The organism is Alteromonas sp. a30, from assembly GCF_026788005.1.
Classification (GTDB): Bacteria; Pseudomonadota; Gammaproteobacteria; order Enterobacterales; family Alteromonadaceae; genus Paraneptunicella.
On the sequence record NZ_JABEPE010000005.1, the window covers coordinates 1 to 115,343 of the forward strand.

General features: G+C 43.2%; 122 protein-coding genes and 8 tRNA genes (1 of these 130 running past the window's edge). 39 read left to right on the forward strand and 91 right to left on the reverse strand.

What is annotated here, in order from left to right; translation table 11 throughout:
- The 10 genes from HJG39_RS06475 to HJG39_RS06520 all read right to left on the reverse strand — a co-directional run.
- A partial coding sequence (locus tag HJG39_RS06475) for a zonular occludens toxin domain-containing protein (protein ID WP_326849246.1) occupies positions 1-460 on the reverse strand: 460 nt, incomplete at its 3' end.
- Positions 461-521: 61 nt separating this feature from the next.
- Complete coding sequence (locus HJG39_RS06480) at positions 522-1,067, reverse strand: DUF2523 family protein (RefSeq protein WP_268407995.1); 546 nt, start codon at positions 1,065-1,067, stop codon at positions 522-524.
- Complete coding sequence (locus tag HJG39_RS06485) at positions 1,064-2,566, reverse strand: hypothetical protein (RefSeq protein ID WP_268407998.1); 1,503 nt, start codon at positions 2,564-2,566, stop codon at positions 1,064-1,066. Before HJG39_RS06485 ends, HJG39_RS06480 begins: the two co-directional genes overlap by 4 nt.
- A 76-nt stretch (positions 2,567-2,642) precedes the next feature.
- Positions 2,643-3,530, reverse strand: a complete 888-nt coding sequence (locus HJG39_RS06490; RefSeq protein ID WP_268408000.1) for a hypothetical protein — start codon at positions 3,528-3,530, stop codon at positions 2,643-2,645.
- An 83-nt stretch (positions 3,531-3,613) separates the two neighbouring features.
- The gene (locus HJG39_RS06495; RefSeq protein ID WP_268408002.1) at positions 3,614-3,874 is read right to left on the reverse strand and encodes a hypothetical protein; all 261 of its coding nucleotides are present in this window, start codon (positions 3,872-3,874) and stop codon (positions 3,614-3,616) included.
- A 31-nt stretch (positions 3,875-3,905) separates the two neighbouring features.
- Positions 3,906-4,196, reverse strand: coding sequence for a hypothetical protein (locus tag HJG39_RS06500; RefSeq protein WP_268408005.1), 291 nt, complete (start codon positions 4,194-4,196; stop codon positions 3,906-3,908).
- A 35-nt stretch (positions 4,197-4,231) separates the two neighbouring features.
- On the reverse strand, positions 4,232-4,396 hold the full coding sequence (locus tag HJG39_RS06505) for a hypothetical protein (protein WP_268408007.1): 165 nt from the start codon (positions 4,394-4,396) through the stop codon (positions 4,232-4,234).
- A gap of 33 nt (positions 4,397-4,429) precedes the next feature.
- Positions 4,430-4,855: a hypothetical protein gene (locus tag HJG39_RS06510; protein ID WP_268408010.1), complete on the reverse strand. Its 426-nt coding sequence runs from the start codon at positions 4,853-4,855 to the stop codon at positions 4,430-4,432.
- Positions 4,856-4,911: 56 nt separating this feature from the next.
- Complete coding sequence (locus HJG39_RS06515; RefSeq protein ID WP_268408013.1) at positions 4,912-6,948, reverse strand: replication endonuclease; 2,037 nt, start codon at positions 6,946-6,948, stop codon at positions 4,912-4,914.
- A 56-nt stretch (positions 6,949-7,004) separates the two neighbouring features.
- Positions 7,005-7,280, reverse strand: a complete 276-nt coding sequence (locus HJG39_RS06520) for a hypothetical protein (RefSeq protein ID WP_268408016.1) — start codon at positions 7,278-7,280, stop codon at positions 7,005-7,007.
- 173 nt (positions 7,281-7,453) lie between these two features.
- Here HJG39_RS06520 and HJG39_RS06525 point away from each other — a divergent pair, with 173 nt between their 5' ends.
- Positions 7,454-7,888, forward strand: a complete 435-nt coding sequence (locus HJG39_RS06525; protein WP_268408019.1) for a helix-turn-helix domain-containing protein — start codon at positions 7,454-7,456, stop codon at positions 7,886-7,888.
- A 17-nt stretch (positions 7,889-7,905) separates the two neighbouring features.
- Here the strand turns inward: HJG39_RS06525 and HJG39_RS06530 are convergent, their stop codons facing one another.
- The 3 genes from HJG39_RS06530 to HJG39_RS06540 all read right to left on the reverse strand — a co-directional run bounded on the left by HJG39_RS06530 (position 7,906) and on the right by HJG39_RS06540 (position 8,910).
- A complete protein-coding gene (locus tag HJG39_RS06530; protein ID WP_268408020.1) occupies positions 7,906-8,028 on the reverse strand; it encodes a hypothetical protein in 123 nt (40 codons plus the stop codon).
- Between the two features lie 85 nt (positions 8,029-8,113).
- On the reverse strand, positions 8,114-8,518 hold the full coding sequence (locus HJG39_RS06535; RefSeq protein ID WP_268408023.1) for a hypothetical protein: 405 nt from the start codon (positions 8,516-8,518) through the stop codon (positions 8,114-8,116).
- 149 nt (positions 8,519-8,667) lie between these two features.
- A complete protein-coding gene (locus tag HJG39_RS06540; protein WP_268408026.1) occupies positions 8,668-8,910 on the reverse strand; it encodes a hypothetical protein in 243 nt (80 codons plus the stop codon).
- Positions 8,911-9,053: 143 nt separating this feature from the next.
- Between HJG39_RS06540 and HJG39_RS06545 the strand changes: the two genes are divergently transcribed.
- Entirely contained in the window at positions 9,054-10,127 is a 1,074-nt protein-coding gene (locus tag HJG39_RS06545; RefSeq protein WP_268408028.1) for a phage integrase, read from the forward strand.
- A 103-nt stretch (positions 10,128-10,230) separates the two neighbouring features.
- Here HJG39_RS06545 and HJG39_RS06550 read toward each other — a convergent pair.
- From HJG39_RS06550 to HJG39_RS06590, 9 genes are all read right to left on the reverse strand, one after another.
- A tRNA-Leu gene (locus tag HJG39_RS06550) sits at positions 10,231-10,317 on the reverse strand.
- 12 nt (positions 10,318-10,329) lie between these two features.
- Positions 10,330-10,403: transfer RNA gene (locus tag HJG39_RS06555), tRNA-Cys, on the reverse strand.
- A 7-nt stretch (positions 10,404-10,410) separates the two neighbouring features.
- A tRNA-Gly gene (locus HJG39_RS06560) sits at positions 10,411-10,486 on the reverse strand.
- Between the two features lie 179 nt (positions 10,487-10,665).
- On the reverse strand, positions 10,666-11,259 hold the full coding sequence (pgsA, locus tag HJG39_RS06565; protein ID WP_268408272.1) for a CDP-diacylglycerol--glycerol-3-phosphate 3-phosphatidyltransferase: 594 nt from the start codon (positions 11,257-11,259) through the stop codon (positions 10,666-10,668).
- A 53-nt stretch (positions 11,260-11,312) separates the two neighbouring features.
- Positions 11,313-13,139 (reverse strand): excinuclease ABC subunit UvrC, encoded by a 1,827-nt coding sequence (gene uvrC, locus HJG39_RS06570; protein ID WP_268408032.1) that lies wholly within the window; start codon positions 13,137-13,139, stop codon positions 11,313-11,315.
- On the reverse strand, positions 13,139-13,783 hold the full coding sequence (uvrY, locus tag HJG39_RS06575; protein WP_268408036.1) for a UvrY/SirA/GacA family response regulator transcription factor: 645 nt from the start codon (positions 13,781-13,783) through the stop codon (positions 13,139-13,141). Before uvrY ends, uvrC begins: the two co-directional genes overlap by 1 nt.
- A gap of 841 nt (positions 13,784-14,624) precedes the next feature.
- Positions 14,625-14,846 carry a hypothetical protein gene (locus HJG39_RS06580; protein WP_268408039.1) on the reverse strand — a complete coding sequence of 74 codons (222 nt, stop codon included), beginning with the start codon at positions 14,844-14,846 and terminating at the stop codon, positions 14,625-14,627.
- Positions 14,847-14,920: 74 nt separating this feature from the next.
- A complete protein-coding gene (locus tag HJG39_RS06585) occupies positions 14,921-15,598 on the reverse strand; it encodes a hypothetical protein (RefSeq protein WP_268408042.1) in 678 nt (225 codons plus the stop codon).
- Positions 15,595-15,888, reverse strand: a complete 294-nt coding sequence (locus tag HJG39_RS06590; RefSeq protein WP_268408044.1) for a hypothetical protein — start codon at positions 15,886-15,888, stop codon at positions 15,595-15,597. Before HJG39_RS06590 ends, HJG39_RS06585 begins: the two co-directional genes overlap by 4 nt.
- A 191-nt stretch (positions 15,889-16,079) precedes the next feature.
- Here HJG39_RS06590 and HJG39_RS06595 point away from each other — a divergent pair, with 191 nt between their 5' ends.
- Complete coding sequence (locus tag HJG39_RS06595) at positions 16,080-16,301, forward strand: XRE family transcriptional regulator (RefSeq protein WP_268408047.1); 222 nt, start codon at positions 16,080-16,082, stop codon at positions 16,299-16,301.
- Positions 16,302-16,873: 572 nt separating this feature from the next.
- Here the strand turns inward: HJG39_RS06595 and HJG39_RS06600 are convergent.
- The 26 genes from HJG39_RS06600 to HJG39_RS06725 form a co-directional block, all read right to left on the reverse strand.
- The gene (locus tag HJG39_RS06600) at positions 16,874-17,848 is read right to left on the reverse strand and encodes a contractile injection system protein, VgrG/Pvc8 family (RefSeq protein WP_268408050.1); all 975 of its coding nucleotides are present in this window, start codon (positions 17,846-17,848) and stop codon (positions 16,874-16,876) included.
- Positions 17,848-18,045 carry a tail protein X gene (locus HJG39_RS06605; RefSeq protein ID WP_268408053.1) on the reverse strand — a complete coding sequence of 66 codons (198 nt, stop codon included), beginning with the start codon at positions 18,043-18,045 and terminating at the stop codon, positions 17,848-17,850. The genes HJG39_RS06600 and HJG39_RS06605 overlap by 1 nt, the downstream gene beginning before the upstream one ends.
- A complete protein-coding gene (locus HJG39_RS06610; RefSeq protein WP_268408055.1) occupies positions 18,045-18,809 on the reverse strand; it encodes a phage tail protein in 765 nt (254 codons plus the stop codon). The genes HJG39_RS06605 and HJG39_RS06610 overlap by 1 nt, the downstream gene beginning before the upstream one ends.
- Complete coding sequence (locus HJG39_RS06615) at positions 18,802-20,946, reverse strand: hypothetical protein (protein ID WP_268408057.1); 2,145 nt, start codon at positions 20,944-20,946, stop codon at positions 18,802-18,804. Before HJG39_RS06615 ends, HJG39_RS06610 begins: the two co-directional genes overlap by 8 nt.
- A gap of 26 nt (positions 20,947-20,972) precedes the next feature.
- Positions 20,973-21,113, reverse strand: a complete 141-nt coding sequence (locus HJG39_RS06620; RefSeq protein ID WP_268408273.1) for a GpE family phage tail protein — start codon at positions 21,111-21,113, stop codon at positions 20,973-20,975.
- Positions 21,114-21,133: 20 nt separating this feature from the next.
- Positions 21,134-21,442: a phage tail assembly protein gene (locus tag HJG39_RS06625; RefSeq protein ID WP_268408060.1), complete on the reverse strand. Its 309-nt coding sequence runs from the start codon at positions 21,440-21,442 to the stop codon at positions 21,134-21,136.
- 2 nt (positions 21,443-21,444) lie between these two features.
- On the reverse strand, positions 21,445-21,606 hold the full coding sequence (locus HJG39_RS06630; protein WP_268408063.1) for a hypothetical protein: 162 nt from the start codon (positions 21,604-21,606) through the stop codon (positions 21,445-21,447).
- A gap of 10 nt (positions 21,607-21,616) precedes the next feature.
- Positions 21,617-22,117 carry a phage major tail tube protein gene (locus HJG39_RS06635; RefSeq protein WP_268408066.1) on the reverse strand — a complete coding sequence of 167 codons (501 nt, stop codon included), beginning with the start codon at positions 22,115-22,117 and terminating at the stop codon, positions 21,617-21,619.
- Position 22,118: 1 nt separating this feature from the next.
- Entirely contained in the window at positions 22,119-23,270 is a 1,152-nt protein-coding gene (locus HJG39_RS06640; protein ID WP_268408069.1) for a phage tail sheath subtilisin-like domain-containing protein, read from the reverse strand.
- Between the two features lie 168 nt (positions 23,271-23,438).
- On the reverse strand, positions 23,439-24,878 hold the full coding sequence (locus HJG39_RS06645; protein WP_268408072.1) for a hypothetical protein: 1,440 nt from the start codon (positions 24,876-24,878) through the stop codon (positions 23,439-23,441).
- A gap of 79 nt (positions 24,879-24,957) precedes the next feature.
- Complete coding sequence (locus HJG39_RS06650) at positions 24,958-25,476, reverse strand: hypothetical protein (protein WP_268408075.1); 519 nt, start codon at positions 25,474-25,476, stop codon at positions 24,958-24,960.
- A 10-nt stretch (positions 25,477-25,486) separates the two neighbouring features.
- Positions 25,487-26,923 carry a hypothetical protein gene (locus tag HJG39_RS06655; RefSeq protein ID WP_268408077.1) on the reverse strand — a complete coding sequence of 479 codons (1,437 nt, stop codon included), beginning with the start codon at positions 26,921-26,923 and terminating at the stop codon, positions 25,487-25,489.
- Complete coding sequence (locus tag HJG39_RS06660; protein WP_268408081.1) at positions 26,910-27,131, reverse strand: hypothetical protein; 222 nt, start codon at positions 27,129-27,131, stop codon at positions 26,910-26,912. The genes HJG39_RS06655 and HJG39_RS06660 overlap by 14 nt, the downstream gene beginning before the upstream one ends.
- Entirely contained in the window at positions 27,124-28,323 is a 1,200-nt protein-coding gene (locus HJG39_RS06665) for a hypothetical protein (protein WP_268408084.1), read from the reverse strand. Before HJG39_RS06665 ends, HJG39_RS06660 begins: the two co-directional genes overlap by 8 nt.
- A 4-nt stretch (positions 28,324-28,327) precedes the next feature.
- Positions 28,328-30,265 (reverse strand): DUF4815 domain-containing protein, encoded by a 1,938-nt coding sequence (locus HJG39_RS06670; protein WP_268408087.1) that lies wholly within the window; start codon positions 30,263-30,265, stop codon positions 28,328-28,330.
- Positions 30,262-30,741, reverse strand: coding sequence for a hypothetical protein (locus HJG39_RS06675; RefSeq protein WP_268408090.1), 480 nt, complete (start codon positions 30,739-30,741; stop codon positions 30,262-30,264). Before HJG39_RS06675 ends, HJG39_RS06670 begins: the two co-directional genes overlap by 4 nt.
- Entirely contained in the window at positions 30,725-31,900 is a 1,176-nt protein-coding gene (locus HJG39_RS06680; RefSeq protein ID WP_268408092.1) for a phage tail protein, read from the reverse strand. Before HJG39_RS06680 ends, HJG39_RS06675 begins: the two co-directional genes overlap by 17 nt.
- Positions 31,897-32,727, reverse strand: a complete 831-nt coding sequence (locus HJG39_RS06685; RefSeq protein WP_268408095.1) for a baseplate J/gp47 family protein — start codon at positions 32,725-32,727, stop codon at positions 31,897-31,899. The genes HJG39_RS06680 and HJG39_RS06685 overlap by 4 nt, the downstream gene beginning before the upstream one ends.
- Positions 32,708-33,061 carry a GPW/gp25 family protein gene (locus HJG39_RS06690; RefSeq protein ID WP_268408098.1) on the reverse strand — a complete coding sequence of 118 codons (354 nt, stop codon included), beginning with the start codon at positions 33,059-33,061 and terminating at the stop codon, positions 32,708-32,710. Before HJG39_RS06690 ends, HJG39_RS06685 begins: the two co-directional genes overlap by 20 nt.
- Before the next feature lie 2 nt (positions 33,062-33,063).
- On the reverse strand, positions 33,064-33,726 hold the full coding sequence (locus HJG39_RS06695) for a phage baseplate assembly protein V (protein WP_268408100.1): 663 nt from the start codon (positions 33,724-33,726) through the stop codon (positions 33,064-33,066).
- Positions 33,689-34,228 (reverse strand): hypothetical protein, encoded by a 540-nt coding sequence (locus HJG39_RS06700; RefSeq protein WP_268408103.1) that lies wholly within the window; start codon positions 34,226-34,228, stop codon positions 33,689-33,691. Before HJG39_RS06700 ends, HJG39_RS06695 begins: the two co-directional genes overlap by 38 nt.
- 128 nt (positions 34,229-34,356) lie before the next feature.
- The gene (locus tag HJG39_RS06705; protein ID WP_268408104.1) at positions 34,357-34,596 is read right to left on the reverse strand and encodes a phage holin; all 240 of its coding nucleotides are present in this window, start codon (positions 34,594-34,596) and stop codon (positions 34,357-34,359) included.
- A 34-nt stretch (positions 34,597-34,630) separates the two neighbouring features.
- A complete protein-coding gene (locus HJG39_RS06710) occupies positions 34,631-35,143 on the reverse strand; it encodes a hypothetical protein (protein WP_268408107.1) in 513 nt (170 codons plus the stop codon).
- Positions 35,140-35,568 (reverse strand): M15 family peptidase, encoded by a 429-nt coding sequence (locus HJG39_RS06715; RefSeq protein WP_268408109.1) that lies wholly within the window; start codon positions 35,566-35,568, stop codon positions 35,140-35,142. The genes HJG39_RS06710 and HJG39_RS06715 overlap by 4 nt, the downstream gene beginning before the upstream one ends.
- Before the next feature lie 159 nt (positions 35,569-35,727).
- Positions 35,728-36,060, reverse strand: coding sequence for a hypothetical protein (locus HJG39_RS06720; RefSeq protein ID WP_268408112.1), 333 nt, complete (start codon positions 36,058-36,060; stop codon positions 35,728-35,730).
- Positions 36,047-36,250 (reverse strand): helix-turn-helix domain-containing protein, encoded by a 204-nt coding sequence (locus HJG39_RS06725; protein WP_268408113.1) that lies wholly within the window; start codon positions 36,248-36,250, stop codon positions 36,047-36,049. Before HJG39_RS06725 ends, HJG39_RS06720 begins: the two co-directional genes overlap by 14 nt.
- A 242-nt stretch (positions 36,251-36,492) precedes the next feature.
- Between HJG39_RS06725 and HJG39_RS06730 the strand changes: the two genes are divergently transcribed.
- Positions 36,493-36,921: a helix-turn-helix domain-containing protein gene (locus HJG39_RS06730; protein WP_268408117.1), complete on the forward strand. Its 429-nt coding sequence runs from the start codon at positions 36,493-36,495 to the stop codon at positions 36,919-36,921.
- Positions 36,922-36,989: 68 nt separating this feature from the next.
- Here HJG39_RS06730 and HJG39_RS06735 read toward each other — a convergent pair whose 3' ends face one another.
- The 5 genes from HJG39_RS06735 to HJG39_RS06755 all read right to left on the reverse strand — a co-directional run bounded on the left by HJG39_RS06735 (position 36,990) and on the right by HJG39_RS06755 (position 40,350).
- Complete coding sequence (locus HJG39_RS06735; protein WP_268408119.1) at positions 36,990-37,292, reverse strand: hypothetical protein; 303 nt, start codon at positions 37,290-37,292, stop codon at positions 36,990-36,992.
- 521 nt (positions 37,293-37,813) lie between these two features.
- Positions 37,814-38,611, reverse strand: a complete 798-nt coding sequence (locus HJG39_RS06740; protein WP_268408122.1) for a DUF4824 family protein — start codon at positions 38,609-38,611, stop codon at positions 37,814-37,816.
- On the reverse strand, positions 38,608-39,690 hold the full coding sequence (locus HJG39_RS06745) for a DUF2157 domain-containing protein (RefSeq protein ID WP_268408125.1): 1,083 nt from the start codon (positions 39,688-39,690) through the stop codon (positions 38,608-38,610). Before HJG39_RS06745 ends, HJG39_RS06740 begins: the two co-directional genes overlap by 4 nt.
- A gap of 399 nt (positions 39,691-40,089) precedes the next feature.
- Positions 40,090-40,181, reverse strand: a tRNA-Ser gene (locus HJG39_RS06750).
- Positions 40,182-40,258: 77 nt separating this feature from the next.
- Positions 40,259-40,350: transfer RNA gene (locus HJG39_RS06755), tRNA-Ser, on the reverse strand.
- A gap of 255 nt (positions 40,351-40,605) precedes the next feature.
- On the opposite strand from HJG39_RS06755, the gene HJG39_RS06760 reads away from it, so the two are divergent.
- From HJG39_RS06760 to HJG39_RS06780, 5 genes are all read left to right on the forward strand, one after another.
- Positions 40,606-41,268 carry a Bax inhibitor-1/YccA family protein gene (locus HJG39_RS06760; protein ID WP_268408127.1) on the forward strand — a complete coding sequence of 221 codons (663 nt, stop codon included), beginning with the start codon at positions 40,606-40,608 and terminating at the stop codon, positions 41,266-41,268.
- A 78-nt stretch (positions 41,269-41,346) separates the two neighbouring features.
- Entirely contained in the window at positions 41,347-41,730 is a 384-nt protein-coding gene (tusD, locus tag HJG39_RS06765; RefSeq protein WP_268408129.1) for a sulfurtransferase complex subunit TusD, read from the forward strand.
- Entirely contained in the window at positions 41,730-42,083 is a 354-nt protein-coding gene (gene tusC, locus HJG39_RS06770; protein WP_268408131.1) for a sulfurtransferase complex subunit TusC, read from the forward strand. Before tusD ends, tusC begins: the two co-directional genes overlap by 1 nt.
- The gene (tusB, locus tag HJG39_RS06775; RefSeq protein WP_268408133.1) at positions 42,083-42,373 is read left to right on the forward strand and encodes a sulfurtransferase complex subunit TusB; all 291 of its coding nucleotides are present in this window, start codon (positions 42,083-42,085) and stop codon (positions 42,371-42,373) included. The genes tusC and tusB overlap by 1 nt, the downstream gene beginning before the upstream one ends.
- Positions 42,374-42,376: 3 nt before the next feature.
- Positions 42,377-42,718 (forward strand): TusE/DsrC/DsvC family sulfur relay protein, encoded by a 342-nt coding sequence (locus tag HJG39_RS06780; protein WP_268408136.1) that lies wholly within the window; start codon positions 42,377-42,379, stop codon positions 42,716-42,718.
- Positions 42,719-42,969: 251 nt separating this feature from the next.
- Here HJG39_RS06780 and serS read toward each other — a convergent pair whose 3' ends face one another.
- The 6 genes from serS to lrp all read right to left on the reverse strand — a co-directional run bounded on the left by serS (position 42,970) and on the right by lrp (position 49,662).
- Positions 42,970-44,256: a serine--tRNA ligase gene (gene serS / locus HJG39_RS06785; RefSeq protein WP_268408138.1), complete on the reverse strand. Its 1,287-nt coding sequence runs from the start codon at positions 44,254-44,256 to the stop codon at positions 42,970-42,972.
- A 6-nt stretch (positions 44,257-44,262) separates the two neighbouring features.
- Positions 44,263-44,646, reverse strand: coding sequence for a fluoride efflux transporter CrcB (crcB, locus tag HJG39_RS06790; RefSeq protein ID WP_268408139.1), 384 nt, complete (start codon positions 44,644-44,646; stop codon positions 44,263-44,265).
- A complete protein-coding gene (locus tag HJG39_RS06795) occupies positions 44,639-45,955 on the reverse strand; it encodes a replication-associated recombination protein A (RefSeq protein ID WP_268408142.1) in 1,317 nt (438 codons plus the stop codon). Before HJG39_RS06795 ends, crcB begins: the two co-directional genes overlap by 8 nt.
- A 17-nt stretch (positions 45,956-45,972) precedes the next feature.
- Positions 45,973-46,605, reverse strand: coding sequence for an outer membrane lipoprotein chaperone LolA (lolA, locus tag HJG39_RS06800; RefSeq protein WP_268408144.1), 633 nt, complete (start codon positions 46,603-46,605; stop codon positions 45,973-45,975).
- Between the two features lie 3 nt (positions 46,606-46,608).
- A complete protein-coding gene (locus tag HJG39_RS06805; protein WP_442781009.1) occupies positions 46,609-49,065 on the reverse strand; it encodes a DNA translocase FtsK 4TM domain-containing protein in 2,457 nt (818 codons plus the stop codon).
- Between the two features lie 111 nt (positions 49,066-49,176).
- Positions 49,177-49,662 (reverse strand): leucine-responsive transcriptional regulator Lrp, encoded by a 486-nt coding sequence (gene lrp / locus HJG39_RS06810; RefSeq protein ID WP_268408146.1) that lies wholly within the window; start codon positions 49,660-49,662, stop codon positions 49,177-49,179.
- 136 nt (positions 49,663-49,798) lie between these two features.
- On the opposite strand from lrp, the gene ald reads away from it, so the two are divergent.
- Entirely contained in the window at positions 49,799-50,929 is a 1,131-nt protein-coding gene (ald, locus tag HJG39_RS06815; protein ID WP_268408148.1) for an alanine dehydrogenase, read from the forward strand.
- Positions 50,930-51,034: 105 nt separating this feature from the next.
- On the opposite strand, the gene HJG39_RS06820 is transcribed toward ald, so the two are convergent.
- The 3 genes from HJG39_RS06820 to trhO all read right to left on the reverse strand — a co-directional run bounded on the left by HJG39_RS06820 (position 51,035) and on the right by trhO (position 54,230).
- The gene (locus HJG39_RS06820; protein WP_268408150.1) at positions 51,035-52,636 is read right to left on the reverse strand and encodes a cation:proton antiporter family protein; all 1,602 of its coding nucleotides are present in this window, start codon (positions 52,634-52,636) and stop codon (positions 51,035-51,037) included.
- Positions 52,637-52,724: 88 nt separating this feature from the next.
- Positions 52,725-52,973, reverse strand: coding sequence for an EF-hand domain-containing protein (locus tag HJG39_RS06825; protein ID WP_268408151.1), 249 nt, complete (start codon positions 52,971-52,973; stop codon positions 52,725-52,727).
- 270 nt (positions 52,974-53,243) lie between these two features.
- Positions 53,244-54,230, reverse strand: a complete 987-nt coding sequence (gene trhO / locus HJG39_RS06830) for an oxygen-dependent tRNA uridine(34) hydroxylase TrhO (RefSeq protein WP_268408153.1) — start codon at positions 54,228-54,230, stop codon at positions 53,244-53,246.
- 320 nt (positions 54,231-54,550) lie between these two features.
- Between trhO and HJG39_RS06835 the strand changes: the two genes are divergently transcribed.
- The 5 genes from HJG39_RS06835 to HJG39_RS06850 all read left to right on the forward strand — a co-directional run bounded on the left by HJG39_RS06835 (position 54,551) and on the right by HJG39_RS06850 (position 58,284).
- The gene (locus tag HJG39_RS06835) at positions 54,551-55,681 is read left to right on the forward strand and encodes a GGDEF domain-containing protein (RefSeq protein ID WP_268408155.1); all 1,131 of its coding nucleotides are present in this window, start codon (positions 54,551-54,553) and stop codon (positions 55,679-55,681) included.
- A gap of 329 nt (positions 55,682-56,010) precedes the next feature.
- On the forward strand, positions 56,011-56,721 hold the full coding sequence (locus HJG39_RS06840) for a SapC family protein (protein ID WP_268408157.1): 711 nt from the start codon (positions 56,011-56,013) through the stop codon (positions 56,719-56,721).
- 29 nt (positions 56,722-56,750) lie between these two features.
- The gene (locus HJG39_RS06845) at positions 56,751-57,095 is read left to right on the forward strand and encodes a DUF6471 domain-containing protein (protein ID WP_268408159.1); all 345 of its coding nucleotides are present in this window, start codon (positions 56,751-56,753) and stop codon (positions 57,093-57,095) included.
- Between the two features lie 202 nt (positions 57,096-57,297).
- Positions 57,298-57,573: a helix-turn-helix transcriptional regulator gene (locus HJG39_RS19420; protein WP_442781010.1), complete on the forward strand. Its 276-nt coding sequence runs from the start codon at positions 57,298-57,300 to the stop codon at positions 57,571-57,573.
- A complete protein-coding gene (locus HJG39_RS06850) occupies positions 57,574-58,284 on the forward strand; it encodes a hypothetical protein (protein ID WP_268408160.1) in 711 nt (236 codons plus the stop codon). It begins immediately after the preceding gene.
- 377 nt (positions 58,285-58,661) lie between these two features.
- Here the strand turns inward: HJG39_RS06850 and HJG39_RS06855 are convergent.
- From HJG39_RS06855 to aspS, 16 genes are all read right to left on the reverse strand, one after another.
- A tRNA-Ser gene (locus HJG39_RS06855) sits at positions 58,662-58,749 on the reverse strand.
- Between the two features lie 128 nt (positions 58,750-58,877).
- Positions 58,878-59,933 (reverse strand): quinolinate synthase NadA, encoded by a 1,056-nt coding sequence (gene nadA / locus HJG39_RS06860; protein WP_268408162.1) that lies wholly within the window; start codon positions 59,931-59,933, stop codon positions 58,878-58,880.
- A gap of 204 nt (positions 59,934-60,137) precedes the next feature.
- Positions 60,138-60,213: transfer RNA gene (locus tag HJG39_RS06865), tRNA-Lys, on the reverse strand.
- Between the two features lie 38 nt (positions 60,214-60,251).
- Positions 60,252-60,327 (reverse strand) — tRNA-Lys (locus HJG39_RS06870).
- Between the two features lie 195 nt (positions 60,328-60,522).
- Positions 60,523-61,269 (reverse strand): tol-pal system protein YbgF, encoded by a 747-nt coding sequence (ybgF, locus tag HJG39_RS06875; RefSeq protein WP_268408164.1) that lies wholly within the window; start codon positions 61,267-61,269, stop codon positions 60,523-60,525.
- The gene (pal, locus tag HJG39_RS06880; protein WP_268408165.1) at positions 61,270-61,827 is read right to left on the reverse strand and encodes a peptidoglycan-associated lipoprotein Pal; all 558 of its coding nucleotides are present in this window, start codon (positions 61,825-61,827) and stop codon (positions 61,270-61,272) included.
- Positions 61,828-61,877: 50 nt separating this feature from the next.
- Positions 61,878-63,236: a Tol-Pal system beta propeller repeat protein TolB gene (gene tolB, locus HJG39_RS06885; RefSeq protein WP_268408166.1), complete on the reverse strand. Its 1,359-nt coding sequence runs from the start codon at positions 63,234-63,236 to the stop codon at positions 61,878-61,880.
- Positions 63,236-64,081 (reverse strand): cell envelope integrity protein TolA, encoded by an 846-nt coding sequence (gene tolA / locus HJG39_RS06890; RefSeq protein WP_268408167.1) that lies wholly within the window; start codon positions 64,079-64,081, stop codon positions 63,236-63,238. Before tolA ends, tolB begins: the two co-directional genes overlap by 1 nt.
- Positions 64,078-64,503 carry a protein TolR gene (gene tolR / locus HJG39_RS06895; RefSeq protein WP_268408275.1) on the reverse strand — a complete coding sequence of 142 codons (426 nt, stop codon included), beginning with the start codon at positions 64,501-64,503 and terminating at the stop codon, positions 64,078-64,080. Before tolR ends, tolA begins: the two co-directional genes overlap by 4 nt.
- A 6-nt stretch (positions 64,504-64,509) precedes the next feature.
- Positions 64,510-65,211, reverse strand: coding sequence for a protein TolQ (tolQ, locus tag HJG39_RS06900; protein WP_268408168.1), 702 nt, complete (start codon positions 65,209-65,211; stop codon positions 64,510-64,512).
- On the reverse strand, positions 65,201-65,623 hold the full coding sequence (ybgC, locus tag HJG39_RS06905) for a tol-pal system-associated acyl-CoA thioesterase (protein ID WP_268408169.1): 423 nt from the start codon (positions 65,621-65,623) through the stop codon (positions 65,201-65,203). Before ybgC ends, tolQ begins: the two co-directional genes overlap by 11 nt.
- Positions 65,624-66,350: 727 nt before the next feature.
- Positions 66,351-67,367, reverse strand: coding sequence for a Holliday junction branch migration DNA helicase RuvB (gene ruvB, locus HJG39_RS06910; protein ID WP_268408170.1), 1,017 nt, complete (start codon positions 67,365-67,367; stop codon positions 66,351-66,353).
- Between the two features lie 33 nt (positions 67,368-67,400).
- A complete protein-coding gene (gene ruvA / locus HJG39_RS06915; RefSeq protein WP_268408171.1) occupies positions 67,401-68,021 on the reverse strand; it encodes a Holliday junction branch migration protein RuvA in 621 nt (206 codons plus the stop codon).
- A gap of 103 nt (positions 68,022-68,124) precedes the next feature.
- On the reverse strand, positions 68,125-68,646 hold the full coding sequence (gene ruvC / locus HJG39_RS06920; RefSeq protein ID WP_268408172.1) for a crossover junction endodeoxyribonuclease RuvC: 522 nt from the start codon (positions 68,644-68,646) through the stop codon (positions 68,125-68,127).
- Positions 68,646-69,119: a dihydroneopterin triphosphate diphosphatase gene (nudB, locus tag HJG39_RS06925; protein ID WP_268408173.1), complete on the reverse strand. Its 474-nt coding sequence runs from the start codon at positions 69,117-69,119 to the stop codon at positions 68,646-68,648. The genes ruvC and nudB overlap by 1 nt, the downstream gene beginning before the upstream one ends.
- Positions 69,120-69,140: 21 nt before the next feature.
- Complete coding sequence (gene aspS, locus HJG39_RS06930; protein WP_268408174.1) at positions 69,141-70,910, reverse strand: aspartate--tRNA ligase; 1,770 nt, start codon at positions 70,908-70,910, stop codon at positions 69,141-69,143.
- 267 nt (positions 70,911-71,177) lie between these two features.
- On the opposite strand from aspS, the gene HJG39_RS06935 reads away from it, so the two are divergent.
- Positions 71,178-74,465, forward strand: coding sequence for a sensor histidine kinase (locus HJG39_RS06935; protein ID WP_268408175.1), 3,288 nt, complete (start codon positions 71,178-71,180; stop codon positions 74,463-74,465).
- Between the two features lie 122 nt (positions 74,466-74,587).
- On the opposite strand, the gene HJG39_RS06940 is transcribed toward HJG39_RS06935, so the two are convergent.
- The 9 genes from HJG39_RS06940 to HJG39_RS06980 all read right to left on the reverse strand — a co-directional run bounded on the left by HJG39_RS06940 (position 74,588) and on the right by HJG39_RS06980 (position 82,339).
- Positions 74,588-75,868, reverse strand: coding sequence for a TRAP transporter large permease (locus HJG39_RS06940; RefSeq protein ID WP_268408176.1), 1,281 nt, complete (start codon positions 75,866-75,868; stop codon positions 74,588-74,590).
- A 1-nt stretch (position 75,869) separates the two neighbouring features.
- Positions 75,870-76,310, reverse strand: coding sequence for a TRAP transporter small permease (locus HJG39_RS06945; protein ID WP_268408177.1), 441 nt, complete (start codon positions 76,308-76,310; stop codon positions 75,870-75,872).
- A gap of 59 nt (positions 76,311-76,369) precedes the next feature.
- Positions 76,370-77,383 carry a TRAP transporter substrate-binding protein gene (locus HJG39_RS06950; RefSeq protein ID WP_268408178.1) on the reverse strand — a complete coding sequence of 338 codons (1,014 nt, stop codon included), beginning with the start codon at positions 77,381-77,383 and terminating at the stop codon, positions 76,370-76,372.
- A gap of 12 nt (positions 77,384-77,395) precedes the next feature.
- Positions 77,396-78,265 carry a TRAP transporter TatT component family protein gene (locus HJG39_RS06955; protein WP_268408179.1) on the reverse strand — a complete coding sequence of 290 codons (870 nt, stop codon included), beginning with the start codon at positions 78,263-78,265 and terminating at the stop codon, positions 77,396-77,398.
- Between the two features lie 98 nt (positions 78,266-78,363).
- Complete coding sequence (rluB, locus tag HJG39_RS06960) at positions 78,364-79,218, reverse strand: 23S rRNA pseudouridine(2605) synthase RluB (RefSeq protein ID WP_268408180.1); 855 nt, start codon at positions 79,216-79,218, stop codon at positions 78,364-78,366.
- Positions 79,211-79,849: an SMC-Scp complex subunit ScpB gene (scpB, locus tag HJG39_RS06965; RefSeq protein WP_268408181.1), complete on the reverse strand. Its 639-nt coding sequence runs from the start codon at positions 79,847-79,849 to the stop codon at positions 79,211-79,213. Before scpB ends, rluB begins: the two co-directional genes overlap by 8 nt.
- A 61-nt stretch (positions 79,850-79,910) precedes the next feature.
- Positions 79,911-80,768 carry a segregation and condensation protein A gene (locus HJG39_RS06970; protein ID WP_268408182.1) on the reverse strand — a complete coding sequence of 286 codons (858 nt, stop codon included), beginning with the start codon at positions 80,766-80,768 and terminating at the stop codon, positions 79,911-79,913.
- Positions 80,769-80,777: 9 nt separating this feature from the next.
- Positions 80,778-81,401, reverse strand: a complete 624-nt coding sequence (locus tag HJG39_RS06975) for an L-threonylcarbamoyladenylate synthase (protein ID WP_268408183.1) — start codon at positions 81,399-81,401, stop codon at positions 80,778-80,780.
- Between the two features lie 77 nt (positions 81,402-81,478).
- Positions 81,479-82,339, reverse strand: coding sequence for a PHP domain-containing protein (locus HJG39_RS06980; protein ID WP_268408184.1), 861 nt, complete (start codon positions 82,337-82,339; stop codon positions 81,479-81,481).
- 489 nt (positions 82,340-82,828) lie between these two features.
- On the opposite strand from HJG39_RS06980, the gene HJG39_RS06985 reads away from it, so the two are divergent.
- From HJG39_RS06985 to HJG39_RS07040, 11 genes are all read left to right on the forward strand, one after another.
- Positions 82,829-84,415, forward strand: a complete 1,587-nt coding sequence (locus HJG39_RS06985) for an anthranilate synthase component 1 (protein WP_268408185.1) — start codon at positions 82,829-82,831, stop codon at positions 84,413-84,415.
- A gap of 11 nt (positions 84,416-84,426) precedes the next feature.
- Positions 84,427-85,035, forward strand: a complete 609-nt coding sequence (locus HJG39_RS06990; protein WP_268408186.1) for an anthranilate synthase component II — start codon at positions 84,427-84,429, stop codon at positions 85,033-85,035.
- Complete coding sequence (trpCF, locus tag HJG39_RS19425; RefSeq protein ID WP_442781011.1) at positions 85,025-87,466, forward strand: bifunctional indole-3-glycerol-phosphate synthase TrpC/phosphoribosylanthranilate isomerase TrpF; 2,442 nt, start codon at positions 85,025-85,027, stop codon at positions 87,464-87,466. Before HJG39_RS06990 ends, trpCF begins: the two co-directional genes overlap by 11 nt.
- Positions 87,467-87,482: 16 nt before the next feature.
- A complete protein-coding gene (gene trpB, locus HJG39_RS07005; protein ID WP_268408187.1) occupies positions 87,483-88,694 on the forward strand; it encodes a tryptophan synthase subunit beta in 1,212 nt (403 codons plus the stop codon).
- Positions 88,695-88,696: 2 nt separating this feature from the next.
- Entirely contained in the window at positions 88,697-89,518 is an 822-nt protein-coding gene (gene trpA, locus HJG39_RS07010) for a tryptophan synthase subunit alpha (protein ID WP_268408188.1), read from the forward strand.
- Between the two features lie 7 nt (positions 89,519-89,525).
- Complete coding sequence (locus HJG39_RS07015) at positions 89,526-89,822, forward strand: YciI family protein (RefSeq protein ID WP_268408189.1); 297 nt, start codon at positions 89,526-89,528, stop codon at positions 89,820-89,822.
- Between the two features lie 412 nt (positions 89,823-90,234).
- Complete coding sequence (locus HJG39_RS07020) at positions 90,235-92,259, forward strand: alpha-amylase (protein ID WP_268408190.1); 2,025 nt, start codon at positions 90,235-90,237, stop codon at positions 92,257-92,259.
- 139 nt (positions 92,260-92,398) lie between these two features.
- Positions 92,399-92,827 (forward strand): hypothetical protein, encoded by a 429-nt coding sequence (locus tag HJG39_RS07025; protein ID WP_268408191.1) that lies wholly within the window; start codon positions 92,399-92,401, stop codon positions 92,825-92,827.
- Positions 92,828-93,301: 474 nt separating this feature from the next.
- Entirely contained in the window at positions 93,302-93,586 is a 285-nt protein-coding gene (locus HJG39_RS07030; RefSeq protein ID WP_268408192.1) for a PepSY domain-containing protein, read from the forward strand.
- 9 nt (positions 93,587-93,595) lie between these two features.
- Positions 93,596-94,270, forward strand: coding sequence for a response regulator transcription factor (locus HJG39_RS07035; RefSeq protein WP_268408193.1), 675 nt, complete (start codon positions 93,596-93,598; stop codon positions 94,268-94,270).
- Positions 94,267-95,610, forward strand: a complete 1,344-nt coding sequence (locus HJG39_RS07040; RefSeq protein WP_268408194.1) for an ATP-binding protein — start codon at positions 94,267-94,269, stop codon at positions 95,608-95,610. The genes HJG39_RS07035 and HJG39_RS07040 overlap by 4 nt, the downstream gene beginning before the upstream one ends.
- Positions 95,611-95,678: 68 nt before the next feature.
- On the opposite strand, the gene pdsO is transcribed toward HJG39_RS07040, so the two are convergent.
- Positions 95,679-96,434: a sortase-associated OmpA-like protein PdsO gene (gene pdsO / locus HJG39_RS07045; protein ID WP_268408195.1), complete on the reverse strand. Its 756-nt coding sequence runs from the start codon at positions 96,432-96,434 to the stop codon at positions 95,679-95,681.
- 223 nt (positions 96,435-96,657) lie between these two features.
- Between pdsO and pdsR the strand changes: the two genes are divergently transcribed.
- Both pdsR and pdsS read left to right on the forward strand, forming a co-directional pair.
- Entirely contained in the window at positions 96,658-97,356 is a 699-nt protein-coding gene (gene pdsR, locus HJG39_RS07050; RefSeq protein ID WP_268408196.1) for a proteobacterial dedicated sortase system response regulator, read from the forward strand.
- Positions 97,319-99,574: a proteobacterial dedicated sortase system histidine kinase gene (pdsS, locus tag HJG39_RS07055; RefSeq protein ID WP_268408197.1), complete on the forward strand. Its 2,256-nt coding sequence runs from the start codon at positions 97,319-97,321 to the stop codon at positions 99,572-99,574. Before pdsR ends, pdsS begins: the two co-directional genes overlap by 38 nt.
- 6 nt (positions 99,575-99,580) lie before the next feature.
- Here pdsS and HJG39_RS07060 read toward each other — a convergent pair whose 3' ends face one another.
- On the reverse strand, positions 99,581-100,651 hold the full coding sequence (locus tag HJG39_RS07060; RefSeq protein WP_268408198.1) for an AI-2E family transporter: 1,071 nt from the start codon (positions 100,649-100,651) through the stop codon (positions 99,581-99,583).
- A gap of 106 nt (positions 100,652-100,757) precedes the next feature.
- On the opposite strand from HJG39_RS07060, the gene folX reads away from it, so the two are divergent.
- From folX to HJG39_RS07100, 8 genes are all read left to right on the forward strand, one after another.
- Positions 100,758-101,120, forward strand: coding sequence for a dihydroneopterin triphosphate 2'-epimerase (gene folX / locus HJG39_RS07065; protein WP_268408199.1), 363 nt, complete (start codon positions 100,758-100,760; stop codon positions 101,118-101,120).
- A 27-nt stretch (positions 101,121-101,147) separates the two neighbouring features.
- Positions 101,148-102,047, forward strand: a complete 900-nt coding sequence (locus HJG39_RS07070) for a TIGR01777 family oxidoreductase (protein WP_268408200.1) — start codon at positions 101,148-101,150, stop codon at positions 102,045-102,047.
- A 373-nt stretch (positions 102,048-102,420) separates the two neighbouring features.
- The gene (locus HJG39_RS07075) at positions 102,421-103,620 is read left to right on the forward strand and encodes an MFS transporter (RefSeq protein ID WP_268408201.1); all 1,200 of its coding nucleotides are present in this window, start codon (positions 102,421-102,423) and stop codon (positions 103,618-103,620) included.
- A gap of 16 nt (positions 103,621-103,636) precedes the next feature.
- On the forward strand, positions 103,637-105,895 hold the full coding sequence (locus tag HJG39_RS07080) for a TonB-dependent receptor (protein ID WP_268408202.1): 2,259 nt from the start codon (positions 103,637-103,639) through the stop codon (positions 105,893-105,895).
- A gap of 75 nt (positions 105,896-105,970) precedes the next feature.
- Positions 105,971-106,579: a nitroreductase family protein gene (locus tag HJG39_RS07085; protein ID WP_268408203.1), complete on the forward strand. Its 609-nt coding sequence runs from the start codon at positions 105,971-105,973 to the stop codon at positions 106,577-106,579.
- Positions 106,580-106,601: 22 nt separating this feature from the next.
- A complete protein-coding gene (locus HJG39_RS07090; protein WP_268408204.1) occupies positions 106,602-109,478 on the forward strand; it encodes a GNAT family N-acetyltransferase in 2,877 nt (958 codons plus the stop codon).
- Positions 109,479-109,490: 12 nt separating this feature from the next.
- Positions 109,491-110,834: a lysine N(6)-hydroxylase/L-ornithine N(5)-oxygenase family protein gene (locus HJG39_RS07095; protein WP_268408205.1), complete on the forward strand. Its 1,344-nt coding sequence runs from the start codon at positions 109,491-109,493 to the stop codon at positions 110,832-110,834.
- Positions 110,835-110,884: 50 nt separating this feature from the next.
- Positions 110,885-112,117, forward strand: coding sequence for a multidrug effflux MFS transporter (locus HJG39_RS07100; RefSeq protein ID WP_268408206.1), 1,233 nt, complete (start codon positions 110,885-110,887; stop codon positions 112,115-112,117).
- Between the two features lie 53 nt (positions 112,118-112,170).
- On the opposite strand, the gene HJG39_RS07105 is transcribed toward HJG39_RS07100, so the two are convergent.
- On the reverse strand, positions 112,171-112,587 hold the full coding sequence (locus HJG39_RS07105) for a hypothetical protein (RefSeq protein WP_268408207.1): 417 nt from the start codon (positions 112,585-112,587) through the stop codon (positions 112,171-112,173).
- A 94-nt stretch (positions 112,588-112,681) separates the two neighbouring features.
- The gene (locus HJG39_RS07110; RefSeq protein ID WP_268408277.1) at positions 112,682-113,776 is read right to left on the reverse strand and encodes an ISAs1 family transposase; all 1,095 of its coding nucleotides are present in this window, start codon (positions 113,774-113,776) and stop codon (positions 112,682-112,684) included.
- Between the two features lie 412 nt (positions 113,777-114,188).
- Here HJG39_RS07110 and HJG39_RS07115 point away from each other — a divergent pair, with 412 nt between their 5' ends.
- Both HJG39_RS07115 and HJG39_RS07120 read left to right on the forward strand, forming a co-directional pair.
- Entirely contained in the window at positions 114,189-114,725 is a 537-nt protein-coding gene (locus HJG39_RS07115; RefSeq protein WP_268408208.1) for a glycine-rich domain-containing protein, read from the forward strand.
- Positions 114,726-115,343: the 5' portion of a TauD/TfdA family dioxygenase gene (locus HJG39_RS07120; RefSeq protein WP_268408209.1), read on the forward strand. 216 nt of this gene lie beyond the right edge of the window; 618 of the gene's 834 nt are visible here — the first part of the coding sequence; its start codon is at positions 114,726-114,728; the stop codon falls past the right edge of the window.

The window sequence follows — 115,343 nt, forward strand, 5'->3', positions numbered from 1 at the left end:
CGTCATCGTTGTAGATGATTTCGCCTAAGTCGTCGATGTCGGCTGATTCGGTTGTGTCGCCTTTTCTGCCAATGTCTCGGTGATAGCGTTTTATCATGTAGTCTTTTAACTGCGTGAAGCTTTCGATGGGTTTGTAGTTGTAATCGGTGGATTTAAAGCTTCTATCTGCGGGGTAAATCTGTTGAATTTCATCCATGAGCACAAAGGCCCCGCACGGCATCCAGCAATAAAAGTAACGCCACAGGTTTAGCCCTGCTTCGGTTTGGCTGGATATGCGCCATACATCCGCAGACGCTGGAAAGGTTTCATTTAGGGCTTTTTCAATTTCTGCTTTGGGGCGCATCCCTTCTACATTAGTCACCACCAAGCGCCCCGCCCTCAGTGCTGGCACTAAGTCATACCAGACCGCGCTGGAGGTTTTATAGGAGCCGGGAACGCCGTGATAACCTTTTGTCGCCATTGTTTTATTCTCCTGTTGTTTGTCTTTTTGCGCTTTTGTTTGGGCTTACTTTTACATGGCCTTAAATCGCTTGGCGCACAAAGCGGGTTAAATAGGCGGTAAGTACCCATTCAAAGGCGGTCGGCAGTTTTAATGCATAAATCAGCGCTTGGGTGTCTTGGGGTAAGCTGGTTAATAGGGTGTTGATTAATAGCGTCCAGCCGAAATCATCGAGAATGACTTTGGCAACGCCCCAGCTAAATTGAATAGATGAAATCATTAAGGATATTTTGATAAAAGTGACCCAATACACGAGCCATGCATACATGCGCTCAAACATATTCGGTACGTCATTGGTGACAAGCTGGTATAGGTCTTCGCCCCACCCTGTTATCCATGAAAAGAAATCCCCCAATCCTGTTCCGGCATAAGCGGGGGTTGCCATAACAAGACTGAATGCCGCGATGAAAAGCATGGTGGTTAAGGGCTGAGGTTTTGCTTTTAGATTTGGTTTTGCTTTTAGATTTGGTTTTGGTTTTGCTTTTGGTTTTGTTTTTGCTTTTAGTGTTGCGGTCACTAGCGACAGGCTGCTTGTGCGCCAATACTGAGCAATGCGTAAAGCTATCATGAGAGCACCACCTTAATAGCGGTAAGCCCCGCAATTATCAAAACGATAATGCCCATTAAATCAAAGTATTCGCGGAATGATTCAAGAGAAAAGGTTTTAGCCGCCCAACCAAAATCCCAGCTATAAGATTCAAAGGTGGTGAAATTGACATCGAACTTAAAAAAGCGGCTCGCTTCGGCTTTTACACTGTCAACGAGGGTATGAAATTCGGTGGTTGCGCTGCTGATGTCGTTTTGAATTTGGTTTAAATCGTCTTCACTGAATAGGTCACACAGTGCATTACATGTTCTACCCGCTGCGCCTTCGGTAAAATCGGCTTTTAGTTCATCTTCGATGTTATCTAATGTGTTGCCAAGCGTATTTCCAAGGTCATCAACACCGCTTTTAATTTGATTAAGCAGGTTATTGGTTTGGGTTAAATCAATGTTGATAGTTTGGTTGCTGCCTCCAGCGCTATTGCCATTGTCATAAACAGGGTCGTCGATGCCATCACCATCATTATCTAAATCCTGCTCATTGGGGATACCATCACCATCAATATCGGGGTCGGCATAATCGCCGATACCGTCACCGTCTGTATCATCACTTAGGCACATAAACACAGGCTCGGAGCCATTAACCGCCACGGTGCCACAGCCGGATTGACACCCTGAGGTATCGTTGCACACGTTATTGGGGTCTTCGGGACAGGCTAAAACGCCGTTGCCTATATCATGGCACTGGTTGTTATCTTCTTGTGGGTCTAGGCTGGAATCGTCGTAGGTATCGGGGTTGTCTTCGGTGTAACAACTTCGGTTTTCTTCAAAATTGGCGACATACACCCCTTCATTTAAATCATAAGCGCATAAGCTGCCATCGTCTTTTGCATGACAGATTTTCGAGGCGGTGTTGTCAAGCTGCGGTAATACGAACGCGCCATCATTGACTGAATCGGGGCAGCTATCACGCGCCAGCACATCATCAAGATTAAAGCAGCCTAGCCCGTTTTCAATTTCTTTGCCGTAAGTGTAATCAATGAATTGTGGGTCTTCGGGTGGGCATTGTGGCACTTGGGTTACTTCGGTAATCACTAACGTGCCTCTGCCGCCTTGAACCTGCTCCCTTACCTCACCGTCAGACCAATAGGTTGTGAAAGTGTATTCAAGCCTGATGGTGTTTGGGTCATACCAAAAACAGGTAAAGTTACTGTATTGGCTTAGGTTATCTGCGCTTTGTTGCAGTATGTTAGTTTGCTCGGCACAAAAACGCTCCCCCGCTTCTTGTTTGCTTAGGTGTAAACCTGCGTAGTTGCTCGGTCTGATAACGGTTTCTAGCGGCACCGTGGCGGGATTTTGGCTAAATTCGCTATCAAATACCGCGCTTTGTGCATCCAAGGTGAGCAGTAAAATAAACCCAACTATTGCCGCCCACACCAAGCGCCAGCAAGCCCCGACAAACCATGCGTTGTTATTGTCGCGCTCAGCTTTTATCGCATTGCTGTTTCTATACTCGACATTCATGCCTTACCCCCCGTTCCGGCATAAATGCCGCACAACACCGCGCTATTGACTAAACATAAAAATAAGATGGTGGTAATCATCGGCGTACCCTCTGCGCGAGTTGATACACCCCAAAACCAAGAGAGCCAGTTGCCACAAAAGCACTAATGGCAAGGGGTAAATGCTTAAATGCGCCATCGGTTTTGTCGCTTTGTAATTGTTGCTCGATGTAGGATTGATTGGTGGCACCTGCTACCGTGCAAAAGGAGGCAGTTTCATTAAGTTCGGGATAGGCATCAGGACAGGTAACACTTGGGGGAATGACATAAGTCACCACTTCAAAGGAAACCGTTTGTTCATCAAGGCCGACAAAACACGCATCGTTTAACAAGGTGCCTGTTTCACAATCAAACGCGCTGACCCCTTCGACATTCACGTTATAGTAAAACCATTGAGGCCGAACGGCGGTATCGGTTGAGTAACATTGAATGGTGGAGCTTGAAATGCCCAGTGTCACCGCTTCGGGGGCAAGGCTGTAAGCGCTATTTGATACCGTTCTTAGCTGAATATCACAATACTGGTAAACCGTTGCACTGTTATAGCTCATGCCCCGAAAGCGTGTTGGGTAGACATCATCAGCAAAACGCGTATGAATAACGGGTGTTGCTGGCGTGTACAATGGACCGCCTACCAATTCACACGTGCCTATCCCTGACTCGCCGTTATAGGTGACGCGCCTCACGGAAAACAAAGGCTCTTGTGTTTGGTTTTGTATTTGGTTTTGTATTTGGTTTTGTATTTGGTTTTGAATTTGAGCAGCGCGCTGACAGTACAAATTCACATCTAAGCCAATATCGCCACCTAACGAGGGCAGGATTTCAGAGACCACCACCGCATCAACCTGAACCGGCTCGACCTTATCGAAATAGTGCGGCAAGGCGTGAACGTTTGCCGCGAGCAGTAGAAAAACACTTAAATATTTCATATCCTCTTACTCGGCTTATTCGTTAAAAACAAAAAAGGGGAGCCATGCGCCCCCCTCTAACCTATGCACACGGGTTTACGTTCTTAGCGTTTAAGCCACGTCACCAACCAACCGACACCAAAGCCAAGTAAGGCAATGGTGACATAAGCGGCAATACCTGCGCTGTTGTTGGCGGTAGCATCGGTTTCAGCGGTGGTAATAAGTGAAGTGTAATCCGCTGCGTTTACGCCTGTTGCCACAAACCCGCCTGTTAGCGCAAGCCCCACACGAAAGGCTTTATCGCCGATGGCATCGGCTGTTTTGTGGTAGTTGTGTTTTGCTCTGTTCATTAGATTGTTAATCATTGTTTTATCTCGCTTGATTAATAGTTAAGGTTTAATTTTTCATCCATGAGGCTAATCGCGCCGCACCAAACGCCGCGATAAAACTTGCCAGTATCCATGCTTGCAAGTAAGAAAAGGCTTCGGGGTCAAAATCAAAATACGCGCTTGCCAGTTGTTGCAACTCCTCAACCACTTGTGTTCCGCTCACAAAGCGCTGGGCTTCGGTCTTGGTAACAAGCACATAAGGACAGGTATCACTTTGACTCTCTAGGCTCAGGCTTTCAGGGTCAAAACGGCCTTGAGTCAGCGTTCCATCCGGTTGAACAACAATGCAAATCGCCATGATTTTTTCCGTTTAAAGGTGCTGTTAGTGGCCTTTTAGGCGTCTAACGCATTGAGTTTTTCAAGGGCCAGCTCTAAATCGGCAATGGCATCGGTACACATATCGAATAGGTCATCTGGCACAAGTTGCGGGTCGCCTGATTGCTCAAGCTTCACGGCAATATCTAAAATACGTTGCCTAACGGCATGACATTCATTCATGGGCTTTACTCCGGTTGACTATTTAGCTTTGCGTTAGGCTGTGGCTCGGTTATCTGCTGGCTCTTTTTGTTGTTGCGTTTTATCCGCTTGCGCTTTGGCTTTACTCTGCGCAGCAGATTGACTCAACGCTTCGCGCTGCTGCTGGCTTTGGGCGTTGCGGTTTTCAAGGGCTTTTTGGGCTTGTTCGGGTAAATCGCTTAAGCCCATGCGAGTGATTTCAACCATCTTGCCGTTATCATCGGGGAACTTGAATTCCTCTAGCTTGATACAAAAATCCATTTCTTTACCTGTGAAGTCTTTTAATACGTCATAAAACCCGTTTTCCACTTGGGTGTTATTGACGGTGACAGGCACTAACTGCGCGGGGTCTTTGAACAGTATTTGCGCCACTGCGGATTGCTTTTTGGTTTTGTCATTCACGCGATGCGTGATTTCAACTAAAAGGCCATTAGCTTTCATGATTATTTCCTCTTTTTCATAAAAAATATTGTTATTGACACAAGTCCGAGAGGACCTTAATCAAACGCGTCTGCTGCGTCCCCATAGGGGCCGCACAGCGCGCTTGCTTGGTCCAAGTAGTCCTCAACATCGAGCACAATGAAACCATCAATGCGACTTTGCGCCTCGTCGACCATGTCCATGATTTGCTCATAGCGCGCTTGTGCAAGCTGCTGGAAGAACTCGGCTTTTTCCCACACATCCATCATACAAAGGGTGTGCTTCATAATGGCGGTCTCAGATTGCTGGTACTCGGCTTTGGTGACAATGCGGTAATGGGCTTGGCGTGTGACTAAATGCACCGCGCGCCAATCACATTTAATGGTGATACCTTTGACTTTGGCGGCGGGTGGCTCGCCGTAGCGGTTAAGCTCGCGCAAGCCGTGTTTTAATCTTTGCGCTTCTTCATCGTGAACGGCATCGGTCATGCTTTGCATGGCTTCGGCGGTGCTGTAGAGGATTTTTAACGGCGCATCGGTGCGCTTGGCATAAATACCGCCCATCGCTATACAATAAGCGGCCCAATCGCCCCTATCCGCTGCCTGATACAACAGGGTCAAGGTGAAGCGCTCAAGCTCCGAGAGGTTCAACCTTCTTGCTTGCATTTCGACTTGTTTAAGTCCTTCGTCTTGTTTACCCATGCGTCTTAACTCCTGCCATGTGGTTGAAGTGGCGGCGGGGATACCAAAAAAACCGAACTGCTGAATGCCAGCAGCACTTAGCCCCATTTTCATTTTTTGTGTGGCGATATGATTTTCATCAGCGCTGGTGACGCCGTTTTTGATGTCTTGAACGTTGTCGAGGTGGGATGAATCAAGGCCCTTTGCTACGTACTTGATAACGTAGCTCACAGGGTCGCCCTTTAAGCGGTTGATATTGACCCACTCAAAACGCACTTTTTTATCCTTGAGTTGGTCGCCGCCATCTTTTAAGGCATGGTGAGACATGATGTGTTCAATCTCTGACATTTGCGCTTGTGGTGCGAACAAGAGGATGTGCCAATGGGGGCAGCCATCATGATGAAGCTCGGTGACTTTACAACCAAACGGGGTCAGCTTCTGGCGCTGCCAATGTGAGCGGATGGCCTGAAATACGCTTTTAAACCATTGGTTCGCAAGACGCGCATTACAGCCTTGCACATACTTGGGGTTAGGCTGCCCGCTTTTTAAGGTACTGTGAAAACGTGTCGGCGCAGTGATGGTGATAAAGGCCGCTTCCATGCCTTCATTTTGGGCAAGCTCTTTTAAGCCTTTGATACGCACCGCCATAAATGCCGCGCGGTTGATGGGGTTAGATTGTGATGCGCTGGCGGCTTCTGCCACGTTCACCCACTTTTCCGAGCCGAAATCATCGGATACCGCATAGAGGTTTTCTAAAGTCTCTTGATTGGAATGGGCGCGGATGGATTTTTTTCTGAAGGTAACATCGGAGAGATAACACATACGCGAGCCACCCACGTAATGCAGGTCTCGCTGTAAGGTTTCTAAGCGCTCATCTTGAAGGCGTCTTAGTTTAGCGCGCCACCAATATTCATCGGCTAATCGCGCTAATACGCCCTCTAGGGTTTCAACGCTATCAAGGGAAAAACCAAAAGGGCTAAGGCGTGACAGTAAATAAACGGCGGCTCCCTGCGTTTCGCCCTTTTTGATGATGTACTGCGAGGCTTTTTTAGCGGCTTGATTGGCAAACTGAATGAGGCGGTATTCATCCATTGTGCAATCAAAGGTGCCAAAGGCGGAATGAATCACCACCCTATCGAGGTAGTTACCGATTTCTTTTTTTAGTAAGTCTAAGGTGATTTTAGTGCCGACTTTTTGCACCATGTCTTTTACACGTTTATTTGCCCAACATTTGAAAGCAGGGATAAGCTCACCTTGCTCACCGATTTTATTTTCAAACCAAGTGCCGCACGTCAACATGCCAAGTTCGGCCCTTACTCCGGCGGTAGCTGCGTCATGGGCGGCGGCAAGTCCTCTGCTCGCGATAGCGGCGTGAACGTGTTGTTCACTTCGTCTTTGTCGGTCTCGTTTAATTTGAGGCTTCGTGAATAGCATGTGTCACAATCTCCAGTGCAAGGGCCGTTAAGGTGTAGGCAGGTGGGGTTCATCTGTTAAGCCTTCTCGACTCCGGTAACGGTGTAACCGTTTTGCTCTAGCGCTTTAACAACAATGCTAACGACACTGATGTATTTCTTTGTGCCCTTTCCTTCTGCGAAAGAAACCACAGGAACCGTTCTATGTGCTACCTGCCCTGTTACCTTTCTTTCGTCTTGATTGGTGATCCTCGCCCATTCTTCGGGAGTTACTACCGGTGGTATTTGTGAGAACAAACTCCAAATGTTAACAACACCATTTTCTTTCATGAGATTGCTTAAATTAGCCTGCATGGTACTATCCCCAGTGTTCGCCTGTTAGTTGTGAACGTCAGCCAAAACTAAGGAGTAATCCGGCAAGATTTCAGTTCTTAGTTTTAGTTAAATCTACTGATGCAAATATTCGACAATTCGAACTTTATTAAAACTTCGAATATTCAACAAATAACATTAATGCATATCTATATATGAATTTCGATATAAACGCGATACTAGAAAGAATGTGTGTAGCTGCTGGAGTGAAGAACAATAGTCAGCTAAGTGCTTATCTAGGACGTAATCACAGCGTTATTTCAGGTTGGAAAAATAAGAAAGTCCCACCATTTGAAGACTGTTGGAAAATACATATTTTAACGGGTGTTGATATGCATTGGTTGATCACTGGTGAAGACAAACAGCACCCTGCGCCCCCTAAAGACACAAAATTAACCGACGACTTCGTTAAAATAAGAAAAGCCTTTTTAAAGACGCTAACCCAAGGCTATGAGTTTGGATACTTTGCACACACCGTTAAAACCACAGATGAAACATTAGATCTTATGGCTGGTATGCTATTTGAGGAATTAACAGGTAGGGATATTGAAGAAGCACTAGAAAAACCAAAACAAGTTGACGCTGGTTAAAGTAATAAAATAAATACTTAACTACGAAACTCTCTTAAGTTGATTATTTTGGCGTGATGCGAAGATTCGTTACTTCCCAACGACAAAATATGTTCTTTAAATTGATCAAGTTCTCTGAACTTCTCAGCGCCGTCTTCCATACTTATGATATTCCTATACCATATAATAGATTCTTGGCAGATCTCGTTGGGTATAACTTTAGGCGTTGCTTCTCTTTGTAGTGGCTTAATCACCTTCATTACGGTGTATACCAGAATAATAGCCATCAAAATAACGACGATAGATACGACTACCACAGATCATCTCCTTTAATAACACCCAAGTAACAACAAATCCCATCGAAATATTAATAGAAGGGACACCAAACCGATAAAGCAAAGCAATCCAAGTAGTATCTAAAAACTGATCATCGATCAATCGAATCGTTTGAAGTGCCATAAGGCCCAAAAAAGATGTTACAACAAACAGTGAGGTTTTTGTGGAAGAAAGGTTCAACCTTTTGTGTGAAAACTGAATAGCAATTATGGTTACAAAGCAGAATAAAAACCACGTTAGACTCCAAACAACTACCGCTTCACTATGAGGCATCTCCATAACATAATCATATAAGGGATCTCTTAGATGATTCATGGCCCACTCCGAAACAGTGAGAAACATCAATGTCACAGACAGGCTATTAATCTGTCTGTAATACAGGAAACTCACTACAAGAAGCAGTGAGTACAACCATTTCAAATTGTCGCCTAGTTCAAAAAGTAAAGCTAACAACTACTAAAACCTTAATCTTTATCACCGGGCCAACCGCCATCCCCGCCACCTTGTGTTGTGGGGGTTGCATTTGGGTTCGGTGTAGGGAAACTTACCCAATCAAATATATGAACCGCTTTATCACGCTTCCAAACTGCTTCACTGCCTTGCGGTTTTGGTTCAGGATTAGGTTTGATCCCACCACCGTTAGCAAAAGTGACGCTTGATAAACTACTTAAAACTAAAATCGCTGTCATTTTAATCAATGAATGCATAATAATCTACTCCAAACAGGCATTTTTTATCCCATTAATTAACCGACCCCGTGTCGATTACTTCTCATCTTACTAAGAGTTGATAGATTTTTGATGTGCTTTTCTTGATAATTTATGGTGAATTTATAAACGGAGCTGTATCAGTGGGAAAGGCTAGAGTTATTAAGAAGACTAAGTTTGATGGGATCTCATTGCTTGATAACGGCAAATATCAGATTGTTGTCAGACCGTGGGGATTACAAGGACCAAGAAAGCAGGCTACCACATTAACGTTAGCTGATGCCAAAATAGAAAGGGACAGATTTAAAGCGCTAGGCGAAAAAAAGCCGGAATCAATTAAACAAGATAAACGGAAATTATCTGAATTGCTTGAACTTTGGTGGTCTCTGCATGGGCAAAACTTAAAGGACGGGAAAGCAAGAAAAGGCAAGCTTGAAAACTTCATTACTTCGGTTGGCGACATCCAAGCAGTAAAACTAACAGGTGCCGCTTTTGGTAGGTATCGAGAGGAACGTCTAGAGAACGGAGCAACTGCAAGAACAGTAAATAGAGATCATAGCTACTTACGAGCTATGTTTAACACACTTGATTCATTTGACCAGTGGCACCACCCTAACCCCGTTTCAAAAATTAAATTAATGAAAGAGTCTGAGGTTCAACTCACTTATTTGGATCAGGACGAGCGCAAACGTCTATTAAGTGCTTGTGACCGTAGCCGAAGCCCACACATCAAATTAATGATTATGATCGGACTTGCAACAGGTGCCCGCTGGTCAGAGATAAATAGCTTGAAGCGTTCACAGGTGAAAGGAAATCGAATTCAGTTTGTAGAAACAAAGAATGACAAACGCAGACTAATACCCATACCTGAAGAATTGGCTCACTTGCTTAAAACACATAAACCTGAAAGTAGCTCAAGCATATTCCCTCAATCAAGAAGCGCATTTGAAGCAGCTATCGAGCGAGCAAATATTAGATTACCTAAAGGACAGCTTACTCACGTTCTAAGGCATAGCTTCGCCGTTACGTTTATGGAGGAAGGAGGCAGTATTCACGTACTGCAAAAAATATTAGGCCACAGCCATATTTCAACAACAGCAATCTACCTAGCGTTTGCACCGGACAATCTAGATAAAATTTTAGAACTCAATCCTCTAAAAATTGACGGTGTTGAAATTAAACTTAGTAACCAAAACGAACTCGCAATGTCAGCCTAATGTCGGCCTAGGGTATTTTTGAGGAATTTTGACAGGTTAATTTTAGGCTGGCTCAGAAACGAGAAAAGCCAGTAAACTATTGAATTTACTGGCTTTTTGAAATTGGTGCCCGGGGCCGGACTTGAACCGGCACGAAGTTACCTTCGAGGGATTTTAAATCCCTTGTGTCTACCAATTTCACCACCCGGGCAAATAAATTGTATGGAGGCGGGTCCCGGAGTCGAACCGAGGTCCACGGATTTGCAATCCGCTGCATAGCCACTCTGCCAACCCGCCAGGAAATTGGAGCGGGAAACGAGATTCGAACTCGCGACCCCAACCTTGGCAAGGTTGTGCTCTACCAACTGAGCTATTCCCGCATTTCCTGATTTGAGGGCCCCAATCGCTTGTGCGCCTCAAGTGCTGTGCATTCTACGGATAAGACGTTGAGTGTCAACAATAAAATTGAGGCTTTTGATTCGACTGCTGCTTTTTTAGCTTAAGCCCCATCTATTTGTTATATTTTTGTGCAAACTGGATATTGATTAAACAACAATTCCTATTCTTTTCTCTGATAAATAGGATTCAAAAGAAACTGTTTTGCTGCAACGATGTATTGCACCATAGAAAATACGGATAACACTGTCGCGATATAGAGCAAAATAAATCCAAGCGTCTGCCAATAAAGTGGAATAACAACCTCTCCTATTGGCAGGTGCTCCAATTCAGACAACAAACCTATCAAGGCCAACATTTGTGCCATGGTTTTTGCTTTGCCCCAAAATGAAACTTTCACTGTGTCCGATTGTCCGTGTATAGCCATCCACTCTCTGAGTGCTGAAATGAATATCTCGCGCGCCATTAGCAGCACCGCCGGAATAGTGATCCAAGGGGATGCATAGGTGTCGGTAATCATCAACAGTGCTGCCGCAACAATAAGTTTATCGGCTACTGGATCAAGAAACGCGCCAAAGGGAGACATTTGTTTTAGTTTCCGAGCCAAATAACCATCAAACCAATCTGTTATCGCTGCAAACCAAAAGATAAACGCGCCCATTTGATGTGCCCACTTCCAATCCAAGAAATACACAACAACAAAAATAGGGATAAGGGCGACACGAAGCATTGTTAATAGGTTAGGAATGGTTAGCATCATAGATATGTATTTAGGCTCTCGAAAAAATTAACCAGAAATTGCTCTGGATTTTAGTTGTGCAAATAGTCGTGGATATGCGTTGCTAATTCAATACTTATTCCCGGTACTTTTGCTAATTGTTCTGGGGAGGCGCTCATCACTTCTTGAAGTCCGCCTAAATATTTCAACATCGCTTGACGACGTTTTGCGCCGACACCTGGAATATTTTCTAACTTGGATTTTGTTTTGACTTTTTGCCGCTTATGTCGATGTCCTGCAATGGCAAAGCGATGCGATTCGTCACGAATATGTTGAATTAGATGCAACGCAGGTGAGTTGGCTTCCATGGGGATAGTATCATGATTTCCAGCTAAGATGAGTGTTTCTAAGCCGGGTTTACGTGTTGTTCCTTTGGCAATACCGATAAGCAAGGGTAGCTTCTCGCCCTGCCAATTTTCGAAATATGCTTCAGCTTGGGCTAACTGCCCTTTACCTCCATCAATAAATACGATGTCAGGCATTTTCTCCTGCGCTATTGAAGGTTTAAAACGCCGTTTTAGCACCTGAGCCATGGCCGCATAATCATCTCCCGGAGTAATACCTTCAATGTTGTAACGCCGATAATCTGTTTTTAATGGTCCGTCACGATTAAACACGACGCAAGATGCCACGGTTTGTTGCCCTGATGTATGCGAAATATCAAAACATTCCATACGTTGTAGAGGTTGTTGCAACTCAAGAATCGTTTCTAATTCTAAGAACCTTGCTCGAATAGATTTTTGATTCGCTTGTTGTGCTTCTAAAGCGCTTTCGGCGTTAGTGTTTGCCAGTTTCAAATAACGCTTTTTCTCATCACGGGCCCCATAATAAAACTGCACTTTGTGACCAGCTTCCTTGGTTAGAAGCGTTTCCACCTCTGCTGCATCATCAATTTTAATAGGGAGTACAATTTGTTTAGGAATAGACTTATTACCCGCTAAATAGAACTGCAAAAGAAAAGACTGAAAAACATCAACATCTGAGTCCTCTTTATTGGGAAGTTTGGGGAAATAGTTCTTGCTACCGAGGAGTTTATTATCGCGAATAAAAAAGGCTTGGATACAAGCTAAACCATTTTTAAATGCAAATCCGAAGACATCGAGTTCGGCTTGTTCGCCACTGACCCATTGTTGTTCTTGCACTTTACGTAACGCTGCAATTTGATCACGGTACAACGCTGCTTTTTCAAAGTTTAAGGATTGGCTCGCCTGCTCCATCATCTCGACCATGGTTTCAATAGCTTGATGACTTTTGCCTTTTAGAAACATTCTCGCCAAATTAACTTGCTGAGCGTACTCTTCGTCAGACACATGGCCTGGAACACATGGCGCAGAGCAACGTTTTAATTGATGCTGCAAACACGGTCTTGAACGAGCACGATAGTACGCATCTTCACACTGACGCACCGGAAAGACTTTTTGCATTAACCTTAAACTTTCTCTCACGGCCCAAGCACTGGGATAAGGACCAAAATACTCGCCGCTTTCTTTTTTGGCACCTCGATGAACGGTTAGTCGAGGATGTTTGTGACCAGAAAGAAAAATAAATGGATAGGACTTATCATCACGTAGAAGCACGTTATAACGAGGTTTGTACTTCTTAATATAGTTATTTTCAAGAATATACGCTTCGGTTTCTGTGTGTGTAACGGTTACATCCATAGAAGCAATTTGCTTGACCAATGAAAGGGTCTTCAACGAATCAAGATTGGCTTTAAAATAGCTGCTAACACGCTTCTTGAGATTTTTCGCTTTACCTACGTATATCACTTCTTCTTTCTGGTTGTACATCCTGTACACACCAGGTTGTTGCGTTAGGTTCTTAAGAAACGTTTTATAATCGAACTCAGTTTGGGGCATTACAACGGATGGGGGTTAATCAAATTATGGCGCAAAGCTAAATGCGTAAGTTCAACATCAGAATCTACATTAAGCTTTTCAAACATACGATAACGATGGGTATTCACTGTTTTTGTGCTGATATTTAACTGACTTGCTATTTCAGGCACTTTCACACCTTTGGTCAGCATCAACATTATCTGTAACTCTCTTTCAGAAAGTTGCTTTAACGGATCGCCTTCTTTTGCACTAATTTGCGCTAAGGCAATCTGCTGAGCAATTTCTGGTGCGATGTATTTCTGACCAACCGCTACTTTTTGAATAGCAATAATCATTTCTTGTGGTGCGGCATCTTTAGTCAAGTAACCAAAGGCCCCCATTTGCATCACTTTAGAAGGGAAAGGATTTTCTTTATGAACGGATAAAGCAATGACTTTGACATCAGGGCAAATACGCAACACTTGTTTAGTTGCTTCTAAGCCTCCGATCCCTGGCATACTCATATCCATTAACACAATATCGGGTGGTGACTTACGACATATTTTTATCGCTTCTTCACCGGTTTGCGCTTCTGCCACGACTTGAAATCCGGCAACATCGTCTAAAATACGTCTAATGCCATTTCTTACTAAATCGTGATCATCAACTAATAGTAGTTTAACCAAGCAAATGCTCCAACGCTGAATTACTTAGCTTTTCTCTGTCTTTTATACTGAAAAGCGAGGTTAATTGAATCTAACAGATGTACCGAAATCATGCCCATGATAACTGAGTGCTATCGATACAAATGCTCACACAGTCTATTCCATCCGCTAATGGTCTCATCTCTGCCTTGACAAATATTCTTAGCATTGCAACGTGCTATGCTGCATTCGATGATCCATCTATCACCGCACTCTCCTATCTTACGAGGTTTGGTCGGTTCACCACCACATCGACATTTTAACGTATGGATCTTATTAAAACTGTTCACCGTGGTACCTCTATATCGCCCCAAACCCGAATTTCGCCAGTAAGTTTACCCAACTGATTCGTTCAAAGCTAACAAATCTATCTTGATTGAGCAATTTATCCGCCGAAATTGAATAACAAAGCAACACTGTACAACGCCAGCTTCACTTTCAATGCATTAAGATACTTTTTTAAATAGAAATTCAATAAAAAATAGGACAATGAGTGAAACCTTTAAGCTTTTTCTAAATAGCTGTGTTTAATTGTCAGTCATCCCGCAAACTCGCCATAGATACTTCCATGTAGGCTCCACAACCGCTTTCTGCGACTGAGTGGTTTACGCCTAATTATCTACCGGTAACTGGTAGTTTGGAACAAGTATCAAGAGGCTTAGGTAATTATAACGAAAATTCAACGAATCAATTGAAAATGAGAGGATAGTTTTTGGCGGGCAATGGCTTAATCAGCCAACGACATCGCATGTCCCTATGCAATTTACGTATCCCTACTCTGCTTTATTACGCTTAACTCGCCACCTTAAAAATTTTAAGCGCGCTATTCTTGAGGGTAATCGGTTTCGGGATCAGGCTTTTTCGGACCAGATTCACAGTCAGGTTGTGTTGGGTTATTTGGTACATCAAGCAAATCTACGGGTAACGTATGCTGAATTAAGTCATCCAACCAATCACCTAAAGATTCATCATCACAGGCATGAGCATTGAACGTCGAACACATACAAGATAAGGAAATAACGGCACAAAGTTTTTTTAGTTTCATTAGTTCTCCTAAGTTAAAAATCCATAGCGTTGTAACTCTAGACGAAATTTTTGGGAGTGCGAGAAACTATTGTCTTAAGCGTGAAATGTTTTGTGACTTCGCATGAATTCATAGCTTGATGAAAGGATCACAACATGTTCTAACGTATTGAGATATAGCTTAAAGGTAGGGGCAGCGTCATAGACATGACGAGCATGCAGGTAGAAGTAATCGAAAAGCGCCTGAGCGTTATTAATCTGGTAGGTGGCGTAGTGGCTTTTAATCCACTCAAATTGCAGTAAGTAGTCAAAAAATTGGTGGGCATATGGAATATCATCAATATGACGAAACCAATGCTCAATAAAAGAAAGTAACGTAATGACGAGATACAAGCCGTAGATGCCGGTCAATAAGAAGTCTGTCCCAGTGGTATGTAAGTGCTCCAATTCTGATTGAAGCTTACCTGTTTTTTCCGAAAATGCCTTTACCAACGGCACTTTGAGCATGATCAGTAGAACCGTTGTAAAGTCGATGAACAAATTGGTAGGGTACAGCGTTAATGGATTCTGGCTGCCTAACCAAGCTGTTAATCCCCATTCAACACCTCTCATTGCAATAATGAAAATGATAGTGCTGTAAATGCTAATATGATAACGGTTCTCGTATAGCGCCCACACACCTACCAAAATAAACAGCATGTCTATCAGGTGGTCGTTGTTAATATTCGTAAAAGTTAAATAGGCTGTGATCAGTATTACGAGTAGTCGAATCATTTTATCCCGAGTTGCTTGAGTATCGCTGTTCCGTATTTGGAACGGCGTATGAGATCCTTTATATCGTTTCTCAACTCTTTTGCAACCTCAAGTCCACAATGCGTCCAAATTGCCATCACCAATTCTAATGGCGCTTGTGACTCACCCAACCTGTAGCGATATAGTGATTTTTCATCTAAATCGAAGCAATTACATATTTCTTTATATGATTTACCCGAACGTGCAATTGCAGCCTCGATAGCTTGACCATAGGCAACCGCAAGGATGTTATCTTTACCTTTTCTAGCCATTTTAAGTTACTTCCAAACATTTATTAGTAATTTTTTTACGATCTTAACCTAAACAGGGCAACTTTGCCCGATTTTCTTTGGTAGCTTCCAATCGTTGTTCAATTACGTTTTATATACGTACTAATCAAAGGTTCAATACAGCAGTGTACATAAAAGGTTCAGACTTAAGGAAAATGAGATTACAGGCGGCAATGACCACAGTTAAGATGGCTCAGTTCGCAGATGTAAGAACTCGTAAAACATATGAAAACTGGGAGAAAGGCGTTGGTTCACCAACGGTTAACCAGTTTATTTCTATGGCAACCGCATGCGGTTATAGCGCTCATAGCTTGATCAAACAGTACATTGAACGTGCGAATCATAAAACGGAAGTTAACTATGATGAAGCAGCCCTGAGCAACGAAGAGTCATAAGCTGGGCTCCTGCCCAGCTTATATTTCTATATACTTTTCCAGCCAAATATTCCCCAATTTCTGACCAAAAAGACAGCTTTAAAACACCTTAAAAGAGTACAGATCTGTACTCTTTTAACCTTCCGTTTTATGCAAAAGAGAATAAAAAAACTTTAATCTATCGTCTAATGGGTATGCATTTTTACCCTTGAATTGAGTAAAATATCGTCTTAACCAAACGGTAACTTATATGCTCCAGATTTTCTGAAAATACCCATATAAGTTATCGAAGAGTTAACGTTTTAACCCCTTTTCTGATTATTTTTTTACTCATTATGGTATATCCAAAATGAGATCAAACGTACGTAAAAAGGATAGTTAAACGAATAACATGGCACGGGGTGTTTTTATTCAATAATTTTGCACAAGCCAAACCAAATGCTCTGCACACATTTCAACCATCACTATTTACCTTTAAATTTCAATTAGTTAAAGCCCATCAAATTTCAGGTTTTTTCATACGAGAAATTTTTAGTACATTTTTTATCCATCTTAAGCATGTATTAACTAACTTAAATTTTAAGAAAAGAGGTTTATTGTGCCTTTACACTGGTTACAAAACCTGATGACGACAACGTGTGTGTCACTCGTTTACATATAAAGTCACCATCCGCTAAGGGATGAACCCCGGAGATACGTATGGGCCTTTCTGCGAATAGCTCTGGATCGCCGGGCAACGTGAAATGAATATTTCTCAGTTCTCTGTCCAAGCGTTGCTTTTCGCTATTAATGGCGGCTTTGGCTTCTTTTTGGGTTAAAAAAGTCGATTTAAGGACCTTGCAGGTCTCACTTTCATCACCAAGCATTTCCACTTGGCGTTCACCCTGTTCATCCGAGCGCCAATACGCTTTGACACAGCCATAATCTGTTCGTTTGGGAAGTTCCAACGACCAACGACTCAACTGCGACACATGAATTGGTTTACTCTCAATTTGGGCGCCAGATGCCGTTTCACCAGCATCTGCTGGCGCAAGAATCACTTCTCGAATGGATGGCTTTAGCAACGCATCATATGTTTGCGCTAGCCGACTTAAGAAATGTAAGTCACTTTCATCCGCTTGATCGATATGTTCGATTTGGATTTGATCTATCTCTGGCGCGATACGGGCAGTAAAACCATTACTGGTGATAATGCTACGAGCAATTTCTCCTAAGGTTGTATTATCGAAGCTTTGGTTACGATAATTTTTAAGGGTGTCAATGAAATTAGTCGAGCGCCCCACTAAAGTCACTTGCGTTGGCGGGCCGCTGACGCCGATCTCATCCAGTACAAAGCGTCCAACTCGATACAAACGCTTTCTCCCCTCTCCTTCCTCGTAACCCATACTGACTTCTAACTCCATCCCGACGTTAATCACCCCCAGTTTCGCTTCAACATCCGCTAACGTGATACGAACGGAGTCGGAATTAGGGCTCATTACATCAGTGACTTCTATTGAAACAAGATTACGTTGGAGCTTTTGAGTAATGTCTTGTGAATTAGCAATAATCGAAAATATTGGTTTCATTAGTCAAACAACGAATTTAGTTGAGGTTCAGGATTAGGCGCTTCAGGTAGTTCAATAAGCAGCCCTGATGGTAGAACCGCACCTTGCCCCGCGAGTCCACGGTTGGAGTGAAGCACAAACTCAGTCAGATCTTCACGCTGGTAATGGTTGAAACAGATTTCATCGAGTACATCACCTTGTCTTGTCCTGTATAGCATTAGAAAAATCCTCCTTGAACTGCACTGTCTAAGCCTTGTGCCAGATTGAAAAAGTTCTTCGCCCCCTGAAACAGATCCGTTGGATGGGCCGCAGCACGATTGGCGACTTCATCACCCAGCAATTCCCGCATTAATAGCAATTGGGAACTGGCATCAAAATCTTTAGCAATCCATTGAATAGCATCAATAATGTTATCAATATCCTTTAATGTCCCATTCTCTTGACGCAAATTGATATTCAAAGAGCGAAATGCACTTTCGAGTTGAGCGGGAGGAAATTCGAGCCGTTTTACGACATTAGCAACATCGGTTGAACGCGTCTGCTGGGCAGTTGCTCGTATACGTGAACTAAACGAAACCAACTTATCTTGTTGCGATGGCCCAAAATACGTGAGTTTGAGACTAAACTCTATTTTGCGTGGCACCCCGTTTTTATAAAAAATGCTGCTTGTTTCAGATACCGAAGTAATAATCCATAACCCTAAAATACTCCCTGAACCGGTATGCAACTGAAGCGGCTTTCCTTTACCTGCTTCAGCTTCCATTTTACGGATTTGATCGTATCCACCTCGGTATTCAGGGTAAATTACACCGGGGAGCGCAATTTCTTTTTTGCCTTGCCCCAAATATTGCAACGCAGAATGGTTTCCTATGCGTTGCTGTTCGGCCCAATCAAACCCAACACTTTGTTGGAATTGCTGAAATGCGGCAGTTTCCAAAGAAAATTCGTACTCGCCGATCCTTAACATGACACTATTAGCCATCGAATAACGCTCCTCTTTGTTCTCGTTGCATATCCATCATCATGTTTTCGAATATCGCCTTAACCTTTTCGGCTATATCTGTTGACGATTGCTCGGGTGATGCGTTAACGCTGATATTGACATCCCCAACCGAAACCGCTCTACGACTAGACGTTGTATTCAATTGAGAGGGATTGGAGAAAACATTGTTAACCGGTTGTGCTTGGTTGTCAGCGCCAGCGACATTTACCGCATTCGTCTGGGTTTGACGATTAATCTGTTGGGAGAAAGTATTTGCTTCCGCAGTGTCGCTAGCAGGAAGCGTTTGAGGCACAATCGTTGATTGACTCACGGCTAGCGGTGCTGCTTGCTTAACTTTGTTTTCAATACGAACTTTACGGGTGTATACCGTCTCCTGCTCTGCTTCCGTTTCAGCTTCTGAATCTTCTTCATCCTCGCCGCCAAATAAACCGGAGAAGAAACCAACTACGGTGTTGCCAATATTAGCGATACCATCCATCATGGCTTTGACCTTACCTACGACGAAGTCAAACGCAGCGCCAATAGCGGAAAAGATAAGCTCTTTAAACGCGTTAAATACATCGCCCAAATTGGCAAATAATGCTTTGATGGGTTCAAACGCTTTCAAAAGCGGTTCGATACCTTCAATAAAACCATCCCACAACCCCACAAAGGCCGCTTTGAGTGGTTCAAAATATTTGTAAATTAACAGCCCAATCACGGCAATTAGCGCCACAATACCCGCAATGATCAGCACCATAGGATTGGCTAGCATGGCGATATTCAAGCCAGTAAATACAGAGGTAACTCGACCTAATATTGATACCAATGGCGTTGCAAACTGGCCAAGTTTCGCCAATCCTCCTGCAGACTTTTCACCTATAAACGAGAATCCATTCATTAATGGCGACAGCCGCTCAATAGGATTGATATTTTCTATTAATCCGGCTGTCGTCTCTTGAATACTTTGCGTCAGTGTTGAGTTACCTTGGGCCCAGCTCGTGATTTTGCCCAGAATAGGTACATCAGAAAATGTTCCCATCAAAGGATTAATGATCGACATTGCCTTGCTATTTTCTAGCATGCCCCATGTAATATCTTGAAGCCCTTGTGCTAATGCTGGGTTTTCCTGCGCCCATTGCTGGGTTTGAGCAACAATTGATGTCCCTGTGACTTGATCAAAGGCAGGCCCTAACGTATCCATGACGGACGCATTGTTTAATACACCTACTGCCACATCTTCCAAGCTTTGCGCTAAAACTGGGTTTTGCTGCGCCCATTCATTAATTTGGTTCACAACGGGAACATCGGCTAATTGTTGAGCAAGGGGTGATATGGCATCCATTAACGGCACATTATTCATTAAGCCGTTAGCAACATCGCTCAAGCCTTGGGCTAATTCAGGGTTTTGTTGCGCCCATTCATCGAATTGCCCAATAAAAGGCAGTTGGCTTTGAGCGAGTTCAGCCATTTTTGAGGTTATTGATACACCGAGTGTTGACTCAACTTGCGTCAACACTTGCTGTAACTGAGAAAACGAGTTAACCGCACTTTGTACTTGCGGTAACTGTGTCAGCGCCGCGGTTAAATTACTTTCACCCGGTTCAAGTGTCGCGCTGCTGTTAGGAGTTACTGCTGTATCTGTATTGAGTGTAGCTTGAGTGTCTAATAAAGCGGTATTTTCCAACGTATTGCGAATAGCTAGATTTATTGGACGATCCGCATTTTCTGCCGCGCCATTAACATTCACCAATGCACTATTCAAATGATTAGCAATTAAACTTTCAATACGGGTAGCAACGGCAAGAATCTCAGGTAATCGGTTTAAATTCGGATCTTGCGAGCGTTCGGCTACCGCTGGAGATTGCGTAACCTCTGCTGCAACTTGTTCCGGCCCTGAGTGCGGTGACGATTCAACAATATCTCGACGACTCGGATTGCCAATATTATTCTGCGTCTGCACAGTAATACTTGAACTATCTGCATGAGGTGCTAGCTGAGTCACGTCTGTGGCTTGCGAAGTAATTTGCGTCAATTTATCCAATAACGGCTCAGCGCTTCCAACAAACTTTTTGAAAGTTTTAGACAGTCGCTTTACGGCTTCCAGATTTTGCTGCAAGGATTTTTGCGTATCCACGCGTCCCCCTAAAACAAAAAAGCCCACTATTTGTGGGCTTGTCCATACATTTTATTATGCCGTTCAATAGCAATGGTGTACCACGTTGCTAAATCCGGCAAAGTCATTGTGGTCATTTCCGATGGTGGCCAATGGAAGATAGCGGCAATATCGCCCCATGCTTCCATCACGTCGTTTGGCAACGGGCCTAAAGTGCGAAAAAACCCGATACCTGCAACCCAATGTTCAGCATATCTTTCGGATGTAAATTCAAGAAATCATCTTTGGTGAATCCATTCATGGATAAGCGAGGTACAACCACCTCTAAACTCATGGTATCCATATTGATGACATCTAGAATTTTCACACCGCGTAAGTCCGATGCTGATGGCTCTCTTAGCAGGATTTCAGCCATGCCTCGAATAGGTTTAACCAATTTTACAGTGACTGCTGCACCTGTATTAGACACACTTTGCGTTTCGCCTTCCATAGACGCCATTGGGTTTGCTTCACTCATCGTTATTTACCTTTCTTAGACTTAGTTTTTGATTTAGACAACGCCACTTTGCCACCCGCCAGCAGGTGACAAGCTTGCTTTGGTGAAAGCTGAACAACGCCCTCTTTCACCATTTGACCTTGATGCGGAAAAGGCACCAACACTTTGTAACTTTGCAACATCATTGCTCCTTTATTAACCGATGATTCGTGCAATGTCAGACAATGTTTCTGTACCATTAATACGGCGACTCAGGGCTTCGGCATCTACGTGATACACTTCTTGACCGTCCACCAGCATGGTGTAGCGTTTAAGTGCCATCATCACGTTGATTTCCGGCATTTCACCCGTTTTCATCGTACCCAAATCCACTTCTTTCCATGTTCCTGTCATGTTGAAAACAACAGGAATAACACGACCATCGTCGCTGTATGCGCCACGCACGGAAATCGCCACTTGCTGAGAAGGCGCTAAACCAAAGTGGCGCAAAGTGTTAATGTCGTAACGACTCACTTTGAAAGACGCCTCGAGCTTCTCTAAACCCGTTTCAATTTCCACGGCGGTATCCATACCACCACCACGATAATCTTCGGTGATCAAAGTCATTTTTGGTGGCGTGACTTCCGTTACTTCGTTGACGAAACGATTACCGTCCACAAATAAAGACATTGCACGTAATGCTTGAGCTAAAGCCATGTTATAAAATCTCCGCTAAGTAGTTGTTAACCAGATGCGCACGGAAAGTCAGAACCTGAGCAGGGCTGTACGCGCTGAAGTCATAATCGATGTAAACGTTACCGGCTTGAAGTTCAGTAACAGTGTTAAGGTCAGGGTCGGCCCACGCACTGCCCCCGGCAATGTAACCTTGTGCTTTTAAACCTGACATAAAGTTGTTCACGCCGTTAACCACATCTTCAAGATAAGTGCTGGTAATGTTGCGATCGATAGCCCACATGTGTGCGTCCACAATGCTTTCACCAATCAAATCATTGATGATGACGACGTTTTTGAATTTCCATTTGGCGTCATCAGAAAGCGTTTCATTACCCCAAACACGGAAACCATTGCGACGAATCGTGGTGGTCACTTGCCCGCCGTTTAACACTTCTGCATCCGTTGCAGGGTTATCCAGCTCAAAACTAATGGGGCGTGTGGTTCCCACAATGCCTAAAATTTCTTGGTTGGAGTTGGAGTAATGAGGGCCTTTTTCGTTTTGTACGCGCGCCATCACACCTGCCATACGAGACGAAGGTGCCACGACAATTTCTGTTGCCGACGCTTGGTCGAACACACGGTGCCAAGGATCGCAAACCTCACCACGACGGCTGCCAAACTCACCACGGTAGGTTAATGCATCGGCATTTGTCGTATCTGGGCCATCAATAAAAGCGTAACCTTTTAAGGTATCCGCCGCTGAAAGTAAGGCATCTGCCACCGACTTATCATTTGAAAACGCAGGCGCAATCAAAATTTTCGGCTTCAATCCAGTCATGGCTTCTGCCGATTTAAGCGCTTCAATACCCGATGGCGCACCGTTGGCATCCACTGTACCAATAATATTGGCTTGGGTTTCCGGCTCTGTTGAACCTTCTGGCACCACAACCACAATTACCATTGCGCCTGCTTGGTCGAAAATACCGTCCATAGCCGCTGGTAAAGTACCGGCTGTACCCAGCGCCGCAGCCGTTTTGCGAGAACCCAACACCGCTACAGGCGTATTCAATGGAAACTTAGCTAAGTCAGCTTCCGGCGCAGTACCAACAATGCCAATAATACCGGTTGTTGCTAAGCGAATCGGACGCGTGCCGTCATCGACTTCAACAAAATCAATACCATGTTTGATAGTCATAATTTTCCTTTATTACAGATATAAAAAAGCCCCGCAGATGCGAGGCTGTGAGTGAAACAAGCAGCAAAAAGCGCTGCCAGCGATTGCAGATTAAACTGTGTTGTTAAACGTGATTTAAACGAATAATGAAAAAGGCAAAGCTGCCTTTAGATTGCTTCGAGCTAGAGGCTATTTAAAGCGGCCTTTCCAGAGGCCGTAGTAGTAGTTTGAATTGGTGTAATACAGTTGTTCCATAGTCCCTAATACCTGTCCACCATAAGGGTTGGCAGTTAACACCACGGTATCGTAGTTTACAGGATGGCTAAACCCAGTACCACTGGGGTACCCACTCAGCTCACAATCGCAACTCACCACAGGAGTCGCATCCATTCTTTGCAAACTAAAATGACTTTGTAATGCCCCTTGAAGATTGCCATAGTTTGAACTGAATTGCCCATAAACCCACTTTACATTTTGTCGCATCTGCAATGGAATCAGTTTTCCATATTCAAAGAGAAAATGAACCGCGCATTGCCCACCATAAGAATCTTGCTTAGATGGAAGTGATGTTGACGAACTATAAAACGCTCCCAACTGAAAATGCGGATGTGATGAAACTAATGCTCGGATAAACGGCAGCACGATAATGTCATGCGCATCCACGTAACTTTGTAATGCCGCATTATCTAAGAACTTGATTTCGGTTTCGACGATGCCATCGTGGTAAAGCTCTACCAGTTCGTTATCATCTCGTAATACTAAAACGCAGTTTTTATCGTTGCTATAAAGTACCTTGGTAGAACCATCCGGATAAGTACCCGATATCGAAGTTTGGAAACCATATCTATCCTTAACCACGACACCCGTCTTTGGTTTAGCCCGCTCAGAGAAATCTCTCCCATACACTCTAACGCCACCATAATAAACGCTGTCTTCATTCGCCGCCGTTTGCTCTTCAAGGACCAATGAATATTGTATATCAGAGGCATCCCCCCTAGAGGCTAAAGGCACATTGGCAAACGCCTGTAAACTATAAAAATAACTCGGCGAAGCAGAAGCATGGTGACTATTGCTATCCACAAACCAGCGTCCTAATTGCACATGATTACCATCTGCTAAATGCCGATACCAATAAGCGGCATAATTATCCGTTGATGGAGCAGTGTTATGTGAATAGGAAGGCATAAACGCATAAGTATCTTTGCTATTTGCATCATATATTGCGTAAGTAGCATGAGAACGACGACCATTGCCACTATTACTTTGATAACCAACTATCCCTTCAATAATTACATTCCTTTGCAGCTCATTGTTTTGTCGCGTTTGCTCCTCTCGAATATCAGGAATCACATCCAACTTCTGTAATTCTTGATTAAGTAAGGTTGTTGCTGCATTTAAGCTTTGGGTATTCACATCGCTGGATGCATTTAGTGTCGCTTTTGCCGCTTCTAAATTGGCAACCGCCGTGTTTAAGTCGCCTTCCGCAACCGCCAACAAGGCTTGCTGAAAGTTTTGATGTTGACTTAGTTCGTTAATAGAAGCCGCTACAAGAGCCGCTTCTGCGGGTGCAAGTGTGCCTGAATAGATTTGGTCAATCAGGCTTTGCACAGATTGTTCAAGAGTCGCCATAAGCAAAACTCCCCCAAATTTAAAAAGTTAATAGATTAAAAATAAGAATACTGAGAATAGTACGGAGGGTGTGCTCAAATTAAGCAGCAGGAGATGCCACTTGGTTTAGCACATAGATGCTAATCGGTTTCATTGCAAAACGAGGTGTGCTCAATTCTTGATTCAATAGTTCAGCAGTAATCTGATATTTCCCCGACTCAGCAAACTGCAAGTCTACTTGGAATTCACCGGCGCTCACTTCTGCGGGGAAATAAGCAATACCGCCATCAAAACTACGAACAGGCATAATGAAACTTTCATCATCAATATCCAGCGTACCAGAAACGCGAAATACGCCGCCTTGCAAACAAGTGACTTTCACCTCATCCATTGTGGCCAAATCCGAAGGAGCTTTCAGTACATTGCTCACTTGCGTGATCACAATATCCGATAACACTGGATTAAGCCTTGCTTGTTCCTCTTCATAAGCTTGCTGCATTTCTGCAAGGAAACTTGCCATGTTTTCCGTTTGCCATTCACTACGATCACGTGGATCGTTGGCATAAATTGTTGAGCCAACTTTATAGCCCAAACCTTCGATAAATTCGTGTTCTAACATTGTTTTTTCCTTAACTTAAGTAACCTTTCCAGAGGCCGTAGTAATAATCTGTACCATTGAAATAGAAAGCATCCATATGCCCAAGTGTGGCACCTGAATAAGGATTCACTGATAAAATCAAAGCTTCATAACTTTGGGGAGTTCGCCACCCCCCTCCCAAAGTGCCCAACTCTGCTTCACAATCCACTACTAAATCACCATTTAATTTTCTAAGCGTAAAATGCGCCTCTAGCGCCCCAAATGGTTGAACGTCGCCACTAATGTTTGCTCCGTAAATCCTCTTGACATTTTGTGACATAGTTAATGGAATCAAACGTCCATTTTCAAACGCAATATGCACAGAATAGTTTCGCCCATAGCTTTCATTAACGTTGATATCGCCACTATAAGAGCTAATATCGACGCCAATGCGAAAACTGGGTTGCCAAGGATTATCCGTTGCAATGAAGGGTAAAACGATAATGTCATTTGCATCCACAAAAGCTTGCAAAGCCATGTCATCAGAAAAAGTTTGTCCGGTTTCAACAATATCATCACTGTAGACTTCGATAAGCTGATCGTCTTCTCTCAAAGCAAGAATACAATGCTTAGCGTTGTCATATAACACGCGGTTATAACCTACTGACTTTGTTGCCCCATTCCTTATTACTTGAGTAACAAAACCATATTGGTCTTTCACCGTAACATTGTGTTTTAAGCCCACTCTTTTATCAAATGAGTGGCCATCGACTCGTAAAACACTATATATCGCACTAGTTGAAGCACGATCTTGCTCATCATAAACCACTTTGAATGTTACCTCTGGTGAAGACAAAGAAGCCAATGGCACCACTGCAAAAGCCGTATAATTATGTAAAAAAGTTGGTGACTCTTGAGACTGGTAACTATCCAAATCAATTCGCCAGGTAGCTCTCTGAATATGAGCCTTATTTTTCTGTAACTCATAATAAAAAGCAGAAGATAAAGGATTATTATTCGAATTTTGGGCTTGATACGCAGGCATTAGTATATGTGAACTACCCGTTTCACTATCATAAATGGCGTACACCACATTGGAGCGACGCTCGATTGTAGAATTTGTTGAACTTGCAACATAACTCTCTTTTCGCACTTTTCGGGTAAACTTATTTTGAAACTGGGTTACTTGATGTTGCACTTCGGGTAACACATTCAGTTTCAACAACTCTTGGTTTAACAACGACACCGCATTGTTAATGCTCTGCACATTTTCATCAGCCGATACATCTAACTGAGTTTTCGCATTTTCAAGATTCGATACAGCTATATTCAAATCCCCTTCTGCAACAGCTAATAGTGCTTGCTGAAAGGTTTGATAACTGGAGAGCTCGTTAATTGCCGCTGCAATGAGTGCGGCCTCTGCTGCGGTTTGCTGCTCAGTATTGAGCCGGTCAATTAACCCTTGAACTTGGGTTTCAAGCGTTGCCATTTAATACACTCCCTAAATATGGATGACGTTTGATTAATCGCGCTTCTGCGATGCTGATAGTGCGCGCTTCAAGCTCTGCGACTCTGGTCTCCTGCCCTAACATATCCGCATCGATTTGATTGATGGTTTGTTGTAAACGCCCTAGATCTTCGGAGAGATTACCCGCAGGCAAGGGGTAACCTCGATTTTCCGTTACCGGATTAGGCATTTACCGTCACCGCTCTTAACTGACGTACGCGCGGTCTAGCGGCGGGAGTCCCACTTAATGTCAAACGCACACGAACTTGATCGCTGTTAAAGCCAGACAAACCGTAACTCAACTCATTAAAACCATCGTTGGCGGGCTTGCTATCATCTTGACTCATACTCGTCCAAACGCCGTCGATTTCCGCTTCTACCCCCACACTAGCGCCAGATGGCAAGCTCGCTTCAAAAGTCACATTCAAATTTACATTGGTTCCGCCGGGAAACGCTCGAGTCACGTAAGAACCCGTTGCTTGTTGTTTACCAGAGATTAGTTGCACGCCCTGATAAAGCACCGGGCTTAAATCGGATGCACCCGTCATACGTGCTTTGACATTCACTTCACCAGACAAGGGAGTCGTTAGGTTTAACGGCTGCTCTTCTTGAGCGGAATATTCGTTGCCATTGGCATCAGTGACAATGAACTGCACATTGGTTTGAGAATCAGGCCGCTCTACCCCGCCCAAAGAGACTAAATCCGTTGCGCCATCAAGTGTGACCTTGCCTAAATCAATATCTTGGGATGTGTTAGTAAACTTGGCGGCATATAGTCTGAATCGTAGGTCTCGTTCTTGATGCGGCGTCCATGTCACCGCATTGGAAGACGAAAGCAACACCCCAACCTGATACGGCTGACGTGTTTGCCACTGTTTTGTTACCGCAGAGTATTTCCCTAACTCCGCAATAGCTAAGGAGTGTTCTCCATCATCCGTTAGGAAAACCATCGCATACTCTTTACCGCCATCAAGCACAACCGGACTAAACTGGAATTGTGTGGCACTTGGATACACGCCTAATTCCGACGCTGAAAGCTCAGACTCTGCTATTATCACTTCGTTCGGAAGACCTAAACTGGTCTCGCGAATTTGACAACGAACCGGCGTCGAACCAATTTCTTTAACCCATACATCCACTGCCGCAACGATGGTTGTTTCATCCAACGTAAAGGTTTGTGCCAAAGGATCTGAGCGTAAAATTGTTACCGTTTGGACTCGACGTCTAGTAAAAGTTTGAACCTGAGAACTCCCGGTATAAGTCGTTTCGCCGCGACTACCACCTTCCCCTGTAAAAGCCACTGATTTTGTTCCCACCGGAACACCAGAAGGCACATTAAAGCGCCCTCTTACGATGCCATTTGCATCTGCAACTATACTCATGCCGTTATACTCCCGTTACTGGCAATAACTCGCCATCAAATTCAACATTGTCCAGCGTTTCCCCCGGACCAAATCCAGTGATGGTAAAACTCACGCTACGAGGTCGTAAATTGGGTAAGTTACGTTGACTTACCAAGCGCGTTTCTGTGTTCACTGAAGACGAAATACTTCTAACCAAACCGCCTCCTCGCTGGAAAATACGAGTAATAGGACTCAGCCATACCGATTGGCTAATTACCCAGTTGTCAATCGCTGGCGATAAACGCACACGGGCAGGAACAGGCTCAAATACGCGATACGGATTGATCTTCATTTCGCCAGTATCAGCAAGCTGTTCAATAACGGGTTCTAACTCGAAATCTAGGGTAGCGTTTTCAGTCAAGTTCAGATCATGAACCTCAGCATCAATACTTAAAACAAGTTCGCCATCCACAATAGAAGCAGTCTGTTCTTCACCTTGGTCACGCAAGCTATCGTCAGAGAACGGTTCAACAAAAACCCCCAACTTTGAAGCTGGCGTTGAGGCATTCACCGCATTGTTTAATCGTTCTAGCGCGAGCAACTGATACAAATCCGCAATTTGTTGCTTCATCGCAGCCAATTCTGGCATTGAAACAGCGCGAATCGCTTGCAAAGTAATATCTGGTGCTGTGTTTTCACGCCATGACTGCTCAACCGTCGCCAACACTAGCTGGCTACTGGGTGAAATCGGAGCTTGAGGTTGATAAGGGTGACTGACCCCTTTGATTTTGCGTACTTCGCCATTTACTTCAATAGTGATTAAGTCAATGCGCGGCATTTTCCATTGATAGTCAATGAAAACATCCGTGTTTGCTACCGCTCCTGAAATCACCAATCCATTCTCGTCCTGAGATTCAATGACCGCATCAGTGCGATAACGATAAGTGACATCGTAACTTGAGCCCGGAGAAGGCTCTGCGCCCGTTAATGACCAGTCAACTGAATTCCCCGTAAGTTTAAAGTCGGTGCCATTAACATAAGTGGTTCCGGCTTGTTCCACACTAACGATCGATACCACAGACGGATCAGGTAATGGGTCAGATGCACCAGCAAAGGCACCATGGGTAATTGTCGCTGTTTTTTCGGCTGCAACATCCACTTTGCGAATGTCATGAATTGGGCTGAAATCGGTGTCGATACGCATTTGTTGTTGCGCATCAGGCACAAAGGTCACAGGCTCTGATTCAATCAGCTGCAAATCTGGGTCCACTGCAAACGATTTACGAATTGACGCAGGCAATGCAATTTCGAACCCATCAATGTGTGCTTTACCTTCGGTAATATTGAAGGTTTGCATGGCATTTTCTTGGTTACGGAAAAGCACGCCTAAGCCATCAACTAAATAGCTACCGCCGTTGGCTTCTCTGTCGTAACGCGCAATTGCACTCGTTACCGCATTAAGCTGCGGAGGCGGCTCGTTAATAATTTGCACACCTTGGTCTATACGATGAACCGGATAAAAGTTCCCCGGAGAATCTTCTGTAGACAATCCCCATGTTGCCGTTACTTCGCGCCTTGCTGCGCCCGGTTCATCATGAGATTCAGTGCCAATAGCTGGGTCGCGTAAGCTTGGATCATCTAATTCCGTAACAACGCGATCCACTAACCAAATACCGACGACTTGAATATCATCAAGGGCAATATTAAAGCTGGCTTCTGGCACATTGTGGACTAAACCACGAATGTATACTTTTGCATCTGTGACTAACGTTGTGCCATTTTCAGTATCAATGTTGATGCTACCACCTTCGATAACATCGCCATCACGCATGATCGCATTACCTGTGCGACCTAACATGTCGAAGAACATGCCCTGAAGGTCATTCAGTTCTCGTCCTTGCAAATGATTACCCACTCGAAACATTAATTCATGGAAACGTTTTTCTGGGTCATAGGTTTTGTAATATCTGTCCAAGCTCATAAGGAAATCACATACTCATAGGTTGATCGGGTACCCACGGTGCGTTCACGTGGCCCAAAGTTACTTAACAAGGCCGCCCGGCCCACCTTTTCAATTTGCTCTGGAGCAAAATACTTTTGTCCTGGGGGTAAGCCCTCAACAATTTCAGTGCCGATATACACCATGGTTTCTCGAATCACTTCGCCTTGTGCATCTTCGAAGTCATAACGAAATTCAACGTAGAGATGGTTAGTGGGTTCTGCTGAAATGCTGAAAGAGCCCGATGACAGCACGATTTCCCCAAGTTCATCAGGGACGACATACTGAGTGCGGGACACTTGGCGAAAACCAATAGGGTCTTGCAATGCCATTTGCGTCCTTTCTTCCGATGGCGGGGTTTGCCATTCACTATCACCACGCCCCCAGGCTAAATAAATGCTTTCCTTTTCAATAGCCTCAGCTATAAAGGTTCGAATATCGTCAACTACTATAGTCACTGTGTTTTATTCCTATTGTGATGTGTTCAAATGAAGTCCATTCACGTTCATCCCAAACTCCAAGCCATTGCAGCCCTAAGTTGCGAACAGACAAGGTTTGACTGTCAGTTAATGTGAATGCATCTATGGTTGAAATAGTGGGTAAAACTTGTTGCGCCGAGATCAGGGCATAGCCATCATCTCCAACAAAGGGCACGTCTAAAGTACCGTTTTCGGTATAAGTAAGGCGCTGCACTACATGAAGTGGTTCGCATTCAAGTCGGTATAGGTCCCCTAAGCGACTGACTGATAACCGCACAGGCTCACCTATTGTTTTGACTTGAGTTAATCCAAGATAACTGCGGTCAGAACTCAGTTTTGTCCCGGACAGGGTCATGTGTGAGTAAGAGAATCGGCGATGATCTAACGCAATAACGCTAGGGTCGAAGCTGACTATCTGCGAGTTCCGGTCAAAAACGCCTTCGCCACTGCGTGGAATGGCTTTATCGCCCAGTTTAAATACACCGAGTAACATCTGGTGAGGGTTATACATAACACTCTCTGTTACTTGATGACTCACCGCCTCATCAACACGAATGGATGGCCCAGTTGCGACATCGCTAAAACGGTCTGCAAAACTCCATTTAACGCCCTGATGGCGTACCCCGCTCGCATCAGATAATAGTGCGTCGCCCAGACGATGTTGGGACAACTTAAGTGCCCGTATATCGTAATCATGCCAAACACGCCATAATCGGTTTGCGACTGGCGCTGACAAAGACGAGATGCCAATAATATCTAGAATTTCAGCACTTTGCGGGATACGCCCGGACTCAAGCATAAAGCGGTGTGAATTCACACCCGGGCCAAACTCTTCTAACGTTGCGTTATCAAAATCGATCCAAGACAGCCCCACCTTTAATGACTCTGGTGTGCCTCGAATACGTTGCCATAACAATCCATTGGTAATGGCTTGGCGTTTATCCATCAAATACGGACTAATTTCATCCAGTCCATATTCCCAAATTAGCCAGTCTAAAAATGCATCCGGCGGTGCATGTTTTAGCTCAGCTAAGGTATCAATCCCAAGATTTAAGGCGTTATCTATTTGATTCGCACTTAGTACATCTCGTTGCAAACGCGATGCATTGGGAGGTAATAAAGCTGATGCATCGGTCATTCACGCCTCCCTGCTAAATTCAGTTGAATGTGACCCGGCACGATATATTGGTTGGCAGATGCCAGTGTGAGTCCAGTGGGAGTCATTAACTCAACACTATGAACTCCTGATAGGTGCAGACGACTATCAAGCCAGCTTCGGGATAAATCCCATCCGAGCCCTGCTGCTGATTTCCAAGCAGAAATGAGCGAATTTTGCAATTCATCAAAAATGACTTGGGGTGTGTCACTAAGCAGATGAATATCAGCTTCAACATCCACTGCAATAGCTTCTGCTGGCAACACTAAGACTTCATGACCAATAACACGCACATCTTCAGCGGTGACTTTTTCTCGTACTTTGGCCACGGTATCTTGAATGTCGAAGCCATCCCGAACCAAGACAGACACTCGCACTTGTCCTTGCTCGGGGCTATCAACTGCCACATCTCGAATCGCTAAGGGATCAACCGCGATTGCGCGGCTCCGGTAATGCGCGGCACCGCCTGCGGTTGACGAGGCAATATTTTCCTGACGGATTCGTAACCGATAACCACCGTCAGATTCTCCACTTGCTCGACGCAAGCCGTAGAAATCCCCTAGCTGATCTAAATCGTCCCCTGTTGCAAATCCCAATAAGTTCGCTAACGCGACATCATTAATCCGCTGGCGATTGAGCAACTGCTGATAGGCCTCTACTTGAAAAAGCTGGACAATGGGGTCGCTATCTAAGTCGATCACATCAATATAATTGGGGTTGATAGAAAGCAGCCTTTCTTTGCGTGCTTGCACCAACTGCTCCAAGGTGACGGTTTCTAAAATTTGAGGTTTAGGATAATTCGGTATCATTGATAACAATCCCATCAATGGTCAGCGGTTCACCATTTGGTAAATACTCACCACTGACGTTTAAAATAATTTTTCCCGGTAAAGTTTGCTGAATCGATACATCGTCGAGACGAAACCTTGGCTCCCATAGCAACAAAGCCTCGGCTGTTGCGGCTATCACATCGAGCCCCCAAGAATCCGTTGTTGGCTTATCAATTAAGTCATACAGCCTCGAACCAAAAGTACGCAGCCCAACTCGACTACCAAGAGGTGTTGACAGAATGATTCGGATGGATTGCCGTACATGGGCAACGCCACTTAGCGGCTCACCCGTAATTGCATTTGTTCCAGCCATAGTTATTCCGGTTTTAACGTTTTTGCTCCCCCTGAGGCGACGCCCGGGTGAACATGTTTGGTTAATGAAACGCCGCCACCTTTGACTTCATCGGTTGCGGAGATTTGTGCATCAGAATGGATATTTTTCGTTGCTGACACATCCCCATCTACAGAGGTTGTGCCAACAATGTGTGTGTCTCCATTGATGTTGACATTGCCGTTTATGGTGACAGGACCATCGATGGTAGCCCCTCCACTAACTTCAATATGAATGGTGCCATCCGGTGCCATCGCGATATGAAAGTGACTCTCAGCTCTATCAAAAATAAAGCTTGTTCCATCTTTAAACAGTTGTTGAGTTTGTTCGGCGTTGTCTTGAGGTGCTGGGAATTCGCCTTGATACAGGCTGCCGATAATAACGCCCTGTGAAAAATCACCATTTGGGCATAAAACGACAACATATTCCCCGACATCTAACGGCTGCCAATGGATATTGTGTGCCGCTCTTTGCACAGCGTACGCTAACCAAGTGCTTTGCAAATCTCCATCAGACACCTTGACACGTCCAACAAACTCTTCTTCACCTAATTCCAGCACTTTACAAAAGCGCACCAACCCCGCCATTTTTCGGTTTAATTCAGCAACGTTAAACGGGGTGGACGAGTTCATGATCAGACTTTGCATGAGGCTCTCCTTTTTTTACCCTAGCGATATAGATGTTTTGAGGAGTGATAGCAGTAGCATCCCAATAGGAAGTGCCTAAGTGTAAAGTTTGCTGAAACCCCACTTTCCACGCCAATGCATTACCTGAAGTCGACAAGATCTGCATATCAGGGACTGAGACAATATGTTCTGCTGCTTGAGTCACTCCGGTTTCAGGAAGCCACACACTGTTATCACGCAACTCCTGCATCACGGATAACGCAAAGCGACGTAAACTTAACTGCAAATCCGGCGTATCTTCTGCCAGAACACAGTGCAGCCCCCATTGCACTTGTACGACGACTTTGTCGTGCAAATCTGTTTGTAACAGCAAGTTTTCAATATCAATTAAAATCGCAGGAGCCGTTACTGAACTAGCATTTTCTGACTCCCAAAAAGACACATTTACCCCGTTAAGTGCTGTCGTTAACTGGGACTTCATGGCATCAATAACCTGTACTAACCCATCCGTCGGTTGCGTCATGGAACTCTCTCTTTAATTTGTTTGGTTAAGGTCGAACTACGTGTCCTCAAACCCAATCCTTATTGAGTAAAATGCTCATCCCTGAACAGGAGCAATAAATTGGGTGCCCTTTGCGGGCGAGAGGAAAATTACCGGCTGTCGGGTGACTCCGGCGATGTGTCTAATTCTTGGTTTAATTTAGCAACTTGTAGCTGATGCAACTCATGTTGGCGCTTATCAATGCGACGTTTGAAATATATGTTGGTAATGAACGTCAACACCGCAATTAACAAGCCTGTTGCAGCTATCATTTCTTGTGATGTCAGTGCCGAAAACCCGAACGTGAAAGCAGACGTGACGTAGTTGACCACAGAAAAACGGTCAGACATCTGATACACCTTTTTGTTCTTGGGGAGCACAGAGCTAATAAGAGTTTTTGCTCTGCGTACTCATCATTTGCGTTTTATCTGAACTAGATTTAGTAGTCCCAACCCAGTACGCGATAGACGTACCCCACGCTGTTACCACTTGTCCAAACAGCATGTACAAAATGCTGGCATTTTCTTGGGGAATTTGAACTTTCATTAATGCCCAAGCCGCTGCGGCAACAAAAATCGTTAGCAATAAACAAATCACCGAAGGCATCCAGTGAGATTTATGGTGTTTTCGCGCACTATCCCGATCTTTTACCTCCAAGCTGAAAACATCCACGCCCAGCTTTTCCATGTCTAATTTGAATTGGTGATCCAAACGTTTAATATCAGCTAGTTGCTCGGGGTTGGCACTTAAAATAAAATCTTCAACACGCTGTGAAGATGCTTCTTCATCTCCCAACAGGTTTGCTGCAAGAAATTTTACGGCTCCTCCGGCTAGCGGACCGCCCAAAGCGGTAGCAAGTGTCGGTGCAATGGCACTTAATGTACTTTTCCAACTCATGGTTTTATCAACTCAAAATGGGGTAAATCATTAAAGGTTTCATCCAAATTTCGGCCATCGCCATCCCAGTCTCCCCCCCATCGCAATAAATGGGTAATTTCACCTTTTTCATATAGCTCTAACGCAATTTGTTTAACTTGTCCGGCAAACACACCAAAAGCCACTTTGTCGGACCAATCCGTGTTTTTAAGCTCGACAAAGTAAGGGCCCGCATCCACAGCCTGACTGGGATAACTGTTGTGTTTCGAGTTTGGGAAGAACAGTTGAGACAAGCCTTTTTCATAAGCTTGGTTTTGGGCCTCTTCTCCCCTATGTCCACAAAATATGGAGCAATCGGTATACTGTATGACTTTGTTAAAAATCCTCTGCAAATCCGAGTGACAGCTTGCCAGTCGCGATTCAGACGTTTTTCCAAACCTTGGCATTTCTACTCCCTGAAAATGAAAAAACCGCCTTGCGGCGGTTTGAATTGAAGTTTATTTATTTCGCGAAGCTCTCGCGATGGTAGGTATATTAGTGCGATTCTTAGGTTAGAAAAAGTCCAAAACCTTGAACCCTTATCTCACCGCCTTATTCTTACGTCGTTACAACAATCTCATTAAAGCGAGTTCTGCTTCGCGTTGGTAATAACCCGTTTCTTTTTTTTGATGCACATACTTATTAACTACAGCTAAGCGGCATTGGGTTGATAACTTTTCAATAGCGTTATCCATCTTTTCAATATGTTCAGGTACAAAAACAGCATCAGCCTGACGATTAAAAAACTGCTGAGCAGCTTCCTGTTGCACTCCTGTTTTTAGCTGATCGCATAACCTGTGTGTACTACTTGTGGCAGAAAACCCAGGACCCAACCGCCGACTGGACCAAAAGCGCCCCCATTCTTTTAGTGCTCGACGAAGCTCTTTAATTTTCATCATTGCTAGCTACCTCACTGTAATCAATCCCTAACATTTCCAGAATTTCAATCACGCTATTAAAAGGAGGTTCCGTTCTTCCACTCTCATAATTTTTAATTGTATTGAGTGAAAGACCATAATGCTCCGCAACAAACACTTGCGGAAACCCTTTTAGCTTCCTCGCCTTTTTAATCACTTCACCACCGCGCATAAATTTCTCCTTGTAAAACAATTCACTAAAGATGGAATACCACGTAAAACATTATGTTACTTATAAAGTATACATATTGTATACTGGGATAATAAACGTACCTCATATACCATTGCAATAGGTTATGCTTTTTAATTCGAAATTTTCTTGTTCTAATGTAGTATGGGCAGATTAGCCGTTTCCAGTTGGTGGATTTGCTGGTAACGCCCCCCTTTTTTTGGAGCACTTTTCAAAGATCTGATATGGAACTAAAAGACAGACTTATTTTATTGAGAGAAAAAGCAGGGCTCGATCAGGCTACCTTCGCGTTTGCATGTGGGTGGTCAAAGTCTCGATATAGTCATTACGAGAATGGACGCAGAGAACCCAAACTTGCAGACTTACAACATATTTCAAGCGTGCTTGAGCAATACCTTGGTCCGCACGCTATCGTGTTTTTAGTTACTGGTGAATCGCTAAACGATATTTTTAAGCATCAAGCTCAAAATCAACAAGCATTTACTCCCGATATTGCGATAAATGAATTTAAAAAGTTATTGGATGATGCCATCGAGTTCGGGTTAATCAAGATTAAGCCCGGTGTGAAAATATCTAGTTTGATCGAAAATTTTACTAAAAACTGTATGAAACATGTAATTCAATCTTCTTCCGAAAAGTCGAAGTCGGGGTAAACCGACACGAATAAATAATATTCAAAACGCACCTTAGTTATTTTTTATTTTTATTGTGGCTGTTTTAATTAGCTCTTATTGCTTAGAAAAGTATCAATACTTATGAGTTTAGCTTTTGCTTGTTTTCTTTGTGTTTCACGAGCTTGAACCGCATCTCGGCAATCCTTAATCAATTGCTCTTTTAACTCGCGTTTTTTATCGAAACAATCAACTTCATCATGAATAAACAGGTAACGTCGAGCGAACTCCAAATCTTCCGTTCTTGCAGCCCACTTACGACCATTATGCTTACATAAAAACAATAGTTGACCAAAAAACACACAAAGCACCGATAAAACAATTACAATAAATAACACCACACTAAGGCTCATATAAACTCCTTTTTACTGTCAACAATACATACTTAGCCGTTTTACGAGCTATCAATGAACTTAGGCGAAAAGAAATGAGACTCTTTAATTTCCGCCTTTTGCAGTTCTTAAAGCACGAAAAGCTAAGCAATCCCTCGAACCACTATCAGTTGAAACAAGTTATCAAGCCTCAACATAATAAACGGACAATGGCTTAGTCTTGTGATAAGACCTAAGTCACTTCATTTGCCTTACTTGAAACACATAGTGTCAATAAGTCTAACTACATGTAAAAAGCGCGCATCCTTATGCAAAATCTAGGCAATATTTATTCATTCTGACCAATGAAAGGGCCATTGAGAAAAATATACTTACCTTTATTGAAAGCCAATATTTTGTCGAAAAAATAGCACAAAAGGGGAAACTAAAGGGAAAACCTGAGTATATCGGGAGAAAAAACTACGGGGTTTTGAAGAGGATAAAATTAGAGAGGCTGCTTGCAGCAGAGCAAGTGTGGATAAGAACCAGTAAATTACCTCAATTCACTCATTTTTATTGATACCAACAATCCAAGGTTCCAGACGCTGCCCCCATTTAACAACAACCGTGTAACGAGGTGGTCTTATCTCTTTTTTCGGTATAAGTTCAATATTATCAAGTGCTTCTGAATACGGCATTGGAAGTAATATCTCATTAACGGATAATCGCTTAAGTCCTAAGTAATAACGCTTATCACTTGAGTTAAAATAAGGCTTGCTTAGCCCCTTAACAATAAGAATATTCGGTAGCCCAGCATATTTTGAAGCCAACGCATCATAAGACTTTGATGCCTGAATGAAGAATAAACGGCTATTGTTGACTTTTTCTTTTTCAAATGCGGTTTGACTTCGCTTTTGGTATTGTTTATTGCGTTTACTGGGGTTTTCTTGATATTCCAGTGTTGCAGTGCGATATGCATCTTCTGCTTTTTTAACCTCTTTCTTATGAATGTCACCATCAAATTCTAAAGCCCAATATAACTCTCGAGTCTGAGCCCACTCACTTTTATGCTCGCCAGGGATTGAAAACCCTAAAGTAATCAATTCTTCTTCATCGGTTTTTATTTCTTTGGGGGAGTAAGGAGAATACGGTGCATTTTCTGGCGTAGGAAGCCGCCATTTTAAACGCAGCAATATGCCTGAGTTTTCTTTAATTGCGCCTTGATTATAAGGCAGGAAAAGCTCTCTCTCGGTCAGCGTCAGTTGGCTTTTTTCTTCCATACGATTGTACGCGACACCACTCAACACCAGCGCATTAGATCCCAATAAAATGCACAATCCAAGCAATAAATATTTTTTCATTTCGCAACGCCTTCACTCAACTGATTTAAACGCAAACGCTTGAACACCATCAACGCAAGCAAAGCGGATAAACCCAAAAGGAAAAAGAAGACATACTTTGGCATCCAATCCCACCACCAATCGAAGAACTTTGTATACATAAACAATACAAAGAATACTGTGCCAGTATTTACGACTTCACGCCAACGCTGCTTTATACCTGCCCAAATACTCAATAAAGCGAGTGCAAATCCCACCACTTGGTACAGTCCTTCTATTACATCCGAAGACCATCTTATGTAGCTAATAGCCCCATAGTTGGAAAGTATCAATATAGGTAAAAACAACATGATCATTGCAAGTACACGATAAATCGTGTCAAAGCCAATAAAGCGCCTAGTAGGAACCAATACAGGTAGCCAAAAAAAGAATAGGCTTGCAAGGAAGAAATTTTCAGGTCGTTCACCAAAATCAATCCAATACATACCGCTCCATGTACCGAACTTCATTGCGATAAAACCACTGCAGCACATAATGGCAAAAAACAACAGCAATCGAGCATTGACAGCATAAGCAAGTAAGAAGGCAAAGGCGGCCCATACGATAAGTGCATTAGGCGATGGCGATATATTGAATATTTTCCCCAACATTGAAAGATTCAGCACAAAGCACGAAAAACTCACTACAGCGGCGATTTTCGAGAAATAGGCGCTTTTTTCTTTTTGAGAGAGGTGCAGCGACACAATGAATAAAATAAGCGGAACAAGCACTAAAATACCAACTTGATACCCGGTACTGAAATGTCCCCAAAATTGATAAAACAGGAAGAATACGCTGGCAGCCATTGCCAATGCTCCAAACAGCGACGCAATCTTCATTCCAAGAGTAAGCTGTTTAGACCCATCGTTAGTATCAACATCATGAGAAGCCGTTAGCGTTGCTAAAAGCTGTTGGTGATAACGCTCTATATGACGGGATTTCTCAGCAGGAAGCGCCAGAATATCATCTTTCTCAAGTTCAGCTAGCTCTCGTTGAAATGCATGAATTTGATCGACCCGCAATTGGGCGTTTGCCTTATTGGATACTGGGTTTTCTTCCATGCTCAAACTTCCTTTTTAAAACCGTTTAACAAGGTTGCTGACTCCAAGCCGTTGTAGATAAGCATTAATCAGGACATTGGCAATAACGGAACAGACAGTAACCGAAAACAATGGTCCTTCCTAATATTGATAGCATTTATAGAAGGTGATAGCTCTGTTAGAGTCACTATAGCCTTTTATCTTTATTTTTCACTACTGACTTAACATCTGCCCGAAACCCCTATCTTTAAATTCGTTTTTCTACTAAATAGGGTATTTTGATTATACTCTGGCTCTTTTTTCATTGCGATGAATGCAGTTATTAAAGTTGCATCTTTGAGTCAGGTCTAAGTTTTCGAACCGCTGCAATAGCGCGTACATTCAAGGCTGTAGGGGAATTAGCTAGGTGTGATTCAGGAATGGCGGAGAGGGAGGGATTCGAACCCCCGGTAGGGATGAACCTACGCCTGATTTCAAGTCAGGTGCATTAAACCGAGCTCTGCCACCTCTCCGCGGCAATATTTTATGATGTATCAACATGAGCTGTTGACAGGATTAAAAAACCCGCGAAAGCGGGTTCTTTAGAATTTGGCGGAGAGGGAGGGATTCGAACCCCCGGTAGGGATGAACCTACGCCTGATTTCAAGTCAGGTGCATTAAACCGAGCTCTGCCACCTCTCCAAATTGTGTTGCGAATCTTAATGAGCTTGTTCGGCCTTGTAAAGTGCTAATTTAAAATAATTTAATTAACTGCTTTATCTTTATTCAATTTGCTCAAATAACAGCAAGCTCCTATATTTATTACATCTGTTTACGCTTTTTTATCGTATTTCATTAGTGTAGGTCTTGAAAAACTAACACAAACCCCATACTAATAGCATCAGTAGTAATGTTATCAATTTAAGTTAAGCATTCGATTTAACAACGGAGTTAATAATGCAATATAACACAGTGTCTTCCGCTACTCAGTCATCTGCGCTGGAGACAAACAAAGTCTTGCGCAACACCTATATGTTGCTTGCATTGACTTTAGCGTTCAGTGCAGTTGTGGCTGGCGTTACCATGATGATGAATTTGCCTCATCCTGGTTTTATTGTCACTTTAGTTGGCTTTTATGGCCTAATGTTCTTAGTTCACAAAACAGCAAACTCTAGTGCAGGTTTATTAAGTGTATTTGCCTTTACTGGCTTCCTTGGCTACACGCTCGGCCCTATCCTAAATATGGTGATTGGTGCAGGTGGCGGCGAGCTAGTGATGACAGCACTAGGCGGCACCGCATTAATTTTCTTTGCATTATCTGGATATGTGTTAACAACTAAAAAAGATATGTCGTTTTTAAACGGTATGTTGTTCGCGGGTTTCTGGGTAATTTTGGTTGCAGTTATTGCCAATATCTTCCTACAAATCCCAGCTTTGTCCCTCGGTATTAGTGCCATGTTTATTCTGTTTTCGTCAGCTGCCATTTTAATCCAAACCAGCGACGTTATTCGCGGCGGCGAGAGAAACTATATTTTAGCAACGGTGACTTTGTATGTGTCAATCTACAACATTTTCATCAGCCTGCTAAACCTTCTCATGGCGTTTAGCGGCGACGATTAATCGCTTACACTAAACCAATTTAGCTTAATTAAAACACCCCTTCATGGGGTGTTTTTCGTTGATCATAGAATGTAATTCATGGCGAATTTTGTTTTATTAGTTACTTCTCCGCATTACGACAGCAACAGCGCCAATGCGGTTAAACAGTTTACATTGGCGGCACTAGATGCCGGACACAACGTCACCGTTTTTTTCTACAACGCCGGTGTGACTCATGCCAATAAATTCAATCTGCCACAAGCCGGTGAGCCTTCTTCATCAGATATTTGGCAACACCTATACGACAAACAGGTTCCACTCCTTGTTTGCGCTACGGCCGCAGGCAGACGTGGCATTATTGATGACATCGAAGCTAAACAGCATCATCTAAAAGAATCATCTTTGCACCCAGTGTTTAGCCTATCTGGATTAACTGAGTTGGCAGCGTTATCTTCTCAAGCGGACAGGATGGTGCAATTCTAATGTCTATTGCAATTATCAATGTCAGCGCTTCCAATGTCTCTCCGAATGGATTAGAAGCTTTGGATTTAGCATTCTCATTTGCCAATTTAGAGCAAGACGTTTCAATGTTTTTTATAGATGATGGCGTGTTTCAACTGGTGAAAAACCAACAACCTGAAAGCCATGGCTATAAAAATCACACTAAAAGTTATCCAGCGATGGCATTTTACGACATAGAAAACATTTACGTTTGCAAAAACAGTTTAGAACAACGGAATTTAGCCTTAAATGATCTTTGTATCGACATAGCGTTATTTGAAAAGCACTCGTTATCTCCCCTACTCCGTAATTATAAACATGTGGTAACGCTGTAATGAATCTTCATATTTTATCGAAAAGCGTGAACACGGAAGCGCTGGCAGAAAAACTAAATTACATTAGTGAAGAAGACGCCTGCTTATTAAGAAACGATGCCGTATTAATGCTGCTTAATGAGAAAGCATTACAAACTCTGTCCCGCTCGTTACCTGCTACGCGATTATTTTTATTAGAGGATGACTTAAGGCTACGCGGCCTCGCGTTTAATAAGGAAGACGTAACAAAAGTTGGCTATAACGAATTCGTCGACCTCTGTTTGCAATTTGAAAAAACGATTAGTTGGTAGTTTATGTCTGAAAAGTATCTTGAATTTAATGGTCAAAAACTGGCAATTGATGCCAATGGTTATTTGTTAAATGTCAATGACTGGTCGCCTGAACTCGCTCCCGTTTTAGCCAGCACTGAAAATATTGAGTTAACTGAAGCTCACTGGGAAGTCGTGAATTTTGTGAGAGATTTTTACTTGGAATTTAACACCAGTCCTGCTATTCGAGCTTTGGTAAAAGCAATGGGGGCCAAATTGGGACCGGAAAAAGGTAACAGCCGTTATCTACACCGATTATTTCCTAAAGGCGCCGCCAAACAGGCAACAAAGGTAGCCGGATTACCTAAGCCAGCTAAGTGCCTTTAATGAAAAACGGGCTACCGTTTTCACGATAACCCGTTGTCATTACTTTTATGTTTACTAAACTAAAAAACCAGAGACGGTTAGTTTTATCCTTGGTTAATGGTTGAGAAAATCATCCATACAAAATAACCAACCAAACAAAAGATACCGACGATAGATAGCCAGTAAACAAACTTCATAAGAAACCGAATCTCTTGGTTTTTCTGCATAAATAACCCTCTAAACTTCAGAAACTCATCTGCCGACTTAACAAACTAACCGATCTTAGTAAGTCCCCCCATATAGGGTTGCAATACTTTTGGCACATCGATCGTGCCATCGGCTTGTTGATAGTTTTCCAAAATAGCCACAAGCGTTCTTCCAACCGCTAAACCTGAGCCATTTAATGTGTGCAACAACTCGGGTTTAGCTCCCCCTTCTGGGCGGTACCTTGCTTGCATTCTTCTCGCTTGAAAATCAAACATATTTGAGCAGCTTGAAATTTCACGATAAGTGTTTTGTGCTGGTAGCCACACCTCCAAATCGTAGGTTTTACAGGCTCCAAAGCCCATATCACCGGTACATAACACCACTTTACGATAAGGTAGCTCTAACGCTTGAAGAATTTTCTCTGCATGCCCTGTTAGCTCCTCTAAAGCATCGAAAGAATCTTCTGGCTTAACCAATTGAACTAATTCGACTTTATCGAATTGATGCTGTCTGATCAAGCCTTTCGTGTCGCGTCCATAAGAACCTGCTTCACTACGGAAACATGGCGTATGAGCAGTTAATTTTAGTGGCAATTCATCCGCGTCAAATATCACATCGCGGGCAAAGTTTGTTAGTGGTACTTCCGCTGTCGGGATAAGCGACATTCCAACGCCTTCTTCGGTCGCCGGTTGTGTGTGGAACAGGTCTTCACCGAATTTGGGAAGCTGACCTGTGCCGCGCAAACTATCCGCATTAACTAAATAAGGAACGTAAGCTTCTTCATATCCATGTTCGCTTGTGTGGGTGTCTAACATAAATTGAGACAATGCACGATTTAAACGCGCGATTTGACCACGCATCACAACAAAGCGAGAACCACTGATTTTTGCCGATAACTCGAAATCCATACCTTTTAGATTCGCGCCTAGGTCTGCGTGATCTTTCACTTCAAAATCAAACGTTTTCGGTGTGCCCCATTTAAGCACCTCAACATTTTCATTTTCATCTTTACCTTCTGGCACCGACTCATGAGGTAAGTTAGGAATGCCCATTGCCGCGTTATCAATATTCGAAAGAAGCTCTGCAAGTTCTTTTTTTGCCGCATCTAACGCTTCGCCAAGCTGGCTCACTTCCGTCAACAATGGCTCTATGTCTTCACCCGCCGCTTTCGCTTTACCAATGGATTTGGAGCGCACATTACGTTGATTTTGTAATTCTTGAGTATGGCTTTGAAGATGCTTACGCTTTTCCTCCCATGCCGTAAGTTGCTCCACATCAAGTGTATAGCCACGCTTTTTGAGCGCAGCAGCGGCAAACTCAATGTCTTGCCGTAAATATTTTGAATCCAACATTTATTCTTAATTACCTTTTATGATTTGCATGCCCAACCAAGCCATTAGCAGGCAGCAAACGACATTTATGAAAATATTTAAAACCCCTTTCCAGTACATACCATTTTGCAATAACAAAATGCTATCAACAGAGAAGGTGGAAAAGGTGGTAAACGCGCCGAGCAAGCCTATACCGACGAGCGTTTTCCAAGGTGCAATACCGATGATCCCTTGCTCAATGACAGCATAAAGCGCGCCTAATAGAAATGAGCCGATAAGATTGACCAAAAGTGTACCAAAAGGAAATCCCTTGCCAAGCCAAAGCACCGTCATTTCTGAAATAAAAAAGCGCAAACACGCACCGACCGCGCCGCCAATGGCGATGAATCCATATGTTGCCAGATTAGTCATACCGTTTTTTATCGCTCTGTTGATCTAGTTCTTGCAGAAAATCTAAGCGAGCTTTAATTTGTTTCTCCATTCCACGCGCCTCTGGCTGATAGAATTTTGCGTCTTTAATCGCTTCTGGCAAATAGTTGTCACCTGCGGCATAGGCATACGTTTCGTCATGAGCATAACGATAACCTTGGTTCGCGCCAATATCTTTGAGTAATTGGGTAGGCGCATTGCGAATATGCATGGGAATAGGTTGATTTACTGTTTCTTTAGCAAGCGCCATTGCTGACTTAAACGCTTTGTAAACAGCGTTACTTTTAGGCGCGCTAGCACAATACACAACCGCTTGCGCTATGGCTCTTTCACCTTCGGCGGCGCCTACACGATGATAAATATCCCATGCATTGAGAGTAACTTGTAATGCTCTTGGGTCTGCGTTGCCAATGTCTTCTGAGGCGATGGCCAACAAACGCCGAGCAATGGCGGTTACTTCTGAGCCTGCCACCAACAAACGCGAAAACCAATATAAAGCTGCGTCTGGGCTTGAGCCCCTCACCGACTTATGAAACGCAGAAAGTAAGTCGTAATAATGGTCGCCACCTTTATCGAATCGCGCAAGTTTGTCACCCGATGCCTGAGCAATATCTTGCTTAGTAATTTCAGCCCCGGAAGCAAGCTGCGCCGCGATCTCCAAAATATTAAGCATACGACGCGCATCACCATCACATACCGCAATTAATGCTTGGGTAGCCTCTTGGTTTAGCTGCGTATTTTGTAATGATTCTGCGCTATCTAAAGCTCGCTCTAACAGCTTCGCTAAATCTTCTTCTTCAAGAGACTTGAGCACATACACGCGCGTTCGAGAAAGCAAAGCGTTGTTCAATTCAAAAGACGGATTTTCCGTTGTTGCACCAATAAAAACCACTGTGCCATCTTCAATAAAGGGCAGGAAAGCATCTTGTTGTGCTTTGTTAAACCGATGCACCTCATCCACAAAGAGGATCGTCTTTCGTCCAAAGTCTTGCGCTTGCTGCTTAGCGTTATCTATCGCCGCGCGAATTTCCTTAATACCGCCTGTTACTGCCGACACCTTCTCTACGTGGGCATCAATACTGTGGGCGACAATTTCAGCAAGCGTGGTTTTTCCTGTCCCCGGCGGCCCCCACAGGATCATGGAATGCGCTTGGCCAGACATTAACGCTCGATATAGGGGTTTATCCTCACCCACAATATGTTGCTGACCAACATAATTATCGATGCTTTTGGGGCGTAATAAGGCCGCTAGAGGCTGACTCACTTCACCAAAGTTAAGCGACAAAGACATAAAAAAACCTGAGTTGATTAGCGCTGATCATCCAACTCAAATCCTTCGGGAACAGAGAACTCAAACACCCCTTTGGCAATGTGAGCATTGGACTGAATCTGACGAAATTGGAGTTGGTTACGTTGGTCTTGTTGATCGAGTATTTCGATCCCCGTTAGCACATCGGCTTTGTTAAACATCAGTTGAAATTGCTTAACTGACTGAGGTTGTTTGATGGGTGTAACTGAATAAGTACCGTCTGCGTAAGACACCTTATAATCACGCCATAACGCTGAATTGGGTTCGGCTAACAGCATGATAGGATGATCATTTACTGCTTGGCTCTGATCAAGAGCGATAACTTGTTCTACAAATGGGTCAACGTGCCACAAGGTTTTACCGTCGGCAATCAATACCCCTTCATCGGGCGGCAACACTTCCCAACGTAAACGTTGTGGTTGCTGTACTATAATCTGGCCCTTGGCTTGTTGCAGAACTTCACCATTTGCATCCGTTACTGTTTGCTCGAAATTGGCTATATAACTTTTTAATTGCATTAGCTTTGCTTGCAATGCGGATTTTGCATCTTGTTCAGCAAGTGCCGTTGATGACATCGACAATACCAAGCCAATCACACTGAAATAAATGGCGCGTTTAATACTCAATTTCATGAACTACCCTTTTGGTGGCGGTGGTGCTAATACTTCTCGATTACCATTGTGACCCGGTGCGCTCACCACGCCACTTTGCTCCATTTGTTCAACCAATCGCGCCGCGCGGTTATAACCAATGCGGAATTTGCGTTGCACGCCCGAAACCGATGCCCGACGTGATTCTGTCACAAAAGCAACAGCTTCATCATAGAAAGGATCAAACTCTTGATCGGCCCCTTCTGGTTGCTCTCCCGGAAGCAAGACCTCTTCACTCGCATCTCCTGATAAAATCTCATCAATATATTGCGGCTTGCCTCTGGCTTTCCAATCGGCAACCACTGCGTGAACCTCATGGTCGTCAACGAATGCACCATGAACGCGGGTTGGAACTGCGGTTCCCGGTGGAAGATACAACATGTCCCCCATGCCAAGCAGCGCTTCTGCGCCTTGCTGATCTAAAATGGTTCTAGAGTCAATTTTTGATGAAACCTGAAACGCAATACGCGTTGGAATGTTGGCCTTAATTAAGCCCGTTATCACGTCCACCGATGGCCGCTGTGTTGCCAGAACCAAGTGAATGCCAGCCGCTCGCGCTTTCTGTGCAATACGTGCGATTAACTCTTCTACTTTTTTGCCAACAATCATCATCATGTCGGCGAATTCATCAACCACCACAACAATTGCAGGCAGCTTTTCTAAATCTGGCGCTTCGGTATCCATGCTTTCATTAGGGTTCCAAAGTGGATCTTTAATGGGCGTTCCATTCTCAATCGCTTCTAATACTTTGGCGTTATAGCCTTTTAAGTTCCTCACACCGAGCGCTGACATTAAGCGATAGCGACGCTCCATCTCACCCACACACCAACGCAACGCGTTCGCCGCTTCTTTCATATCAGTTACTACTTCGGCCAGTAAATGTGGAATGCCTTCATATACAGATAGTTCCAACATTTTTGGGTCGATCATGATGAAGCGAACATCGTCAGGCGTGGACTTATATAACAGGCTTAGAATCATGACATTCACGCCAACTGATTTACCTGAACCGGTTGTACCGGCAACCAACAAGTGAGGCATTTTAGCCAAATCAACTACTACAGGTTCTCCCGAGATATTCTTGCCAAGCACCATGGTTAATGCGGAAGCCGCTTTATCAAACACTTGACTGGTAATGACTTCACTTAAGAAAACCGTTTCTCTGTGTTTATTCGGTAATTCAAGCCCAATGTAAGATTTACCCGGAATAACCTCTACAACCCGCACCGACAGGGCCGACATGGCACGGGCGATGTCTTTTGATAAACCCGATATTTTGCTGACCTTTACACCGGGTGCTAAATCCAGCTCAAATCGCGTCACAACAGGGCCGGGATACACCCCCACTACGTTCGCTTGTACACTAAAATCGGCGAGCTTGGCTTCTAATAAGCGTGCAACGCCATCAAGTTCTTCTTGTGAAATCGGCTCTTTCGTTCTATTGGGTTTGTCGAGCAAATCAAATGATGGTGCATCCCCCTCAGGCTCAACTTGCTCTGCTTCTTTGGCCTTTTCGGCGGCAACCTGTTGAGCAGACTTAGTTACAACATGTGTTTTCTCTTGCCAAGGTGGCACATCATTTTCATCAACATAATCGTCGGTTTGTTGCGTAACCACTTGCACAGTAACGGGCGGTTCTTTCTCATAAGCAGGTTGATTGGATTCATCATAATCTTCTACAAAATCATCACTATTCTCAGAGCCACCTTGGGCCTTAGCTGAAACAGATACATCTGGCTCAACTCGCATTGACGTAATTTCAATAGACGAAGGTTTAGCTAGTGCCTCACCGCCCTGTTTTTTCAAGGGGTTAGGCAACGACTTTAGTGCTCCGGCAGAATGCGGGAGCTGGTATACTTTTCTCGCGGTAAAAATGGTGATACCACCCAACGCATCAATAATACTCAACCAAGAAATGCCAGTGACTAAGGTGAATCCTGTAGCAAAGAAGCATAAGAGGAGTAAATTAGTCCCAGCAATAGAAAAGAATGGGATCATCGCATGACTAATGGCTTCGCCCACCATACCGCCGGAAGAAACGGTGGCTAAATCATCGAAATTTATACTGGCGAGACCGGCCGCCCCTAATACACACAAAATAGTACCGATTACACGCAAAGCAATGGTGGCGTAGTCTAGCTCGAGTAAATCTTTAGAGCGTTGGAAGACAAACCATCCAAGTAGAGCAATTGCAAAAGGAAAACTGTAAGCGATAAAACCGAATACCCACAACGTAATATCCGCAAGCCAAGCTCCTGCGGGTCCAGCCGCATTATGGATGCGGTCATTAAAACCGGTTTGGCTCCAACCGGGATCAGCTGAGTCAAACGTTGTAAGTGCGATAAAAAGGAATAGTGCAAAGGCGGTAGTGATGATCATCCCTACTTCGAGTACCCGTTGCACGCCAGTTAAACGCGGCATTGTTCGTTTAATTAAATCCATTAAAAGCCAACATTATTTATAATTTTATAAGATACCAAGAGCTGTTCTAAAATCCCACCTTATACCTGTAAGAGGCTCACTCAAACGTTGAGTTTTTACCCAAAATAGGCGTTATTTCACGTTAATTTTTATGTGGGTAGTTTGTTTTACCTCTTCCATGACTACATAAGTTCGAGACTCACTAACTCCAGGAAGTCGCAATAATACATCACCCAGTAATTTTCGGTAGGATGACATGTCAGCTACTCGCGCTTTTAATAGATAATCAAAATTTCCAGAGACCAGATGACATTCTTGAATATCGTCAAGTTCTTTTACCGCAGTAGAAAATTCTTCAAACATATCCACAGAAGTTTTCATTAAAGTAATTTCAACAAAAACCAACATCGCCGCCCCAACCTTCTCAGGGTTAACGGTTGCATGATAACCAGAGATATATCCCTGTTTTTCCAGACGCCTTACACGCTCTAAGCATGGCGTTGGGCTGAGTCCTATTTTACGGGCTAATTCAACGTTTGAGATTCTTCCATCTTGCTGAAGTTCGTGGAGGATGCTTCTATCAAGCCTATCAAGGCTTTTTGGTGTTTTTACCAGCATATTTTATATTACACTAGAGGTTAATTATAAAATTTTATGCTGTTTTGTACCAAATTAAAGCCGAAAATGCTAATTAATCTCCATTAAAATCGCCGCCTTAAATAAATGTTATTATTTTTAACAGAGGTGAAAGCGCATGCTGGTTGGTGTACCCAAAGAAATAAAAAATCACGAATATCGTGTTGGTTTAACGCCTTCTGCGGTTAAAGAATTTGTTAGTCATGGTCATCAAGTGATTGTAGAGACAAATGCAGGTTCTGCTATTGGTTTTGATAACGAGCAATATATTAACGCTGGTGCACAGATTATTGAAACGCCTGAAGAAATTTTTGCTAAAGCAGAAATGATCGTCAAGGTAAAAGAGCCCCAACCAAATGAATGTCAAATGTTGTCTGAAGGACAAACATTATACACTTATCTACATTTAGCCCCAGACCCAGTTCAGACGGAATTATTAGTTGCCAGTGGTGCAACTTGTATCGCTTATGAAACCGTAACCGATCACAAAAACTCTTTACCTTTGTTAGCGCCAATGAGTGAAGTTGCGGGACGTATGTCTATCCAAGCTGGCGCACATTTTCTTGAAAAAGCTCACGGTGGAAGTGGCACATTACTAGGTGGCGTGCCGGGTGTTGCACCAGGAAGAGTGTTAATCATCGGTGGAGGTGTTGTAGGTACTAATGCCGCGAAAATGGCGCTTGGTTTAGGCGCAGATGTGACCATTCTTGATCGTTCACTTCCGCGTTTACGTGACATTGACGACATTTTTGCTGGGCAGGTCAAAACCGTTTACTCCACTGTAGATGCGATTGAAAACTATTCATCTAAGGCCGACCTTGTTGTTGGCGCGGTATTAATTCCGGGTGCAGCGGCCCCTAAACTATTAACACGTGAACACATCAAAAACATGAAAGAAGGCGCGGTTTTAGTCGATGTTGCCATTGACCAAGGCGGCTGTTTCGAAACATCCAAAGCCACAACGCACCAAGATCCGGTTTACATTGTTGATGGTGTTGTACATTACTGTGTTGCCAACATGCCGGGCGGTGTTGCTCGCACCTCCACAATGGCACTGAACAATGCCACGCTTCCCTTTGGTTTAGCCCTTGCTAACAAAGGCCCGAAACAAGCCATGTTAGACGACCCGCATTTACTGAATGGCTTGAACGTCCACAAAGGAAAAGTGACTTACAAAGCCGTTGTAGATGCGTTAGGTCAACAGTTGAACCTTGAATACGTGGATGCTCGCGAAGCATTAGCCTTATAAGAGTTTTAGCTGTGCACTAGCACTTCACTATTAAAAAAACCGATGTCAGTAATGGCATCGGTTTTTTATTACTTTCAGAATAAAGTCGTTATGAGAGCGGAGTTATTATGCATTCGCCGATTGTAGTTTCGCTTCTTTTTTGATGTCCTGTAACACCGCCAAACTTTCTTCAGCAAAGCCGGCACCCACTTCCGTATAAAAGTTAAAGACTTTGTCGATACCTGAGTTAATTAGGTGTTTTCGTTCATCTTCGAAGCGAGCCATTGCTGCAAGCTTTCCTTTGTAACCCGCATCACGTAGTTGCTGACAAATGTTGTCAATATCTTCGATTGAAGGTAGCGCTAATAAAATGAGTTGGAGAGCGCTAATATCGGTACGTTCCCACAAATCTGCGTCTTCAGCATCGCCATAGATCACATTCTTTCCTGCATCTCGTAAACGACCAACTCGTTCACTGTCGGCATCCATCCCTATCACACCAGAACCCAATGCCGTTGTTAATGCATCAAAACTGCCTTTACCAACTCGCCCCATGCCTACAACCAAAACAGAAGCTTTACCGGGTTCAACATAAGCATCTTCTGGTAAACGCTCTTTTCTTTCAAAGCGAATAAGGAAAGGTTTGAGTTGCGTGTAATAGCGGTGAACAAAGCGGTAGGCAATACTAGTAAACACAAATGAAAGGGAAACAGAGATGGCTAGAATCACCAACCAATCTTTTTGCAACCAGCCTTGCGCTACACTTAAAGACACCACAATCAAGCCAAATTCACTAAAGTTACTTAATAGCAACCCGGATAAATAGCTGGTTCGCGCGCGCAGCTTCAAGGCGCTGAATAAAGAGAAAAACAGCACATATTTGATTGGAATCAGGGCGCAAATGAAAAGCGCCATCGCAAACATTGACCATGTTGGAATGGTAATAAAGCCGATGGAAAGGAAAAAGCCGATTAAGAATAAGTCTTTAAAACCAAGCAAGGACTTTGCAAGCTCGGTACTTTTGGGATGAGAACTCAGTACGATACCCAAAATTAACGCACCTAAATCGCCTTTCATATCAACTAAGGTGAAAAGTTCATAACCGCCTAAAGCTAAGAAAAAACCGGTTAATGGCAGTAACTCGCCGTGTCCTGCAAACACAATAAGTTTGTTGAGCAAAGGTCGAACGAATAAAAGCAATGGCAAACCTAAGGCCCAGACCGACGGTAATTTACCGGTTGCTGATGCAAGGAAAATTACCGCAATGATATCCTGCATAACTAAAATGGCGATGGCGAGCTTACCGTGCCGCGTTTTCATTTCGCCGCTATCTTCCAGCACTTTTACAATACACACTGTGCTACTAAAGCTTAAAGCGAAACCTAACAAGGTAGCGGTTTTCCACTCTAATACGGAAAAATAAGCCAGCCCCATCATCATGTAAAGCATGGAGAAACCCGCAAACAAGGCTATCCAAAACGCAGAGGATAATCCCGTTCCCACCCACACTTCGGCGCGGAATAAGTCCTTCACTTTGAGCTTTAAACCAATGGTGAACAACATCAGAGTAATGCCCAAATCGGCAAGCATATTCAGGTTATCGGTTGGTTTAACACCGTAAAAATTGAGGATAAAACCCGCACAAAGAAAGCCAATTAGCGGGGGTAAGGAAAGGAACTTAAATGCAAATCCACACACGAATGCAACCAGAACCCAAATAAATTCCATAATGTTTACAGCCCTTGTTTTAAAGTCAGTTAACAGGAAAAAACCGTGTAACACACGGTTTAATCAGGCAAAAATAGCAGTGACTGAACTAATACTCCCACCAATTGTTCTGCCACCAGTCTAAAAACTCTTCGAAATCTACCACTCCATCGCCGTTTTTGTCGATAAGGGAAAAACCTTCTTGTGCCTGATGCGGTTTAATTTTTGGCGATAACACTGTCAATAATTCAAAAAACTCATCCTGATCAATCCGACCATTTTGATCCTTATCGAAAAAGGCAAAGTCTTCACGAATTTTTTCAACTTGTTCAGGCGATAGTGTTTTATCTTGAGACATACTAATTTAACTCACAGTACAAAACGTATGATGATAAAAGCATTTTCTCATCTTTGTCTATTGTCAAAGTCGCTAATTATAATAGCAAGTGTGAATGAAAAATTTGCTCTAAAACAAAGGTGACAGCTTTAATGCGAGATTAGGCATAAAAATGTATGGTTCGCCTCTTTGATTGCCTAACTCTAAGACTAGCTTAGAGATGAGACGGACCATCTAATTAAACCGGGAAACCCCGGCTTTTAATGTAATGATATGAATTTCTAGGCGTAGCTATTTTTGCGCCGCAGCGCGCTGTGCTTTGCGCACTTCAGATTTGTAACGACGCTTATTCAAAGTGGCATCACGCGCTTCATTACCTAAGTGACTCTCGTTACGCATTTCTGCTAACTTAACTTGCTTTTCTCGCTCTCTGAATCGCGCAATCTGCTCTTCCGAATGGGTTCCATGACAACGTGGGCAAGAAACTCCGGGCTCAAATAACTCGCTTTGTTTGTCTTCTTCGGTAATCGGTAAACGACATGCATAGCATTGATCATAAACTGACTTTTCTAAGTCGTGGTTTACCGCCACGCGGTTATCGAATACAAAACAGTCGCCTTCCCACATTGATTCTTCTTTGGGCACATCTTCTAAATATTGAAGGATACCGCCTTCAAGGTGATATACCTCTTCAAAACCTATTTCTTTCATGTAAGCAGTGGATTTTTCACAACGAATGCCCCCCGTGCAGAACATTGCCACTTTCTTCTGCTTTTGTGGGTCCATATTGTTCTTCACATATTCAGGAAATTCTCTGAAGGTTTTGGTGTTCGGGTCAACGGCGTTTTTGAACGTGCCAATTTCAATTTCGTAATCGTTGCGGGTATCAATTAATACCACATCAGGATCAGAAATCAGCGCATTCCAATCCTTTGGCTTCACGTAAGTGCCAACCACTTTGCGCGGGTCAACCCCTTCTACGCCAAGGGTAACGATTTCTTTTTTCAACTTTACTTTTGTACGATAAAACGGCTGAGTTTCATCGTAGGATTCTTTATAGGAAATGGGGTTTAATCGTTCGTCTGAATTAAGATAGGCCAGAATGGCGTCGATAGCTTCTCGGGAGCCTGAGATGGTGCCGTTAATGCCTTCTTTGGCAAGTAGCAATGTGCCCTTAATATCGAGCTTTTCCATTTCTTCAAGTAATGGTTGGCGTTTTTCTTTGTAATCATCTAGCGCGACAAATTTATACAGCGCGCAAACAACGTAGTTTGACATAAATACCTCTGAGCAAGCTGGAACGTAAATCCAGAGCTGTTGTAATCAATAAAAACGGCGCGATATTACAAAAAATAACGCAATACTGCCACTAAAAACCCCGTTTATCGGAGTAACTTAACGGTTAGAGTACCCCTCCATTACACCTCACCTTTACACTCATGAAAAAATGACTAATTTATTTTCTGGAAACATCCTTCGGCTTACTGGTAATATAATTTTACTCAGCGGGCAAATTGATGTATTCATTTGCTACAACACTGCATATAGCCTTAGACGTTACAACCTGCCTGAGTTTGGGAGATAACAAAATCTAAACTATGAACTATCTAAAAAGCGTCCTCAATAGCTATTTAAATGTTGGTGTTTTCCCACACAACAGACCAGACAGAAACCACAAAGCCCTGATGGTTAACTTACTCGGGTTAGTGGGTATGTTTTTGTGTTTTGGATTTGGAACAATTCTGCAAGACCATGCCGTGCTAACGTTAATCCTTTATTGTTTGGGCTTCTGCTACCTTGGAATTCATATTCTTCAACGCTATACCGGCAATAAGAATCTCTATGTCCAACTTCTGCTGTACTCCATTCTAATTTTTATGTTGTACTTAGTTTATTCAGGCGGCGTAAACAACCACGGTCCATTATGGATATATTTGGTCTCTCCTGTTGCACTGTTTTTAGATGGATTAAAGCGTGGCCTCATCAACATTGGTATTTTTATCAGCATCATGTGTTTCATGTTATTCACGCCAAACGACTTGCTGCTCGCAACAACTTACACTTCTGATTTCAAAGTCGGCCTTCTTTTCTCATTCCTAAGCGTGACCGTTTTATTTGCTTACTATGAACACTCACGCCAGCGGTCATTTGAATTTATGAACAAAATTAGTCGAAAATTCGAGCAAATGGCAAAATATGACTTACTCACTCAATTACCTAATCGCAAAGAAGCCCTGGATAAACTTGAGTATGAATACCGCCGAATAGAGCGTAATTTGTCTCCAGTGTCACTTATTTTATGCGATGTTGATCATTTTAGACGGGTCAATGACAAGTACGGACATGAGCAAGGTGATAAGGTCATCGTCACTCTTGGCAACCTGTTTAAAAATATTATCCGTAAGCAAGACACTATTGCGCGCTGGGGTGGTGAGGAGTTTATGTTTATTTTGCCACAAACCAACTCGACACAAGCGCTCATCGTCGCACAAAAAATAAAAGATAAATTGGCACAACATCAAGATGATTTTGGAATTAAAAAGCTAACCATCACCGTCAGTATGGGCGTGAGCGAAGTTAACATTAATACTCCCATTGATGTTGCTATACGACGTGCTGATGAATATTTGCGTAAAGCAAAAGAAGGCGGCAGAAATCAATTCCAACCGCAGCCTGTTGTTTTCCAAAGTGAAACCATCAGTGCTGACAGCCGATTCACGCATGCTTAAGCTTAAATAGTAATGGGAATGCCTAAATTGAAGCGAATTGGCGTTCAGAAAAGTTTGTCTTGAATGTTTTAGAGCTATCCCGTTTAGAAGTCATAACCACTATTGAAATATGACATTTTTATGAAAAACGAGGCTCTATTTTACAACATTAATGGGAAGCCGAAGTGCTTATTTTAAGCAGCATTGCGGCTTCATAGCATTCATTATAATACTTCCTAAAAACCACTCCAATCCTATGAAAATTTACATAATAAAAGTTGTTAAATTTCACAGGGTCGTTAGTATGTCGCATTAATTTATACAACCATTAACACACCATCGGAAAAGTAATGGCCAAGGTAGAACTTTTAAATAGCAATACTCATAAGAATATTAAAATTAAAACTAACCGTGATGTTAGTGATTTAAAACAGCAAAGCATTTTACCACTCGTGCTTGGAGAGTTTTCTCACGCTGCTATCGAATTCCCAATTTGTTTTATTAAAAACAGCGAAAGTGACGAAATACAGGTCGTTGCTTTAATGGGCATTGAGCGTGGCGAAAACTTATTTGTTAAAGGCTCGGATTGGGATGCGGCATACATGCCAGCTCGTTACACGCATCGTCCATTTGGTTTATTGCAAAACCCTGAAGACAAAGCAAACTTCGGCATTGCCGTTGACTTTGACAGTGAACTTGTTAACGAAGATGATGGCGTAGCGCTATTCGACGAAAACGGTAACGAAACTGAGTTCTTATCGAAGCAAAAAGATGCCATGCGCACTTATCTTGAGCAAGAGCACCTGACCAAAGGATTCGCGAAAGAGCTTATGGATAAAGAACTTTTAGTTCAACGTCAGATCACCGTTACAGTCAATGACAAGCAATTTAACATTGATGGCGTTTATATCATCGACGAAAAGAAAGTCGAAGAAATGTCAGACGAGCAATTCCTTGATTTCCGTAAGCGCGGCTTATTGAATCCGATCTTTACGCATTTACTATCTATGCGTCAGATGAATAATTTAATCCGTCGTAAATCAATGCTAACTCAAGCATAGAATATTTGGTTGGTTAGGCAGCAACACTGTTGCCTAGCTTTTCTGAAAAATGCTTTAAGTTAAGACGATTAGCAAGCGTGCCAAAGACAAAAGAAACGAAAAAGAATAAATCTGAATCAGAGAAGGAACTGGACAGAACAGCTGCGCTTGAAATTAAGCGCCATATTAAAGCTGAAATGGCATTAAGGGGGTTAAATTATAAAACCCTAGCACATCTACTTACCGACAATGGTCGCCCAATAACAGAACAAGGGCTACGCAATAAAGTTAGTAAAAGCTCCCACCGAACAACTTGGTATTGGCACCTGATGAAAACGATTCAATCTGTGAGCTATCAAGCGACAAAGAAGAACAGTAACACATCTCCTGAATAAACCTATTCATCACTCCCCCCCTCTCCGATAGGCTTCTACAATAGATAAAATCAATGCTACCTAATTGTTTTATAAATTTGTAAAGATTACCAAATCGGTTATTATATTACCCATTCCATCTCTAAAGCTCTTAGCCAATTCATTTTTGAGTAAAAGATTGAACCAATTTTAGTTCAATCTAAGCCGAACGAAGTGTTAACCTATGTCATCAAAAAAAAGCGTGAATAAGACGCATATTGCAAAGGCAGAAGTCTTGAAGAAACTCAGATTAAATTCGGGTCTTACTCAACAAGATCTCGCCTTAAGGCTGCAAGTGAGTCGAGAAAAGATAGTCGCTATCGAAAATTGTTATTTAGCAACAATACAAGAGCTTGAAAATGAACTTATTTCAAATTGGTGGCTAATATGTAAGCCAAGGGCTCAAGAGGAAACAAAGAGCGAATTTAGAAAGCTAATTGATAGGATATTCCCATACTAAATGTTTTTTACTGGAAACACGTACAAAGCCCTCAGCATGGTAATTACAGGATGTTTTATTGCTTTAGGGATTTATACCCTAGGCAATATTTATATTTTTGATCAGCTTTACTTTATATTTTTGTTAATTACTGCTTTTTATGTCAAAAAGAATATTAATTTACTTGGCATTATCAGCATTTTAATTTTAGGAAAAGCATTAGAACAAATTACCTTTTTTGCTCTAACCTTAAATAACAATGCACAATGGGTTTTCTACTTTATATGTTTTTTAAGTACGCTCATCTTCCAAAAAGAAAGTGGATTTAAATATTTCCTAGCTGTTGTTGTTATTAGTCTATATTGCGACCTCTATACTCACCTAAACGAAAGTTTCAGCCCCAATACCGTTTGGTACGTTTTTCTTGCTCTCAACGCTTTTATGGTCAGAAAGCTGATCATGATGCGGCCCTTCACTACCGCAAGTTATTATCCTGATAAAGTTGAACCCATACCGTTAGACCACCTTATTCATGCCACGTTTGGTATCGTAATTTGGGTTAACTTGATTATTTGTACAGTTCTAATATTTTTCACATCCGCAAATATAAACAACACAGAAATGCTACAGAAATTCCATATTTACGTTATTCATACCATTATGTTCGGTTTGCTTTATATCGTCCTAAAACACTCAATGAAAATTATTGGCAAAGGCATCATCAAACTTTAGTTAATTCGATTTAAGTGTAGCGTACTAGCTCTAACGCTTTAATTTGAAAAGAAGAAAATCGCCTACTTTGATTAAATTAGAACGGGGATCTGTAATGCAATTCTACAACACAAGAATATATGACTTTTACCAAGTTATATTTAGGAAAACTGTTAGGAGAATTACACTACTCAACGAAGAATTGTAGTAGATAAATTATCTATCATAATTATGGAATACACTAAGAAAACATGCGTTTCGACAGGAGGTAAATTTAGCATATTAGAAATATGGCAATCGCTATATTTAGAAAACATCTGACTCAGATATAATCCGACAAAAACTGAAATCTAAAGTCGACAACAATCGAGTCACTTCTGAATAAATTCATTGAGATATGGCGGTGAGGGAGGGATTCGAACCCTCGATACGTTTCCGTATACACACTTTCCAGGCGTGCTCCTTCAGCCACTCGGACACCTCACCTAATAGAACATCATCTTTAGCTGAATCACCTAAAGAGGTGGCGTATGTTAGGCAATTCAGCCGGTTGAATCAAGCGATTATTAGTAAAAACAAATGCTTTCGCTTATTTTTTAGCTAAAGTGACTATTTTATATATTACCTTTCACTTTTAACTTTTTATCTGCTGAAAAATCCAGCATTCTATTTAAAGGGATTAATGCTTTTTCACGCAAAGCATCATCGACAAATATCTCATTGCCAACATTGTTGGTCAGCACGCCTTCAATGGCCTCAAGTCCATTCATTGCCATCCAGGGGCAATGCGCGCAACTTTTACATGTCGCACCACTACCAGATGTAGGCGCTTCAATAAGCTCCTTCTCTGGTACCATCTGCTGCATCTTGTAAAAGATGCCCTTGTCAGTAGCCACGATAAACTTTTGATTAGGAAGGCTCTGAGATGCTTTAATTAGCTGAGATGTTGAGCCTACTGCATCTGCCATCTCTACAACACTGGCTGGTGATTCTGGATGAACAAGAATGGCTGCATCAGGATAAAGTTTTTTCATTTTAGCGAGTGCTTTTGCAGAGAACTCATCATGAACGATACACTCGCCATTCCACAATAACATGTCGGCGCCTGTCTTCTTCGCAATATAACTTCCTAGGTGCCTATCTGGTGCCCAAAGTATCTTTTCGCCCTGCTCTTCTAAATACTCGACTACATCAACAGCAATACTTGATGTGACAACCCAATCTGCCCTAGCCTTCACTGCTGCGGAAGTATTTGCATAAACCACTACAGTGTGGTCAGGATGTGCGTCACAAAAGTCACTAAATTCTTTAATCGGGCAACCTAAGTCCAAAGAACAGGTCGCCTCAAGTGTTGGCATGAACACGCGCTTTTCAGGGCTCAGTATCTTCGCTGTTTCCCCCATGAATTTAACACCAGCAATAATCAAGGTGTCAGCGGCACAATCTCGACCAAATCTAGCCATTTCTAAAGAATCAGAAACAAAGCCCCCAGTTTCTTCAGCCAATGCTTGAATTTCAGGGTCCGTGTAGTAATGCGCGATCAATTTTGCATTTTGCTGCTTCAGCAATGTTTTGATCTGCTCTCGGTGAGCCAATTTTTGACTTTCGGTCAAAATGGCCGGTTTCTTAGGGAATGGATAATCTATCTCAATTCTGCTCGCCTGAATCATTCTGCTCTCTTGATCTGCTCGTTTTCTACTACAACTGAAAAGTTATTCATTAATGCTTTAGCCATATCCTTGGTAAAACTAAAACGCCCGCATTATCTTAGAAATAAGAAGTTAATGCCAACAAAAAGCATGATATTTAATAAGGCAGAGTACTAAAATGAGATTTGAATAGTAAGTGTAAGATGACGGTAAACTTGGCGTAGATGGTGGGTCGTGCTGGATTCGAACCAGCGACCAATTGATTAAAAGTCAACTGCTCTACCAACTGAGCTAACGACCCATCATTATATTGAATTTGAAAACAAACGACTTTTTAAGTGGTGGGTCGTGCTGGATTCGAACCAGCGACCAATTGATTAAAAGTCAACTGCTCTACCAACTGAGCTAACGACCCACAATTTGTTTTCTTTGTTGCTCCGTGGCAACGGAGGCGTATATTACTTAAAAGATTTTTTCGTGCAAGCCTTAAATGTCGATTTATTTGATTTTCTTGTTCAACCGAACAATTTACGGGCAAATTGACGAGGATTACAACAAAATATGGTCACACAGCTTCGGCCTCGACCAATTTACCTTGCAAATAAAATAACTACTTCAAGCCTTTAATGCGACTTTCCGCTAGCTTACGAACACTAGAATCCGGATACTCTTTGACAACTTGCTCAAATAATTTCAATGCTTGCGCTTTATTGTTTTGCCTCAAAGCTACCACACCCAATTTCAACAACGAGTCTGCCCTTTTGGTGGAATCAGGATAAAAACTTACCACTGTACTAAAATGTTCTTTCGCAGAAGCCCATTCTTGCTTGTTAAACAATAATAACCCCAACCAATAATGTGCATTTGGAGCATATTCGGACTTTGGAAAACGCGTTAAGAAGCTTTGAAATTGAGGAATTGCCTGCTCATATTTCTTATCCTTAAGAATAAGATTAACCGCCTGATCGTACATAGTACTCTCATCAGCGGACATTTGAGGTTCTGGAGCAGGATTAGAATCACCTGATGAATTAGTCGAGGAAGGTTTACGCATTGCCATTTCAATACGCTTATCAATTTCTAAGTATAGTTCACGTTGTCGCTGGAGAATTTGTTCCAACTTATGACTATGAACTTCAAGATCACCTCGAATTTGATTAACTTCTTGTTGCATGTCATCAAGCTGAGTTTGCAACCTATGCTGCATATCACCGCGAGATTCCACCATTCGCTCTAATACAGCGACGCGATCATTTATCGAGCTTCCATTAACATTCGCTACTGGAGCCGGAGCAGCATTAACAGCTGCTCCAAATAAGACCAGAGGAACTAACGTGCTCTGAGTTAACCTACGCATTTATTGATAAACCAATACAGCTCGACGGTTCTTAGAAAATGCAGATTCAGTATCACCCATAACAGCAGGTTTTTCTTCGCCATAAGAAACAACTGAAATTTGTGAACTGCTTACGCCTGAGTTAAGCAAGAAAGTTTCAACCGCTTTTGCTCTTCGCTCGCCCAAGGCAATATTATATTCAGGTGTACCACGCTTATCACAATGCCCTTCAATAACGACTCGTTGAGAAGGATTCTGCACTAGGAAGTCAGCGTGCTCAGAAAGCAGTGAGTGGAACTCAGATTGAAGATTAGAGCGATCAAATCCGAAATAAACGATTTGATCGTTTCGAAGCATTTCCAATTTTTCTCTTTTGATTTCTTCAGCGGTTTTAATACGGTCCGCACGATCTAATTGAACATCAGATCCACCGTTAGCACTTGAAGAAGAAGTAGAACTAGAGGCAGCAGCGTTTCTCTCTGCGTCAGCTTGGCTGTCGCTCGGGCTAGATGAACACGCTACCAAAGTGGCCATAGGAAGAGCGATTAACACCCCTTTCAATACTTTGTTCAATTGCATCCTCGGAATCCTTATTTTTATAAAAATATACTTATCTAACTGTTAACTAATTACAATAAAAACGGAGACCAGCTTGGAGACTTCACCTCTCCATTAGCGGCTGGTAATCTTGCTTTAAACCGACCATCAAGGGAGACCAACGACAACACTTGTCGACCTTGATGTAGGGTGCTATAAATAATCATCGCCCCATTTGGTGCAATACTCGGTGACTCATCCAAATAAGTTTTGGTTAGCACTTGCATTACACCCGTTTTCAAATCTTGTCTGGCAATATGATAATTGCCTCGGGTTCTGTTAACCATCACCAACTCTGCTCCATTTGGCGTAACAGTCCCCCCTAAATTCCATTCACCTTCAAATGTTAGGCGGCGAACCTTTCCAGATGCTAAATTTACGCGATAAATCTGTGGTTTGCCACCCTGTTCTGATGTAAATATTATGCTTTTTCCATCGGGCATCCACGCGGGCTCTGTATCTATAGTACGATTTTTCGTCAACCGTCGTAATTGACGGGAAGCTAAATCCATAACATACAGTTCTGCATTTCCATCTTTGGATAATACCATCGCCATTTGTTTTCCATCAGGAGAAAACACTGGAGAGCCATTAATTCCGGGGAAATCCGTTAATCGAGTGCGGCTCATGGTATATATATCCTGCATATATATCTGTGAACGTTTGTTTTCAAAACTAACATACACTAGCTTATTCCCATCAGGAGACCATGTTGGTGACATTAATGGCTCACGAGAACGTAATAGCACGCGCTCGTTTTCGCCATCATAATCAGCTACAACAAGCTGATATGGGTATTTCTCAGTACGAAAGTCTTTAACAATAACGTAGGCGATTCTTGTTAAAAATGCCCCTTTAATACCTGTTAATTTTTCAAAAACGATGTCACTTATACGGTGAGCGTGTTGTCTGAAATTGTCACCATCTACAATTGACTGGCTTGTTTCAAGAACATGATCATCACTATCCACTAAACGACCATTGCTTAAAATTTGCGATCTGCCGCCTGTTATCTGTCCTCGCACAACATCGATTAATTCAAAAGTCACAAGATAACGATTCAAAGAGTGCTGCTGAACACTGCCAACCAAGATGACATCAACACCTGCTCCAGCCCATGCAGAATAATCAACTTCAGAGTCGCTGGCCGGGTATTGGGGCATTGTGCCAACATCTACAGGTTTAAACTTTCCGCTTCTTCTTAAATCTGCGCTAATAACGTTTTCCAAGCGTCCGGGTAGCACGCCGGCGCCCTTCCACTTAAATGGCACAATACCAATTGGTCTGGCTGTGTCTATTCCTTCAGTGATAACTATTTCCAGCGCGGCATAACTTTTGCCAAAAGAAAAAGCGATGAAAAAACCAATTACCAAATAAATTTTCTTTAACATTACAAGTTGGGCTCTACTGTTAAGTTAATATCTTTCAATTCTGCGTATACGTCTGGGTCCGGGGATACAGGTAAAGTTGTCGCTTTTAAAACAGCCGATTCAGCTGCCCGACATAAAATGGTATCCCCCTGTAACACCCTAACGCTTAATACCAATCCATTTGACGCTAATTTAACGTTCAAACGACACTTTTTGCCCTTCATTGAATCATCAACAATCAAATTACGAATGATGGTTTGTTTGATCAGAGCTTCATATTTTTGCAACTCCGTTAATACTTGCCTACGTCGTTGCTGATTCTTTCTAGAAGCCTGCTCGGCCTCCAATTGTTCCTGCAATAAGCGTTCTTGTTCAGCTCTTTCCCTTTCTTCCCTTTTCTTTCTTGCCTCTTGCTCCTTGCGTTTTTTCTCTTCCCTTTCCCGTTTTTTCTTTTCTTCTGCTTGTCGCTGTTGCTCTTCTTTCTTCTGACGTTCTATTTCACGCTTACGAGCTTCCTCTTTTTTCCTTTGCTCTTTCAATTTTTTCTCTTTCGCTTTTCGAGCTGCAGCTTCCTTTCTACGCTTTATTTCAGCTTTACGTTTGGCTTCTGCTTGCTGTTTCTTTCTGGCGGCCTCTGCTCGCCTTTGCTGCTCTTTTCGAATAACAGCGTCTTTTTCTTGCTGAATCTTCTCTAATTTAGCCTCCACAAGCGCTTTATCAATAGATACTGCATTGATAATAGGTGCCGAGACCTCCACTACCTGAGGCTTAGGAGTCGAAACGAAGTTCATACTCGTCAGTAACAACCCTCCAGAAACAAGGTGCAATAAAACAGATTTTAAAATTGCAGCCGAGGTATTATTCATTCGATCTCAGAAGAGTCCGTCATAAGTCCGACTGAAGGCACACCAGAACGCTGAAGCAACACCATAAGCTGCACTACGTTATTATAGGGAACGGCCCCATCACCTTTAACGATAACCGGTGTTTCTGGTTCTTTTTTCAAATGTTCTCCGACAAGCGCCGCAAGCTCAGAAGCCTCAAGAGGTTTGTCCTGACTGTTCCCAACATTCAAAAAATACTGCCCGCTTGCATCAACTGATGCAATCAATGGCGGCTTCGAGTCATCTTTAAGCGGCTGGGCATCTGCTTTCGGTAAATCAACTTTTACCCCTTGCGTCACTAGTGGTGCTGTGACCATAAAAATGATTAGAAGCACAAGCATCACATCTATGTATGGCACCACATTGATTTCTGATACGGGTTTACGCCGTTTTCTGACATACATCATAACTTAAACCTTTTCTCTTACACGGTTTTCTGTTGATGTTGCCAATGTTTGGCGATGCAAGATACTAGAGAACTCTTCCATGAAATTGACATAACTTGACTCGAGCTTCTCGACTTGATGGCTGAATCGATTGTACGCAATAACAGAAGGTATTGCCGCGAACAACCCCATTGCAGTAGCAATTAGCGCCTCTGCAATACCCGGGGCAACCATTGCAAGCGTCGCCTGCTGAACTTCCCCTAAGGCAATAAACGCATTCATGATCCCCCACACTGTGCCAAAGAGTCCAATATAAGGACTGATAGAACCCGCCGTGGCAAGGAAGGGTAAATGGTTTTCTAGATAATCAACTTCCCGAGAAAGCGAAACTCGCATAGCCCTATGTGTTCCTTCCATAATGGCTTCTGCCGATGTCACTGTTTTAGATAACCTAACGAACTCTTTAAAACCGCTTACAAATACGTTCGCCATTCCAGCGAGTTCTTTCCTAGCAGACAACTCTTGATAGAGCCGGTTTAAATCTGCCCCAGACCAAAATCTATCTTCGAATTTGCGCATTTCTTGATTAGCAGAACTTAATGCCTTACTGCGTTGAAAAATAAATGTCCAAGAAACGATAGAGGTAAGAAGTAGAAGGATCATAACTAGTTGCACAAGCAAACTAGCCTGCAAAAACAAGTCGAAAAAAGACAGCTCAGATGACACGAGATAATTCCCCTAAAATGTTTTCAGGTATAGCTTTTGGCTTCATTTTTTTTAAGTCAATGCTTGCTACCCTGACACGCGCACTTAATAATAATTTTTTATCGGTATTATATATTTCTTGTTCAAACAGCACACTGACCCGCTTTAATTCTACAACCTGACTACGAATACTCAACAGCTCGTCATAGTAAGCAGCGGATAAGAAGTTGATTTCCATACTTTTAACAACTAATCCAGTGCCTTCTTCTAATAGCGTAGATTGTTCAATCCCAAATAATCTTAACCACTCTGTCCTAGCACGCTCCATATATTTGAGATAATTTGCGTGATAAACAATACCACCTGCATCGGTGTCCTCATAATAGACCCTAGCCTGCCAAAAAAATTCATTTCCGCTCTTTTTTATACTCATTCTCTTAGGCTTGCAGATAATAACGCGTTAAAAGCAACAGAAGTTATCTTTACCCATACTTTAGTGCAAGGGAATAATGACTGATCTGATCATTATTAAAGCGGTATCAGCAGTTGATTCATATTATATTTATTTTCAGAGGGATATGGGAACTTTTAGACGTTATTCAAGGGCAGACTCTAACTTCATTTTATTCCTTAAACTCCTAGCGCTGTTTACCTTTTCATATAAGTTTTTTTCAATAAAAGAAATGTATTTCCAAAATACGAACTTAGGAATACACCTGCAATTTCATATCAAAACAAACAAAGTTTTCACTAAAGTCATAAATATTTGTAAGAGAAATGTTAATGAAGATTACAGGTGAAAGGCAATAAATACGGACCATGTATATTCTTAGATGAAATAATTAACTGTTTTTATTTAATTTTTTATAAATTTGAACTAATATTGGCTTAGGCTAAAAAGTATTCAACAAGCTTTTGAATAAGTTTTTCTAATGTTTAAGCTTAGTATATCTAGCTTGAAGCGTGCGTTTGTGACGTTATAATTCACGCCGTTTTCAGCACTGTAGAGCAGTACATGTTGTTAAGCCCGTATTTCTACTTGTTATAAATACGTGCTCTCGTAAATATTTCCTTCAACACTTGTTGTTTTGCCCACAAAAGAATTTGTGGGCTTTTTTTATTCTACTCAAAAATCTTAATCAGTTATCTATATCACCAAACTAAAAAACATTATTTACTCTTTCACCAAACCCAAAATGCGTAAACGCCCTTTGTGTTGCTAAACGCCCCCTAGGTGTTCTTTGTAAAAAACCTTGTTGAATCAAGAAAGGCTCAATAACATCTTCAATCGTATCTTTGGCTTCACCAATTGCAGCGGCTAAATTATCTAGCCCTACTGGACCACCTGTAAATTTTTCAATAATAGTCAAAAGTAGCTTTCTATCCATGTAATCAAAGCCTTCTTTATCTACTTCCAGCATATCCAATGCTGACGCAGCTACATCTTGTGTAATGTCGCCCTTCGCTTTGACTTCAGCAAAATCTCTTACTCGTCTTAGTAACCTATTAGCTATTCTAGGCGTTCCACGTGAGCGTTTTGCTATTTCCAGCGCGCCTTCTGAATTTAGTGTCATATTTAAATAAGAAGCCGAACGTACGATAATGCCAGTTAGATCCTTCACATTATAAAACTCTAATCGTTGGACGATGCCAAAACGATCTCTTAGGGGGGAAGTTAGCGCCCCAGCGCGAGTAGTAGCGCCGACTAAAGTAAAAGGTGGCAAATCTAACTTAATTGAACGGGCAGCAGGTCCTTCACCAATCATAATATCGAGCTGATAGTCTTCCATTGCAGGGTATAAGACTTCTTCAACGACCGGACTCAAGCGATGAATTTCGTCAATAAACAACACATCGTGCTCTTCGAGGTTTGTCAACATCGCTGCTAGATCACCCGCCTTTTCCAATACTGGTCCAGATGTTGTCTTAATACCCACTCCTAGTTCATTCGCCACAATATTCGCCAAGGTGGTTTTACCTAGCCCTGGAGGCCCAAATATAAGTAGATGATCAAGTGCTTCCTGCCGATTTCGAGCTGCTTCGATAAAAATCGACATTTGTTCTTTCACATGATCTTGACCAACATATTCAGCAAGACTCTTGGGTCGAATCGCTCTATCAATGACTTCTTCATCATTTTTTAAACTTGGTTCTACGATTCTGTCAGGCTCTATCATGGTTATTTATTTACTCATTTTAAATATTCGCATTTATGCAATGTTGCGGAGTGAGGCTCGAATTAGTTCTTCACTGCTCAGTGAGTCTTGGAAAACATCTTTCACCATTTTAGTCGCTTGGACTTGGGAGTAGCCTAGTGCAACAAGAGCGCTAATGGCTTCTGATTTAGCGCTTTCAGTAGTATCGATACTTGTTGTTTGCTCATCAACATTGACATTCCCATCTAGTGTCACTGAAGCGGAAATATCTAAGTTACCTAAGCGATCTTTCATTTCGACAACCAATCTTTCTGCGGTCTTTTTGCCAACCCCAGGCAATTTAACCAATGAAGTAATGTCACCATCATGTACAGCTTGAACAAACTGCTGTGCAGACATACCAGATAAAATTGTTAACGCCAGTTTAGGGCCGACACCATTTGCTTTAATGACTTCACGAAATAGGGCTCTTTCTTTTTTTGTAGCAAACCCAAAAAGTAACTGAGCATCCTCACGCACAACAAAGTGAGTAAAGATGATCACTTCGTTTCCTACATCGGGTAACTGATAGAGACTAGTCATTGGCAGTTGAATTTCATATCCCACTCCCATGACGTCGACTAATACGAAAGGAGGTGTTTTTTCGGCGAGTGTTCCTCGAATCCGACCTAGCATGTGACGCTTCCATTAGACTGTATTTTTATACAGCATGATAGACAATAACCTAGGGTCATATCAACCATTGCATGAAAATATTTGCTAATTAGCTTTCGCGGAATTAGCGCAAACGGCCTCTAACCGTTTTTTTTGCTTGTCCTGACATTCGTAACAAGCTCTGTTGAGTATGATTATGGCAGAGCGCGACAGCGAGTGCATCAGCAGCATCGCTTTGCGGGGTCGAGCTTAACTTTAGCAAATGCACAACCATATGCTGCACCTGAGTTTTCTCTGCACTTCCCTTACCAACAACAGATTGTTTAATTTGCCTAGCGGAATATTCAGCAACAGGCAAATCTTTCATTGTTGCTGCAACAATCGCAGCGCCCCGAGCTTGTCCAAGTTTCAAAGCAGAATCTGGGTTTTTCGCCATAAAAACCTGCTCAATAGCAAAGAAATCTGGTTGAAACTGCTCAATTATCTCAGTCACACCGTTAAATATTTGTTTTAGTCTAGGAGCTAATTCTTCCGCCTTTAAACGGATGCAGCCACTTGCCAGATATTCAGACTTGCCACCAATTTGCCTGATTACGCCGTACCCAGTCACTCTAGAACCAGGATCAATCCCCAAAATAATCGCCATTAACCTGCCTCTACCAACTCTGAGCCATCGGCTGTGGATGGTGTTAATAAGAATTGTTTGATAGCACTTTTATTAGAGGGAGACCACATTAAATCAATTGCATCTTGCGGGCTTAGCCACTGATATTTGAGGTGCTCTGTTAATTGAATAGAAAAACTTGAGTGAATTTGCAAAAGAAAGACAAACTCTTTGTTTAAAATTGAATCTTTGGGATACCGATAACGCCATTCGGGCCGAATTGGGTAGTGATTGACGATGTCCGTAAAAACCATTTGTAATGCATGTTGCTCACAATCGATCCCAATTTCTTCTGCGACTTCCCTTTTTGCTGTTTCAATCGGTTTTTCATCAGTTTCAAGGGAGCCAGTAACAGACTGCCAAAAATTGGGATCGTCTTTTCGTTGCAGAGCCAGAACACGGTTACGCTCATCAAAAATGACGACAAGTACCGATTCTGGCCGCTTTAATTGCATAGATACAACAACCCTATCTATTTATTCATTAGTTTCTGTTTTTACAATCGTTTCAATTGCTAACTCTTTAAGCTGCTGTGGATTTGCCACGCCCGGAGCATTCGTTAATGGGCATGCGGCCGTCGTAGTTTTCGGGAATGCCATGACATCACGAATCGAATCCGCACCTGTCATCAGCATCACAAGACGATCCAATCCAAACGCTAATCCTGCATGTGGAGGCGCGCCATAGCGTAATGCCTCAAGCAAGAAGCCAAACTTCGATTGTGCTTCTTCTTCATTAATGCCGAGCAAAGTAAATACCGCTGATTGCATATCTTGTTGGTGAATACGGACCGAACCACCACCCAGTTCAACTCCATTTAAAACCATATCGTAAGCATCAGACAAAGCTTCTTTAGGATTTTCCATAAGTTGCTCAGGGGTTAAACCGCGAGGCGCGGTAAACGGGTGATGTAGCGCATGTAGTTGGCCATCCACCATTTCAAACATTGGGAAGTCAGTCACCCACAATGGTCTCCAGTCACCTTCAAGTAACTCAAGGTCCTCACCTACTTTTAAGCGTAACGCGCCCATAGACTCAGTTACCACTTGCCATGAATCAGCACCAAATAGCAACAAATCACCTTCTTTAGCAGCGACTTTGTCTAGTAAGGCATTAGCAACATCTTCACCTAAGAACTTCAAAATAGGCGACTGTAACCCTTCAACGCCTGCGCCAAGTTGGTTCACTTTCAACCAAGCCAAGCCTTTCGCGCCGTATATGCCCACAAACTTAGTATATTCATCAATTTGCTTGCGGGATAAAGATGCCCCTCCCGGAACACAAATGGCAGCAACTCGCCCATCTGCATCATTAGCGGGGCCTGAGAATACTTTGAAGTCGACGTCTTTAACAATGTCTGCAACGTCAACGAGTTCCATTGGATTTCTTAAATCTGGCTTATCACTACCGAAACGACGCATCGCTTCTTCATATGGCATTCTTGGGAAATCACCTAGATCAACATCCAACATGGTTTTAAACAAATCACGAACCATTTTTTCTGTAATGGACATAACACCTTCTGCATCTAAGAAGGTAGTTTCAAGGTCGATTTGGGTGAATTCTGGCTGACGATCCGCACGTAAGTCTTCATCACGGAAGCATTTAACGATTTGATAATAGCGATCCATACCAGACATCATTAGCAACTGTTTAAACAATTGTGGTGATTGGGGTAACGCGAAGAATTGCCCTTTGTGTGTACGACTCGGAACAAGATAATCTCTCGCTCCTTCAGGCGTTGCTTTGGTCAGAATTGGGGTTTCAATATCCAAAAAGCCTTCTTCTTCTAAGGAGCGACGTACTGCACTAGTTACACGTGCACGAAACTTAATTCGATCCGCCATTTCTGTACGACGTAAATCAAGGTAACGGTACTTTAAACGTTGCTCTTCACTATTCTCTTGATTGAAATCCAGTGGTAATGCTTCGGCTTTACTCAGGATTTCAAGCTCTTTACCTAAAATCTCAATGCCGCCTGTTTTCATATTCTTATTGACCTGACCTTCAGGTCTGGCACGCACTATCCCTTTTATCGATACACAGAATTCGTGCCTTAAGGTGTTAGCTTTATCAAATACTTCTGGTAAATCAGGATCGTAAACGACTTGCACAATGCCTTCACGATCTCTCAAATCTAAGAAAATAACCCCACCTAAATCTCGACGGCGGTTTACCCAACCATGTAAAGTGACGTTTTGCCCGATGTACGATTCATCAATGTTGCCGCAATAATTTGTGCGCATTTACTCTACCTTTTGGCACTTATCTGTTTATGTAGACGAAAGAGTGGACATGACTACTGCCCAATTTAGAAAGCTGCGTAGTATAAACAAAACTGTGGCAAAGCACAGCATCAGAAATCGATATTGTCGATGATGACTTTATATCAATCGCCACTTTAAGAAATATATTTACCACGGCGGATTGAATTCATGTAGAGTATGAACTTTATAGAATGGGAATCAGTACAGGGAAACAGGCGTAAAACCAACGAAAGCTATTATAACGTTATGAATTACATACGTATTTTCCATACCATTACTATTATATTTTTCATGCTCTCTCTGAGTACATATGCTAAGGCAACCTACTTTTCCTCCATCGAGCGCTATTCTATTGACGATGGATTACCTGCAACGACTATCTTTTCTTTATTAAAAGACAATGACGGTTATTTTTGGTTAGGCACCCCAAAAGGACTCATTCGTTATGACGGCTATACCTTCGAGGTATACTCTACAGGCTCACATGAAGGTTTAAATATTGCTACTCCTGACGCTGGTAACATCTTTAAAGACTCCCAAAACCGTATCTGGGTAGGCTCTTGGGGCAATGGTTTAGCCCTATACGACAGCCAACTCTCCTTAATCAAGTATTTCAAGCATGTTTCTACTGATCCACACAGTATTGGCAGTGACTATATTCAAACCTTCTATGAAGATGCCAAAGGCCAAATTTGGATTGGAACAAATGGTGGAGGCTTAGCGGTATATAATGAAGCCAATCAACACTTTCGGGTATATCGCCATAACGAGAATGATGAAAGTAGTTTAAACCACAACCGCGTTTGGAGCATTGCAGAAACCCAAGAAGGTGACATATGGATTGCCACACAAAATGGACTCAACCAATTAATTAATCCAGAGAAAGGGGTGTTTAAACATTATCGACTTGATAATGCGAACCTGCACTCCATCAGCCATTCTCTTACCCGCAGTTTGCTCGTTGATAAAAATAATCAGCTTTGGATTGGCACCGAAACGGGCTTTGGACGATTGGACTACAAAAACGCTCAATTTTATGAGTTCAATATTGCTCCAAATCAGCCTTTTGAAGCTGCCATTACTAAACTCGTAGAGTCACCAGATGGCGCTATTTGGGTTGGAACACAAAAGGGGTTATTCCGCTTCGATCCAGAACAAGAACGCTTCACTCAGCTTGTTAACGATATGAACTACGCGTTACTGCCTCATGATGATATTCGAGATATTTACTTTGATGATGACCAAAGCATGTGGGTTGCCACCCGCTATGCAGGCTTAACTCGAATTGACTTGTCTCCAAGCATTTTTAAGCCTTTTAACACCTTTCATTCTTCCAATATGGGGCTAATGGAAGTGAATCATGTGTATGACCTTTTTCAAGATAAAAGTGGCCGCATTTGGGTTGGAAGTGACACCGGTTTACTCGAATTAAAAGACAATGAGTTGCATCAACACCCGATTGAAAACTTGAATAGCCTTATTCAAGTTTTCGCCATTTCCGAAGATGAAAAAGGACGTTTATGGTTGGGTAGCAGTCATGGCTTAGGTAGGCTGTCTGAAGATAGAAGCCACTATGAAGATAAAAGCCACGTTTTAGAAAAACGCACATTGGGTAATACATTCACAATCAACGACCTGCTCGTTGATTCCGGCAATAACTTGTGGGTTGCTACCGACTTTAACGGTCTATACCGTTACGATGGCCGCCAGCTTCGTGTGTTTCGCCACGATCCGAATATTCCAGACAGCATTTCCGCTAACCGAGTTACCTCTTTATATGAAGATGGTCGCGCCCGAATCTGGGCTGGGACCTATAACGCAGGTGTGAATCGCTTAGACCCGGGAAGAACTCGTTTCTTCCGTTATCAACACACACCTAATCAAGCTGGCTCCGTTAGCTTCGGCTCAATTAATAGCGTTTTACAAACTTCCGATGGTGAAATGTGGATGGGGACCTCAAGTAGCCTCAATAGATTAATTGACGTTACCGACACATTCGAGCGTTTTTCCAACCGCGATGGATTATCAAACAGCTCGGTTCAAGCCATGGCTGAAGATAGTTATGGAAACTTATGGTTAAGCACCAACTCAGGGTTAGCGCAATTTAAACGTGAGCAAAACTTCTTCATTACTCATGATCAAAGCGACATCATTAAAGACAACCTATTCACCGCGAATGCTGTACTAAAAGCTAATGATAATGCCCTGTATTTTGGTGGAACAGGTGGAATACTCCAAGTTAAAGCATCAATAAAACACGGCACAACTATGCAGGTAAAGCCACAAATTACTGGCGTTTGGGTCGATGGGAAGCGCGCACCTAAGTATGACTTCAACAACGAAACACCGTTGGTATTACCCCACTCTGTTAAAAATATCCGCATTCGATTCTCAGCGCTGACTTTTAACGACAACACTCAGAATCAATACTCATACCGACTTGTCAATTTCAATGACGCATGGTCGCCAATGGAAAGTAGCAATCAAGTTGACTTTAGTGGAATCGATTCAGGAAATTACATCTTCCAAATTCAAAGCAACACATATCCAATAACCAATGGGCTTCACCCCACATCGTTACGCATCGTTATCCTGACACCTTGGTGGCAAGAACCTGTGCTTTACGTGCTGCTCATTTTAGCCTCTATTCTTATCTTCTTTTTCTCCCACCGATATCGCACGCGTACTCTTGCGAAGCAGAAAGCCGCTTTGGAAAAAGAAATATCGTCAAGAACAAGTGAATTATTAGACGCCCAAAAGCAACTAATTGAAGCAGAGAAAGGCGCTTCATTATCGGGATTGGTTGCAGGCGTAGCTCATGAAATTAACACCCCAATTGGAATTAGTGTTACCGCAGCTTCAAACCTAATTGAACGCAGCAATAACATTCAAACAGCCTTGAGTGAAAATCGCTTAAAACGTTCTGAATTTATTACCCAACTCAACAATATTCGAGACAGTGCGGAAATTGTGTTGTCTAACTTGCACAGAGCATCTGATCTTATCGGCAGCTTTAAAGAAGTCTCGGTTGACCAAATATCTCAACAACGCCGAGTGTTTGATCTGCACCATTACATGGAAGAAATCATTATGAGCCTAACACCAAAGCTCAAGTCGGAACACATTAGTATTCAACTGGACTGCCCAGATGACATCGTAATAGACAGCTACCCTGGCGCATTGGCTCAAATGATCACAAACTTGGCCATGAACTCAATAATTCATGCCTTTGAGAACCGCCATAGCGGAAATATTAAAATTCAAATAAAAGCGTTAAATACCCAACCGCAAAAGATCTACCTCGTATTTACAGACAACGGAAAAGGCATTGCCAAAGACAGAATCGCAAAGATATTCGAGCCGTTTTACACAACTAAACGAGGACAAGGTGGAAGTGGTTTAGGACTACAAATTATCAGCAATATTGCCACAATTCGACTAGGTGGCAATATTCGCTGTGAAAGTGAGTTAGGTGTTGGCACAAGCTTCCATATTGAATTTCTTGCTGTAGCGCCCAAATCAAGTGAAGGTTAATCTCATCATAGGGTCTCACTACCGTGAGTGTAGCGAGCGCATTTTCATGAGCTCGCTACCAACCATTCATCAACGGGATAAACTCGACCGATACTGAAGAAAATAAAGCAGAAAGACCATACTTAACTCACAAACACCAAAGACAGTTGCGGCCAATACGTGATAACGGCCAGCGCCAACAATAGCACCAACATAAAGCCAATGGTCGAGCGATAAATTTCGGTAATGGGCTTACCAAAACGATAACTGGCAATAAATAAATTCATCCCCACAGGCGGCGTCATATAACCAATCTGCATGTTCGCAAGGAAGATAATGCCTAAATGCACAGGATGCACACCAAAGGAAGCCGCAATCGGTAATAATAACGGCACCATAATCACAATCGCCGAAAAGATATCGAGAAACGCGCCTAGCACTAGCAAAAACACGTTTAATATTAGTAAGAAGCTTAACGGACTCTCGATATGTTGCGTTACCCAATCGAACAATGCTGTTGGAGCCTCAATCTCAATAAAGTAACTCGTGAGCACCAAAGAACTGGCCAAAATCACCAAAATACCGCCGACCATGACCATGGCTTCAGAAACCAGCTCTGGTAATTGCTTTAGCTTGATGTCTTTGTACACCCACACTTCAACAATCAGTAAATAGATAACGGTTACTACCGCTGCTTCAGATAAAGCAAAAATGCCAGAATAAATGCCACCTAACAAAATAAGCGGTAACGGTATTTCCCATTTCGCTTCTTTAATGCTTTGGCTCACTTCTTGCCATGAAAAAGGCTGCGTTGAAGGTGTTTTACCTCCTTGCCCAAGAATGCTCCACAATGCCAACAAAGCAATCATAAGCAAGCCTGGTAACAGTCCTGCAACCAATAAGTCTTCTATACTCATTGCCACCGGAATTTCCATTTGCAAGGCAATAACACCAAACAAAATAAGGGGTAACGAGGGCGGGAATAACAAACCTAAACTGCCAGAACTAGTCACTAAACCTAAACTGAAACGTCCGTTATAGCCTGCTTGCTTTAACGCGGGATACAACAAAGCGCCCAACGCAACAATGGTAACGCCAGAAGCTCCCGTGAACGCTGTGAATAAAGCACAGGCAATTAACGCGACAATGGCTAAGCCTCCTGGCAACCACCCTAACAGCGCTTGCGTTACTCGTACTAAACGCTGAGAGCTGTGACTGGCACTGAGTAAGTATCCGGCGAAGGTAAATAGTGGAATAGCCTCAAGCAGTGGCGTTTGCACAATCCGATACAAATCAATGGCGATAACCATCAAGTCGATGTCAGCGAAATGAAAACCAACCATGGCAATCGCAAGAATCGCAATAAACAGAGGCATGCCTAGCAAGGCAACAAAAACAATTGAAAGAACCAGAGCCAATAACATGCTAACTATTCACTCCGTCATGATGCGCATTAGCAGGGTTAAACATCAGCAGTAAATAACGCACGCCAATCACGGCAAAGGAAATAGGAATAATGATTTCGACTACCCATATCGGCACATTCAAAAAGGCGTTTACACTGTCTTCCATTTCTAGCTGCACAAATTGCCCACTAAAAAACGCTGCGGCGGCACAAATGATGCTGGTTAAGCCGTAAACAGCTCGGTATACAAAAGCGCTAAAAGCAGCAGGTAGAAAACGTGAGATAACATCGATGTTAATGTGACTAGCATTGCGTGAGGCATACATAGCGCCTACAAAGCCAATCCAAAGCACTACCGACTGAATAAAATCATCGCCCCAAAGCAGGCCAGAATCGAAGATATTTCGTAGCACAATTTGCAGAGCTGCAATAAAGAGCAAAGAGAAGAAAAGGAGCGTCATAAAGCCCCTTTCCACGCGTGCTAAAAAATGAGTAATGTAATTCAACATGAACGAAACAACTACGGCGAGGTAGCCGATTGTTTTGCGTTATAGCTAGATAAGGTTTTATTCAACAACTCAATCATACTTGGCGAAAGCGCCGCACTTTTCATTAAGTTAGCTTCTGCTAATTGTGCCTTTTCTTGCCACATAGCCAAATCGGACGCAGACGGTTTTAAAATCTCAATACCTTGCTTTTCCAACGCGGCAAGCGCCTTTTGGTTATCATTGCGAGTTTCCGCATCTAACTGAGTAAACACCTTAGTCATTACTTCGCGCACGACTTTTTGGTCTGCTGCTTTAATCTTTTTAAAGGCTTTTTTATCAACGGCCAATACTGCATAAATGTAGATAATAGGCACTTCTGTCACGTATTTGAGCTGCGTGTGCCACTGCAAGTTAATGGCCGCAACGGGTGAAGTTGCAATCGTGTCTATTAAGTCTGTTTGTAACCCTGCTAACACATCACCAATCGGCAATGGGATAGGCGAAATATCAAACGCTTCAAAAGAGGCATTTGAAACTTCATCAGTGCTTGGTGTCCACACTTTGTGTTGCTTCATTTGTTCAGGGTTAGTAATTGGCTCTTTCGACATTAAGTAAGCAAAACCACCGCCAGCCAAACCAAAAGTCACAAAACCGCCCTCTTCAAAGCCTTCGACAATGATAGGGTCAATAACACTACGCACATGCTCAACTTGTGCTAATGAGTCGAATTTAAGTGGCATAGAATACACTTGGCTGTCTTTGTAAAAACGCGCGAGGCTGCCACCTGTCATTGCGCCACCGTGTAATTGACGAATACGGATTTTTTTCAGTACCGCCGCGTCATCTCCCATCACGCCACCCGGATAATATTTAATTTTGACACGGGAGTCGGTACGAGCCTTGATTTCCTTTGCGCTTTCCCGGAACTTTTGCATCCAGCTTGAGCCTTCAGGGGACAAAGTAGCTATTTTCAAGGTAACGGCTTGTGCCGAAAATCCAATTGCACTCAAGACAAGCGCCAGTCTCAATGACTGCATTAACTTCATGTTTGTCTCCTGTTAAAAATAGTCGTCTGCACTGGTTAATAATTCTTCTGCCCGCTGTTTAGCAAGCCAGTTGGTCAATGTGAGACCTTCTGCTTTAGCATCGGATTGCATCACTTGACGTAAAAGTCGGTCATGTAACTCTCGATCGAACAACAATCGCGCATATTGTTGGGCAAATGTCACATGTACCATTAAGTTTTCACCATTAGACAACTGCATAGCGCGCTCAAAATGCATTCTGCCGATTTCTGGCTTACCGCCAAGTGTTGGTGGAATTAAGGTGGCAAGCACCCCAAGATACAAATGCGCATTACCATTTTGATAACCTTCATCTAAGGCAACGATACGACGCATGATGATTTCAATTTTTGGCACATCTGCCACAGCATTAAAATCGTTACTGTGACTTTTTATCCAACCAGCCCACGCAGATCCTAAAGCAAACAGCATGGAAACATCATCTTCATCCATCTTATCTAGCGTGGCTTTAAGCGCATCAACTTGCAGCTTATCAATATCGCAGTAATCTTTTTTGTACTCACAAATAGCCTGTTTGCCGTAAAGAAAAGCACGCGTCGACAAACGCTGCTGGCGATTTAAATCATCCACAAACACCGAAGCATAAGCGCTATACAATGAAGACGAGGCGACTAACAAATCCACGTTATCAGGATCACTACGCAACAAGCTTTCCACCATCAACATGTACGCTGGCACCGCATCTTTTACTAATTCGGGATCATTATGATTACTGATGGTTGACTGCAATTGATTCGCTAGGTTCTTGGTGGCACCCGACACAAATGACGAGCAACCAGACAATAAACTGGTAGCAACAACAAGCGTTAAAGCCAACCATTTGGATAAAGAAACTTTAGGCATAAGATTGTTTTATAACGTAGTTTTGAAGAAAGCGGATCTTTCTATTTACCAATCGACTCGCTTAGCCAACTGGCGGGCGATGATCCGCATTTTACTGGTTAATTGGAATCGTTTCTGTTTTTCAAATTGTGTTTTTTAATCGAACGACGCATACGACTTAAACGAACATGATCCAATTTTTCCTGTTTCACTTTCACTAAAGACTCTCTTTCTGGCGGCAACTGCACCGATTTACGCAATTTGTTAACGTCAGAGAGCTCTAATTCTACCCAACCACCTTGCGGTAAACGTTTAGTCAGTTTTAAATCGCCAAAGCGTAATCGCATTAAGCGGCTCACCTGCAAAGACTGGCTTTCCCATAAGCGCCTAACTTCGCGGTTGCGACCTTCGGTTAACACCACATCAAACCATTGATTTAGACTGTCTTCTTCTGATTTCCGTCTGATAATTTGAGTGAACTTTGCCGGACCATCGTCTAATGTCACGCCATTTTTCAGAGCGTTGATATGACTGTCTTCGACTTCACCAAATATTCGCACGGCATATTCACGTTCGATGACATGTTTTGGATGCATTAAGCGATTAGCTAATTCACCATCGTTAGTAAATAACAATAAACCACTGGTATTGATGTCTAATCTACCCACTGAAATCCAACGACCATGCTGAATACGAGGCAAACGTTCAAATACGGTTTTACGACCATCTGGATCATCGCGACTACAAATTTCACCCTCGGGTTTGTTGTACATGATGACGCGGCAAAAAGATTGCTGGTGTTGTTTGGCAATAACTTGCCCATCGCAACGAATTTCATCTTCCGGTTCGACTCGAGCGCCCAGTGTTGCCACCTTACCGTTAACGGAAATACGCCCGGCTTCAATCCATGTTTCCATTTTACGACGCGAGCCTACGCCAGCATTGGCAAGCACTTTCTGTAATTTTTCACTCATTTGTTAATTCTTCGTCCTGCGTTTCATTAGCTGAGCCTGATTTAACCTGAGACTCAACAGGTTCGATTATTGGGTTTGACGCATGTTGCGCTTGTTGCTCAAACAGCCCCATTGATGGCAATTCATCCAAACTGTTTAGCGAGAAGTAATCTAAAAAGCCTTTAGTCGTTGCATAGAGCGCGGGTCTTCCCGGCACTTCTTTATGTCCAACCACTTTTACCCAATCTCTTTCCACTAGGGTTTTCATAATGTGACTACTGACTGATACACCACGCACATCTTCAATTTCACCCCGAGTAATAGGTTGTCGATAAGCCACCAAACTTAATGTTTCCAGTAATGCCCGTGAGTATTTGGGTACCTGCTCTTGCCATAATCGGCTAACCCACGGACTCAAACTATCATCAGATTGAAAGCGATAACCTGATGCGACTTCCACTAAATGTATTCCTTTCGCGGCGTAGTCTAACGTTAGCGAGTTAAGTAACGATTTCAATTTGCGACTACCCAAATTGAACTCCTGCAATATCACTGTTTGCAGTTTTTCCAACGACAGTGGCGTATCACTCACAAAAATAGCAGCTTCAATAATTTGTTTAAGTTGTGTATCTGACGCCTTCTTTTTTGCCATTTTTGCTGCTCTGCTTGCTACTTACCTCAAATTCTAAACCTTCAAGCTCAGACCTTACATATCAGCCCAAGTTAAACTCACCTTCTTTCACGTTCACTCGTACATGGATATCGCTATACGGTTCGGCTTGAACCACTTCTATCATCTTTTCCTTTGCCAATTCTAATACGGCGAGAAAAGTAACAACAACGCCTGCTTTACCTTCTTCGGCCTGAAACAAGGCTGAAAACGAGGTAAACATGCCCGCCTGAATCACATCTAAAATCAGGCTCATACGTTCTCGGGTACTGAGTGTTTCCTTTTGAATATGATGATGCTCAAACGAGGCGGCTCGTTGCATTGCTTGTTGAAAGCTTAACACTAACTCCTGCAATGTGACTTCCGGTAAAATGCGGATAGGTTCACAAGATTCCGAAGCATTTGCCTGCCCCACAAAGAAATCGCGTCCATACCGTGGCAACTCGTCCATAGATTGTGCCGCTCGTTTAATCGCTTCGTATTCTTGCAAGCGGCGAATTAATTCTGCCCTTGGGTCGTCTTCTTCGTCCTCTTCCGAGGCCCGTTTAGGCAACAACACACGGGATTTTACCTCTGCTAAAATCGCTGCCATTACTAGGTATTCGGCGGCCAATTCTAACTTTAAATCTTTCATCACATCCACGTATTCCATGTACTGTTTTGTGATGTTCAAAATCGGTAGCGTGGCAATATCGAATTTTTGTTTGCGAATAAGATAAAGCAGCAAATCTAACGGCCCTTCAAACGCTTCGAGTATGACTTCCAACGCATCTGGCGGGATGTAAAGATCCTCGGGCTTTTCCAACATGGCCTCACCATTAACAAACGCTAACGGCAATGGCTGTTGAACGGGTTCCGAGAGCCCGTTTTCAGTGGCGGTAAGTTGCGGCTTTTGGGTCACAAAAAAGCCTTACAAACCAAATACAGACACGTCACCGCTGCCTTGTCGAAGCAATACAGGCTCACCTTCTGACATATCAATGATAGAGGTAGGTTGCTCACCTAAATATCCACCATTGATAATGAGTCCTACTTGCTTCTCTAACCTGTCACGAATGGTTTCTGGGTCGAATTCTGCTTCAGTATTACCCGGTAATATCAGGGTTGATGACATCAACGGCGCGCCCAATTCTTCTAAAAGGGCTAGCGCAATGTTGTTATCGGGTACGCGTATTCCAATGGTCTTCTTCTTCGGGTTTAATAAGCGTTTAGGCACTTCTTTCGTGGCTTTAAGGATAAAAGTATACGGCCCCGGAGTATTATTTTTAATGGTACGGAATGCTTGGTTGTCGACCCTTGCATAAACGGATAATTCCGACATATCGCGACACATCAGCGTAAAGTTGTGGTTTTTGTCAATTTGACGCACGCGACACAATTGCTCTAACGCGGCTTTGTTATCTAATTGACAACCAATGGAATAACCCGAATCAGTGGGGTACACCACCACATGACCATCGTTAATAATTTCACACGCCTGTTTGATCAGTCGCTGCTGCGGGTTGTCTGGATGAATGTAAAAAAACTGGCTCATAGTGTGTTCTTCTTTTGCTGCTGTTAACGCATTTTGATAAACAAGCGGTTGCTATTGATTTCGCCTAGACACCAATGTCATGCGTTTACTTGCATTTTTGTTGTTTCGCTCCACGCATCCCAAACAGGGATAACGTGTTCAGGCATGGATAAATGTCGGCCCAATTCACACCAGCGACCCGGCGCATGAAAATCCGATCCCATCGACCCGTAAAAACCATACTCTTTGGCATACATAGCAAGTTGATTCTTTAATGAGGGTGATAGTCCGGGATACATGACTTCAATGCCTTCACCACCTGCCTCTTTAAATTCTAGCATTAAACGCCTTAACCATTTTGCCGATAAATCATATCGGCTTGGATGCGCTAATACTGCTGTGCCGCCGGCATCCGTGATCCACTGCACCGCTTCGATAACGCTTATCCAATTTGGTTTTACAAACGCCCGCTTGCCTTTAGCAAGATACTGTTTAAACGCCTGCTGAAAATGACTTACTTTTCCAGAAGCGATAAGCGCTCTGGCAAAATGCGCTCGGGTAATTTGGCCTTTCCCAGCAAGTTTCTGAGCAGTCTCAAATATTCCTTCACAACCGGCCTTTTCTAACTTCTCGGCCATTTCTTCTGCGCGCTGTAATCGCGTGCTTTGTTGCTGCGCTAAACGTTGCGTAAATTGTGCATCTTGCCAATGAACATTCAAACCCAAAATATGAATATCAAACCCATGCCACGCCGTGGAAATTTCGACCCCGGGAATAATATGCAGTTCGCGTTTTTCAGCACTTTGCAGCGCAATAATCTCGGAAATTGCATCAACCGTGTCATGATCAGTAATCGCCAATACATCCACTTGCTGATTGTGGGCTCGCATTAGCAATTCTGCTGGTGCGAGTGCGCCATCGGAATAAAGCGTGTGACAATGTAAGTCGATTTTGCTCATGTAGTAGCCAAGGCTCAGAGTATCTAAAAATTTAGGGCGCTTATGATACTGGAAGCCGAGCTAAGTCAAAACCTCTTTAACGCGCTATTTTCCCAAATTCCGCAAATCCTCAAAAAGAAAATGAGATTATCCGTTAGATTGAAATATCATATGAAAATAATTCAAATTGGTTTTAGAAATACCCCTTGACATTAACCTGCATTTGTTATCCCCTATACAGGCTTTTTCGCGGGCCCAGTTCGCGGATAATTATCAAGAAAACGTAACCTAAGAACGTAAAGAACGTAACAAAAAGAACCGAATTCTGATGACACATTTGATGCAAACAATCGCTAACAACAACTGGTGGTGGCACTTCCCCTAACGCGCGGGTTGTGATGCCTTATATTTGTATCAAACATGTCAAAAACCCGCTAACAAGAGCGGGTTTTTTTGTATCTGTTATCAGTCAATCCGTAGTCAGTTAGCTTTTTTAAGAGATAACGATTAATGAGTTTAGCCGAATTAAGTCAACAAGCAGGTAAGGTAGAAAGCATTGAAATGCAATGTGATTATATTGAAAATCCACTGCTTGCCTTTCAAACACTATGTCATCAACGTAAAAATGCATTGCTTTTAGAATCGGCTGAGATAGAAAGCAAAGACAGCATCAATAGTATGATTTTGGTTGATGCGGCAGTGAAAGTGGTTTGCAACGGACACCAAGTCAATTGCACCGCGTTAACGGAAAATGGTCAGCAAGTGCTCCCCGTTATACAACAGCACCTTAGCCAATTTATCAGCCAGCAAAGCCAAACCTCATTGCAACTCACCTTCCCTGAACCTGACAACGACCTCGACGAAGACACCAAGCTAAAGCAAACGTCTGTTTTCGACGTGTTGCGTGTTCTGCAAAATGCATTGGTGCCGCTTCGGGAAAATCCGTTGTCCATTTTTGTCGGCGGTACTTTTGCCTACGACCTGTACGCCTCTTTTGAACCAATTCAGGACGTGCCGCAAGGACCAAACACTTGCCCAGATTACGTCTTCTATTTAGCTGAAACGTTAATTCATATCGATCACCAACAACGAAGCACTGAAATTATTGGTAGCGTATTCAGTGGTAAAGCCGTGGCAAACAGCTATTTTGCGATTAGTCAGCGTCTTGAAAAAATCAAACAGGTTATTAGTGAGTTAACGCCTATTGATGAAGTCATTACATCCCCCGTTACGACCTTGGATATGCGAGAAAATCAATCCGATGACGTGTATTGCAACAATGTTTTACGCCTAAGAGAGAACATTCTGGCAGGGGATATTTTCCAAGTTGTTCCCTCACGAACCTTTAGTTTGCCTTGCCCCGCGCCGTTTAAAGCCTACGCACAACTCAAGCAAAATAATCCGAGTCCGTACATGTTCTATATTCAGGACGAAGACTTCGCGATTTTTGGTGCATCGCCAGAACTGGCGGTGAAATACGAAAAGCAAAGCAATCAAGTGGAAGTTTACCCCATTGCCGGAACTCGCCCTCGAGGGAAACGCGCAAACGGTGAAATAGATCCAGATTTAGACAGCCGTATTGAACTCACACTGCGCGAAGACAACAAAGAAAAAGCCGAACACATCATGCTGGTTGATTTAGCCCGTAACGATATTGCCCGCGTTTCCGAAGCAGGCACACGTTACGTAAGAGATTTACTTAAGGTTGACCGTTATTCCCATGTGATGCATTTGGTGTCTCGCGTGGTAGGTCAATTACGGCACGACCTAGACGCGCTCCACGCCTATCAAGCTTGCATGAACATGGGCACACTTGTGGGCGCACCTAAAGTCCGTGCCGCACAACTGATTCGTGATGTAGAAGGTGAGCGACGCGGCAGTTACGGCGGTGCCGTAGGCTTTTTTACCGGCAAAGGCGATTTGAATACCTGTATTGTTATCCGCTCCGCGTTTGTAAAAGACCAAGTCGCGCACGTTCAAGCAGGTGCTGGCGTGGTATACGACTCCATACCACAAAGTGAAGCCGACGAAACCCGCAGCAAAGCACAAGCCGTGATTTCTGCCATTTTGCAATCCCACGCACAGCAGCAAGGTTAAGGAGCACAAACATGGCACAAGCTCACATTATACTTATCGACAATATCGACTCATTTACCTACAACTTAGTCGATGAATTACGGGTTTTAGGTCACAAACTCACCGTGTTTCGTAATAACGTTTCCGTGGAAAAAGTGATGTCGTTTATGCGTGACCAAGGCCCAAATACACTGTTGATGCTATCACCGGGGCCGGGAAACCCAAGCAGCGCAGGTAATATGCTGACGTTAATTGAACAAGCAGCTGGTGAATTTCCCGTACTTGGCATTTGTTTAGGACACCAAGCCATCGTACAACATTATGGCGGCATCATAGACCGCGCGCCACAAGCTATGCATGGAAAATCATCACCACTTACTCATTGTGAAAACCGCATGTTTGCAGGGTTAGAGCAAGGTTTTACTATTGCCAGATACCATTCACTGATGGCAGCAACCATACCTGATTCGTTATCAGTTTTAGCGCATTCAGACCACATTCCCATGTGCGTGTACCACCAAGCACAACGCATGTTGGGTTTCCAATTCCATCCAGAATCCATTTTAACCGCGCAAGGTAGTCAATTATTGCGCCAAAGTATTGATTATTTGATTCAATCAGGAGAGCCAAATGCGTGCTAATGTTCTACCGCTTTTGCACAAAGTGCTGCAAGGCGACACGCTCAGCCTGAAAGAAACTCAGGCATTTTTTACCGAAGTGGTATCCGGGCAAATGGATGACATCATTCTTGCCTCTATGTTAAGTGCGCTAAAAGTGCGCGGCGAAACACCAGAAGAGCTCGCTGGCGCAGCTAAAGCTATGATTGAACATGCAGCGCCTATCGCCCGCCCTGCTTATCAATTTGCTGATATTGTTGGCACTGGGGGTGATGGTCATCACACCATTAATATCTCCTCGGCGGCGGCAATTGTAGTGGCAAGTTGCGGGTTAACCGTGGCAAAACATGGCAATAGAAGCGTGTCGAGCAAATCAGGTTCAGCAGATCTATTCGAACAATTTGGTTTGAATTTAACCATGTCTGCCGACATTGCCCGCCAATGTTTAGATGAAAGCCAGTTTTGCTTCTTATTCGCGCCGAATTATCATGCGGGCATCAAACACGCCATGAATGTACGCACCACAATTAAAGCGCGCACCTTATTTAACTTACTTGGTCCATTGCTCAACCCTGCGCGCCCAAGTCATATTGTCACCGGCGTTTACGCACCGGAATTGGTAGAGCCTTACGCCAAAACGTTACAACTTTTGGGCTACCAACATGCCATGGTAGTGCACGGTAGTGGACTCGATGAAATTGGCTTGCACGGCCCAACACAAGTGGCAGAGGTGCAAGGCAATGAGATTTTGTTGTATCACCTAACACCGGAAGATTTCGACCTGCCACATTATACATTGGACGCCATAAAAGGCGGTGAGCCAGACGAAAACCGCGCCATGATCACCGAGGTGTTACAAGGCAAAGGGGATGTTGCTCACCGCGACAATATTGCCGCCAATGCAGGTGCGCTATTAAAATTGTGTGGTAAAGCAGAAAGCTTCGCTGCGGGTGCGAAAATGGCGATTGAGTCGATGCAAAGTGGCGCGCCATTTGAAACCATTAGCAACAGCGCGCGCATCAGCCAGACAAAAACGAACAAGGCTGGCAACATCCTAGACAAAATCGTTGCCGATAAACGAATTGAATTAGTCGAGCGCAAAAAAACACTGCCGATGGAAAGCTTTGTGCAAAACCTGAAACCATCCACGCGCAGCTTTTACGATGCGTTATCCAAGCCTAACGCCGGTTACATTTTGGAATGCAAGAAGGCGTCTCCCTCCAAAGGACTTATTCGCGACCCGTTCGACTTAGACGAAATTCTCGACGCCTATGAACCTTATGCATCGGCACTTTCTGTACTCACCGATGAAAAGTATTTTCAGGGCAAATTTGAATATTTAGATTACGTTACCAGCAAGGTTAGCATTCCAGTATTAAACAAAGATTTCTTTGTTGACCCATACCAAATTCACCTTGCTCGTTATCACAATGCCGATGCAGTGTTGCTGATGCTTTCTGTGCTAAACGATGATGAATATCGGGAATTGGCAGAATTGGCGAAAAGCTACAACATGGGCATTTTAACGGAAGTGAGTAACGAGGAAGAAGCCCATCGCGCCATTGCCCTTGGCGCTGATATCATCGGCATTAATAACCGTAATTTACGCGATTTAAGCACCGATCTTGCTACCACTGAAATGCTCGCGCCATTGCTTAGTCAAAATCACAAACAAAGCGATGAAAACGGCAGAAAGCGCCTGCTAATTTCCGAATCCGGCATTTACACCTACCAAGATGTCAGGCGTTTAGCGCCTTTAGTAGACGGCTTTTTGGTGGGCAGCTCGTTAATGGCGCAAGCCGATGTAAAACAAGCCGCTGCTAGGCTGACTCACGGTAACGTCAAAGTCTGCGGTATTACCCGTGAGCAAGATGCCATTGCAGCAAAAATGGCGGGCGCGAGCTACTTAGGATTGATCTTCGCACCAGCATCAAAACGTAAAGTAACTTTGGAGAAAGCGAAATCCATTGTCGCTGCATGTTCTCATCACTATGTTGGCGTATTTGTGAACGCTGACATCAACATTGTTGTTGAATATGCGACGCAGCTTCAATTAACGGCGGTGCAATTACACGGAAAAGAAGACCAAGCTTACATTGATGCATTGCGCCAACAATTACCGTCTTACTGCCAAATTTGGAAGGCTAAAGGTGTCAAAGCAAATAGCGATATGCTTCCACCGCTTAACGAGCAACAAGTTGACTTATTCTTGTTAGATTGTCAGGTTGGCACCCAATCCGGCGGCACTGGGCAACAATTTAACTGGCAGTTGCTTGATGCCCTAAACGATAAATCCAACATTGCACTGGCGGGCGGGTTAAATCCCGACAATGTGTCCACTGCTGGCGCACAAGGCGCAGCCTTAATCGATATTAATTCAGGTGTAGAAAGCGCTCCGGGGATTAAAGATGACACTTTGATCCAGCAAGCGTTTACCGCACTAAGAGCCTATTAAAAGCGAGTTTTAAACAATGAATAAATTAGACAGTAAGTTCGGCGATTTCGGTGGCATGTATGTGCCGGAATTGTTGATCCCCGCATTGGACCAGCTAGAACAAGCTTTCATTGATGCGCAAAACGATCCTGAATTCCAAAAAGAGTTTATGGGTTTGCTCCACGACTACGCGGGTCGTCCTACAGCGCTCACCCTGACCCGCAACTTAGTGAGTAATCCAAACGTTAAACTCTATTTAAAACGTGAAGATTTACTTCACGGCGGCGCGCACAAAACGAATCAAGTTTTAGGTCAGGCACTGCTCACCAAACGAATGGGCAAAAAGTACGTGATTGCTGAAACTGGCGCAGGTCAACACGGCACCGCCACAGCCCTTGCGTGTGCATTGCTGGGCTTAAAAGCACGAATCTACATGGGCGCAAAAGACGTTGAACGCCAAGCACCAAACGTCTTTAGAATGCGTTTAATGGGCGCGGAAGTGATTCCCGTTGATTCCGGTTCAGGCACATTAAAAGACGCTGTAAATGAGGCTATGCGCGACTGGTCTGCAACTTATGAAGATACCCATTATTTGCTGGGTACGGCCGCCGGTCCTCACCCCTTCCCTACCATTGTTCGCGAATTTCATCGCATGATTGGGGAAGAAACCAAGCGTCAAATTATGGAAAAAGAAGGTCGTTTACCGGATGCGATAATCGCCTGCGTGGGTGGCGGTTCAAACGCCATTGGCATGTTTGCCGACTTCATCGACGATGAAAACGTTAAATTAATTGGCGTAGAACCCGGCGGTAAAGGCATTCACACAGGCCACCACGGCGCGGCTATCAGTACCGGCAGCAAAGGCATTTTACATGGAACCTACAGTTACATTATGCAAGATGAAGTGGGGCAAATTGAAGAATCTTACTCGGTTTCAGCAGGGCTCGATTATCCTGCGGTAGGTCCACAACACGCGCATTTGCACGCAACCGGACGCGCGCAATACGTAGCTATCGACGATGACGAAGCACTAAACGCCTTCCAATTACTGGCACAAAAAGAAGGCATTATTCCAGCGTTAGAATCGTCTCATGCCCTTGCTCATGCCTTAAACATGGCCGATGAAGCCGAAGAAGAAAGCATTTTTGTGGTTAACCTTTCTGGTCGTGGTGACAAAGACTTATCTCACGTTTACGACATCATTGGCGACCGTGTTGTTGCTGACACAAACGAACAAGCAGGAGAATAGCAATGGATAGATATAAAGCAATGTTCGAGCAATTAGCCGCCAAACAGGAAGGCGCCTTTGTGCCCTTCGTTACATTAGGCGACCCTGATGTTGAAACCTCAACGGATATTGTTAATTGCCTCGTAGAAAACGGTGCTGATGCCTTAGAGTTAGGTATTCCTTTTTCCGACCCAATCGCTGATGGTCCAACCCTGCAAAAAGCCAGTATTCGTGCATTGTCGCATCACGTTACACCGGATGACAGCTTTGCCATTATCAGCAAGATTCGTACCCTACATCCCAGTACCCCTATTGGCTTATTGTTGTATTCCAACTTAGTGATGCACCGTGGTATCGACGCCTTCTACCAAGCCGCAAAGGCCGCTGGCGTCGATTCAATTCTAATTGCCGATGTCCCCGCCAGAGAATCCGGTCCTTTCTTTGAAGCCGCAACAAAACACGACATTAAACAGATTCTTATCGCACCACCTAACGCCAGTGAAGAAACCTTGCAACTGATTTCAAAACACAGCGAAGGTTACACCTATTTATTGGGTCGCGCAGGTGTTACCGGTGCTGAAACTGCCGCGCAAATGCCCGCTAGCAAATTGGTTAGCAGACTAACGGAATTAGACGTAGCACCGCCGGTCATTGGCTTTGGTATCTCTAAACCCGAACAAGTTAAAGCCGCCATTGATGCCGGCGCGGCAGGCGCAATTTCGGGCTCAGCAACCGTCAATATCATTGAGCAGAATTTAGACGACAAAGCCAAAATGCTCCGTGTACTAGCACAATTTACGGCTGCCATGAAAGCCGCAACCCAAACAACCGCTAGCAAGGAATAAACACAGAATGTATTACATGATTTATTCACTCGATGTGGAAAACAGCCTTGAACAACGCCTAAAAGTGCGCCCCGCTCACTTAGCCCGTTTAACCGCGTTACGAGAACAAGGCCGACTGCTAACCGCAGGTCCACTCCCTGCTATTGATAGTGAAGACCCAGGCGCCGCAGGCTTTACCGGCTCCTTAGTGGTTGCTGAGTTCGAGAGTTTAGAAACGGCGCAAGCGTGGGCCGATGTCGACCCGTATTTATTAAACGGCGTGTATCAAAGTAGCGAGGTTAAGCCTTTTAAGAAGGTGTTTTAACCACCACTCGCTAAATAATTGTGTTTAATTGTCAGTCACCTCGTAGCAATTTATCGCAAACTCCTCGTGGATACTTCTCTGCGGCCGAGGGTTTGCTCCTAATTCTCTACAGGTGACTGCTAATTGGAACAGACAAATAGCATACGTATGCAGGAGGAAGTTTTTGTTTCCCCTATCCTAATAATTATTAGAATTTATCGAGCCACCCCTTTTTTCGATGAATTTTCCAACAAAAACATCTTCTAAATTCCACACCAACACGCACAAAATAACCCTTTTATGCACTATTTAGCTGCATACGTATTCAGTTTGATCTCCCCTCCGGCTTAATATTTACTCAACTTACAACTGATTTACATTTTATTAACGCAAGAAAATTCCCACTAACAATCATAAGAATTAGGAGATAAACATGAAGACCCGCTTTTCATTGATTGCCGCAAGTATGGGGCTAGCGCTTTCTGCCCAAACCTTTGCCGCCGCCGAGCCCACCACATTTGTGCATTTGTTCGAATGGAAATGGCAGGATGTTGCCACTGAGTGTGAAACCTTTTTAGGCCCGAAAGGTTATGCAGCAGTACAAGTTTCACCACCTCAAGAACATATCCAAGGCTCACAATGGTGGACACGTTACCAGCCTGTTAGTTACACACTAGAAAGCCGCGGAGGGAATCGTGCTCAATTCATTGATATGGTAAATCGGTGTAAAGCGGCAGGTGTTGATATTTACGTAGATGCGGTCATTAACCATATGGCAGCAGGCAGTGGCACCGGCACAAATGGCAGCTCCTACGGTAACAAGAGCTACCCCATTTATCGCCCGCAGGATTTCCACTCTACTTGCCAAATTAATGGTTCAGATTATTCCAGCGACCGCTACCGAGTACAAAACTGTGAACTGGTTGGCCTCCCTGACCTCAACACAAGTGCCAGCTATGTTCAAAACACCATCGCAAGCTATTTAAACGACTTGCTTAACATCGGCGTTGCCGGCTTCCGCTTTGATGCTTCTAAACATATGTCGGTTCAGGATATTCAAAGCGTTGTAGCAAAACTGAATGGTTCGCCTTTCTTCTTCCAAGAAGTGATTGACCAAGGCGGCGAAGTGATCACTGCTGATGAATACACCAGCACGGGATTAGTCACTGAATTTAAATATTCAACACAACTTGGCAACACCTTCAAAAATGGTCAACTGTCATGGTTAAACAACTTTGGTGAGGCATGGGGGTTCCTACCAAGCAGCTCAGCCGTTGTTTTTGTTGATAACCACGACAACCAACGTGGTCATGGAGGTGGAGGCAATATCGTCACATTCGAAGATGGCAAACTATACGATTTAGCCAATGTATTCATGTTAGCGTGGCCTTATGGCTACCCGAAAGTGATGTCGAGCTACGACTATCACGGCGACACCGATGCAGGCGGTCCGAGCATATCCGTTCATAATAACGGTAACGTAGAATGCTTTGGCAGCAATTGGCAATGTGAGCACCGCTGGAGCCCAATTTCCGGTGCTATGCAATTTAGAAACTACACTGCACGTAACTTCTTTACCTCAGACTGGTGGGATAATGGCAACAACCAAATCGCCTTTGGTCGCGGTGATGCAGGCCATGTCGCTATCAACAAAGAAAGCTATGCCCTAACCGCCACCGTGCCAACGCAAATGTCTCCCGGCCAATACTGTAACGTGTTAAACGGCGACATCTCCAGCAACGGCACAAGCTGTAGCGGTGATGTGATTACAGTTAACAGCAATGGCACAATCAACTTAAACGTGGCTTCGTATGAAGCTATGGCCATTCACGAAGGCGCGAAGATCTCAGGTAGCACAGGTGGCGGCGACACCGGCAGTGGAGACGATGCTGATTGGCAACGCACGGTTGTATTCATTAATGCGGAAACACAAAGCGGCCAAGACATGTTCATTCGTGGTGGCATCGACCACGACTACGCGAATAATAATCTTGGCAGAAACTGCGCCACTTCTAACTTTGAATGCGCAATGCCAATTCGCCACTTGAACCTACGTAACGCCACAACTGCGCCTTGGAAGTCTAACGACACCATGCTGGATTGGTACGGTGTAGAAGCCGGTCAAAGCAGCCAAGCTGACGGCACCCCTTTAGATTGGACCACCAACATTTGGCCTAGCAGCTACGGCGCATTACGCACAGTTGCAGTTGATGGGTACGGCGAAGAGCCATTAAACATTTGGGGCCTACATCACTGGATGTTGGATGTGGAAATGGATTGCAGCAAAACCGTTAATGGTTGGTTTGAGCTCAAAGCATTTGTGAAAAACGGCCAAGGCTTTGAAAACAATATAAGTCAAAGCGGCACGCCTTATTCATCGCAAAACCACATGGCACAATGCGGCAAAATCAATAAATTTGATTTTAATAGTAACGGAGTAGAAATTCGCAACTTCTAAGCCTAATCAATAACATAAGCGTATTGTTCAAAAAGCCAGCAATTGCTGGCTTTTTAACTTCTGTAAAAAACTGCAAATTCTCACTTTAGGGATTGTTTTTATCGCCGATAGCTTAAGCATAAGCCACAGGAGCTAAGCGATGAACAACCTACTTCACAATTTCAAACTTGGATGCTGCATTTTCATCGCATTGATAGCGTCAACAACATTGACCGGTTGTATTCAAGGCGTTGCAGCAGAACGATTTGCTTATAAAGACGTTAATCCCGTTTCTGAAAGTGCCATTAAAGCAGTTAACACTAAATTTTATTCCAACTTTTCTATGGGAGGTTGGTATTACAAGGGTGCAAAAGCGATTAACGGTACCATTAACGCTTACATTCAGATCCCTAGCCGCCTTGATATGAACCAACAGGATCAGAAAAACTATTTACGCCAATCTATTTGCCCTTCAGCCGCCACTGCTGACTTCTGGCGGGCGTTAGATGGCATTCCATTGTCGGTTCACATTTATACCTTCAACAAAAAATTTACGGTTTATGCACATTGCGAAAACCCAACTGTTTAGCGGGCTAAAGGCATAGCACTGCAACCACCAAAAAGACTTGAAGAACAAATAACGGACTGTTTTACCTTCTCGCCCCCTCAGTCGTAGTCTGGTGGATCTTAAAAAGGGGCTTTGCCCCTTTTTACCCCAACCTCTCATCTCAACATCACATAAAAGACGTTTACCAAAGCCTCTTGTCTCAGCTTTACATTGCCGAGATTGAATCAATGTGATTCCCTACGGGAACGCTTGATGGGAAAAATCACCCTAAACGTAAACAAATAATTCAGGATTGATTCAGTGATTCGATCCTAGTCTTGAAAGGAATAACGGAAATTAACTCTCGTTATTAAGACATTGTTAGATAACTCTCAAACAGGAACTTTATGACCTACGTGTATCTTCAATCTCAAACCGTCGAAGTTAGTCAATAATGCCTATGTTTAAACATTCACTGTTTTCTCTATTCACTTTCTCGATTTTGGGTTGCTGTTAATGATGCGCTTCATTATCCTCCTGACAACGCTCGTTGTTTCTTGGTTTGCCTTTGCAGATCCTCCTATGTTTGGGCAGCATAACAAATCAACCGCGCAAACCAAGTCGCAAGCAGCTAAGCAAGCAATGCGCCGTTATAAAGGGCGGGTGCTAAAAGTCGAAACTCAGCAAACGTTCTTTCGTGTGAAAGTTTTACAAAAATCAGGACGCGTTGTCGTCGTTGAAATAAAACGGGCGATGCACATTACGCCGGTTTTGACCGAAAAAAATGAAAATGATAATTAAGGTTCAAAAATGCGATTACTCATTGTAGAAGACGATAGCCGTTTGTTAACGCAACTTGATGCTCTGATGCAAAAACAAGGTTATAGCGTTGATCTTGCAGATGACGGTATGAAAGCGAAGTTCCTGATGCAAGAATACCCCTATGATGCGGCAATCATTGATGTCGGCCTCCCTGTTTTAGATGGATTTGAGCTAATCCGCCAAGTGAGAAAAGATAACGTCACCACGCCAATTCTTATTTTAACCGCGCGCGATCGCTGGCAAGAAAAGGTAGAAGGTTTGGAAGCGGGAGCAGATGACTATCTGACTAAGCCATTTCAACATGAAGAGTTGCTTGCTCGGATCAACGCGCTTATTCGTCGTTCATCAGGTCAGGCTAGCCCTAAAATTACTTTAGGCCCTATTTCGCTCGACACCGTTTCACAAGAGGTCACGGTAAATGGTGAAGTACTGGACTTAACCGCTTACGAATATAAAGTGTTGGAATATTTGTTGATGAACCCGAAAAAGATCATCTCCAAAACCGAACTTACTGAGCACATCTATGATCAGGACTTTGATTTAGACAGCAATGTTATTGAAGTATTTGTCGGTCGTTTACGTAAAAAACTTGATCCCGAAAATAAATACAAACCCATTGAAACATTACGAGGTCGTGGTTATCGAATTAACCGCCAACTATGAAACGACTGTCTTTAAAAATCCGTGTTTTTTCCGCAGCGCTATTAGCGCTGCTTTTGTTTATTCCCCTTGCCGCTTATGCATTAGAGCGCGCCTACGTCGCCAGTTTAACGCAAGCCGTGTTAGAACGAATGCGCGTACAAACGCTAACGCTTATTTCTGAATTTGAAGTGCTTAACGCCATCAGCAATATGCCAGATGTGATAATTAACGGGCAGTTTAATATTCCCGATTCTGGTGTATACGGGGTTATTTCAGCAAGAAACCTTATCGTTTGGCGTTCTCAATCCACGATGAATTGGGTGGTGCCAAACTTTCAAGGCGTCCCAGATATTGGCAAAGAAAAGTTTACCGAAGTTGATCACAACGCTAAACGCTACTTTGTACACAGTTATACAGCAGAATTTTCCTCATCTCGTGGATTCCTAGCCTATACCTTTCATGTTTATCAAGACAAAAGCAGCTTTGATGCTGAAGTTATCCACTATCGGCATACACTTTGGTACTGGCTTGGCAATGTCTCCGTGCTATTACTTGGGTTGCTGATTTTCACCTTATTCACGGCCTTACGCCCTATCAATCGCCTAGTTAAAGATATTTCCAATATTGAAAAAGGCGAAAACGAGCGCTTAACAAGCCATTACCCACCAGAGCTTGAACCTCTAAAATCCAGCTTAAATCACCTATTATCGACTGAAGAAAATCAGCGCCAACGCTATAAAAACAGCCTTGGTGACTTAGCACACAGCTTAAAAACCCCTTTAGCAGTTTTATCAGGATTACCGGATTTGCCGGAAGCAGGAAAAGAGCCTGTTGAACAAATCAATAATATTATTCAACGTCAACTTAAACGCGCTGTTGCTGGTACGGGTAGCCGCTGGAATCAAAAGGCCAACGTGAAAGCGGTGGTCGACAAATTGGTCTCGGCAATGGAAAAAGTATACCGCCAAAAAGAATTAAGCTTTTTTGTAGATATTCCCGCTTCGTTGGGGTTTTACGGCGATGAAACTGACTTGTTAGAGCTACTGGGTAATTTAGTAGACAACGCATGTAAAGCCGCAGAAACCGAAGTATTGATTCGTGCTTCTCAAAGCAAAATGCGTTTACATATTAGCGTTGCTGATGATGGTCCGGGCATTCCACCAGATGAACGCCAAGCATTAATTGAACGTGGTCATCGGCTAGATAGCTACAAAAGTGGTCAAGGTATTGGTATGGCCGTGGTTGCCGACTTGGTATCCGCTTATGAGGGTCATTTGAATATTGACAATGGCACTGAAGAACAAGGTTTGCCAACAGGCGCGGTGATTACCGTTGACTTCCCGTGTCATCCGGGAAAATAGCCTCAGCTAAAAGCTCAAGCAAAAAGGGCCAAAAGGCCCTTTTCCAATCTCGCACTGCCCTTGATGCTTTACGGATTAGCAGCCGTCATGACAGGTGATTCTGAATGAATACGAATGACCACACGACGGTCAAAGAAATCGTGCTCTAAACTTTGTTCATCTAATACCGGTTGCTCTTCACCGTAAGAAGTTACATCTATTCGGTTTTGTGGCACCCCTTTTTTCGCGAGATAACGCTGTACCGCTGCCACCCGTTTTTCCGATAATGCTTGGTTGTATTCCGAATCGCCACGGCGATCGGCATAACCAAATAGCTCAATTTTCACGGTTTTAGATGCCTTTGCAGCATTCGCAATCGTATCTAAGCTGGAAAAATAATGCGGTTGTAGCTTATCAGAAGCGGTTAAAAATTGAATGTGGCTTTCTGTTGGCATCACGCTTCTCACCTTCACCAATTCCACTTCCTGTTGCTGACGCTCTTCTTCTTGATTCGCCGCTAGCAGCATTTCGTGTTGCAGCAACAACTGGGCATAGGCGTGTTCAGCTTCTTCCAATCGAGATGCCATTCTTTTAGCATTTTGGTCGTCATTAACATGATCCGCTAAAAAGAATCCCGCTCCGGTGCCAATAATCGCCCCAATTGGACCACCAACTAATGCCCCTGTTACAAACCCAGAGCTAACACCAATGGATTGGTTTAACGCTTCCTGTTGGGTTTTATTAGTTGTTGCATCACTTGCGGCATTGGCAGTGGTCGACGATAACCCCGTTACCAATAGCCCCGTTACAAATAACGCTGAAACTAAATTGGTTTGCTTCTTCATAATCATCCTGTTATTGCTCCAAAAACTCATTAAATACTGACCAAACTGTGTTGATGGCTTAATTAAACAAGGCTGAAATGGCACCAAAACGCAGACAATATGGCAAAACGAAGAACAAATGTGGCAAGAATATGGAAATTGCTTGTTCAGGCTAACTTTGGCTGGTATCTGATAGTGTTTTGGATAACCATTCTCAACACCCAGCACTCATCAATAAAAAATTATGGCAAAACGTATAGCATTAATTGAAGACGATCCCGCCATTCGCGAAAACTACACTTCGGCATTGGAAAATCAGGGTTATCAGGTAATAAGTTACGAAGATAGACTCAACGCCACACGCGCATTTGAAACCCGCTTGCCCGACTTAGCGATTATTGATATTGGCTTAAAAGATGAAATTGACGGGGGATTTGCCTTATGTCAGCAGTTGAGAAACCAATCGAAAACACTGCCTATTATCTTTTTCACCGCAAGAGACAACGATTACGATACCATTTGTGGCTTACGTATGGGCGCAGACGATTACCTAACCAAAGACATCAGCCTGCCACACTTATTAGCTCGCATTGCAGCGCTATTTCGCCGTACCGAACTGCTGCATCAACCTGTTAACAGTAACGACATTATTGCTCAAGGCGATTTATCCATGGATACCAGCCGCATGACGGTAACATGGCAGTCTCACCCAATAGAATTAACGGTGACTGAGTTTTGGATGTTGCATGCCATTGCCAAATACGCCGGGCATGTAAAGAGTCGCCAACAGCTAATGGACGAATCGCAAATGGTGGTCGATGACACCACCATCACTTCGCACATCAAACGAATTCGCAAAAAATTCGCGCAAATTGACACTCAGTTTGATGCCATCGAGACCGTATATGGTATGGGTTATCGCTGGAAAACCAAAGCCAATTGAGGGCCCCCTATTGCGCATCGGAATTCGACTTAAACTCTTTGTTCTGTCCTTATTTTTGTTTTCCATCCCTTGGCTGGGCTACCAGTACGTATGGGAGCTGGAAAGCTACCTTCGTATCGGCCAAGAACAAACCTTAATGGGCACCGCCCGCGCTGTAGCAACTGCATTACACGAACGCCCCAAGTTGTTTAATCAACAAGCCAGCTTTTTATCCGATGTGAAACCGGGAACCGACTTATACGCACATCAACTTGTTGATCCTATTCAACTGGATGGTCAGTTGCACGATTGGTCCGATTATCGCCACTTAGCGGTGAAATACGATCAGCAATATTTATTAGATGTTTCTGCCTCGCCATATAACGAAAACGACCTCTCTTTTACCCATATGGTCGGCATTTATGGCAACTACCTATATGCCTTTTTCGATGTCACCGACGACACATTAATGATGCGTCCTCGCAACAGCTTACGCGTAGATAAAAACGACCACCTTTACATTGCTTTTCGAGATAAAGACAATGTTTTTCAACGCTACATTGTAGCCAATCACGATCCCGGTTGGATAAATGCGTATCGTTTAACTGATCACTTACAAAGCACACGAGCCAGTTCGCCAGAGCCGCGCATACAAGGGCATTGGCGCAACAATCCGTTATCTCGCGGGCAAAGCAACAATGGCTATCAAATAGAGTTACGAATTCCACTTTCTATGCTCAATGACAACATTGCCTTTGCCATTGTTGACGTAGATTCAAGCGATCCATCTGAACAACCTCTTCGCATTGGTACGGCGAATCCGGGACAAGAAGATTCTCTTGGCACCTTGCTAGTTCCCTCTCCTGAAATTGAAAGTATTATCAAAGGGTTACAATACGCCAATGCGAGAATCTGGGTACTAGATAATCACCGCCGCGTAATGGCGCGCTCGGGGGATATTTTTGATGCTACCGGCCCAAACTCACAATTAACCAATGCCGTAGCAGGCGACACCAGCCAAACAAGTTGGTTTAATGACATTGAGAAAAACTGGCTTCGTCCTCTGTATTACAAAATTCTCACCGACCCGCCAGAGAAATTCGTGGATACCTTAAAAGATGCCTATTCACTGGAAGGCAAAGACATCATCAACGCCTTAAAGGGGAAACCAGATGCACTATGGCGACTGAGCCCCGACAACAAAGCTGTGATTTTATCGGCCACGCATCCAATATGGATAAACAATAATGTAATGGGCGCGGTGGTGGTTGAACAAACCACCCACGGCATTCGTACATTGCGTAACAAAGCGTTGGAAAAACTGTTTAACGTTATTCTTGCTGTGATGATTTCCGGCACAGTAGTGCTATTTTTGTTTGCTTCACGGGTGTCGTTTCGTATTCGAAATTTACGCAACCAAACCGAAGCAGCGACCGACGCACAAGGCCGAATCATACAGAATATTCCGCTCTCTAAGGCTCAAGATGAAATTGGCGACCTGTCTCGTGCTTTTCATAACGTACTTGGCAAGCTAAGTCAGTATCACCACTATTTAGAAAACATGGCGGCTCGCTTATCTCATGAGCTTAGAACGCCTGTTGCGATTGTTAAATCCTCAATGGAGAACCTAGCGCACCGCCAACAAAACGCAGAAGACCAAGGGTCACAAGTCTTTATCGATCGGGCTCAAGAAGGCATTAGCCGCTTGAGCCAAATTCTCAATAAAATGAGCGAAGCATCACGTTTAGAAAACGCCTTACAAACTACGGAGAAAGAAACTTTCAATCTTGATCAACTGTTACAAGGCTGTACGCATGGTTATCAACTTGCTTACCCGAGTAACTGTTTTCTTTATCAGTCGAATTTATCGGAACAAACGCTGCTAGGTTCTGCGGATTTATTTGTTCAAATGCTAGATAAAATTATCACTAACGCTGTCGACTTTAGCCCCAATGACACCCCTATTTTGATTGAATTAACGGGGAAAAACGATAAGCCGGTGTTGAAGATAAGTAATGCAGGCCCCTTATTACCAGAAGACATGCAATCACAGTTATTTGACTCTATGGTATCTGTGCGCGCAAATGCCGCGAATGGAGAACCTCATCTTGGCATTGGTTTGTATATCGCCAAAACTATTGCCGAGTTTCATCAAGGCCGAATCGCTATAGAAAACCGCCCTTCACAGGACGGCGTTTCTCTAGATGGTGTGATAGTGAGTATTACCTTTAAAACGTAAACCGGTTTACGCGTTAGTGTCATCGCCATCAATAGGTTTGGCGGTGCTTAAATCAACTTTATCGTCGGCAAGTAGTAAGGCTAGCCATAACGTTTCATCGCGCGATTCCAACGCAATTTTCACAATCATGGTCAAAGGAACAGACAGCAACATTCCAACCGTACCCAATAACCAGCCCCAAAAAATCAACGATAAAAATACCACCAGCGTCGATAACCCAAGTCCACGCCCCATGTATTTGGGCTCAATCACGTTCCCCATTACGGTATTTACCACAATGTAACCCGCAGCCACCAGCCCAGCTTCTGGCAAACTTAACTGTACCGTTGCCAATAACACGGCAGGCACAGCCGCAATAATAGAACCAATATTGGGAATAAAGTTAAACAGGAAAGCCAATACTGCCCACAACATGAAGTGGTCTAACCCAAGAAAATACAACCAACCGCCGATGATCAAGCCTGTCCCTAAACTCACCACGGTTTTAATCGCCAGATAGTTTTTAACCGAAGACAGCACCTTATCAACTTGGCGCATTTTCATTTGCGGATCATCCAGTGCAATGTGGACTTTTTTAGGAACAGAATCCGCTTCAAACAACATGAAAATTACCGTAAGCAGAATCAGTAGGAAGTTTGTTAACACGCCACTTAAACTAGACAAAAAATTGGTCGCCATCCCCATTGCCATACCGGGATCGAGGTAGGAAAATAGCTGGTCTTTATCGATAACGATATTGAAGTTAGCCAGTTGTGCAGCAATCCATGAAAATTGCTCGGTTAATTGCACTTTGTACTGTGGTAATTTCAGTGAAAACTCGTTCATGGATTGCCCAACCAATCCAGCTAACATAAATCCAAAAACCACTATGAGCAGTATTACCAATACAATCGACAAGCCTTTTGGAATTTTATAACGGGTCGCCCACTGAATAATGGGCGTACACGCCATGGCAATAAAAATAGAAAGTAAGAAAGGAACAACAATGCTGCTGGCAGTTTTTATTCCGGCAAGTACAATAACCATTGCCGCCAGCACAATCAGTGCTTTTGTTGGGGCTGTAAATTTAGCTTCCATGAACATAAATTCTTAATTTAAGATGGCGAAACGCTATCAGATTTAAAGGTTGATGCAACCTATAAACAATCAAAAGCGGCTTTCGGTTTACTATCAGGAAAATCTAATGCAATTAAATCACGCAACTATCCGCATCAAAAACTTAAGGCTAAGAACCTACATTGGCATCAAAGAAGAAGAAATCAACAACAAACAAGATGTCATCATCAACGTTAAAATTCATTATCCTGCGGAACAAGCTACTTCTAGTGACAACATGGACGACGCATTGAATTATCGCACTATCACAAAACGTATTATTAGTTTGGTGGAGAATAACCGCTTCTCTTTGCTCGAAAAGCTCACATCAGATGTATTGGAAATTGCTGCTGAGCACGCTTGGGTAACGTACGCCGAAGTGGAAGTGGATAAACCTCACGCATTACGCTTTGCGGATTCAGTTTCCTTATGCTTAAGTTGTAATAAATAGTCTCTTTTTTTACGGGATAATGGTGTTATGAATGTACTCATTACAGGCGCAACAGGGCTAATTGGCAGCGCATTAACGCAAAAGCTCATTGCCGAAGGTCATCAAGTAACAGCATTAACCCGAAACGTTACTGCCGCAGTTAATCAGTTGGGCGACCATCCCAATTTCATTTCGAGTTTATCCGAGTTACCCAACCTAAACGCTTTCAACGCGGTGATTAACCTGGCTGGCGAACCTATCGCCAATAAACGTTGGAGCCATCAACAAAAAGAACGCATTCAGCAAAGTCGTTGGCAAACCACGGAACAGCTAGTTGCGTTATTTAAAAAGAGCAATACACCACCGAGTGTTTTTATTAGTGGCAGTGCCGTAGGCTACTATGGCAGGCAAGGTCGACAACCAATCCATGAAGATACGGACAGCGTTCACCAAAACTTTAGCCATCGTTTGTGTGCAACATGGGAAGACATTGCTATGCGGGTGGATTCCAGTAAAACACGAGTGTGCTTACTTCGAACCGGGATTGTTTTATCAGATAACGGCGGCGCGCTTAAAAAGCTATTATTTCCCTTTAAGCTTGGTTTAGGCGGCCCAATTGGTGCCGGTCGTCATTACATGCCGTGGATACATATCGACGACATGGTGGATGTCATTCTATTTTTATTGCGTCAAGACAACTGCAATGGCGCGTTCAACGTTACCGCTCCCTCGCCTGTCAGCAACAGAGCATTTGCCAAACTCCTCGCACAAGCGCTATCTCGCCCTGCGTTCTTGCCCACACCACCTTTTATGTTGAAACTGCTGTTTGGTGAGATGTCTGAGTTATTGCTAGAAGGCCAAAATGCCATTCCAACAAAACTGCAACAACACGGGTATCAATTTCATTATCCCGATCTTAAAAGTGCTTTATCGAGCTTAAAATTATAACCAATAATGCCAAACGCCTATTCGCATGGTTTACAGTTACCCCCAACATAAGTTAAATGTTCGCCCGTAAATTTGCCCAACCTGATTATCTTATCCAACTTTTTTTAACAGCTTAACCTGTTAAAAACGCAATTCAGACAATTTCTTTGTAATAAGCAACAAACTTGCTTAACCCCACTGTTTATAAGCAATTGAGCGTTCAAACGGAGAATTTCTCCAAGGTTTAATCGAAATAAAAATCCAACCAAATTTGAAAAATAGCCATTATGGTATTTACTAATTTTTAAGGGTTTAACGCCTAATCCCGCGTTGCATTTTTTTTGCCTAGTCAAATTAAATGATAATTATTACCATTTAAATTATTAAGTAACTCATGACTACCAAGCTCCCGTTAATTGTTATGGGTGTCAATCAAACACTCGTTATTGCGCTATTACCGCAGCTCGGTTCACACTTTAGCTTGAGCCAAGATGTGCAAGATTGGGGCTGGTTAATTGGCCTATTGAACGTCAATCTTGTTGCTTATTGGATTGCATCGGGTTGGTGGGGAAACAAAATCAATGAGATAGGTGTGAGTCGTGCCAAATTCATTGCCACCTTTGGGTTAACCTTAAGCACCTTATGCTTCGCTTTGGCTTTCTATTTACCAACATTGGCCTCCATTATTGTCATTGGTTTAAGTCGGCTAGTGACGGGCTGTTTCACCGCTGCGTTTATTCCAATTGCTCAATCCGAAATCGCCTCAAAAGGCGAGTATCGTATTGGTTTATTATCACGACAAAGTAGTTATATTACCTTAGGTCGGTTTGCGAGCCCGCTATTAATCTTCCTACCCATTCCGTTTCATTTTATTTTGTTAATTCCCAGTGCAATTTCACTGGTAAGCTTACTTTTTCTGGTTCGCGAAACTCAGCCTTTTTCATTTCTCCCTCCCCTCGCGGCTAAAGTAAATCTGTTTCACGGATTATCTAATTTACCCCCTTGCGGTTTGCTTCTCGCCTTGTCGACAACTGCATTAGTGACCTGTACCCAACTGATTATTCTGCCATTTATTATTAAGATGGGTTATTCGCCAGAGCACTCTTCGCAAATTTACGCGCAGCTTATGCTGTTCATCAGCGTTATTATTATTATTTCTCAACGCTGGATTTTGCCTTACGCGTCATCGGTTGCCGCTTTACGAAAAGCTTACTTATACATATTGCTGCTTTTGCTACATCTCGGTGCAGGGCTGCTTTCTTTGCACTTCAATCATTGGGTTGCGTTTGCTCCTGCATTGGCGTGTATTGCCATTGGTATCACCGGCATTCCTGCTTGGTACACCCATCAACTCTTTGATAAACGCTCGCCTAAGTTATCGCAAAGTCAGGTTAGTGGCGGTGTCGCGCAAGCTCACAGTTTAGGACACATATTAGGGACAATGCTGTCAGCGGGTATTTTACTTGTCACCATCGAGCCTCAATTACTGTTATGGCCAATCACTGTGCTCATCACTTTTTGTGCCTACTTGTTGTCTCAATTACCCGACCTCAGTGCCAACAAAAACACGCCCACCCCGCGAACTGAAGTATGAAAAAGGAAGGAATGCAATGAAGATGCGTCAATCAATCACCATCGCGCTGCTGACGGTTATATGTTTACTGAGCAACATGCGCTTTGTTAACGCTCAACGACAAACTGAACCTGTTGTTCAATCCGAGCCCATAGAAAACATCACCATAACGGCATCTCGTTCACATATGGCGATTTCCCAAATACCAGCAACAGTATGGGTAATAAATAACGAACAGCTCAGCAGAGAAATTGCATCAGGCGTTGATTTAAAAAACATGCTCGGTAAGTTGATCCCGAGTTTAGATTTTGGCAACGAAAACCGCACTAACTTTTCTCAGAATCTGCGCGGGCGTCGCGCGCTAGTGATGATCGATGGCATCTCATTAAACTCGACTCGCCAAATTAGTCGTCAATTAGAAAGCATCGACCCGTTTAACATTAACAGGATTGAAGTGCTTTCTGGGGCAACGTCGATATATGGCGCTGGCGCGGCGGGCGGCATTATTAATATTATTACCAAAAATGCCAACAACACGACTAACGCCCAAAATGCGGAAGCGTTACTTAGTATCACTTCTGGTTTGAACAACAGCGATGATTTGAACCGTAAGTTAGGCATAGCTGGCTATGTTAACGATTCTTCTTTTTCCGCTCGATTAGCGCTGGGAGCAAGCAATACTCGCGGCGCCTTCGATGCTGATGGTACTCCCGTTTTCCCTGACATCACTCAAACAGATACTCAGTTTAACGACACACTGGATGCCCAGCTAAACATGGATTACCGCATTCATTCACAATCACAGTTATCCTTTATGGGCCAATTTTATGAAAGTGAACAAGATAGTGATTCAGCCGCCTATTTAGGCCCAAATTTAATTGGCCTTTTTGGTTTCCCAGAATTCATTGAAATACGCGATGGTTTACAGCTCGACGCTCAACCTCGTACCCAACGTCATGCTTTTCACCTTCAGTACAGCCACCAAAAAATATTCGGACAGCAGTTTCTGGCTCAGTTTTTCTATCGAAAAGAAGCCTTTCGCTTTTACCCCTTCCCCTTTATTTTTCGGGTACAAGGATCTCCCTTCCCCGGCAATGCCTTTCCTGTTTTTGGTTCATCGGAGCAAAGCACAGAGGTTGCTGGAACTAAATTGGTGCTAGTAAAAAGCCTTGATAACGGACAACTCACCTATGGAGTGGATATCGATAACGAATCATTTGATGCACAACAACGTATTTATGACATTGTTGACGCTTTTGGGTCGGGTGGACTGCTGTTTAATCCCATCCAAACCTTACAGCGTTATCCTGACATCGACAGTAAGCATTACGCGGTTTTCGCCCAACTGAATCAACAATTCAACCGTCACTGGTCAATAACAGGTGGTTTTCGCTATCAACACACAGAACACGATGTCGGTGATTTCACCGGTTTATTGCAACAACACTTAGATCAACTTGGGTTTTACCCAGCATCACCAGATGTCATAACCGGCGGCAGCAACGACTATTCAGAGTGGCTAGCCAATTTAGGTGCGGTTTATCATCTCAGTGCCGACCAACAATTTTGGGCCAACTTTAGCCAAGGATTTGACCTGCCCGACCCCGCTCGTTACTACGGTCAAGGCCGGTACAACGGTTTATTTGGTGAAGGTCCTACACTGCTTAGTCGCTTAAATGTCAGCGATAATCCGTTAAGCGGCGTGAAAACCGATGCATTAGAGCTGGGCTGGCGACGCAGTGCTGAGCGCTACCAATTGCAATTGAGCGCGTATTATTCGTTATCTGATAAAACCACCTCTTTTGACCCCGCTAACTTATCCATTCAAATCAATGACGACGAGCGCCGCATTTATGGCATTGAAGGTCAAATTGATTTTGATATTAGTGACCGTATTTACACTAGCCTTCAAGCGCACTTTTTAAGTAGCCATACAAAAGTTGCCGACTCATGGCGCGATTTAGCTGCCGAGGAAGCAAGCCCAGATACAGCCACATTTCGCGTTGGTTATCGTCATAACAACCTCGGTTTAGAACTACAAATACAACGTATTTGGGACTATCAGGATGAAAACGCGCATCGCCTTGAAGGCTACCAATTAGCTCACCTAAATGGCTTTTATCAACTCCCCTTAGGACAAGTGTCTTTTGGCATCCAAAACCTGTTCGACAAACAATACCAAACGCTTTGGAGCCAACGAGCACAGATTATTTACGGCACTTTATCAACCCCAGAACTGTTTAATTATGCAGGGCAAGGGACACGTTTTTCTTTAAGTTACGAATTAACGTTTTAAGGGGATGTGTTGTGATCCATTTTGAAGATATTCAAGCAACTTTTTTACTGTTTTTACTTGGTTATCAACAAAGGTATGAAAGATTTGATTAATTTTATCAGCAACCGGGTTTCTTACCATGTGCACGAGCTGCGAGATCCGGCACCCAACAAAGATCAGCTCAAGCATATTTTGAAAGCAGCGATGAGTAGCCCTGACCACGGTAATTTAACCCCTTGGCACTTTATCATCATTGATAAAGAGCATATTCCGCTGTTTATCGATTACCTACAAAAAGCCTGGTTATCCAGCAACCAGCAAGTTGATCCACAACGGGCGAAACGACTCAGCACTTACCTCATGCAAGCCCCTTGCATCATTCTGGTTTCTTGCGCGTCCAATGAAGCCCACTCCGTCACCACAAGGGACCAACTTTTCTCAGCGGTCGCGGCCTGTCAGAACATTCTACTCGCTAGCGATGCTGCTGGGTTTGGAGGGATTTGGTACAGCACGGACGCAGTTGAACTGCCAAATGTGCGACACATTTTAGGGCTTAAGGAAAATCATATACCTGTCGGGTTTTTAGTGTTGGGAACTCCCATCAATAAACGCCCTAAAAAACGCCGTGATCCTGAGCAATTTACTTATGATTGGCGAGGGGAAAACCAGCTTCTCCCGTGGTCCGCCACAGAACCACATAAATGAAGTTTTTATCGGGAGAGACATTATGACAACCACCACTTATCAATCTCACTACCTGAGTCATCAGGCATTTTTTAATGGCCTATTGAACGAGGCAAAACAAGACATTGACCTACAGGTATTGAACCAAAATACACTGGTTATTCCCTTGTCGCCGGCGATGTCTTTGCAATTACCTTTGCGGTACTACTCGCACGGAGGCAGACACAGATACACAGGTGAAATTTACCAATGTACAAAGGACGAACGCTCTGCGGTGTCTTTAGTTGAAGCCGCCAGTTTGTTATTAACGCACTACTTTGAAGAAATCGACGCAGGTAAAAAAGCACGCTTCTTAGAGCGACTAAAACAATCGGATGACACCATAAAACGGGCGCAGGAAAGCAACTTACCAGCATTTCACCAAAGCTTGACGATGTCCTCCAATGGCCGCCATTTTATTCAGTCAGAGCAAGGATTAACAGGTGGACACAGTATGCATCCGTCCCCCAAAAGCAACGAGCCTTTATCTCACCAAGAGCAACAAACCTATTTGCCCGATTTTCAACAATCTTTTTCAATAAAATGGTTTGCCGTGCGAGCCTCCTTGTTATGTGGAAACTGCGTGGATGGAGAATTAACACAAAGTCTGAAGCTGTTTTTTGCACAAACCCAAGGTGAGGAGGCGCTGAATCAATTGGATGAGCATTGGGTGCCATTTCCTATGCATCCGCTGCAAGCCAAATATTGGTGTCAATGGAAAGAAGCGCGCGCGTTTTGTGAAGATGTAATTGCGCTGGAGGAAGAGCATAGAGGCTGGATGGCCACCTCCTCCACTCGCGCGATTTTTCACCCAGACATGCCGTGGATGCTAAAAGCATCGTTGCCCGCTAAACTCACAAATTCTTTGCGTTTACTCACTGAAAATGAAGTGAACCGTGGGATCCAATTAAGTCGAATGCTACGTACTCCGGCCGGTATCGAACTCAAGCAACGCCTTCATCAAACCCACATTATAGAAGAACCCATGTGGTGCGGAATACGAAGCGCAAACGGTGAAGTGGTTCCACTGTCCATTGTCAGTTTTCGGTGCAATCCGTATCAGCAAAACGCCCCCACTTCCACCAATGCTTGTCATTTGCTGGCCAGCGCCAATCAAATTCAACTGGATGAAATACAAGACGAGGAGGCATCTATCAGCCCGGCACCTCGCGCAATGACTCAAATAGCCAGTTGGGTTCATGAATATGCCAAACAACAGCACCTTACCTATGCTCAAGCCGCAAAGCGCTGGCTCGCTCAATTTATGGATAACGTAATCCACCCTTTATGCATTGCACGAAACGATTACGGATTGGTGCTACTCGCACACCAACAAAACATTTTATTGAATATTGAGAATGCATTGCCTGTTGGTTTTGCCCTGAAAGATTGTCAGGGAGTTGGGTTAACGGATATTGCCTTACAGCGTTTTGCTGAGATATTTGAACACGAAAAACCAAGCTACTTTATGTCGTCAGAACACGTCAACCCGTACTTGGCTTACTATATTTTTGGTAACACCTTAACCAGTACCTTGACTAATATCGCCGCAGATTGCGACATCTCTGAAAACGCTCTTTGGGCGCTTTGCCAAGAAAAGCTCCAGCAATGGCTTCCTGAAAACCCAACCGACACCAGCTTCTATCAATTTTTGGCTGGATCACCGTTCTTAAAATGGAAACGTAATTTTTTCTGTTTTTTAAGTGATATTAACGAAAACTCATTGCCTGATATTGAACGTATTTATTGCAAAATTCCCAATCCATTACAAATACAGACTCAAACCTTCTTTGTGAAAAAAGCCCTACCGGACGGGCGAGATTTACTGATTCAAGAACAAAAAAACAGTGCACATCATAGTCAATTTCACCTTCAGTATTTAGGTGAAATATTAGCTACATTTCAGGCAACGCTCACAACGCACGGCGAAGACAGTGACAAATCACCCGAAGTTGAGCTGACACAACACCTTTCGCCAGCCACCACAGACACCGCTTTATGGTGGACTGCGGCCGAACATACGGTGTTTAAATTACGTGCAGAGACCTTGCGTTTGAAGCATCTACCCGAATCGGTACTCGCTGATTTTCAGCGTACACTGGCGCATAGCGGCGTTGCTTTTGAAGATTCAACTACCTCTGACGCCCACACGATCAGCCGCAAGAGCATACTGGCAGCTTGTCCAACGTGGAAACACAATGATGATGCACAATCCGCTCAAATACCTTGCGTCATACCGTTGGCAAATCAAAATCCAGAAAAACGTATTACCGCAGAAAATGGGTTAAATCACCCTGAGCGTCCCGAAAAACCAAATGGCATTATTTTCCAACGTTATTTGTATCCCCTATCCCGCACGATTTGTTTTCGCACGTTAGATATTGATAGAGATTTAGACGCCTTCCATTACTGGCATAACATCCCAGAAACCGCTGAAATTTGGGAGTTAGCAGGCAGCAAAACCATGCACAAGGACTATCTCAGTAAGATGCAAAAAGACCCGCATCAAATTCCAGTAATCGCAGAATTTGACGGTATGCCCTTTGCGTATATTGAGCTGTATTGGACCCCTGAAGACAGACTCGGGCCTCATTATCAATGCCAAGACTATGACCGTGGCTTGCATATTTTGGTGAGTAATTTACGTTTTCGTGGGCACGTTTACTTCAAAGCGTGGGCTAAAAATATGCTTCTATATTGCTTTCAAGATGAACCGCGCACACAACGGCTTTTAGGCGAGCCTAAAGCCAGTAATGCAGTGGTGATTGGGATGTCCGAGCGCATTGGCATGTTCAAACAATTTGAGTTCGATTTCCCTCATAAACGCGCCATGCTCTTACAGTGTGACAGAGACACGTTTTTTTCAAAGTTTGCCATTTAAGGAAAAATGATGATGACCCCAATATTGGATTTAATTGGTGTGGGCATTGGCCCTTCAAATTTAAGTATCGCGGCCCTTAGTGCCACTAAAACACAACTAAGCACGCAATTTTTTGAGCAAAAACCGCAATTTAGCTGGCATCCGGGAATGCTGTTGAAAGAGGCTAAAATGCAAACCTCCTTTGTGAAAGACCTAGTCACCTGTGTTGACCCAACCAGCCCTTACAGCTTTCTAAATTACTTGGTAACGCAAGGCAAAATCTACCCGTTTTTGGCCTCTGGGCAAAGCACACTGTCGCGACTTGAATTCACCGATTACATGAGTTGGGTTGCTAACCAACTGCCCAACACACAATTTAATGCGCCCATTGAAGATATTCAGTATGACAAGGGGCAATTTGTTGTTATTCATGAAGGCCAAGAATACCTAAGCCGACACCTTGTGATTGGGACAGGAATTCAACCTATGATCCCAACATGTGCCAAGCCTTTCATCGGTTCAAACTGCTTCCACGCGGGCGAAATGGCAACCATACAGCCCAACCTCACCAATAAACGTGTTGCGATTGTTGGAGGTGGGCAAAGTGGCGCAGATATTTTCCAACATGTATTCGATGGCATTTATGGCGCTCCAAGCCGTATCGATTGGTGGTCTCGTCGCTCCAATATCGAAGCTTTAGATGAAGGCTGCTTCACGGACGAATACTTTATGCCAGATTACGTCAACCGCTTCTATCATCTGCATTCTCCCGTAAAAACACAGGAAGTCCAACGTCAAAAGCTTACCAGTGATGGCATTACCAACGAATGTTTGCAAGGGCTATATCAGCGTTTATATCAAGATAAATTTGTACGACAAACTCCTGCTTGGTGGTCCATCAACCCGAGTCAAAAGCTCATCAATATGCAGCACAATAACAGCGTGTATCACTTAACTTACGAGCACACTTTAACCGGGAAAAAGCACACAGCAGAAGCCGATATTGTCATTCTGTGTACCGGGTTTAAACGCTGTTTGCCAAATTGTTTAAGTGAAGTGTTACCGCATTTGAAAATAGATGCCAATGCTCGTATTGAGCTAGGTGAAAACTTCAATGCAAAATGGAAAAAAGCCTGTGAAAACGAAGTTTATATTGTTAATGCTGGGACTTATTCTCACGGCATTGCCGAGCCTCAATTAAGTTTAATTGCTTGGCGCGCGGCTCGTATTATAAACCACCTTTTTGGCGCTGATTTATACCGCATCCCAGAATCCCCAAATATCGTAAATTGGTTATTACCGCTGAAGACAAATTGTCCACAAAATCAGGCAAATAGTAGAATTTATTCATCAGATGAACTTACATCCTTTAACTGAACGGCGCATAATAGACGCTCATTTTTTCAAATCAGTCAGTCTAGGTAGTTATGACGAAGATAAAGACGAATAATCAACTATCACTTTTTGAATTTGTGGTTTTGATGGCATTACTCTCGTCACTCGCAGCCTTCTCGATTGATGCTGTGCTTCCTGCATTACCACAAATAGGTGCGTATCTACAGGTTATCAACCCAAACGACACGCAACTGATTGTGTCCATGGTGATGTTAGGCATGGGTGTAGGACAGCTCTTTTTCGGACCAATGTGTGACGCCTTTGGGCGAAAACCCACGTTATACACCGGTATGGCAGTATTTCTGCTAGGTACAGCAACCTGCATGTACGCACAAGATCTCACTTGGATGATCATCGGCAGGCTAACCCAAGGTTTTGGCGTAGGCTCTTCTCGCGTTGTTACCGCAGCGCTTATTCGTGACTCTTATACCGGACGGTATATGTCACGGGTAATGTCTTTCATCATGATGGTATTTATTACGATCCCAATGATTGCGCCACTTACTGGGCAATTCATCATGTATCTATCGTCTTGGAAAATGATTTTTATCGTCATTGCATGTGCCGCGATTATTACCACATTATGGTTTGCTTGGCGTCAGCCAGAAACGTTAACCCATGAAGGGAAACGCCCTTTTACCATGAAATCGGTTGGCCTAGCGTTCAAAGAGGTTTTTAGTCATAGAGAAGTGATGGCGTACATTCTCGCAATTGGTTTAGTGTTTGGTTGTTTTCTATCTTACCTAGCTTCATCTCAAGCCATTTTCGAAAAAACCTTTGGGGTGACACATGAGTTTCCTAAATATTTTGCAGTAATGGCACTGGCTTTCGGATTAGGTGCATTTTTTAATAGTCGTGCAGTGGTGAAGTTTGGCACACGAAAAATGGTGTATTTCACACTGCCGATATTTTTCTTTCTTTCCGTCGCCCTATTTGTGATCTGCTTATTTAAACAAGGTAAGCCGAGTTTGTTGGAGTTTATTTTGTTAACTGTGCCACTGTTTTTTACGGTCAACGTGATGTTCACCAATTTTAATGCGATGGCGATGCAGCTTTTGGGGCATATTGCTGGTATTGGTGCCGCAGTGATAGGCAGTTTGTCGGCAGCCATTGCAGTCACCTTTTCGTATTTTATCGGGCGTGAGTTTGATGGCACCCTAACCTTGTTATTTAGCAGTTACGTGGTGCTGGCGTTTTGCCTTACCGGATTAACGGTTTATACCCATAAGGCCAGTAGGAAAGCGCGAGAAAACGGTGGCGATTGAGGTTGTTCTTAGGACACCCTCAGTTTTATCCTAGATAGCAATAAATACCGACATTAGTATGCCCTAAATGCAGACTGAATAATTTGAAAAACTTCTGGAACGCCTCTCTCCCATGTGCCTTGAAATAAAAAATACCTTGTGGCGATGAGATATAAAATAATAAAGAAACCCCAAATAACCACCCTATGCGCGAGAACCACATCATCTGATACAAACCTCTCTCCTGCTCTTTTAGAAATTTCACTGTTGATTCCTAGAGCATTAATTATTGTTACTAAAAGAATGAGCCCTGTATATTTTGATATGACATCTGGGGTCAGATAATCTATAAAAGCAATCCAACACGCCACCAATACCACACCAAAAGGCCCGACAATTTCGTAATTGGTCTCCTTTCTCTCATCTGAAAAAGACCAATAACTTAATTTAAGGTTATTTGTTTTAAAGTAATAAAGCGCACCGACTATCACTACAAGAGTTAGCGTTTGAGCTCTATCTACTTCATCCGTTAAATCAAAACTAATCGCTAATCCAATCAGGGCGGGATTCTACTTTGTCTATAACTTAACCAAACAGTAATACCGTTCTAAAATCTGAGTTCCATGCTGCCCCTCTGCGCTTGGCGGCGATGCTATCTTTCTTGCCTTGATGTTGTCTGATTAGGTTTAAGCAGGCACGATTAAACAAAGCAATATGTTTGGCTCCAGTCGGGTCGCTCACCTTCAGATTATCTTCCCTAAAAACAACATCTAATACCCAATGAAGTTGATTTTCTACAGCCCAATGGTCACGCACAATGCTTGCCACCTGCTCAACATCTATCGGTAATGAGCTGACAAACCAACGAGAGGAACAAGATGTCTGGTTATTGATACTACGTTCGCTGGCAACTTCAATTATGCTGCAAATATGCGGCCACTTTTTCTTCAGCTCTGGCGTTAAATTGGCATCTATCTGCATGGAGGTTCGTTTTTCTCGGCGACCATGACCCTTATTTTGCTGTTCGAATATCGCTAATTTTTCATCTTCATAGTGAGCTGAAAATTGCTCTTTCACATGTTTTTGCAAATTGGGTTGGTTACCTTTGACCTGAATAACAAAATCTCCTTTTCCCTTAATGATGGTTGCCATTGTTTCGCTCTGGCAATGCAATGCGTCCAGCGTCACCACCGCATTGTTCAGTGCTAATGCATCGATAACACGTCTGGCGACCTCACCCTCATTACCTTTGATATTACTGCTATCCTGATACAGCGCAATCCCACTACCAACATCTAAGGCACTAACGACATGGAGCGCCTTGCTGGATGATTCTTTCCAATCCCCTCTTAGGGTCTTGCCATCAAGCGATATGACTTGCTTACCTGATTGTTCACGTTTCTCATTGACCCAACCAAACACCGCCTGAATAAGGACATCGGTATCCAACGCCTTGATAATATTGGCAATACAATGCCGTCGGGGAATGCCATTAGCGAATTCACGATGTTGTCTTAGCCAATCAAGTTGGCTATCTCCAAATTCTTGGATGGATTTCCAGCCATCCGCACCACTAAGGACAGCTGATAGAGTCAGAAAGATAACATCAACCAAATCATGCTTTAGGTTAATATCAGTACGGAAGTCAGGAATAATGTTCAAGCGCTCAATCAATGTCAAATCATATTGAGATGAAAACTGATCTGATCTCGGTATGCAATAGAAGTTCAATGAATGCATATATTAATACGTGATCAATAAACGCTTCTTTATATCAAAAAGTTAGGATCCCGCCCTGTGGGTTGGGTAGAGCTACATGCCGACACAAGTGTGAGTAAGGCGCAAAGTCCTATTATTTTCTTCATCATTCCTTTCCTACTAGAATTCCTGATTACAGTACTAAACGAGCGCATTTTCCTTACCCCCACTATTTAAATATGGTTAATTTACATTTCTTATATTAATATTACATTCACAAAAACCACCACTTATTAAGGCCACTAATCGACCAAATATTAATCTCACCACATTTATTACATTGTAAAAAGCACCTATGTCAATTAAACCACCCATAAAATAAATTGGAAATAAAATGAATAACATATATTCTCAATCAAAAGCACAGGATTTCAAAAAATATTCAAGAGCAGATATTAACACTGTTATTGATGATTCAAGTTTTGTCGAGCAATCTACAGTAGACTCCATAATGTCAAGAATTAACAAAATAGACTTCACTCCTCATGGCTATAAACTAGAAAAAGAGTATGGATGGTCGGTTAGCAAAATTAACTATACAATTAAGCTTTACAAAGAGTGGTTAACTCTTCAAGCATTGTATGAAAACTTATCTTTTGCTCCTAGTGAATTGGTAGATGAGTTCTGGCACGTTCATATATTAGATACAAGAAAGTATATGAATGACTGTAACCTTATCAAAGGTGACTTCATTCATCATTATCCATATTTTGGCTTAACTGAGAAAGAAAATGAATCCGTTCTTGAATCAGGATTTACCTTAACTAAAAAACTATACCTTCATCACTTTGGTCATTGTGAACTGGGCTTTGAGGGGAACTTAACAGCTTCATGTGGTTGTCGTTCTGGCAATGGAAGTAGCTGTAGATAAATGGCGATATTAAAAATATCAGATGAACTTCAGGCAGAGTTAAAAACTCTCCTGAAATCATCACAATCCCCCGAAGAAACAATAGATATACTCAGCAAAAGCACTAAATTTTCAAATTTATTAACATCTTTAGAAAAAATCCTAAAAGAAGATAAATTTGTTCAATTTAGAGGCGGGGAGTTAAGCAATTACAATTTCTTCTTTACTGCTTTAGTAAATTGTTTTGGCGAGTATTATGGTGTAATAGAGCATACAGGAATCAAAATTGATTGTGATCATACAGGATGCTCTAGAAACCAATTAGTTTTGCATAATGATGATGCTATTGACATTGAGCGACAACCACAATTTGGTTTTATACAAGTTATAAAGGAAGACCCTGTTTTGAAGGCTCACAACGGAATAACCCTCATCAGGGAGTTGATTCGAGAGCTTAGGTTCAAAGATCCCGATTTGTTAAATTCACTACTAACAGTTCCTGTCCCTATGTGTTCTTACGGAATTAATTATGATGGTGAAAATAAAAAGAGATTGGTGGTTAAAGAACCTATTTTATCTAAAGATAACGATGGTTATAAAGTAAGATTCGATTTTGAAAGAATTAACTTTTATTACAAA

Coding starts and splice junctions, on each gene's coding strand:
- HJG39_RS07035 (WP_268408193.1), top strand. CDS start 93,596: ATGCGATTACTCATTGTAGAAGACGATAGCCGTTTGTTAACGCAACTT.
- HJG39_RS06720 (WP_268408112.1), bottom strand. CDS start 36,060: ATGATGAAAATTAAAGAGCTTCGTCGAGCACTAAAAGAATGGGGGCGC.
- tusC (WP_268408131.1), top strand. CDS start 41,730: ATGTCTATTGCAATTATCAATGTCAGCGCTTCCAATGTCTCTCCGAAT.
- HJG39_RS06735 (WP_268408119.1), bottom strand. CDS start 37,292: ATGAGCCTTAGTGTGGTGTTATTTATTGTAATTGTTTTATCGGTGCTT.
- HJG39_RS06710 (WP_268408107.1), bottom strand. CDS start 35,143: ATGAGTTGGAAAAGTACATTAAGTGCCATTGCACCGACACTTGCTACC.
- HJG39_RS06745 (WP_268408125.1), bottom strand. CDS start 39,690: ATGGAAGAAAACCCAGTATCCAATAAGGCAAACGCCCAATTGCGGGTC.
- HJG39_RS06740 (WP_268408122.1), bottom strand. CDS start 38,611: ATGAAAAAATATTTATTGCTTGGATTGTGCATTTTATTGGGATCTAAT.
- HJG39_RS06665 (WP_268408084.1), bottom strand. CDS start 28,323: ATGAGTATAGTTGCAGATGCAAATGGCATCGTAAGAGGGCGCTTTAAT.
- HJG39_RS06525 (WP_268408019.1), top strand. CDS start 7,454: ATGAATTTCGATATAAACGCGATACTAGAAAGAATGTGTGTAGCTGCT.
- HJG39_RS06850 (WP_268408160.1), top strand. CDS start 57,574: ATGTTTTTTACTGGAAACACGTACAAAGCCCTCAGCATGGTAATTACA.
- HJG39_RS06950 (WP_268408178.1), bottom strand. CDS start 77,383: ATGAAGTTAATGCAGTCATTGAGACTGGCGCTTGTCTTGAGTGCAATT.
- HJG39_RS06975 (WP_268408183.1), bottom strand. CDS start 81,401: ATGAGCCAGTTTTTTTACATTCATCCAGACAACCCGCAGCAGCGACTG.
- HJG39_RS06510 (WP_268408010.1), bottom strand. CDS start 4,855: ATGAAAGCTAATGGCCTTTTAGTTGAAATCACGCATCGCGTGAATGAC.
- HJG39_RS06485 (WP_268407998.1), bottom strand. CDS start 2,566: ATGAATGTCGAGTATAGAAACAGCAATGCGATAAAAGCTGAGCGCGAC.
- HJG39_RS06605 (WP_268408053.1), bottom strand. CDS start 18,045: ATGCTATACAGGACAAGACAAGGTGATGTACTCGATGAAATCTGTTTC.
- rluB (WP_268408180.1), bottom strand. CDS start 79,218: ATGAGTGAAAAATTACAGAAAGTGCTTGCCAATGCTGGCGTAGGCTCG.
- HJG39_RS07115 (WP_268408208.1), top strand. CDS start 114,189: ATGAATAACATATATTCTCAATCAAAAGCACAGGATTTCAAAAAATAT.
- HJG39_RS06595 (WP_268408047.1), top strand. CDS start 16,080: ATGACCACAGTTAAGATGGCTCAGTTCGCAGATGTAAGAACTCGTAAA.
- nadA (WP_268408162.1), bottom strand. CDS start 59,933: ATGATTCAGGCGAGCAGAATTGAGATAGATTATCCATTCCCTAAGAAA.
- pdsO (WP_268408195.1), bottom strand. CDS start 96,434: ATGAAGAAGCAAACCAATTTAGTTTCAGCGTTATTTGTAACGGGGCTA.
- trpA (WP_268408188.1), top strand. CDS start 88,697: ATGGATAGATATAAAGCAATGTTCGAGCAATTAGCCGCCAAACAGGAA.
- HJG39_RS07080 (WP_268408202.1), top strand. CDS start 103,637: ATGAAGATGCGTCAATCAATCACCATCGCGCTGCTGACGGTTATATGT.
- folX (WP_268408199.1), top strand. CDS start 100,758: ATGCAATTAAATCACGCAACTATCCGCATCAAAAACTTAAGGCTAAGA.
- ruvA (WP_268408171.1), bottom strand. CDS start 68,021: ATGCTAGGTCGGATTCGAGGAACACTCGCCGAAAAAACACCTCCTTTC.
- HJG39_RS06620 (WP_268408273.1), bottom strand. CDS start 21,113: ATGGAAGCATGGGGCGATATTGCCGCTATCTTCCATTGGCCACCATCG.
- serS (WP_268408138.1), bottom strand. CDS start 44,256: ATGTTGGATTCAAAATATTTACGGCAAGACATTGAGTTTGCCGCTGCT.
- HJG39_RS06490 (WP_268408000.1), bottom strand. CDS start 3,530: ATGAAATATTTAAGTGTTTTTCTACTGCTCGCGGCAAACGTTCACGCC.
- HJG39_RS06935 (WP_268408175.1), top strand. CDS start 71,178: ATGAATTACATACGTATTTTCCATACCATTACTATTATATTTTTCATG.
- HJG39_RS06660 (WP_268408081.1), bottom strand. CDS start 27,131: ATGCCTAATCCGGTAACGGAAAATCGAGGTTACCCCTTGCCTGCGGGT.
- HJG39_RS06705 (WP_268408104.1), bottom strand. CDS start 34,596: ATGTCTGACCGTTTTTCTGTGGTCAACTACGTCACGTCTGCTTTCACG.
- HJG39_RS06695 (WP_268408100.1), bottom strand. CDS start 33,726: ATGCAAAGTCTGATCATGAACTCGTCCACCCCGTTTAACGTTGCTGAA.
- HJG39_RS07020 (WP_268408190.1), top strand. CDS start 90,235: ATGAAGACCCGCTTTTCATTGATTGCCGCAAGTATGGGGCTAGCGCTT.
- HJG39_RS06820 (WP_268408150.1), bottom strand. CDS start 52,636: ATGGAATTTATTTGGGTTCTGGTTGCATTCGTGTGTGGATTTGCATTT.
- HJG39_RS06985 (WP_268408185.1), top strand. CDS start 82,829: ATGAGTTTAGCCGAATTAAGTCAACAAGCAGGTAAGGTAGAAAGCATT.
- HJG39_RS06505 (WP_268408007.1), bottom strand. CDS start 4,396: ATGAATGAATGTCATGCCGTTAGGCAACGTATTTTAGATATTGCCGTG.
- HJG39_RS06760 (WP_268408127.1), top strand. CDS start 40,606: ATGCAATATAACACAGTGTCTTCCGCTACTCAGTCATCTGCGCTGGAG.
- HJG39_RS06640 (WP_268408069.1), bottom strand. CDS start 23,270: ATGACTATCAAACATGGTATTGATTTTGTTGAAGTCGATGACGGCACG.
- HJG39_RS07095 (WP_268408205.1), top strand. CDS start 109,491: ATGACCCCAATATTGGATTTAATTGGTGTGGGCATTGGCCCTTCAAAT.
- tolA (WP_268408167.1), bottom strand. CDS start 64,081: ATGAATAATACCTCGGCTGCAATTTTAAAATCTGTTTTATTGCACCTT.
- HJG39_RS06940 (WP_268408176.1), bottom strand. CDS start 75,868: ATGTTATTGGCTCTGGTTCTTTCAATTGTTTTTGTTGCCTTGCTAGGC.
- uvrC (WP_268408032.1), bottom strand. CDS start 13,139: ATGCCCCAAACTGAGTTCGATTATAAAACGTTTCTTAAGAACCTAACG.
- lrp (WP_268408146.1), bottom strand. CDS start 49,662: ATGCTGGTAAAAACACCAAAAAGCCTTGATAGGCTTGATAGAAGCATC.
- HJG39_RS06650 (WP_268408075.1), bottom strand. CDS start 25,476: ATGTTAGAACACGAATTTATCGAAGGTTTGGGCTATAAAGTTGGCTCA.
- ybgF (WP_268408164.1), bottom strand. CDS start 61,269: ATGCGTAGGTTAACTCAGAGCACGTTAGTTCCTCTGGTCTTATTTGGA.
- trpB (WP_268408187.1), top strand. CDS start 87,483: ATGAATAAATTAGACAGTAAGTTCGGCGATTTCGGTGGCATGTATGTG.
- HJG39_RS06635 (WP_268408066.1), bottom strand. CDS start 22,117: ATGGCTTTAGCTCAAGCATTACGTGCAATGTCTTTATTTGTGGACGGT.
- HJG39_RS06825 (WP_268408151.1), bottom strand. CDS start 52,973: ATGTCTCAAGATAAAACACTATCGCCTGAACAAGTTGAAAAAATTCGT.
- aspS (WP_268408174.1), bottom strand. CDS start 70,910: ATGCGCACAAATTATTGCGGCAACATTGATGAATCGTACATCGGGCAA.
- tusB (WP_268408133.1), top strand. CDS start 42,083: ATGAATCTTCATATTTTATCGAAAAGCGTGAACACGGAAGCGCTGGCA.
- HJG39_RS06990 (WP_268408186.1), top strand. CDS start 84,427: ATGGCACAAGCTCACATTATACTTATCGACAATATCGACTCATTTACC.
- HJG39_RS06585 (WP_268408042.1), bottom strand. CDS start 15,598: ATGATTCGACTACTCGTAATACTGATCACAGCCTATTTAACTTTTACG.
- HJG39_RS06840 (WP_268408157.1), top strand. CDS start 56,011: ATGGCCAAGGTAGAACTTTTAAATAGCAATACTCATAAGAATATTAAA.
- HJG39_RS06600 (WP_268408050.1), bottom strand. CDS start 17,848: ATGAAACCAATATTTTCGATTATTGCTAATTCACAAGACATTACTCAA.
- HJG39_RS06530 (WP_268408020.1), bottom strand. CDS start 8,028: ATGGAAGACGGCGCTGAGAAGTTCAGAGAACTTGATCAATTTAAAGAA.
- ruvB (WP_268408170.1), bottom strand. CDS start 67,367: ATGATAGAGCCTGACAGAATCGTAGAACCAAGTTTAAAAAATGATGAA.
- trpCF (WP_442781011.1), top strand. CDS start 85,025: ATGCGTGCTAATGTTCTACCGCTTTTGCACAAAGTGCTGCAAGGCGAC.
- HJG39_RS07085 (WP_268408203.1), top strand. CDS start 105,971: ATGAAAGATTTGATTAATTTTATCAGCAACCGGGTTTCTTACCATGTG.
- HJG39_RS06515 (WP_268408013.1), bottom strand. CDS start 6,948: ATGCTATTCACGAAGCCTCAAATTAAACGAGACCGACAAAGACGAAGT.
- HJG39_RS06805 (WP_442781009.1), bottom strand. CDS start 49,065: ATGGATTTAATTAAACGAACAATGCCGCGTTTAACTGGCGTGCAACGG.
- HJG39_RS07015 (WP_268408189.1), top strand. CDS start 89,526: ATGTATTACATGATTTATTCACTCGATGTGGAAAACAGCCTTGAACAA.
- tolR (WP_268408275.1), bottom strand. CDS start 64,503: ATGTATGTCAGAAAACGGCGTAAACCCGTATCAGAAATCAATGTGGTG.
- scpB (WP_268408181.1), bottom strand. CDS start 79,849: ATGGCAAAAAAGAAGGCGTCAGATACACAACTTAAACAAATTATTGAA.
- HJG39_RS07070 (WP_268408200.1), top strand. CDS start 101,148: ATGAATGTACTCATTACAGGCGCAACAGGGCTAATTGGCAGCGCATTA.
- HJG39_RS07025 (WP_268408191.1), top strand. CDS start 92,399: ATGAACAACCTACTTCACAATTTCAAACTTGGATGCTGCATTTTCATC.
- pdsR (WP_268408196.1), top strand. CDS start 96,658: ATGGCAAAACGTATAGCATTAATTGAAGACGATCCCGCCATTCGCGAA.
- HJG39_RS06500 (WP_268408005.1), bottom strand. CDS start 4,196: ATGGCGATTTGCATTGTTGTTCAACCGGATGGAACGCTGACTCAAGGC.
- HJG39_RS06795 (WP_268408142.1), bottom strand. CDS start 45,955: ATGTCTTTGTCGCTTAACTTTGGTGAAGTGAGTCAGCCTCTAGCGGCC.
- HJG39_RS06955 (WP_268408179.1), bottom strand. CDS start 78,265: ATGCCTAAAGTTTCTTTATCCAAATGGTTGGCTTTAACGCTTGTTGTT.
- HJG39_RS06625 (WP_268408060.1), bottom strand. CDS start 21,442: ATGAGTGAAGCAAACCCAATGGCGTCTATGGAAGGCGAAACGCAAAGT.
- HJG39_RS06480 (WP_268407995.1), bottom strand. CDS start 1,067: ATGATAGCTTTACGCATTGCTCAGTATTGGCGCACAAGCAGCCTGTCG.
- ybgC (WP_268408169.1), bottom strand. CDS start 65,623: ATGAGTATAAAAAAGAGCGGAAATGAATTTTTTTGGCAGGCTAGGGTC.
- HJG39_RS06540 (WP_268408026.1), bottom strand. CDS start 8,910: ATGCATTCATTGATTAAAATGACAGCGATTTTAGTTTTAAGTAGTTTA.
- pdsS (WP_268408197.1), top strand. CDS start 97,319: ATGGTATGGGTTATCGCTGGAAAACCAAAGCCAATTGAGGGCCCCCTA.
- HJG39_RS06645 (WP_268408072.1), bottom strand. CDS start 24,878: ATGGCGACTCTTGAACAATCTGTGCAAAGCCTGATTGACCAAATCTAT.
- pgsA (WP_268408272.1), bottom strand. CDS start 11,259: ATGCTAACCATTCCTAACCTATTAACAATGCTTCGTGTCGCCCTTATC.
- HJG39_RS06655 (WP_268408077.1), bottom strand. CDS start 26,923: ATGGCAACGCTTGAAACCCAAGTTCAAGGGTTAATTGACCGGCTCAAT.
- HJG39_RS07060 (WP_268408198.1), bottom strand. CDS start 100,651: ATGGAAGCTAAATTTACAGCCCCAACAAAAGCACTGATTGTGCTGGCG.
- HJG39_RS06690 (WP_268408098.1), bottom strand. CDS start 33,061: ATGGCTGGAACAAATGCAATTACGGGTGAGCCGCTAAGTGGCGTTGCC.
- HJG39_RS06610 (WP_268408055.1), bottom strand. CDS start 18,809: ATGGCTAATAGTGTCATGTTAAGGATCGGCGAGTACGAATTTTCTTTG.
- tolB (WP_268408166.1), bottom strand. CDS start 63,236: ATGTTAAAGAAAATTTATTTGGTAATTGGTTTTTTCATCGCTTTTTCT.
- lolA (WP_268408144.1), bottom strand. CDS start 46,605: ATGAAATTGAGTATTAAACGCGCCATTTATTTCAGTGTGATTGGCTTG.
- HJG39_RS06520 (WP_268408016.1), bottom strand. CDS start 7,280: ATGCAGGCTAATTTAAGCAATCTCATGAAAGAAAATGGTGTTGTTAAC.
- HJG39_RS06945 (WP_268408177.1), bottom strand. CDS start 76,310: ATGACGCTCCTTTTCTTCTCTTTGCTCTTTATTGCAGCTCTGCAAATT.
- HJG39_RS06780 (WP_268408136.1), top strand. CDS start 42,377: ATGTCTGAAAAGTATCTTGAATTTAATGGTCAAAAACTGGCAATTGAT.
- ruvC (WP_268408172.1), bottom strand. CDS start 68,646: ATGGCGATTATTTTGGGGATTGATCCTGGTTCTAGAGTGACTGGGTAC.
- HJG39_RS06680 (WP_268408092.1), bottom strand. CDS start 31,900: ATGACCGATGCATCAGCTTTATTACCTCCCAATGCATCGCGTTTGCAA.
- HJG39_RS06715 (WP_268408109.1), bottom strand. CDS start 35,568: ATGCCAAGGTTTGGAAAAACGTCTGAATCGCGACTGGCAAGCTGTCAC.
- HJG39_RS06590 (WP_268408044.1), bottom strand. CDS start 15,888: ATGGCTAGAAAAGGTAAAGATAACATCCTTGCGGTTGCCTATGGTCAA.
- HJG39_RS06580 (WP_268408039.1), bottom strand. CDS start 14,846: ATGAAACTAAAAAAACTTTGTGCCGTTATTTCCTTATCTTGTATGTGT.
- tusD (WP_268408129.1), top strand. CDS start 41,347: ATGGCGAATTTTGTTTTATTAGTTACTTCTCCGCATTACGACAGCAAC.
- HJG39_RS06725 (WP_268408113.1), bottom strand. CDS start 36,250: ATGCGCGGTGGTGAAGTGATTAAAAAGGCGAGGAAGCTAAAAGGGTTT.
- trhO (WP_268408153.1), bottom strand. CDS start 54,230: ATGTCAAACTACGTTGTTTGCGCGCTGTATAAATTTGTCGCGCTAGAT.
- HJG39_RS06835 (WP_268408155.1), top strand. CDS start 54,551: ATGAACTATCTAAAAAGCGTCCTCAATAGCTATTTAAATGTTGGTGTT.
- HJG39_RS07075 (WP_268408201.1), top strand. CDS start 102,421: ATGACTACCAAGCTCCCGTTAATTGTTATGGGTGTCAATCAAACACTC.
- HJG39_RS07100 (WP_268408206.1), top strand. CDS start 110,885: ATGACGAAGATAAAGACGAATAATCAACTATCACTTTTTGAATTTGTG.
- crcB (WP_268408139.1), bottom strand. CDS start 44,646: ATGACTAATCTGGCAACATATGGATTCATCGCCATTGGCGGCGCGGTC.
- HJG39_RS06685 (WP_268408095.1), bottom strand. CDS start 32,727: ATGATACCGAATTATCCTAAACCTCAAATTTTAGAAACCGTCACCTTG.
- HJG39_RS07040 (WP_268408194.1), top strand. CDS start 94,267: ATGAAACGACTGTCTTTAAAAATCCGTGTTTTTTCCGCAGCGCTATTA.
- HJG39_RS07030 (WP_268408192.1), top strand. CDS start 93,302: ATGATGCGCTTCATTATCCTCCTGACAACGCTCGTTGTTTCTTGGTTT.
- HJG39_RS06670 (WP_268408087.1), bottom strand. CDS start 30,265: ATGAGCTTGGACAGATATTACAAAACCTATGACCCAGAAAAACGTTTC.
- nudB (WP_268408173.1), bottom strand. CDS start 69,119: ATGCAATTAAAGCGGCCAGAATCGGTACTTGTCGTCATTTTTGATGAG.
- HJG39_RS06630 (WP_268408063.1), bottom strand. CDS start 21,606: ATGATGTTGCAAAGTTACAAAGTGTTGGTGCCTTTTCCGCATCAAGGT.
- HJG39_RS07090 (WP_268408204.1), top strand. CDS start 106,602: ATGACAACCACCACTTATCAATCTCACTACCTGAGTCATCAGGCATTT.
- ald (WP_268408148.1), top strand. CDS start 49,799: ATGCTGGTTGGTGTACCCAAAGAAATAAAAAATCACGAATATCGTGTT.
- HJG39_RS19420 (WP_442781010.1), top strand. CDS start 57,298: ATGTCATCAAAAAAAAGCGTGAATAAGACGCATATTGCAAAGGCAGAA.
- HJG39_RS06535 (WP_268408023.1), bottom strand. CDS start 8,518: ATGAATCATCTAAGAGATCCCTTATATGATTATGTTATGGAGATGCCT.
- HJG39_RS06495 (WP_268408002.1), bottom strand. CDS start 3,874: ATGATTAACAATCTAATGAACAGAGCAAAACACAACTACCACAAAACA.
- HJG39_RS06980 (WP_268408184.1), bottom strand. CDS start 82,339: ATGAGCAAAATCGACTTACATTGTCACACGCTTTATTCCGATGGCGCA.
- pal (WP_268408165.1), bottom strand. CDS start 61,827: ATGCAATTGAACAAAGTATTGAAAGGGGTGTTAATCGCTCTTCCTATG.
- HJG39_RS06700 (WP_268408103.1), bottom strand. CDS start 34,228: ATGACGCAACCGACGGATGGGTTAGTACAGGTTATTGATGCCATGAAG.
- HJG39_RS06730 (WP_268408117.1), top strand. CDS start 36,493: ATGGAACTAAAAGACAGACTTATTTTATTGAGAGAAAAAGCAGGGCTC.